Source organism: Streptomyces sp. CA-251387 (assembly GCF_050936625.1).
GTDB lineage: Bacteria > Actinomycetota > Actinomycetes > Streptomycetales > Streptomycetaceae > Streptomyces.
The window spans coordinates 113919-228122 of record NZ_JBNJMJ010000002.1; the positions used below are offsets into that span (position 1 = coordinate 113919).

Annotated in this window: 100 protein-coding genes, 1 tRNA gene and 21 pseudogenes (2 of these 122 running past the window's edge); 74 read left to right on the plus strand and 48 right to left on the minus strand. The window is 67.2% G+C overall.

From position 1 onward, the window contains the following. On the plus strand, window positions 1-571 hold the 3' portion of the coding sequence (locus ACQEV2_RS42110; RefSeq protein ID WP_433055552.1) for a hypothetical protein. 227 nt of this gene lie to the left of the window's left edge; 571 of the gene's 798 nt are visible here — the last part of the coding sequence; its start codon lies off the left edge, out of view; its stop codon occupies window positions 569-571. Here the strand turns inward: ACQEV2_RS42110 and ACQEV2_RS42115 are convergent. Beyond that, on the minus strand, window positions 558-1049 hold the full coding sequence (locus tag ACQEV2_RS42115) for a hypothetical protein (RefSeq protein WP_433055555.1): 492 nt from the start codon (window positions 1047-1049) through the stop codon (window positions 558-560). The two genes, ACQEV2_RS42110 and ACQEV2_RS42115, sit on opposite strands and share 14 nt — an antisense overlap. A gap of 32 nt (window positions 1050-1081) precedes the next feature. On the opposite strand from ACQEV2_RS42115, the gene ACQEV2_RS42120 reads away from it, so the two are divergent. From ACQEV2_RS42120 to ACQEV2_RS42135, 4 genes are all read left to right on the plus strand, one after another. After that, window positions 1082-1495 (plus strand): hypothetical protein, encoded by a 414-nt coding sequence (locus ACQEV2_RS42120; RefSeq protein WP_433055558.1) that lies wholly within the window; start codon window positions 1082-1084, stop codon window positions 1493-1495. 181 nt (window positions 1496-1676) lie between these two features. Next, complete coding sequence (locus ACQEV2_RS42125) at window positions 1677-2258, plus strand: hypothetical protein (protein ID WP_433055561.1); 582 nt, start codon at window positions 1677-1679, stop codon at window positions 2256-2258. A gap of 146 nt (window positions 2259-2404) precedes the next feature. Beyond that, entirely contained in the window at window positions 2405-3043 is a 639-nt protein-coding gene (locus ACQEV2_RS42130) for an RNA polymerase sigma factor (protein WP_433055564.1), read from the plus strand. Then, on the plus strand, window positions 3040-3792 hold the full coding sequence (locus ACQEV2_RS42135) for a hypothetical protein (RefSeq protein WP_433055567.1): 753 nt from the start codon (window positions 3040-3042) through the stop codon (window positions 3790-3792). The genes ACQEV2_RS42130 and ACQEV2_RS42135 overlap by 4 nt, the downstream gene beginning before the upstream one ends. 255 nt (window positions 3793-4047) lie before the next feature. Here the strand turns inward: ACQEV2_RS42135 and ACQEV2_RS42140 are convergent. Beyond that, window positions 4048-4603 (minus strand): annotated as a pseudogene (locus tag ACQEV2_RS42140) (transposase); the annotation flags it as partial. Window positions 4604-4776: 173 nt separating this feature from the next. Here ACQEV2_RS42140 and ACQEV2_RS42145 point away from each other — a divergent pair. Both ACQEV2_RS42145 and ACQEV2_RS42150 read left to right on the plus strand, forming a co-directional pair. Next, entirely contained in the window at window positions 4777-5268 is a 492-nt protein-coding gene (locus tag ACQEV2_RS42145) for an RNA polymerase sigma factor (RefSeq protein WP_433055570.1), read from the plus strand. A gap of 1 nt (window position 5269) precedes the next feature. Then, window positions 5270-5959 (plus strand): response regulator, encoded by a 690-nt coding sequence (locus ACQEV2_RS42150; RefSeq protein ID WP_433055573.1) that lies wholly within the window; start codon window positions 5270-5272, stop codon window positions 5957-5959. Window positions 5960-6970: 1011 nt separating this feature from the next. Here ACQEV2_RS42150 and ACQEV2_RS42155 read toward each other — a convergent pair. After that, window positions 6971-7309 carry a helix-turn-helix domain-containing protein gene (locus ACQEV2_RS42155; protein ID WP_433055576.1) on the minus strand — a complete coding sequence of 113 codons (339 nt, stop codon included), beginning with the start codon at window positions 7307-7309 and terminating at the stop codon, window positions 6971-6973. After that, window positions 7306-8391 (minus strand): tyrosine-type recombinase/integrase, encoded by a 1086-nt coding sequence (locus ACQEV2_RS42160; RefSeq protein ID WP_433055579.1) that lies wholly within the window; start codon window positions 8389-8391, stop codon window positions 7306-7308. Before ACQEV2_RS42160 ends, ACQEV2_RS42155 begins: the two co-directional genes overlap by 4 nt. A 578-nt stretch (window positions 8392-8969) precedes the next feature. Between ACQEV2_RS42160 and ACQEV2_RS42165 the strand changes: the two genes are divergently transcribed. Genes ACQEV2_RS42165 through ACQEV2_RS42175 form a run of 3 tightly spaced genes read left to right on the plus strand, consistent with a single transcriptional unit; the run spans window position 8970 to window position 10414 of the window. Beyond that, window positions 8970-9896: a hypothetical protein gene (locus ACQEV2_RS42165; RefSeq protein ID WP_433055582.1), complete on the plus strand. Its 927-nt coding sequence runs from the start codon at window positions 8970-8972 to the stop codon at window positions 9894-9896. Window positions 9897-9926: 30 nt separating this feature from the next. Beyond that, window positions 9927-10148: a hypothetical protein gene (locus ACQEV2_RS42170; RefSeq protein ID WP_433055585.1), complete on the plus strand. Its 222-nt coding sequence runs from the start codon at window positions 9927-9929 to the stop codon at window positions 10146-10148. A 56-nt stretch (window positions 10149-10204) separates the two neighbouring features. Then, the gene (locus tag ACQEV2_RS42175; protein ID WP_433055588.1) at window positions 10205-10414 is read left to right on the plus strand and encodes a hypothetical protein; all 210 of its coding nucleotides are present in this window, start codon (window positions 10205-10207) and stop codon (window positions 10412-10414) included. On the opposite strand, the gene ACQEV2_RS42180 is transcribed toward ACQEV2_RS42175, so the two are convergent. Then, the gene (locus tag ACQEV2_RS42180) at window positions 10411-10686 is read right to left on the minus strand and encodes a hypothetical protein (RefSeq protein ID WP_433055591.1); all 276 of its coding nucleotides are present in this window, start codon (window positions 10684-10686) and stop codon (window positions 10411-10413) included. The genes ACQEV2_RS42175 and ACQEV2_RS42180 overlap by 4 nt on opposite strands. 172 nt (window positions 10687-10858) lie before the next feature. Between ACQEV2_RS42180 and ACQEV2_RS42185 the strand changes: the two genes are divergently transcribed. Continuing rightward, window positions 10859-11086 carry a hypothetical protein gene (locus ACQEV2_RS42185; protein ID WP_433055594.1) on the plus strand — a complete coding sequence of 76 codons (228 nt, stop codon included), beginning with the start codon at window positions 10859-10861 and terminating at the stop codon, window positions 11084-11086. 176 nt (window positions 11087-11262) lie between these two features. After that, entirely contained in the window at window positions 11263-11856 is a 594-nt protein-coding gene (locus ACQEV2_RS42190) for a hypothetical protein (protein WP_433055597.1), read from the plus strand. 229 nt (window positions 11857-12085) lie between these two features. On the opposite strand, the gene ACQEV2_RS42195 is transcribed toward ACQEV2_RS42190, so the two are convergent. Next, window positions 12086-13513 (minus strand): hypothetical protein, encoded by a 1428-nt coding sequence (locus tag ACQEV2_RS42195; RefSeq protein WP_433055600.1) that lies wholly within the window; start codon window positions 13511-13513, stop codon window positions 12086-12088. A 122-nt stretch (window positions 13514-13635) separates the two neighbouring features. Here ACQEV2_RS42195 and ACQEV2_RS42200 point away from each other — a divergent pair, with 122 nt between their 5' ends. The 23 genes from ACQEV2_RS42200 to ACQEV2_RS42310 all read left to right on the plus strand — a co-directional run bounded on the left by ACQEV2_RS42200 (window position 13636) and on the right by ACQEV2_RS42310 (window position 40720). Beyond that, entirely contained in the window at window positions 13636-14856 is a 1221-nt protein-coding gene (locus ACQEV2_RS42200) for an RNA-guided endonuclease InsQ/TnpB family protein (protein ID WP_433055603.1), read from the plus strand. Between the two features lie 648 nt (window positions 14857-15504). Continuing rightward, window positions 15505-16440 (plus strand): conjugal transfer protein, encoded by a 936-nt coding sequence (locus ACQEV2_RS42205; RefSeq protein WP_433055605.1) that lies wholly within the window; start codon window positions 15505-15507, stop codon window positions 16438-16440. After that, window positions 16437-16778 (plus strand): hypothetical protein, encoded by a 342-nt coding sequence (locus tag ACQEV2_RS42210; RefSeq protein WP_433055608.1) that lies wholly within the window; start codon window positions 16437-16439, stop codon window positions 16776-16778. Before ACQEV2_RS42205 ends, ACQEV2_RS42210 begins: the two co-directional genes overlap by 4 nt. Further along, a complete protein-coding gene (locus ACQEV2_RS42215; protein WP_433055611.1) occupies window positions 16775-17347 on the plus strand; it encodes a hypothetical protein in 573 nt (190 codons plus the stop codon). Before ACQEV2_RS42210 ends, ACQEV2_RS42215 begins: the two co-directional genes overlap by 4 nt. Then, window positions 17344-20034: an ATP-binding protein gene (locus ACQEV2_RS42220; protein WP_433055614.1), complete on the plus strand. Its 2691-nt coding sequence runs from the start codon at window positions 17344-17346 to the stop codon at window positions 20032-20034. Before ACQEV2_RS42215 ends, ACQEV2_RS42220 begins: the two co-directional genes overlap by 4 nt. Beyond that, entirely contained in the window at window positions 20034-23177 is a 3144-nt protein-coding gene (locus ACQEV2_RS42225; RefSeq protein ID WP_433055617.1) for a hypothetical protein, read from the plus strand. Before ACQEV2_RS42220 ends, ACQEV2_RS42225 begins: the two co-directional genes overlap by 1 nt. A 66-nt stretch (window positions 23178-23243) precedes the next feature. Then, the gene (locus ACQEV2_RS42230; protein WP_433055620.1) at window positions 23244-24395 is read left to right on the plus strand and encodes a C40 family peptidase; all 1152 of its coding nucleotides are present in this window, start codon (window positions 23244-23246) and stop codon (window positions 24393-24395) included. Beyond that, window positions 24392-25027, plus strand: a complete 636-nt coding sequence (locus ACQEV2_RS42235) for a hypothetical protein (protein WP_433055623.1) — start codon at window positions 24392-24394, stop codon at window positions 25025-25027. The genes ACQEV2_RS42230 and ACQEV2_RS42235 overlap by 4 nt, the downstream gene beginning before the upstream one ends. Continuing rightward, window positions 25003-27633, plus strand: a complete 2631-nt coding sequence (locus ACQEV2_RS42240) for an ATP/GTP-binding protein (RefSeq protein ID WP_433055626.1) — start codon at window positions 25003-25005, stop codon at window positions 27631-27633. The genes ACQEV2_RS42235 and ACQEV2_RS42240 overlap by 25 nt, the downstream gene beginning before the upstream one ends. Then, the gene (locus tag ACQEV2_RS42245) at window positions 27630-28538 is read left to right on the plus strand and encodes a replication-relaxation family protein (RefSeq protein WP_433055629.1); all 909 of its coding nucleotides are present in this window, start codon (window positions 27630-27632) and stop codon (window positions 28536-28538) included. The genes ACQEV2_RS42240 and ACQEV2_RS42245 overlap by 4 nt, the downstream gene beginning before the upstream one ends. A 155-nt stretch (window positions 28539-28693) precedes the next feature. After that, entirely contained in the window at window positions 28694-28987 is a 294-nt protein-coding gene (locus ACQEV2_RS42250; RefSeq protein WP_433055632.1) for a hypothetical protein, read from the plus strand. A gap of 276 nt (window positions 28988-29263) precedes the next feature. Further along, entirely contained in the window at window positions 29264-29920 is a 657-nt protein-coding gene (locus ACQEV2_RS42255) for a hypothetical protein (protein WP_433055635.1), read from the plus strand. Further along, the gene (locus ACQEV2_RS42260) at window positions 29866-30780 is read left to right on the plus strand and encodes an ATP/GTP-binding protein (RefSeq protein ID WP_433055638.1); all 915 of its coding nucleotides are present in this window, start codon (window positions 29866-29868) and stop codon (window positions 30778-30780) included. The genes ACQEV2_RS42255 and ACQEV2_RS42260 overlap by 55 nt, the downstream gene beginning before the upstream one ends. 70 nt (window positions 30781-30850) lie before the next feature. After that, window positions 30851-31501: an SAF domain-containing protein gene (locus ACQEV2_RS42265; protein WP_433056095.1), complete on the plus strand. Its 651-nt coding sequence runs from the start codon at window positions 30851-30853 to the stop codon at window positions 31499-31501. Then, window positions 31501-32295, plus strand: coding sequence for a hypothetical protein (locus ACQEV2_RS42270; RefSeq protein WP_433055641.1), 795 nt, complete (start codon window positions 31501-31503; stop codon window positions 32293-32295). Before ACQEV2_RS42265 ends, ACQEV2_RS42270 begins: the two co-directional genes overlap by 1 nt. Before the next feature lie 3 nt (window positions 32296-32298). Next, complete coding sequence (locus tag ACQEV2_RS42275) at window positions 32299-33810, plus strand: CpaF family protein (RefSeq protein WP_433055644.1); 1512 nt, start codon at window positions 32299-32301, stop codon at window positions 33808-33810. Further along, window positions 33807-34763 (plus strand): type II secretion system F family protein, encoded by a 957-nt coding sequence (locus tag ACQEV2_RS42280; protein WP_433055647.1) that lies wholly within the window; start codon window positions 33807-33809, stop codon window positions 34761-34763. Before ACQEV2_RS42275 ends, ACQEV2_RS42280 begins: the two co-directional genes overlap by 4 nt. Next, window positions 34760-35644, plus strand: a complete 885-nt coding sequence (locus ACQEV2_RS42285; protein ID WP_433055650.1) for a type II secretion system F family protein — start codon at window positions 34760-34762, stop codon at window positions 35642-35644. Before ACQEV2_RS42280 ends, ACQEV2_RS42285 begins: the two co-directional genes overlap by 4 nt. Before the next feature lie 42 nt (window positions 35645-35686). Continuing rightward, the gene (locus ACQEV2_RS42290; protein ID WP_433055653.1) at window positions 35687-35902 is read left to right on the plus strand and encodes a hypothetical protein; all 216 of its coding nucleotides are present in this window, start codon (window positions 35687-35689) and stop codon (window positions 35900-35902) included. Then, complete coding sequence (locus tag ACQEV2_RS42295) at window positions 35902-36330, plus strand: TadE family protein (RefSeq protein ID WP_433055656.1); 429 nt, start codon at window positions 35902-35904, stop codon at window positions 36328-36330. Before ACQEV2_RS42290 ends, ACQEV2_RS42295 begins: the two co-directional genes overlap by 1 nt. A gap of 57 nt (window positions 36331-36387) precedes the next feature. Continuing rightward, window positions 36388-36789 carry a TadE/TadG family type IV pilus assembly protein gene (locus tag ACQEV2_RS42300; protein ID WP_433055659.1) on the plus strand — a complete coding sequence of 134 codons (402 nt, stop codon included), beginning with the start codon at window positions 36388-36390 and terminating at the stop codon, window positions 36787-36789. Beyond that, the gene (locus ACQEV2_RS42305; RefSeq protein ID WP_433055662.1) at window positions 36789-37238 is read left to right on the plus strand and encodes a TadE/TadG family type IV pilus assembly protein; all 450 of its coding nucleotides are present in this window, start codon (window positions 36789-36791) and stop codon (window positions 37236-37238) included. The genes ACQEV2_RS42300 and ACQEV2_RS42305 overlap by 1 nt, the downstream gene beginning before the upstream one ends. Continuing rightward, on the plus strand, window positions 37238-40720 hold the full coding sequence (locus tag ACQEV2_RS42310) for a LysM peptidoglycan-binding domain-containing protein (RefSeq protein ID WP_433055665.1): 3483 nt from the start codon (window positions 37238-37240) through the stop codon (window positions 40718-40720). Before ACQEV2_RS42305 ends, ACQEV2_RS42310 begins: the two co-directional genes overlap by 1 nt. A gap of 27 nt (window positions 40721-40747) precedes the next feature. On the opposite strand, the gene ACQEV2_RS42315 is transcribed toward ACQEV2_RS42310, so the two are convergent. From ACQEV2_RS42315 to ACQEV2_RS42325, 3 genes are all read right to left on the minus strand, one after another. Next, window positions 40748-40912, minus strand: coding sequence for a hypothetical protein (locus ACQEV2_RS42315; protein WP_433055668.1), 165 nt, complete (start codon window positions 40910-40912; stop codon window positions 40748-40750). Between the two features lie 412 nt (window positions 40913-41324). Then, window positions 41325-41843, minus strand: a complete 519-nt coding sequence (locus ACQEV2_RS42320) for an N-acetyltransferase family protein (protein ID WP_433055671.1) — start codon at window positions 41841-41843, stop codon at window positions 41325-41327. Further along, entirely contained in the window at window positions 41824-42093 is a 270-nt protein-coding gene (locus ACQEV2_RS42325) for a hypothetical protein (protein ID WP_433055674.1), read from the minus strand. Before ACQEV2_RS42325 ends, ACQEV2_RS42320 begins: the two co-directional genes overlap by 20 nt. A 272-nt stretch (window positions 42094-42365) precedes the next feature. On the opposite strand from ACQEV2_RS42325, the gene ACQEV2_RS42330 reads away from it, so the two are divergent. Beyond that, window positions 42366-43061, plus strand: coding sequence for a hypothetical protein (locus tag ACQEV2_RS42330; RefSeq protein ID WP_433055677.1), 696 nt, complete (start codon window positions 42366-42368; stop codon window positions 43059-43061). A 482-nt stretch (window positions 43062-43543) separates the two neighbouring features. Here ACQEV2_RS42330 and ACQEV2_RS42335 read toward each other — a convergent pair whose 3' ends face one another. After that, window positions 43544-44311 carry a GntR family transcriptional regulator gene (locus ACQEV2_RS42335; RefSeq protein WP_433055680.1) on the minus strand — a complete coding sequence of 256 codons (768 nt, stop codon included), beginning with the start codon at window positions 44309-44311 and terminating at the stop codon, window positions 43544-43546. A 131-nt stretch (window positions 44312-44442) separates the two neighbouring features. Between ACQEV2_RS42335 and ACQEV2_RS42340 the strand changes: the two genes are divergently transcribed. The 10 genes from ACQEV2_RS42340 to ACQEV2_RS42385 all read left to right on the plus strand — a co-directional run bounded on the left by ACQEV2_RS42340 (window position 44443) and on the right by ACQEV2_RS42385 (window position 52026). After that, window positions 44443-44691 carry a hypothetical protein gene (locus tag ACQEV2_RS42340; protein WP_433055683.1) on the plus strand — a complete coding sequence of 83 codons (249 nt, stop codon included), beginning with the start codon at window positions 44443-44445 and terminating at the stop codon, window positions 44689-44691. Continuing rightward, entirely contained in the window at window positions 44688-45635 is a 948-nt protein-coding gene (locus ACQEV2_RS42345) for a hypothetical protein (protein ID WP_433055686.1), read from the plus strand. The genes ACQEV2_RS42340 and ACQEV2_RS42345 overlap by 4 nt, the downstream gene beginning before the upstream one ends. After that, window positions 45632-46138 carry a hypothetical protein gene (locus tag ACQEV2_RS42350; RefSeq protein WP_433055689.1) on the plus strand — a complete coding sequence of 169 codons (507 nt, stop codon included), beginning with the start codon at window positions 45632-45634 and terminating at the stop codon, window positions 46136-46138. Before ACQEV2_RS42345 ends, ACQEV2_RS42350 begins: the two co-directional genes overlap by 4 nt. Before the next feature lie 127 nt (window positions 46139-46265). Beyond that, window positions 46266-46478: a hypothetical protein gene (locus tag ACQEV2_RS42355; protein ID WP_433055692.1), complete on the plus strand. Its 213-nt coding sequence runs from the start codon at window positions 46266-46268 to the stop codon at window positions 46476-46478. After that, complete coding sequence (locus ACQEV2_RS42360; RefSeq protein WP_433055695.1) at window positions 46475-47317, plus strand: class I SAM-dependent methyltransferase; 843 nt, start codon at window positions 46475-46477, stop codon at window positions 47315-47317. Before ACQEV2_RS42355 ends, ACQEV2_RS42360 begins: the two co-directional genes overlap by 4 nt. Window positions 47318-47497: 180 nt before the next feature. Beyond that, window positions 47498-47629 (plus strand): hypothetical protein, encoded by a 132-nt coding sequence (locus ACQEV2_RS42365; RefSeq protein ID WP_433055698.1) that lies wholly within the window; start codon window positions 47498-47500, stop codon window positions 47627-47629. Between the two features lie 160 nt (window positions 47630-47789). Next, window positions 47790-49064: a TfuA-like protein gene (locus tag ACQEV2_RS42370; protein ID WP_433055701.1), complete on the plus strand. Its 1275-nt coding sequence runs from the start codon at window positions 47790-47792 to the stop codon at window positions 49062-49064. Then, complete coding sequence (locus ACQEV2_RS42375; protein WP_433055704.1) at window positions 49054-50211, plus strand: YcaO-like family protein; 1158 nt, start codon at window positions 49054-49056, stop codon at window positions 50209-50211. The genes ACQEV2_RS42370 and ACQEV2_RS42375 overlap by 11 nt, the downstream gene beginning before the upstream one ends. Next, window positions 50208-50993, plus strand: coding sequence for a class I SAM-dependent methyltransferase (locus ACQEV2_RS42380; RefSeq protein ID WP_433055707.1), 786 nt, complete (start codon window positions 50208-50210; stop codon window positions 50991-50993). Before ACQEV2_RS42375 ends, ACQEV2_RS42380 begins: the two co-directional genes overlap by 4 nt. Window positions 50994-51027: 34 nt before the next feature. Next, window positions 51028-52026, plus strand: coding sequence for an NAD(P)H-dependent glycerol-3-phosphate dehydrogenase (locus tag ACQEV2_RS42385; protein ID WP_433055709.1), 999 nt, complete (start codon window positions 51028-51030; stop codon window positions 52024-52026). 87 nt (window positions 52027-52113) lie between these two features. Here the strand turns inward: ACQEV2_RS42385 and ACQEV2_RS42390 are convergent. Together ACQEV2_RS42390 and ACQEV2_RS42395 are read right to left on the minus strand one after the other, a co-directional pair. Continuing rightward, window positions 52114-52928, minus strand: a pseudogene (locus ACQEV2_RS42390) (UDP-N-acetylglucosamine--N-acetylmuramyl-(pentapeptide) pyrophosphoryl-undecaprenol N-acetylglucosamine transferase); the annotation flags it as partial. Between the two features lie 265 nt (window positions 52929-53193). Further along, the gene (locus ACQEV2_RS42395; protein WP_433055712.1) at window positions 53194-53925 is read right to left on the minus strand and encodes a prepilin peptidase; all 732 of its coding nucleotides are present in this window, start codon (window positions 53923-53925) and stop codon (window positions 53194-53196) included. A 64-nt stretch (window positions 53926-53989) separates the two neighbouring features. On the opposite strand from ACQEV2_RS42395, the pseudogene ACQEV2_RS42400 reads away from it, so the two are divergent. Continuing rightward, a pseudogene (locus ACQEV2_RS42400) lies at window positions 53990-54529 on the plus strand (transposase); the annotation flags it as partial. Between the two features lie 55 nt (window positions 54530-54584). Here ACQEV2_RS42400 and ACQEV2_RS42405 read toward each other — a convergent pair. The 3 genes from ACQEV2_RS42405 to ACQEV2_RS42415 form a co-directional block, all read right to left on the minus strand. After that, the gene (locus tag ACQEV2_RS42405) at window positions 54585-55811 is read right to left on the minus strand and encodes an ATP-grasp domain-containing protein (RefSeq protein ID WP_433055715.1); all 1227 of its coding nucleotides are present in this window, start codon (window positions 55809-55811) and stop codon (window positions 54585-54587) included. Between the two features lie 142 nt (window positions 55812-55953). Next, entirely contained in the window at window positions 55954-56331 is a 378-nt protein-coding gene (locus ACQEV2_RS42410; protein ID WP_433055718.1) for a nuclear transport factor 2 family protein, read from the minus strand. Window positions 56332-56433: 102 nt separating this feature from the next. Then, window positions 56434-57293, minus strand: a protein-coding gene (locus ACQEV2_RS42415; RefSeq protein ID WP_433056098.1) for an IS5 family transposase whose coding sequence is annotated in 2 segments (ribosomal slippage) — window positions 56434-56927 and window positions 56927-57293 — 861 coding nt in all. Because the reading frame shifts where the segments join, the coding sequence is not laid out codon by codon here. A 1010-nt stretch (window positions 57294-58303) separates the two neighbouring features. Between ACQEV2_RS42415 and ACQEV2_RS42420 the strand changes: the two genes are divergently transcribed. From ACQEV2_RS42420 to ACQEV2_RS42430, 3 genes and pseudogenes are all read left to right on the plus strand, one after another. Next, window positions 58304-58444 carry a hypothetical protein gene (locus ACQEV2_RS42420; RefSeq protein ID WP_433055721.1) on the plus strand — a complete coding sequence of 47 codons (141 nt, stop codon included), beginning with the start codon at window positions 58304-58306 and terminating at the stop codon, window positions 58442-58444. 1328 nt (window positions 58445-59772) lie between these two features. Then, on the plus strand, window positions 59773-60210 hold the full coding sequence (locus tag ACQEV2_RS42425) for a DUF4232 domain-containing protein (protein WP_433055724.1): 438 nt from the start codon (window positions 59773-59775) through the stop codon (window positions 60208-60210). A 336-nt stretch (window positions 60211-60546) separates the two neighbouring features. Beyond that, window positions 60547-61431 (plus strand): annotated as a pseudogene (locus ACQEV2_RS42430) (Ig-like domain-containing protein); the annotation flags it as partial. Window positions 61432-61509: 78 nt separating this feature from the next. On the opposite strand, the gene ACQEV2_RS42435 reads toward ACQEV2_RS42430, so the two are convergent. Together ACQEV2_RS42435 and ACQEV2_RS42440 are read right to left on the minus strand one after the other, a co-directional pair. Continuing rightward, window positions 61510-62784, minus strand: coding sequence for an IS701 family transposase (locus ACQEV2_RS42435; RefSeq protein ID WP_433034744.1), 1275 nt, complete (start codon window positions 62782-62784; stop codon window positions 61510-61512). Between the two features lie 80 nt (window positions 62785-62864). Then, complete coding sequence (locus ACQEV2_RS42440) at window positions 62865-63632, minus strand: transposase (protein ID WP_433055727.1); 768 nt, start codon at window positions 63630-63632, stop codon at window positions 62865-62867. A gap of 425 nt (window positions 63633-64057) precedes the next feature. On the opposite strand from ACQEV2_RS42440, the pseudogene ACQEV2_RS42445 reads away from it, so the two are divergent. Beyond that, a pseudogene (locus ACQEV2_RS42445) lies at window positions 64058-65386 on the plus strand (D-alanyl-D-alanine carboxypeptidase family protein); the annotation flags it as partial. A 158-nt stretch (window positions 65387-65544) separates the two neighbouring features. Then, window positions 65545-65754, plus strand: coding sequence for a hypothetical protein (locus tag ACQEV2_RS42450; RefSeq protein WP_433055730.1), 210 nt, complete (start codon window positions 65545-65547; stop codon window positions 65752-65754). 82 nt (window positions 65755-65836) lie between these two features. On the opposite strand, the gene ACQEV2_RS42455 is transcribed toward ACQEV2_RS42450, so the two are convergent. The 3 genes and pseudogenes from ACQEV2_RS42455 to ACQEV2_RS42465 form a co-directional block, all read right to left on the minus strand. Continuing rightward, on the minus strand, window positions 65837-66184 hold the full coding sequence (locus tag ACQEV2_RS42455) for a hypothetical protein (RefSeq protein ID WP_433055733.1): 348 nt from the start codon (window positions 66182-66184) through the stop codon (window positions 65837-65839). A gap of 71 nt (window positions 66185-66255) precedes the next feature. After that, window positions 66256-66423 (minus strand): annotated as a pseudogene (locus ACQEV2_RS42460) (ATP-binding protein); the annotation flags it as partial. 642 nt (window positions 66424-67065) lie between these two features. Further along, the gene (locus ACQEV2_RS42465; protein WP_433055736.1) at window positions 67066-67347 is read right to left on the minus strand and encodes a hypothetical protein; all 282 of its coding nucleotides are present in this window, start codon (window positions 67345-67347) and stop codon (window positions 67066-67068) included. Window positions 67348-67383: 36 nt separating this feature from the next. Between ACQEV2_RS42465 and ACQEV2_RS42470 the strand changes: the two genes are divergently transcribed. From ACQEV2_RS42470 to ACQEV2_RS42480, 3 genes are all read left to right on the plus strand, one after another. Continuing rightward, entirely contained in the window at window positions 67384-67626 is a 243-nt protein-coding gene (locus tag ACQEV2_RS42470) for a hypothetical protein (RefSeq protein WP_433055739.1), read from the plus strand. A gap of 116 nt (window positions 67627-67742) precedes the next feature. Further along, the gene (locus ACQEV2_RS42475) at window positions 67743-68321 is read left to right on the plus strand and encodes a DUF6415 family natural product biosynthesis protein (RefSeq protein ID WP_433055742.1); all 579 of its coding nucleotides are present in this window, start codon (window positions 67743-67745) and stop codon (window positions 68319-68321) included. A gap of 116 nt (window positions 68322-68437) precedes the next feature. Further along, a complete protein-coding gene (locus tag ACQEV2_RS42480; protein WP_433056136.1) occupies window positions 68438-68890 on the plus strand; it encodes a hypothetical protein in 453 nt (150 codons plus the stop codon). 38 nt (window positions 68891-68928) lie between these two features. Here ACQEV2_RS42480 and ACQEV2_RS42485 read toward each other — a convergent pair. Then, window positions 68929-69183: pseudogene (locus tag ACQEV2_RS42485) on the minus strand (transposase); the annotation flags it as partial. Between the two features lie 164 nt (window positions 69184-69347). Between ACQEV2_RS42485 and ACQEV2_RS42490 the strand changes: the two are divergent. Beyond that, window positions 69348-72218, plus strand: coding sequence for an ATP-binding protein (locus tag ACQEV2_RS42490; RefSeq protein WP_433055745.1), 2871 nt, complete (start codon window positions 69348-69350; stop codon window positions 72216-72218). 13 nt (window positions 72219-72231) lie between these two features. On the opposite strand, the pseudogene ACQEV2_RS42495 reads toward ACQEV2_RS42490, so the two are convergent. The 10 genes and pseudogenes from ACQEV2_RS42495 to ACQEV2_RS42540 form a co-directional block, all read right to left on the minus strand. Further along, a pseudogene (locus ACQEV2_RS42495) lies at window positions 72232-72438 on the minus strand (transposase); the annotation flags it as partial. A 1099-nt stretch (window positions 72439-73537) separates the two neighbouring features. After that, window positions 73538-73984 (minus strand): PIN domain-containing protein, encoded by a 447-nt coding sequence (locus ACQEV2_RS42500; RefSeq protein WP_433056101.1) that lies wholly within the window; start codon window positions 73982-73984, stop codon window positions 73538-73540. Beyond that, window positions 73981-74232: a type II toxin-antitoxin system Phd/YefM family antitoxin gene (locus ACQEV2_RS42505; RefSeq protein WP_433055748.1), complete on the minus strand. Its 252-nt coding sequence runs from the start codon at window positions 74230-74232 to the stop codon at window positions 73981-73983. Before ACQEV2_RS42505 ends, ACQEV2_RS42500 begins: the two co-directional genes overlap by 4 nt. 562 nt (window positions 74233-74794) lie before the next feature. Further along, the gene (locus ACQEV2_RS42510) at window positions 74795-75625 is read right to left on the minus strand and encodes a hypothetical protein (RefSeq protein ID WP_433056139.1); all 831 of its coding nucleotides are present in this window, start codon (window positions 75623-75625) and stop codon (window positions 74795-74797) included. Window positions 75626-76014: 389 nt separating this feature from the next. Beyond that, window positions 76015-76618 (minus strand): annotated as a pseudogene (locus tag ACQEV2_RS42515) (ATP-binding protein); the annotation flags it as partial. Then, window positions 76615-77135, minus strand: a pseudogene (locus ACQEV2_RS42520) (hypothetical protein). The pseudogenes ACQEV2_RS42520 and ACQEV2_RS42515, both read right to left, overlap by 4 nt. Continuing rightward, a pseudogene (locus ACQEV2_RS42525) lies at window positions 77127-77390 on the minus strand (hypothetical protein); the annotation flags it as partial. The pseudogenes ACQEV2_RS42525 and ACQEV2_RS42520, both read right to left, overlap by 9 nt. Before the next feature lie 62 nt (window positions 77391-77452). After that, window positions 77453-78043 carry a hypothetical protein gene (locus ACQEV2_RS42530; protein WP_433055751.1) on the minus strand — a complete coding sequence of 197 codons (591 nt, stop codon included), beginning with the start codon at window positions 78041-78043 and terminating at the stop codon, window positions 77453-77455. A gap of 240 nt (window positions 78044-78283) precedes the next feature. After that, window positions 78284-79102, minus strand: coding sequence for a hypothetical protein (locus tag ACQEV2_RS42535; protein ID WP_433055754.1), 819 nt, complete (start codon window positions 79100-79102; stop codon window positions 78284-78286). Next, entirely contained in the window at window positions 79099-79725 is a 627-nt protein-coding gene (locus ACQEV2_RS42540) for an RNA polymerase sigma factor (RefSeq protein WP_433055757.1), read from the minus strand. The genes ACQEV2_RS42535 and ACQEV2_RS42540 overlap by 4 nt, the downstream gene beginning before the upstream one ends. Before the next feature lie 162 nt (window positions 79726-79887). Here ACQEV2_RS42540 and ACQEV2_RS42545 point away from each other — a divergent pair, with 162 nt between their 5' ends. Next, window positions 79888-80145, plus strand: a complete 258-nt coding sequence (locus ACQEV2_RS42545) for a hypothetical protein (RefSeq protein WP_433055760.1) — start codon at window positions 79888-79890, stop codon at window positions 80143-80145. A gap of 421 nt (window positions 80146-80566) precedes the next feature. Then, window positions 80567-81367 (plus strand): annotated as a pseudogene (locus tag ACQEV2_RS42550) (ISAzo13 family transposase); the annotation flags it as partial. A gap of 1422 nt (window positions 81368-82789) precedes the next feature. Here ACQEV2_RS42550 and ACQEV2_RS42555 read toward each other — a convergent pair. Further along, window positions 82790-83407, minus strand: coding sequence for a transposase domain-containing protein (locus ACQEV2_RS42555; protein WP_433055763.1), 618 nt, complete (start codon window positions 83405-83407; stop codon window positions 82790-82792). A 178-nt stretch (window positions 83408-83585) separates the two neighbouring features. Between ACQEV2_RS42555 and ACQEV2_RS42560 the strand changes: the two genes are divergently transcribed. After that, window positions 83586-84827, plus strand: a complete 1242-nt coding sequence (locus tag ACQEV2_RS42560; RefSeq protein WP_433054061.1) for an IS701 family transposase — start codon at window positions 83586-83588, stop codon at window positions 84825-84827. 315 nt (window positions 84828-85142) lie between these two features. On the opposite strand, the gene ACQEV2_RS42565 is transcribed toward ACQEV2_RS42560, so the two are convergent. After that, window positions 85143-87308: a prolyl oligopeptidase family serine peptidase gene (locus tag ACQEV2_RS42565; RefSeq protein WP_433056104.1), complete on the minus strand. Its 2166-nt coding sequence runs from the start codon at window positions 87306-87308 to the stop codon at window positions 85143-85145. A 165-nt stretch (window positions 87309-87473) separates the two neighbouring features. Between ACQEV2_RS42565 and ACQEV2_RS42570 the strand changes: the two genes are divergently transcribed. The 3 genes and pseudogenes from ACQEV2_RS42570 to ACQEV2_RS42580 form a co-directional block, all read left to right on the plus strand. Beyond that, window positions 87474-88291, plus strand: a protein-coding gene (locus ACQEV2_RS42570) for an IS5 family transposase (RefSeq protein ID WP_433034809.1) whose coding sequence is annotated in 2 segments (ribosomal slippage) — window positions 87474-87834 and window positions 87834-88291 — 819 coding nt in all. Because the reading frame shifts where the segments join, the coding sequence is not laid out codon by codon here. 241 nt (window positions 88292-88532) lie between these two features. Then, a pseudogene (locus ACQEV2_RS42575) lies at window positions 88533-89356 on the plus strand (IS110 family transposase); the annotation flags it as partial. 10 nt (window positions 89357-89366) lie between these two features. After that, window positions 89367-90432, plus strand: a pseudogene (locus ACQEV2_RS42580) (IS110 family transposase); the annotation flags it as partial. Window positions 90433-90651: 219 nt separating this feature from the next. Here the strand turns inward: ACQEV2_RS42580 and ACQEV2_RS42585 are convergent. Genes ACQEV2_RS42585 through ACQEV2_RS42595 form a run of 3 tightly spaced genes read right to left on the minus strand, consistent with a single transcriptional unit; the run spans window position 90652 to window position 91483 of the window. Further along, window positions 90652-91023, minus strand: a complete 372-nt coding sequence (locus ACQEV2_RS42585; RefSeq protein WP_433055766.1) for a hypothetical protein — start codon at window positions 91021-91023, stop codon at window positions 90652-90654. Beyond that, complete coding sequence (locus tag ACQEV2_RS42590; protein WP_433055769.1) at window positions 90984-91133, minus strand: hypothetical protein; 150 nt, start codon at window positions 91131-91133, stop codon at window positions 90984-90986. The genes ACQEV2_RS42585 and ACQEV2_RS42590 overlap by 40 nt, the downstream gene beginning before the upstream one ends. Further along, on the minus strand, window positions 91130-91483 hold the full coding sequence (locus ACQEV2_RS42595) for a MarR family winged helix-turn-helix transcriptional regulator (protein WP_433055772.1): 354 nt from the start codon (window positions 91481-91483) through the stop codon (window positions 91130-91132). Before ACQEV2_RS42595 ends, ACQEV2_RS42590 begins: the two co-directional genes overlap by 4 nt. Before the next feature lie 792 nt (window positions 91484-92275). Between ACQEV2_RS42595 and ACQEV2_RS42600 the strand changes: the two genes are divergently transcribed. The 3 genes from ACQEV2_RS42600 (at window position 92276) to ACQEV2_RS42610 (ending at window position 95028) form a co-directional block, all read left to right on the plus strand. Continuing rightward, window positions 92276-93328: a tetratricopeptide repeat protein gene (locus tag ACQEV2_RS42600; protein WP_433055775.1), complete on the plus strand. Its 1053-nt coding sequence runs from the start codon at window positions 92276-92278 to the stop codon at window positions 93326-93328. 81 nt (window positions 93329-93409) lie between these two features. After that, window positions 93410-93748, plus strand: coding sequence for a hypothetical protein (locus tag ACQEV2_RS42605; protein ID WP_433055778.1), 339 nt, complete (start codon window positions 93410-93412; stop codon window positions 93746-93748). Window positions 93749-93873: 125 nt separating this feature from the next. Next, window positions 93874-95028 (plus strand): cytochrome P450, encoded by a 1155-nt coding sequence (locus tag ACQEV2_RS42610; RefSeq protein WP_433055781.1) that lies wholly within the window; start codon window positions 93874-93876, stop codon window positions 95026-95028. 88 nt (window positions 95029-95116) lie between these two features. Here ACQEV2_RS42610 and ACQEV2_RS42615 read toward each other — a convergent pair. From ACQEV2_RS42615 to ACQEV2_RS42635, 5 genes and pseudogenes are all read right to left on the minus strand, one after another. Beyond that, a pseudogene (locus ACQEV2_RS42615) lies at window positions 95117-95673 on the minus strand (transposase family protein); the annotation flags it as partial. Window positions 95674-96099: 426 nt separating this feature from the next. Continuing rightward, window positions 96100-96527: pseudogene (locus ACQEV2_RS42620) on the minus strand (transposase family protein); the annotation flags it as partial. A gap of 269 nt (window positions 96528-96796) precedes the next feature. Further along, a pseudogene (locus ACQEV2_RS42625) lies at window positions 96797-96894 on the minus strand (IS5/IS1182 family transposase); the annotation flags it as partial. A gap of 229 nt (window positions 96895-97123) precedes the next feature. Beyond that, window positions 97124-97216: transfer RNA gene (locus ACQEV2_RS42630), tRNA-OTHER, on the minus strand. Between the two features lie 303 nt (window positions 97217-97519). Next, on the minus strand, window positions 97520-98260 hold the full coding sequence (locus ACQEV2_RS42635; RefSeq protein ID WP_433055784.1) for a transposase: 741 nt from the start codon (window positions 98258-98260) through the stop codon (window positions 97520-97522). A 127-nt stretch (window positions 98261-98387) separates the two neighbouring features. On the opposite strand from ACQEV2_RS42635, the gene ACQEV2_RS42640 reads away from it, so the two are divergent. The 7 genes and pseudogenes from ACQEV2_RS42640 (at window position 98388) to ACQEV2_RS42670 (ending at window position 102998) form a co-directional block, all read left to right on the plus strand. After that, complete coding sequence (locus ACQEV2_RS42640) at window positions 98388-99044, plus strand: response regulator (protein WP_433055787.1); 657 nt, start codon at window positions 98388-98390, stop codon at window positions 99042-99044. Next, window positions 99041-100765: an ATP-binding protein gene (locus tag ACQEV2_RS42645; protein ID WP_433055790.1), complete on the plus strand. Its 1725-nt coding sequence runs from the start codon at window positions 99041-99043 to the stop codon at window positions 100763-100765. The genes ACQEV2_RS42640 and ACQEV2_RS42645 overlap by 4 nt, the downstream gene beginning before the upstream one ends. A 3-nt stretch (window positions 100766-100768) precedes the next feature. After that, window positions 100769-101251 carry a hypothetical protein gene (locus ACQEV2_RS42650; RefSeq protein ID WP_433055793.1) on the plus strand — a complete coding sequence of 161 codons (483 nt, stop codon included), beginning with the start codon at window positions 100769-100771 and terminating at the stop codon, window positions 101249-101251. Window positions 101252-101497: 246 nt separating this feature from the next. Beyond that, window positions 101498-101686, plus strand: coding sequence for a hypothetical protein (locus ACQEV2_RS42655; protein ID WP_433055796.1), 189 nt, complete (start codon window positions 101498-101500; stop codon window positions 101684-101686). 288 nt (window positions 101687-101974) lie between these two features. Beyond that, window positions 101975-102133, plus strand: a pseudogene (locus ACQEV2_RS42660) (IS630 family transposase); the annotation flags it as partial. 374 nt (window positions 102134-102507) lie between these two features. Then, entirely contained in the window at window positions 102508-102651 is a 144-nt protein-coding gene (locus tag ACQEV2_RS42665; RefSeq protein ID WP_433055798.1) for a hypothetical protein, read from the plus strand. Window positions 102652-102800: 149 nt separating this feature from the next. After that, window positions 102801-102998, plus strand: coding sequence for a hypothetical protein (locus ACQEV2_RS42670; protein WP_433055801.1), 198 nt, complete (start codon window positions 102801-102803; stop codon window positions 102996-102998). Between the two features lie 433 nt (window positions 102999-103431). On the opposite strand, the gene ahcY is transcribed toward ACQEV2_RS42670, so the two are convergent. The 5 genes and pseudogenes from ahcY to metK all read right to left on the minus strand — a co-directional run bounded on the left by ahcY (window position 103432) and on the right by metK (window position 111537). Further along, window positions 103432-104883 (minus strand): adenosylhomocysteinase, encoded by a 1452-nt coding sequence (gene ahcY / locus ACQEV2_RS42675; protein WP_433055804.1) that lies wholly within the window; start codon window positions 104881-104883, stop codon window positions 103432-103434. Next, window positions 104873-105743, minus strand: a pseudogene (locus ACQEV2_RS42680) (methylenetetrahydrofolate reductase). The gene ahcY and the pseudogene ACQEV2_RS42680 overlap by 11 nt, the downstream one beginning before the upstream one ends. Before the next feature lie 13 nt (window positions 105744-105756). Then, window positions 105757-109263: a methionine synthase gene (metH, locus tag ACQEV2_RS42685; RefSeq protein WP_433055807.1), complete on the minus strand. Its 3507-nt coding sequence runs from the start codon at window positions 109261-109263 to the stop codon at window positions 105757-105759. Further along, the gene (locus ACQEV2_RS42690; protein ID WP_433055810.1) at window positions 109260-110243 is read right to left on the minus strand and encodes a carbohydrate kinase family protein; all 984 of its coding nucleotides are present in this window, start codon (window positions 110241-110243) and stop codon (window positions 109260-109262) included. Before ACQEV2_RS42690 ends, metH begins: the two co-directional genes overlap by 4 nt. Window positions 110244-110301: 58 nt before the next feature. After that, a complete protein-coding gene (gene metK / locus ACQEV2_RS42695) occupies window positions 110302-111537 on the minus strand; it encodes a methionine adenosyltransferase (RefSeq protein WP_433055813.1) in 1236 nt (411 codons plus the stop codon). A gap of 469 nt (window positions 111538-112006) precedes the next feature. On the opposite strand from metK, the pseudogene ACQEV2_RS42700 reads away from it, so the two are divergent. Further along, window positions 112007-112200 (plus strand): annotated as a pseudogene (locus ACQEV2_RS42700) (hypothetical protein); the annotation flags it as partial. A gap of 271 nt (window positions 112201-112471) precedes the next feature. On the opposite strand, the gene ACQEV2_RS42705 reads toward ACQEV2_RS42700, so the two are convergent. Then, on the minus strand, window positions 112472-112660 hold the full coding sequence (locus ACQEV2_RS42705) for a hypothetical protein (protein WP_433055815.1): 189 nt from the start codon (window positions 112658-112660) through the stop codon (window positions 112472-112474). Between the two features lie 27 nt (window positions 112661-112687). Here ACQEV2_RS42705 and ACQEV2_RS42710 point away from each other — a divergent pair. After that, window positions 112688-112789, plus strand: a pseudogene (locus tag ACQEV2_RS42710) (IS5/IS1182 family transposase); the annotation flags it as partial. 29 nt (window positions 112790-112818) lie between these two features. Here ACQEV2_RS42710 and ACQEV2_RS42715 read toward each other — a convergent pair. Next, a protein-coding gene (locus ACQEV2_RS42715) for a B12-binding domain-containing radical SAM protein (protein ID WP_433055818.1) crosses the window boundary here: on the minus strand, window positions 112819-114204 show its 3' portion. 354 nt of this gene lie beyond the right edge of the window; 1386 of the gene's 1740 nt are visible here — the last part of the coding sequence; its start codon lies off the right edge, out of view; it ends in the stop codon at window positions 112819-112821.

Below are 114204 nucleotides of genomic sequence, written 5' to 3' on the forward strand. Positions count from 1 at the left end.
CGGGCTGACGGGGACTCCGGTCGCCAAGGCCCACCAGGTCATGAACTATCCGCGCTGGAAGGCATACAAGGTCCAAAATCTCGGCCGGTGTCTGCTGGATACGCCCATCACCTCGAAGCTGGGCGGGGAGCCCTGGCACGGTCCGTTCGACTTCCACGATGTCCCCGGGGTCCTGAAACACCTGGTTACCGCCTGTTTCATCGTCCTGGGCTATCTCACGGGGATGCGGACCGGGGAGATCCTGGCGCTGGAGAACGGGTACTGCCCGGATCCGCAGAGGCCGCCGGAGGCGGCCCGGCGGCACCTCATCTATGCCCGGCAGTTCAAGGTCGCCCGCGACGAGGACGGCAATCATCAATCCGCCGGAGTCGTACGCGAAGCTCCCTGGGTGGCAGTCCCGCAGGTCGTCACGGCAGTGCGGGTGCTGGAACAGCTCGGCGGGCACGGACTGCTGTTCGCAATCGAGGTCCACGATCCGCTCCAGCCCGCGCGCCGCAGCGGCAGGTCGCTGGCGATCGCCACGATGAGCAACCGCATCGAGTCGTTCATCGAGTGGGTCAACACCCAATGACCTTCTCGACTTCGAAACCGCCCGCAACATCGCCGAGCAACTCAGCGAGGTCCACGAGGCCATCCAGGACGGCGAGGGCGTCTCGGGCCCCGCCGCGAGGCGTCTGATCAACGCCGCCGCCCTGGAACACCACCGCTTCGGCGGTCTCATCACCTCCGTTCGTCAGGCCAAAGACCTGCTGGCGGACCCGACCCTGAACGTCTTCGAGAACAAGGAGGCATTTTCGTTCTGCAACTACGACCGGGCCAAAGCGCTCTGCCATCCCGGCCGCAACGCGAAGAGCGAGGCCCCCAACCTGGACCGCTGCAAGGTCAACTGCGCGAACATCGCCCGCACCGACGCCCACGCACATCAACTTCGGGAAGCGGCCGATGACTTGGGTCGTCAGGCCATCTCTGGCCTGGTTCCCGAACCGCTGGCCGACCGGCTGCGGGAACGGGCCCAGGCCCTGAACGAACTCGCCGACCAGCACGACCACGACCGCGTCCTGGCGGCAGCGGGGGCGGACTTGTGAGCTACGACAACGAGAGGAAGAACATCAGGGCCGCGATGGACCGCCTGCTGGCCGGCACCCCGCTGCGGTCCGACGGAGCGCTGACCGTCCTCGCGCTGGCCGCCGAGGCGGACGTGAAACGGCACGTCCTCACGCACCGGCATACCGACCTCAAGGACGAGTTCTACGCGAAGGTCCGAGCTCAGGGACGGGTCCCCGACAGTGAACGCAAGCTGCGGGCCGAACTGAAGAAGACCAAGGAGCGACTGGCCAACCTGATCGAGGAGAACAAGCGTCAGCAGGCCGAGACCGAGACATTCGCCCGCGTGGTGAGCGTCCTCACCGTTGAGAACCACCAGCTCCGCGGTCAGTCGGGACATAAACGAGCCCCGGTGGTGGCCTTGCGCCCGGCCCCCGACCCCGGCTCGTAGTTGCACCGCCTGGTCTCGTCCTGACCGCTTCGCGGTCAGGACGAGACCACAGGACCAACCTTTTCCGCTGTTACACGGAGTCACCTCACCAACCAAGACCAGGAGTCAGATGAGAGATCGCTACAACATAGCCAGAGTTGACAGGGAAACCTTCTGTTGCTTTCCGATCTCGATGGGCGCCATGGCCGCGCACCTGGACCGGATGCGTGCGTACCCGGACATCGCCGGACGGGTGCTGCGCCTGGAGTACACGTCAGTGAGCCTCAATCCGAAGGCGAAGCTGTTCGGCCGGCACTGCCTGCTGGAGAAGTTTGATCCGAGTCGTCCCGCCGACCGGCCCGTCCTCGCGGCCTTCGAGGAGGAGCTCGCCTGTCCGTGGGCGCTGTATCACGTGCGGCGGATCCTGCCCGTCGCGAAGGCGGACCCGACCCGCCGCGGCCGGGCGCTGCGGTCGGTGGAGCGGGTCGACGTGGGCCGGGCATCGGCTTTGGGCTGGAGGCTGCGGAGCATCTCGGAGTGGCACGGTGTCCCGGTCGAGGTCGACGAGCGCTACGGGCGGGTACGGGCGTGGGTCCAACGGCGCGGGCCGGACCTTCCGACTATCGGTAGGGGCCGATATTCAGGAGTCGGAAGTAGCAAGCGAGGCGAGGCAACGGACACCTCGGCGCACGGACGATGCCGCACAGGTGATCTCAGGCTGCCCAGACTCGAGCTTGGCCAGCCGATCCCCGCTTCCATGATCAGCGCGCATTTTGGCGAGTAGTGCGTACTCAGGTGTGGTCCCGATTCACTGCGACATCTTGCTGCCGAGATGAGCAAGGCTGGAGATTTGCGGCCGTGTGGACTGCTCTCGGCTCTTTTGTGATGCGGATCACTGCAATGGGCGCGGCTGATCGGACAGGACTGTGCGTGGACATATCACTACGAGCTCGGGTACGGGCCGGGGACCCGGCCGCATTCGGGCAGATCTTTGATGAGCACGCCCGGGCCGTATACCGGCACGCGGTGCGCTGGACCGGCGACTGGGCCGCTGCCGAGGACGTTGTTTCCTTGACATTTCTGGAGGCCTGGAGGCTGAGAAGAAAACTACTCCCAGACGGAGAGAGCCTCCAGCCGTGGCTGCTGGGGATCGCCACCAATGTATTGCGCAACACAGCCCGCGCTGCACGCCGGCACCAGAAGGCTCTGACCCAGCTGCCGCCGCGAGAAAACGTGCCTGACTTCGCGGAAGAGCTAGTGGGACGGCTGGCGGACACCGAGCAGTTGGCCGCCGCCAAGGCCGCACTTGAGCGGTTGCGGCCAGCGGAGCGGGAGGTTTTCGCCCTGTGCGTGTGGTCCGGCCTGGAGCACGCGGCGGTGGCCGAGGCGCTCGGAGTGCCGGTCGGCACGGTTAGATCCCGGCTTTCGCGGGCTCGCAACCGGCTGCGTCAGCTCACGGAGCAGGAACTGGCCCGGATTTCGAAAAACATGCAACGCGCCTCTGGCAGCGGACAGATACCGGGTGACCGCGCATCCGCGGTCCGGTCGAAGCAGGAGAAGAACCGATGAATATCACCCCGCAGTCGCCGTACGGGGCGGAGCGTGAGGAACTGTCCCAGCTGCTGCCGGCACCGGCTGATCCGGATCTTTCTCGCGACCGCCACCGCCTGCTGAAGGAACACCTTATGAATCACGTGCTGCAAGAAGAGTCCCGTCTCACCGCCAGGCGTTGGCGGCTGACCACACGCGTTGCTGCTCCGCTGGCACTGGCGGCGGCCGTGGCCGGTGTTGCGGTGAGTATGGGACAGACGTCCGGGAATACCGAAACGGTCACTGTCGCGGCCGGCCCGGACCGGATCACTAACGTGGGTTACACCCTCGACCGCGAACCCAACAGCACAGTCAAGATGAGCATCCTGGTCGAGGGAGGGGAGATGAAGTGCGTCAACGGTAAGTGCACTACCTCTGGGGAAGCCTGGCCCGGGCGCACGAAGGTGGTGGCCGACCCTGCCGGCTTGCAACATGATCTGGACCGCATGGGCGTGAACGCCCGTGTCTACCGCGACGATCCCAGCTGCCCTGTGGCCCAGAAAGACCTCAACCGGGACAAGGAGGCCAACCGGACTGTCATTCAGAAGGTTGAGCGCACAAACAACCGGCTGATTGCAACCATTCACCAGGACAAGATTCCTAACGGTTCCACCCTCGTGGTGGTCCTTCCCAACAACGAGGACAAGGACCAGGGCCTGTTCGGCACAGACGTCCTCAGGGGAGACCTCCCCGACTGTTACCACGCCCAGAGGGCGGAACTGCCCTAAAGAAGAGCTAAATCTAGTCGGTGAGCGCAAGGCCGCCCACCGACCGGCAATATCTTCCTTGCGGAGTTACTCAGTTCCTCGCGCTCGGCTGCCATCAGCGGGCCGTCCCAATCCACCGGCTTCGGCCTCTGTCTGGCGAACCTACTGTCGCAGCCTAGGAAACCGACTTCCCGGGCAGTGTGCGCGATCGGACGACCAGTGGCGGGACCTAGACAGTTTCGATCGGGACAGGCGGACCCGCAACTTCTAGGCGGCGATGAACGGGGGGCTGTCGGCAGCCTGCCCGGCGGTCAGAACAAGCGCCAACGACCGGTAGCGCTGGTCGGCGGCGAGGCGGATTTTGTTGGTCAGTCCGCCGCGGGAACGGCCGAGCAGGGCAGCTCTCAATCGGGTCCTGCGTCGTCGCCGGACGCGCCGATGCTTGGCCCGTTCGGGGTTGCCTTCGCCGTCCTGCCCGTTCTGTTCTGAGCGGTCATGACCTCGTCGTCGAGGCACACGCCGACTGGGTCCTGGTGGGCCCGCGCGGTAGTGGAGTCGATGCTGACCAGAAACAGGGCGAGGTCACCCCACCGCGCGGCCTCGTCGATCATGTCCTCCGCGAGGCCTGGAAGACGCCCGCGTCCCGCCACCGGGCGAACCGCTAGTCGATGGTCTGCCAGGCGCCGAACCACTCGGGCATTCACGCCACTGGCTGCTGGTGCCGAACCGCCAGATCACCCCCTCGAAACTGCTCACGCAGCCTCTCGGGATACGGGCCGAACCTGCCGATCGGTAAGTAGGGATCGATGAACTTCCATTCTTGGCCAGTCAGTTGTGCACGCGTCCCACGAACGTCCTACCGGACCGCCTGCCTGCACGGGGCCAGACCGGTCTTTAATCACAGCAGAGAACAGAACCCAGCACTGCTCGTCGTCCCCTTCCGAGATTGGGCTCCTTTAGGGGAACCGCCGCTACGCAAACTACCTATCGACTGGCGCGTCTGAAATGAACTGTCCCAATCAACCGAGTGACGACTCTCTGACAGTTAAGCACTCTTTGATCCACCCCGCGGTTTTCATTAACCTTTATGATCATTACGCTCCCGGTGTTTATCGCTACGCTTTCCTTCGAGTGGGAGGTGACCTAGCAGATGAGGTCGTCGTGCGCAGCTTCCTCAAAGCATTTCGCCAACGACGCCTTTTCTCTTCACGATCCATCAGCTTTCAAGCATGGATTTACGGTATCGCTAGCCGGGTGATTTCCTCCTATCCGCACGCCGAGGCGAAACGGTTCCGCACCATGAGTCAAGAATTGGGCACTACCGCTCTTTACTCACTGGGAAGCAGAGAGCGAGATGCATTCCTACTGATGACCTGGGGACGGCTACCTCTGTCTGAGGCAGCCCAGGCCCTCGGCATGTCGACGGAACGTCTGGAAAGGCGTCTGGATCGGACCCTTCAGCGCATCACTAATCGCATTCCAGGAAGCGTTCGGTAGTATGGCGCGCGTATTGATAGTCGATGGTGATGCAGAGCAACGCGAGTCCTTGTCTCAGGTGATGCATAACGAGGGATACGAAGTTGCCACCGTTGCGAACGGTCGCGATGCTCTAGATGACTTCAATTGCGATGGCGCTGACGTGATTCTCCTGGAATGGGTCCTGCCTGGGATCAGCGGCCTCGATGTCTGCCGTGAACTGCGTCGAACGTCCCATGTACCGATCATCATGGTCAGCAGCAAGGACCACGAAGCCGACAAGGTGCTTGGCCTGGAGATGGGGGCGGATGATTACGTGACGAAGCCCTTTTCCACTCGAGAGCTTGTGGCGCGAATCCGCGCAGTTCTGCGCGGATATCGGGAGAACTTCTCCGCTACCCCTAAGACTCTTGAGGCTGGTCCGATCCGAATGAATATTGACCAGCACTGTGTCACCCTCAACGACCAAGAGATCCATCTAACCCTCAAGGAATTTGATCTGCTACAGATGCTGCTGCGCAATGCAGGCCGGGTACTTACACGGCAGCAGATTCTTGATAGAGTCTGGGGTGTAGATCGCATCGGAGGTGTCAGGACTTTGGAATGTCACATCCGACGACTTCGCCTAAAAATAGAGCCCACCCCCGGAGATCCGTGCCACATTATGACTATCCGAGGCGTGGGTTACCGATTTCAAATTGACAGACGTTAAGTGTCTGACGTGGAAATATGGACTTTACGGAACATTTTCAGGGCAAAGGTGATAGGGTTCCCCTGCCGAAGCCTCAGCAAATGGCCCTAGCGCGCAGCTTCCTGCTATCTGCAATTGACGCGGAATTGAAAGGTGACCGGCTCCTTCGCAGCTTGGGCGTCAGCAGAAAGGCAGCCGAGCTCGGGCATCTTGCTTGGGGCAGATTCAGGAGTCGGAACAAGCGGTGCTGCGTCGGGCGAGTTCGGCTGCGTATGAGGCCCTGGATGAGCCCTTGGCCCAGCTCGTTGCGTCACGCTGGTGCGGCCGCAGATGGGGCAGGGAGGACGGACGATGGCTTGGGCTCCGGCGTCCCGGAGAGCATCGATCAGCGCGATGACTTTGGGAGTTCCGTAGGCAGCGTTCCCTGTCAGCGTTCCGGGCCTGTCTTCCAGTTCCCAGGCCAACCGTCGGACGTAGTGGGGACGACCGCGGGTAATGGTGGCGATGATCTGCCGGACTGTCTCTGCCGGGACCGTGGGGTCGACAGTAGCGACGTGATCGCAGATGCGCTGAGTCCAGTCGATATTGTCCTTCGGTCGGCAGCTGATGCAGAGTCCCTCGCCGTTGCGGCCGGTGAAACGGATAACCCGAGAGCATCCACAGCCGGCGCAGGGCTGCCGCTGGGCTCGTTCGGTGGCGTCGCAGTAGGCGCAGACGCGGAGTTTCCCTCGCCGCTGAGGGAGCGGTTCGGGCTTGCCGCAGCCAGCGCAGAGAGGAAGGGCGACCTGGCGGGCGCCGCGGGCCAATAGCCCGCGGATTAGCCGTTCGACAGACGGAGGGCCTTCGGGGCGCCTGGACGTCAGCAGGCCGGGGTAGGCAGTCAATGCCTTTGCTAGGCTCCGACGGGCGGTCCGGCTGAAGGCTGCCTCCTTCAGCGCGGCCCGGATGTGCTCGGGAGCCAGATCAGGCTCGACGGGGCGACGATGTCAACGATGGTTTCGCAGGGATCGGTCAGGACCCGGTCGGGCTGGGTCACGGCTCAGACCGCGGTACGATCCGGGCTCGCTTGGGGCGGAACGACCCGACGCCAGCATCAGCGTCGCCGACTGCACGCTTCGGCTTGGCAGCGGAGGAGGCTGCGGCGACCGGCTCAATGAGGTCGTCCATCGAGCAGTCCAGGATGTCCAGCAAAGCCATGAGGACCTTCAGGCTCAGCCGCTCGGGTCGCTCAGTTACCAGCCGGTAGACCTGGCTGGAGGACAGGTCGATGCCACGTTCGGCCAGCAGTGGTTGCAGGGAGATCGTGGAGAACATTCCGCGGGTCGCCATGACCTCACGCAGTTTCCACCGGTAGTCGAGCTTTCCCGTCATCGTCTTCTCCTGCCATCGGGACCAAAGTCCTGAAGATCACGCTGGAGCGCTGAGTCGATTGCCTTCCGCATCATGGTGTTCGCGAAGTCGCCGGACACGCCTGTGTAGAGAGCAGTCGTAGACGCATACTCGTGGCCGACCTGCTGCTGGATGAATGCAGGATCGGCCCCGTCCTCGATGCTGTGCGTGACGTACGAATGGCGCAGGCAATGCGGCACCAGTTCCTCGTCGAGCTTGAGAGCCTTGCGGTAGACGGAGAATCGCTCGTCGATCTCCTTCGCAGACAGGCGGGTGCCCCGTTCGCTCAGCCACATAGCCTTGCTCCGGTCGTTCCCCTGGAACCGCGGCCGGATGTTGATGATGTAGTCCTCCACGGCCTCGACGGCCCACGGCATTGTGCTGCAGACACTCCGCCGCTTCGGTGGCTGTCCGCGGGACGACTTGCCGTAGCGGACCTCGAGCATGCCGAAACGTCCGAACTCCCTGGCGTTGGGATTGCGAAACCAGTCGAAGGTGTCCAGCCGGGACGTCTCCGTCCGCCGTAGACCCCAGCCGTAGATCACCTTGAACAGGGTGGCATCGCGGTAGGCGGTCAGCGCTCCCTTACGGCCGCGTCGGATCGCCAAGTCCACACGGTCGTCGATGTGGTCGAACAACAGCTGCAATTCGTCCCGCGTCATCGGCCGGCGGTCGGGATCACCCTCGTAGTCCAGCAGATGATCGAGGGTGTTCCACTCGTGACAGACCTGGATGGGATGGGTGCCAAACCGCCTACCGGACTCCACGGTCCAGTCGCAGCGAGGGTCGAGAAGGTAGTCGCAGAACATCCGGACTGCCCCCTGCGTCGCCCTGATCGTGGATGGCTGCAAGTGCCTCTCTGAGACCAGGTGCGTTGTCCACTCGTCCATATCTGCGGCGCCCCACGTCCATGGGAAGGCGTTGGCGAACTCCAAGAACCTGCGGACGGTGGCAATCCGGTCGTTCACGGTCTTCTCCTGCAGGTTCCGGCCGCCTCGCTGCTGGCTCCCCCACCCCGTGAGCATCGCCTCAAGCACCGCATCCTCAGGGTGCAGGAGGTGCACACCGTCAACCAGCTCAAGCCGTGCCGAGCTATAGGCGCCTCTATATCCCTGGCCACAAACCTCTCCCTTAGAACGCAAGTATCTTGCATCAAACGGGAGGTCACGCTAGCGTCGCAGGTCAGCTGGGGTACCCATCGCGGACTGGCAGCCCAGAAGGGCCTCAGCGGATGCGCAGGTAGACGGCATAGCGGGCATCGGCGTCGCCCATCTGATGCAACTTCCGACGCGTCGTGGAGGAACTGATGGTCACCGCCCCGTTCCAGGTGCAGGACAAGCAGGTGCCGCACTTCGAACGGGAATGGGCGGCGCACCGCAGCGGCCGATCGTGACGCGGTCTGGGTGTCGGCGAGATTGACAGCCACCTAGCAAGAGCGTCATATTGATTACGCGAAACAAGCGGCAAAAGGGTGGGCGGCGAGAGGCACCCCCTCACGAGGGTGTCGACCCAGAGCGGCAACCCCGGCCGAACGTCCCGCCGACCACCATCACCAACTCGACTCGCCGCCGGTGCGTGAGCACCGGAGGAACAAGAGGAGCAGGCCCTCAGTATAGGCCCGCGGCCCGAACCGGAGAGTGCAATGCCCAAGGCCCTGAACCCGCAGCGCCGCATCGTCGGCGGCCGCGCGGTGGTCAACCGCGACTGGATCCGCGAGTTCACCCGCGCCAGCGTCGGCACCGCGGCCCGCTGGTACAAACTGCGCCTCGAGCAGCCGGAAGAGCACCGTCACCCAGAGAAGGAGCGCATCGACGGGAACGACTTCTACGACGAGCTGCAGTTCCTGGACTTCTACAGGTGGTTCCAGGAGGAGAAGGCGAGCAAGGTCCTCAAGGCCGACCCAGCCCTGTACGAGCTCGACCCCGAGACAATCGTTTCCATCAACGAGGCAGCCAAGCTGCTCGGCTTCAAGGGACCCTCCGCGATCCGCAAGTACCTGAAGGACAACCCCAGATACTTCGCTGATCCCGTAGGCCAGGTCGAAGGCCCCAGCGGTCGCATGATCCCCGCTTTCCGTGCCGGCGACCTGCAGGACTTCGACCGCAAGCGCACCGGGGACAAGCTCGGCAAGGCCGGCCGCCGCCCCGGGCCGCAGCCCGAGGCGCCCGTCGGCCGCCCGTCCGCCCTCGCGGAGGTCCTCGCCGCCGAGCTGAGCTCCCGTGCCGGCAGTGAGCCGCTCACCGCCACGCAGCTCGCCGAGCAGTACGCCGCCGAGCGAATCGAAAGCGACGGCTACCACCTGGGGCTGGCCGCGGAGCTCAGCGTGCAGTACGGCGGCCCGCAAAGGTCCTGGGAGTACGTCGTGCGCAACGCCCGCAGGCACCGCCCCGCGGCCGCGCCGCCCCGCCCGGAGGCCGACCGGCGGGCGGACATCGCCCTGGCCGCCCTGCGCGAGCGCGGCGACGTCCGAGGGCTCGCCGCCTCCCTCGCCCGCGAGCGCGGAGGCAGCCGCGACGTCTGGGAACGCGCCGTGAAAGCAGCACGCAGGCTGTCCGACCCCGCCACCTGAGCGACCCCACCCCTGCGAAGGACGAACCCGATGCCCACCAGCTACCAGCTCCGTGACACCGCCACCCGGCAGCTCCTCGCCCGGGACCTGGCCGAACTGGAAGAAGACCTGCAGCGCAACGGCGAGGGCGCCGGGCGCATCCGGCTGCGCCTGGACGTCGAGAAGGTCACCGACGGCGTCCCCGAGTCCGTCGGCCACCACGTCCTGCTCCTTGGCGTCGACGACGTACCCGGCCTGCTGCCCGCCTTCTGATCGTCGCGCGAGACCTATACAGCCGACCACCGACTACCGCACCTGGGGTGTCAGAGATGTCCGATGCGCAGGAGCCGCACGCGGAGGGAACTTCGCCAGTTCGACTCGTGATCGTTGATCCGGACCTGCCTGCCCGGCAGCGCAAGACTCTCACTTCCGGACTTTCTCGGTATCCCGGCCACTACCTGCCCGCCCGGGATTTCGCAGGGGATGCGGAAGTCGACCTCGTTCTGGCCGGCGGCGCCGTTGTCCTCGCGCTGCCCTAGGCGGCCTCAGTTACTGGGCGAGCCAGCACGTTGCGGGCCTCGACAAGCTGGAGTTGCTTCTCCTCCCGCATCTGGCATTCACCTTGGGAGCCCTTGTTGCGGGAGCGGGGGCAGCCTTCCTGGTGCTGTGGGGCCTGTTCCGCGGCAGCCCCCTCGTCCTCCCGGCTTTCGCACGGCTCGCGTACAAACGGCTTGCCGCCCAGCATCACGACCGCGTGGTGGTCCTCGCCGAGCTGGACGACCGGTGCCGAGGCCTGGCGTGGCGCACCCACCACCGTGTCGGTGTCTTGCTGGACAAGTCGGCGGAGCGCTCCCTGGCCGACCGTGCCGAAGTCGAGGCCCGCCTTCCCCGTGCGCTGTGGGAGATCGCTCAGGACCTGGAGAAGATCAGTTCTCTCCTTACTCTGGTAGACCGGAGCGCGCCTGACCCTGACGAGGAGTCTCGTGGAGCAGGCGCTGGCCGCCGTCACTGCCCGCGTCGAGGCCATCGAGGCCGAAGCCGGCCAGTTTCTTGAGCACCTCCGGAAGGACGAGGAGATCCTGGCGGATGGGCGCCGGGTCGTCGAGAAGGACGAAGCCGACGAGCGCTCCACGCTCCGGCGGGAAGCACTGATGGATCTCGTCGCTCGCAGCGAGGCCCGCAGGGACTCAGCGGGACAGCTGCCCGAGTAAGGGCACGTCACCACACTCAAGCGCCACCTCGCGTGATCGCGAGACGTCTGTGGCCCCCCGGCCTACCGGGGGGCCACAGCTGTGAACAGGGGTTGTCACGAGCACGGTGGACGTGTAATTGATTTTGCGTTTCAGGCGGCAATCTGGAGCGGTCACCCCTCGATTCAGGAGCAGAAGTGATCACATCTCCTCTCACTCCCGAACGGCGCACCGTCTACTGGACGGTTGCGGCCTACGACACGCATGGCCGGTCGGTCTACCGCAGCACCGGTCTGCTGTCGGTCGCGCCCGCTCGCTACTGGCGCGAGTTCTGGGCCTCCCGCCGGGAGACGGCCCGGATGGAGCTCACCGAGCACTCACTCGTCGTAGCCCACACGCTCATCGGCTTTGAGGACCTGCCGGGCAAGGGCGAGCCGACGCTGCTGCCGGAGCTCCCGGCCGGCGCACACGAGGTGAAGCGGTTTTTCAGGTTCTCCCGTGCTCTTGAGGACGGCTCACTGACCGGCTTCGGTCCGACCGTTCTGCGTACCGGCGACGACGTCCGCCACTTCTACGAGTGGACCGTCAAGAACAGCGCGACGTCAACGGGTACGCCGGGGTGCATGGCGACCAGTCCGAGGACCAGACTGACGAGCGCGACGGCAGCGGCGGAGCATCGCAGGGATCCTGGAACGGTGTCTAGGGCGATGCGCTGGGCGGGGCGCCTGGTCAGCCAGCGCAGCGCCAGGCGCTGGGGAAAGGTCGCGCCCGGGGTGAGCACCCCGATCTGATGGGGGACCTCGGGCAACGCGCCGTCGCCGGGGACAGTCCAGGCAAGCCAGCCCCACGAGGTGCGTTCGTGTACGAGCACCGGCTGGCACACGGCCGAGCATGTGTCATCGCGGACGTGGCCGGTGCGCAGGGCACGGGATCGTTCCTTCGACCACCGTCCCGGCTCGCGGGTGAAGGGGTGCCGGTGGTGCGCGGCCGCGGTCGGCGGTGGTGTGCGGAGGGTGTCGCTCACGGGCTGATTCCTTCCAGTTGGTCGGTCAAGGTGGAGGCGCACGTGGCGCAGCGGCCATCGCCGTCGGGGTGGGCGCGCCGGGGAGTGGGGCCCGGGCAGGTGCGGCACCGGGACCAGCCGAGGCAGGCCGGGCAGAGGTCCTCGCCGCGGGCGGTTCCGGGCACACCGCAGCCGGCACATTCGACGAGGGCCCGATAGGTCAGGGCCTCGCTCACCGTGCGTGCGGCTGCAGAGCTGGTCGGCTGTAGCGGTGGGGCGTCCCACGCGGGCGTGTCGTGGTGGTCGGCCACGGTGGCGGGCGGTGGATAGGCCTGGACGGCTCGGAGGCGGGCGGCGATGATCGCACCGACCGTGGTGCGGACCGGGTGTGGCAGAGGGCGGCCGCTAATGACGTGCTGGAGCTGCTCGCACGTCCAGCCGGCGTCCAGCATCGCGGAGATGGTCCGGCCCTGCTCGGCGAGGACCTGGTCGGTCAGCAGCAGCTCGGGACGCTGTGCGCCGATCGCCAGCAGCAGGCGGACTCCTGGCTCGAGGTCCGTCACCGCCGGTGTGGTCGGTGCCGTCCGCCGTGCCGACGGCACCTCGCGACGCGGTCGCGTTGAGCGAGCGCCGGGAGGGAGGGGTCTGGTGTTCTGCTGAGTGGTCTTCTTTCTGTTGGTGTTCTTAGTGGGCCGATCAGCCAACGTAGGGTCATCCACTGGTGGTAAACCCGACTCTGGCTGCGACCTGGTGTTTCGCAGGGCGGGCAGGTCAGTGATGAAGTAGGCGACTGCGCCGAGGGTGCCGTCCGGGCCGCGCTCGCGTTCGCGGATCAGGAGGCCGGCCTTCTCCAGTTCCTTCAGGCCGCTCTTGACGGCTGACTCGCCGTCACGGCCGCGGCGGGCGATGTCGGTGACGGTCATCCGCCAGCCCTCCCGGTGCGTGGAGAGCAGCCCGAACAATCCCTTGGCCTTAAAGGACAACTGGGACTCACGGAACAGCGCGTTGGCGATCTGGGTGAACTGATCGGCCGCCATCACACCCCGGCGGATCCCCGCCGGTACCCCACCGGCTGACTCGGTCTCGGGGGAGGCGATGGCCAAGTCGGCTTGAAGCAGCGCGAGGTCCAGGGTGGCCGGGCGGTCGGTGATGCAGTAGACAATCTCGCCGAGGGTGCCGTCAGGGCGGCGCAGCCGCTCACGGATCAGGTAGCCGTGCGTCTCCAGCTCCCGCAGGCCAGTGCGGACCGCTTCCCGTCCGTCCGGTCCCAGACGGACGAGATCGGCGATCGTCACCTGCCAGCCGTTTCGGTGCGTGCTGACGTACCCGAAGATCCCCTTCGCCTTGAAGGACAACTGGGAGTCGCGGAACAGCGCGTTGGCGATCTGGGTGAACTGATCGGCCGCCATCACGCCCCGGCGGATCCCCGCCCGGAAGCGGCTCACCACCGTGCCCCCGACTCGGAAAGGAGCCGCGAAGCGGCGGAGTTCGCTGTGTTGTCAGTGGTGGCCGGTAGCGTGCTTGCACCAGCTTTGACCAGGGGAGACGTCGAAGGGGGTGGACCGTTTTGCTTCGTACGTACAAGTTCTTGTTGCGGCCCACCGTGCGCCAGGAGCAGGCCCTTGCCGAGATACTGCGGGACCATTGCTCCCTCTACAACGGCGCACTTCAGGAGCGGCGGGATGCATACCGTCACGTTTCGAAGACGAGCATCAAGTACGGCGATCAGTCCGCGCAGCTCAAGGAGATCCGGCCGTTGGATCCGGAGCGTCAAGGCCGGTGGTCCTTCTCCTCGCAGCAGGCGACCCTGCACCGCTTGGAGAGGGCGTTCGCCGCGTTCTTCCGCCGGATGAAGGCCAGCGAGAGGCCCGGGTATCCCCGGTTCAAGGGCGTGGGTCACTTCGACACCGTGGTGTTCCCCCGGGACGGGGACGGCTGCCGCTGGGACTCCACCCCAGCCGCCCCCGTCACCCGTGTACGCCTCCAAGGTGTCGGGCACGTCCGCGTGCACCAGCACCGGCCTGTGAAGGGCAGAGTGAAGACGATCAGCATCAAGCGGGAAGACCGCCGCTGGTACGTCATCCTCGCCTGCGACGAGATTCCGGCCGAGCCGTTGCCCCAGACCGGCAGCATCGTCGGCATTGACATGGGAACGGTGCACTTCTTCACTGACTCCAACGGAGCGCACGCCGAGAACCCCCGCTTTCTGGGGGCGATGGTCCAAGAGTTGGCCGCCGCCCAGAGGCATCTGGAGACGTTCCCCAAGCGCACGCGGCGCCGGACGAAAAAGCACCAGGCCGCCACCCGAAAGGTCGCCAGGCTGCACGCCAAGATCCGGCATCAGCGCCTCGATCACCACCACAAGACCGCTCTCGCCATGGTCCGTGAGCACGACGTGATCGGGCACGAGAGGTTGAACATCGCGGGCATGACCAAGGCACCCACGACCAAGCTCGACCCCGAGGACAACGGCGCGTTCCTTCCGAACGGAGCGGCCGCCAAGGCGGGGCTCAACCGCAGCATCCTTGACGCGGGTTGGGGGTTGTTCCTCGGAATACTGGCGCAGAAGGCTGAGAGTGCCGCTCGCCGAGTGATCCCGGTGGACGCCCGCAACACCTCCCGCACGTGCCCGCTCTCCGCTGGAGGGTGCGGACACGTCGCAGCGGAGAACCGCGTCACCCAAGCAAAGTTCGAGTGCGTCATGTGCGGGTTCGTCGAGGACGCCGACCGCGTGGGCGCGCTGAACGTCCTGCACAGGGCCGGGCTGGTCCTCTGCGCGGAGGCGTAGCCCCCGACGTAGGAAGCCCGCGACTTGAGTCGTGGGTGGAGTCACGCCGTCAGCTCACTCGCCTACCCCGACCAGGGTGACGGCCACCAACCCCGACCATCGATCACGATCCGGCAACGCAGCCGTCTAGCTGCCGTGGTCGGGCTCATGGTCGGGGCGACCACGCGGCGTCAGCCCTGGCGGGCCCTTGGTGCGCAGCGGCGATTGCGCATCCCCGGATGGGTGGTGCGCGACCAGGCTGCGCGACTGGTCGAGGATCGTGCGCAGTCGGGTGGTGCGGAATGGCTGCGCAGTCCGCCCGAGGGTCCTGATGTTCTCGTGCGCAGGCTGCGGGTGCCGCACTGCGCAGGCTCTGCCGCGGTCTCGGGTGATGCGGTCTGCGCATCGGTGGTGCAGGTTCCGTTGCCGCGCGGGATGAAGGCTTCGCAGCGGTCGCAGCCACGGGCTTGTGCAGGAGTCGATCAGGATGAGCGGTCGCCAGCTGGCGGCTGACCCGTGGTCGGGGTCATGGTCGGGCCGACCATGACCCCGACCACGGAGTTCGTGTCCCCATCGTGACCGTGGTCGGGGTCCCGTGGTCGGTGGTCGGGTCGGGGGCGGCGGGTTTTCTCAGGTCAGCAATATCCGTTCTGACCTGGGAGTTTGACCATGTCTCCTAGCAAGCATGCCTCGGAGGGCGAGGCCGCTGCGCCGATGGCGGCGGGCGCCCGGCTGGAGGCGATGCGGCGCCGCGTCCGTCTTTCACGTCTGGCGTTCTGGACCGTCATCGCGGCCGGCCCGATCGCCCTGGGTGTGGCCGTCACGTCCACCCCGACCACGGTCGAGGCGGCCACTTCGGCCAAGCCCACCACGGCTGTGCGCACCACAGCGGCGGCCGCCGATCCTGCCGGCTATGCGCAGCTGTTCGTCAGCGTGTGGTTGCGCAGCAGCGCGGATGACGCCTCGACTGCGCAGGCGCGGCTTGCGCAGTCGATGGCGCCGGACGTGGAACTGCCCGACCCTGCCGCGGATGCGCAATCGACACCTCAGTCCGTGACGGCGGTGCGCAGTGCGCAGCGCGCGGACGGTGCGTGGTCGGTGACGGTGGCTGCGCAGTACACCGACGGATCGGTGCGGTACTACGCCGTGCCGGTGGCTGCCGATCGCGCGGGCGCCTCGTTCGCCGTGGCCGGTGCGCCGGGCGTGGTGGCCGGCCCGGCCCGGGCTGAGGTGCCGAAGTCGTCGTACGGCGTGACGGTCCCGGAGGGTGATCTGTCCGCCGCCGTCGGGGAGTTCCTCGCCGCTTACCTGACCGGTGCCGGAGAGGTGAGCCGCTACCTCGCGCCCGGCGTGACGCTGGCTCCGGTCTCCCCTGCCCCGTACGCGGCGGTCTCCGTCGAGCAGGTGTCCGCCGTCGAGGAGGTCGCGGCCGCCGAGCAGGTGCCGGCCGACGGCACGACGGTGCGAGTCCTCGCCCGGGTGAAAGCCCGGGACGCCAGCGGGCGGTGGCCGCTGGCGTACGAGCTCGCGCTCACGGCCCGCTCGGGCCGGTGGGAAGTCTCCGCGCTTGAGTCCGGCACTGCTCAGAACGGGGGTGCCCGGTGAACACCGTGAACAGTCTGATGCTCGCGGGGCAGCTGGACGACCTCGGCGACAACTGGATCACCATGTTCCAGGACTGGGCGACCAAGGGTCTGCAGGCCGGACTGCTCGTGCTCGTCGTCGTCATCATGATCCAGAAGTTCTCGCTCAAAGCCGGGATCGGCGCCCTGCTGCTGATGATCATCGCGCTGGGGTTGTACAACTCCCGCGAGGACCTCTCGGACATGTTCGAGGACGAGGTGAAGAACCCTGCCAAGGGTGCGCCCGCTGTTCCCGGCATCGTGCACGGTTCTGATCCCGTCGTACGGGAGCACTCCGCCGGCGTCGGGGGCTGGCTGTGAGCGCGGCCGCCGCTGGGCGGGTGGGGCGCTTCTACACCGCTGCCCGTCGTCATCCCTGGGTGCTGGGGAAGGTCGCGGACTGGAAGATCCCACTGGGCCCGTATACGCCTGCGCAGATCGCGGTCGCCGTCGGCGGCGGCTTCCTTCTAGTCAAGACGATCTCCTGGTGGTCGTGGATGGGGCCGATCCCGATCGCGGCCTGGCAGCTGGCGATCTGGGCGGTCCGCCGTCCGAAGATCGCCGGCCGTGCCCCGCTGCAGGCGGCGCTGGGCTGGGTGCTGCTGGGCTGGCAGCCGAAGGGAGGGCGGATCGGCGGGCGGGCCGCCCGCGACCGCGCGCCCCACCCGCTGCTCGGCGGCTTCACCATCGAGGGCACATCGAGCGTCGATCCGGCGATCACACCGCCCCGTGCGGCTCACCGGCGCACCGACCCGGCGCCGCACCCGAGGCCGGACGCAGCTGGCTCGTCCGCGCCGCACGGCACGGAACCGGCTACTCCCGTGGCGGCGGGGCCCGTGTCGGGCGTTCAGCAGCTGATCGCGCTCGCCCAGCAGGGGGGTGCGCGGTGAGGGTTCCGATCCGTCATATCGCCGGGCACCTGGTCTGGTCGACTCACGGCAGCGTGTGGGCCGTCTACCGCCTTCACCCGGGCCCAGACGCACAGGGACAGCGCGAGGAGACCGTCCAGGGAACGTACGTGGCCACGGCGGTCCGCGACGAACAGCTCGCCAAGATCACGCATTTAGTGCGGTCGTTGTCCGGGGCGCCGCGGCTGTTCGGGCTGTGTGCGCAGGTCGATCCCGGTGAGATCGCCCTGCGCATGATCGAGGGCATCGAGCCGGCCGACGAGGCCCCGGGCGCGGGTGTGCATCCGTGGGTGGAGAACGTCGAGGCGGCCCTGGATCTGCTGGACGACCAGGAGATGCACCGCCGCACCCTGTGGCTGGCGGTTCCGCTGCAGACCGAGACGGCCGGACTGCGCGTGTCGGCGTCGCTCGGCGCGGCGTGGGCGGAGCTGTCTCCGATGCTGGGCCTGCGTTCGGCGCCCGTGGCCCGGCGCGAGGTGACCGCTTACCGCGAGCAGGCCTCCCGGGTGGAGGCCGCACTCGCCGGCGGTATCGCGTTCCGTCCGGCCCGCCCGGCGGAGGTCGTGTGGATGATCCAGCACGCCCTCCACCGCGGGCTTGCCGAGCCGCTGCTGGCGGAAGCCGAGACCAGCGACCTGTACGGCGGGCACCTCCGGGACGGGGTGCTGCGCTCCCCCAGCTACGCCGACCTCGGCCAAGTGCGCCTGCAGGAAGGCGGCATCGACCCCGAGCTCGACGACGTCGATGAGCTCAAGAGCGGGGGTGGGATCACGCGGTCGGGCCGCACGGCCTGGTGGCGGCTGAGCACCGGCTCGCCGCTGGGGCGGCGCTGGCTGCAGGTCGAGTCCGACACCGGAGTGGGCTACCAGGCGCACTTGGCTCTGGCCGAATGCCCGCCCGCGGTCAGCCAGGACGCCGCCGACCTGTTCGCCCAGCTGGAAACCCTCGACTTCCCCGTCGACTACACCATCGACCTCACCCTCGTGCCCGCGGAGAAGGCCCGCGACCAAGTGCGGCGCAAGAAGAACGAACTCATCGACCAGGCCGATCAGTACGACGCCCGCCCCACCGGCATGCCCGCCTCGCTCACCGAGGCCGCCCGCGACCTGGGCGAGCTTGATGCCCGTCTCTCCCGCACCAGCGTGGAGGTCGAGGTGCAGTCCGTCACCGTCCTGACGGTGTGGGGGCCGACCGCCGCCATCTGCGACGCCCGGGCCCGCGCCCTGGCCGCGCTGCTGGGCGGCGCCGACTACCGCGCGGTGCGCCCGGCCGGCCTGCAGGAGGCCCTGTTCACCCTGGGCCTTCCCGGCACCGTACGCCCGGGTGTGGTGCGGGAGTTCACCCAGCACCAGATCTCCGAGGACTGGGCTTTGGGCGGGGCTTTCACCGCCGCGGAGGTCGGCGACCCCAACGGCATGTTCCTCGGCATCGACCTCGACTGCGGCACCACCCGCCCCGTGATGATCAATGTGGCGGATGCGCCCAAGGTGGATGCCTCCGCCTCCATGGGCATCGTCGGGGACCTGGGAGCGGGCAAGAGCGTCCTGCAGAAGCTGATCGCGGAGGCGGTGTGGGCGCGCGGCGGCTGCGCGATCTGTATCGACCGGACCCCCGTCCGCGAGTGGGCAACTTTCGCCCGCACCGCTGCTAGGGGCCGGGTCCAGATCATCGACGCCGCCCGGGCCGAGGTGTCCATCGACCCGCTGCGCATGTTCGACGGCCCCGAAGGCCGTCACTACGCCCTGTCCTACCTCACCCTGCAGCTCGGCATCGGCCCGATGAGCACCAACGGCGAGGTGCTGCACCACGCCGTCGAGCAGGCCGCCGCCAGCGACCAGCCGTCCATGCACCGTGTGCTTCAGGTCCTGGAGGAGATGGCCAGGAGCGAGGTCGGCAAGCGGCAGGACGCAGCCGCCAGCCTCGCCGGCCTGGTCCGCGTGGTCGCCACCAACTCGCTGGCGGCGATGGTGTTCGACCCCACGCTGCCGCCGGTGCATCTGGACGCCTCCAGCACCTCCGACATGATCGTGATCACGACGGCGGGTCTGAAGCTGCCGCCGAAGGCCGCGTTCGACAATCCGGAGGTCCTGCACCAGCAGCCGCTGGAGGCGCTGATCGGGCGCGCCGTGCTGTATCTGATCGCGGCGCTCGCCCGGCAGACCGCGTTCGAGGACCCGGCGCGGTTCACCGCGGTGGTCGCGGACGAGCTGTACTGGCTCACCTCCTCGGCCGAAGGCACCGCGCTGGTCCACGAGATCCTCCACGACGGCCGCAAGCACGGCGCGGGGCTGCTGGCCGCCTCGCACGACGCCGAGGAACTCGGCCCCGACCGCGGTCTGATGGCCTATCGGGCGCTCGCCCGCACCGCCGATCGCGAACGTGCCCGCCGCGGGCTGGAGTTCGTCGGCCTCGACCCGAACGACGGCGCGCTGCTGCGGCTGGTGACCACGGGCCTGTCCCCCGTCGGCCAAAGGGGCCGCGAGGGCGAGTTCCTGCTGACCTGCCCGCGGCAGAACACCGGCCGGATCAAGGTCTCCATCCCCCGCATCCCGCGCATCACCACGTCCATCACCACCACACCAGGACGCCGCACGAGCGCTGCCTCGCCCTCTGTGCCTGAGCCGCTCGCTGGTGAGTCCGCGGGGAACCGTCCGAAGGAACTTGTCTGATGACCGCCTCCTCTTTCCCCACATCCCGCTCCCGGCGCATCGCCACCGTGGCGAGCGTCCTGATGGCGATCACCCTGTCGGCCAGCGTGCTCGTCCTGGTTCTCGGGGCGAGCGTGCCGGAGTCGTGGTGGCCGCGCACAGGGCAAGCTTTCGCCGCCGACGCCTACTCCGGCTCCACGCGCCAGGACGCGTGCGGCCTGATCGCGGGGCCCGCCAAGGAGTACTGCGAGCGCGGTGCCACCTCCTGGACGGCGTCTGCGGCCAGGGCACCCCGTGACAGTGCCAGCCGGGCATGGATGCTGTTCCCGGCCGGCGCAGGAGTGGCTGCCCTCGTCGTGTGGCGGCGCCGGGGCACCCCTGGGCGGGGGCGGCGTCGAATGTGGCGCCCAGACCGCGGCACGCTCCGCTCGGCCGGTGTCATCGTCCTGTTCTCCGGCGTGTTCATCCTGGTCAACAGCCAGGTCGTGTACGCAGCAAGCAGCAACAGCGAGACCGGAGATCTCCTCGCACCGCTGAACATCTATTCGTCCGAGGGCGTGCCGATCAACGGCTACGAGCTGAACGCCGAAGGCGGCTCCATCGTCAGCTTCAAGACCCAGTCCCTCGCCTTCGCCCTGTCCGGCCTGTTCACCCTCATCCGGCTGCTGGTCGGGCTGGCAGGCTGGGCCATCGAGGTCGCCTTCCGGTTCCCCGTGCTGAAGATCCTCACCGGCCCAGCGCAGAAGGTCGCCGACGCCTACAACACCGTCGTCGTCGACACTCTCGGCCTCAAGGGACTCGTGCTCGCCTGGGCATTTGTTTTCGCCGGATTCATGATTGTGCGCGGCCGGGTCGGCCGCGGTCTTGGTGAGATCTTCCTGACCCTGCTGATCGCGGCGTTCGCCGCATCCACGTTCGTCCGCCCCGACTACCTGCTCGCCCAGAACGGGCCGCTGGGACAGACCCAGCAAGTGGCCGCCGAGGTCGCCCAGGAGAGCGTCAACTCCTATGCCTGGGGCGGCAAGCTCGCCAGCAAGGGCCCGTGCGACGGCATGGCCGGCAACGCCGAGATCAAGTGCCTGGAGCGGGAAGCCGAAGCCCCCGTCTCCTCAACCGACGTGGCCCGCCCGCTCCAGGACTCAGTCACCAACGCGCTGATCGTGAAGCCGTACATGCTGCTGCAGTACGGGCGCATCCTCGACCCCGCGAAGAAATCCGACAGCAAGGCGTACGCCGTCCACCTGAAGTGGCTCACAGGCGGCTACAAGGCGGGCTCCAAGGACCGCACGGACGCCTGCAGCCTGGTCTACGGTCCGGCCAAGCAGTACTGCCTGCGTGACAACGACAACGCCCCGGATGGGAACGACGGCCTGCCCTCCCTCACCCCAGGCGGGGAACTGCTGGACACCGCCTCCCCGGTTGTCAGCGAGGAGGACAAGGAGTTCGCCGCCTTCCTCGCCGACCTGAAGAAGGCTGGTCCGGTCGGCAAGGCGTGCGCTGCGTACGCCGCAAAGCCCACCTGGTGGCGGGTCGGCGGCGCCCTCCTGCTGCTGATCGCCGCCCTGTTCATCTGCGGCATGCTGCTCTCCAGCGCGATCGTCCTGCTCGGCACCCAGGGCGTCTGCGCCGCAGCAGCGGGAGCCGCCGGCGTCACCTTCATCGCGGGCATGCTGCCCGGGCCCGCCCGCCAGTCAGTGTGGAAGTGGCTGTCCCTGTGGGGCATCGCGATCTTGGTCGTGGTCGGGATCTGCGCTTTCGTGCCGTTCTTCGGGATCGCCGTCGACGCGACCATCACCGACGGCCCCGACCTGATGGTGGAGCGGATCCTGCTGATCGACGTCCTCGCCATTGCCGGTGCGGCCGGGCACCGCCGCCTGCTGACCGGGATCACGTCCTTCGGGCGGCGCATGGCAATGCGGATGCGCTACGCCAAGGTCGGCGGCACTCACATGCCCGGCGACACCTCCGAGCTTGGCGCCGCGCTTGCCATGAACTCCCCCGCCGCACTGGGCGGATACGGCGGCCTGCGCGCGTTCACCGGCGGTGGTGGCGGCCGGTACGGGATGCTCGGCACCCGCCAGAGGCTGATGGGCGCGCTCGCCTCCCTATTCGACGGCGCGGGCATGCCGGTGGACACCGGCCGTGTCCTGGCCGATGCAGGCGCCGAAGCCGGGCGCGGTCTCGCCCCGCTGACCGCGGCCGCGGCCGTGGGCGGGCTGGGCGCACGCCTTGGCGCCAAGGGCGCGCACTGGCTGCTGATCGGCCGCCGTCCGGACAGGGAGCAGCTGGCCAAGTGGCGCAAGCCCACCGCCGGCGGCGACCCGAACGCGGGCGGTCCGTCGGACGGCGGCGACGGTGGTTCAGGGGGCGCGGGGCCGCGTCGGCCCGGCGGCCCGCCCGACCGCTACCGCAACGAGCAGGGCCAGATCGTCGACCGCCGCACCGGCCAGATCCTGCACGACCAGAACACCGACCGCACGTTGCTGTCCACCCGCGCTCACAACCGGCTGGTCCGTCTGCGCGGCTACCGCATCCTGAACAGGGGCGGCCGGGCCGCCTACGGAGCCACGGTCGGCCTGCCGGCCAACATCCGCCGGGCCCGCGCGGGCAGCTCGCGCTACTCCCAGGATGCCCGCCAGCAGGTGCGCGTGTGGGGCAACACCGTCCGCGAGGACGGCCGCGCCTGGCCAGCCACGGCGCGGAGCATCTCCCGCGTCATGCGGGAGAGGGGCGACGACCGCACTGACACGGCGCCCTTGGTCTCACGTCGCCTGCCCGTCAGCAACGGGCCCGGTTCGACTCAGCCAGCTACTGCCCGCGCCTCCGAGGCGCCTGCAGCCGGCGGTGCACGCCCCCGGTCCTCGTTTGCTCCGGACCCCGGCGCGCTGCAGCGGCTGCTGGACGATCCGGCGGAACTGCGCCGCCAGACGATCGCGAACGTCGCGGCCGTGGACCCCTCCCTGGCACGAGCCATGCAGGGCCGCGCACAGCCGCCGTCGCGCCAGCCGTCCGTGCAGCCCGACACCACCAGCGATGGCACCCGCGCCCAGGCGCGGGCCCGGTTCCAGGAGTTGATGCGCAGAACCGCACCCGAGGCCGACCGGCTGCGGCAGCAGCACTCCAGGCCGGACGACGACCTCGACCACCCGGACTTCACGGAGTAGCGGCATCGGGCTCGTGAAGACCCGGGCGTCCAGGGGCCACCAGGCAGACGAAGGGAGTGGGAACGCGTGAGGACCACCAGGCGCCGCATGGCGCGGTGGGGGTGCGTGGTGGTGCTGTTGCTGTTCGCCGCCGTGTGCTGCGCCGCCCCGGTAGGCAACGCGATCAGCGCATACGTCGCCCTGGAGACGGGTGCTCAGGACGACGGCGGGATCGCCGAGGGCGGCACGGCCGCGGACATCCCGCCGCGCATGCTGACCGCGTACAAGAAGGCCGTCCACCAGGTCGGCAAACATGTGCCGAAGTGCCAGGGCATGCGCTGGCCGATCCTCGCCGGGATCGCCAAGGTCGAGTCCAACCACGCGGTAGGCAGGAGCATCGCCGAGAACGGAGACATCCGCCCGAAGGTCTACGGGGTGCTCCTCAACGAATCCGGGGCCGGCGGCAACACCACCGTCTTCCCGGACACCGACGGCGGCAAATGGGACGGCACCTCTCAAGGTGAGCGTGCCGTCGGCCCCTTCCAGTTCCTGCCCTCCACCTGGGAAGGCGTCGGCAAGGACGCCAACAGCGACAAGGCCGCCGACCCCCACAACGCCGACGACGCCGCGCTCGGCGCCGCAATCTACCTATGCGGAGGCGGCCGTGACCTGACCAAGCGCGCCCAGCTCAAGGCCGCCATCCTGCAGTACAACCACTCCAATGAGTACGTCGCCAACGTGCTCGGCTGGATCGACCAGTACACGGCGGCCGCAAAGAACCCGGACCTGAAGAACGTGACGGGGAAGGTCCGCAGGGTCATCGAGGCAGCGCTCTCCCAGCAGGGCGTCCCGTACTCGTGGGGCGGCGGTAACGCCAAGGGCCCGTCGACAGGGATCTGCTGCTCTCCCGGCGGGAAGAGCGGCGCGAACATCAACGGCTTCGACTGCTCGGGTCTGACGCTCTACGCGTACGCCAAGGGTGGCATTCGCCTGCCGCGCATCGCGGCCGCCCAGGCCGGAGTCGGCCAGCGGATCCCTGCCAGCCTCGGCACCAGCGCGCTCAAGCCCGGCGACCTCGTCTTCTACGCCACCGCTCCCGGACGCGATTCCACGATCTATCACGTCGGCATCTACGTGGGCAGTGGACAGATGATCAACGCCCCCCGCCCGGGCACCGTGGTGCGCCTGGACTCCGTCAACACGATGTCGGGCTTTGCGGGGGGAGCACGGCTGCTGTGACCACCACCGACCGCTCACCGCGTCTGCTGTTGCTCAGCACCATCCTGTTCGCCGTCGTCGGCGTCGTCTTGCTGAGCGTGCCGCACGGCCCGAAGTCACCAGCTCCCGAGTCGTCGACCGCGAGCGCGGATCTGCCGTCTGCGGCGTCAGTGCCTGCCGACGGCAAGGCGACCGTCGGCGCGGCCTCCTCCACGGCGCCCGCCGCGTCGACGCCGTCGGTCCTCGAGTCCGTTCTGCCGCCGCACGGCGAGGGCGCGGCCGGCGACCGGGCTGTCCAGCGGTCGTTGGAAGCGGCCTGGCCCGCTGACTTTCCCGCAAGCGAGGAGCGGGCGTTGCTCGCCGCCGGGCGCGCGCTACTACGCGCGGACGCCACCGGAGTCGGCCGCGCTAAGTGGCCAGAGGTCTTCCCCGATTCGGGCCAGGCGGTAGCACCGGCGTTCGCCACCGCTCGCTTCCGTATCCAGGCCGCGATCGCCCGCCGTGACGGCGGCCCGGACAAGGCGGTGGTCCATCTGGTGTGGGCTGGCATGGACCGCGGCGGCACCTTCACCGATCTGCGCATCACCGACTGGTTCTTCACCCGCACAATCAAGAAGGGAGCAGCGACGTGGACTCCGCAGCCCCGTACCTGACGGACCGGGCCGATGACACGGCCTCTGGTCAGGTACTCGGCCTGATCACCGGCCTGGTCGACGCCGGCGACTGGCTCTACGACCACTGGTACCTGCTCGCCCTGGCCATCGCCGCGTGCTGGGGAGTGGGCGAGTTGGTAGTACGTCGGCTCGCGGCTAGGGCTTCGGCCGAGCGGATGGCCCTGGAGCTCGTCTCCAACAGGCATTTCGACCCGAGCCTGGAGGAGATCTTCCGGCGCGGCGTTCAGCTGGCCCGCGCATCGACGGCCATGCCCTGGTGGGCGCCGCGCAGAGCCAAGGCCGTGCAGATCCGGCTGCGCGCGGACGGCAGTGCGCCGTTGCGCTACCGCATCGAGGGCCCGGCGGGCGGTGAACGCTTGTTGTCCATCACCCCGTTCGGGCCGGACGTCACTGTCAACCGCGCCCGACCGATCGTCGACGAGCCGCGGACGCACACGGTGCGGGCCGAGTTCATCCTGCGTGGCAAGCTCACCTCTCCGCTGCGCGAGGTTCCGCTCACTCCCGACCCGCTTCAGCCGCTCGTCGACGCCGTGGCCGACCTGCGCGCCGAGCTCGGCGACCTCGCCGAGATCCGGCTCGACATCCAGCGCGCCCCCAAGTGGGCGCTCAGGGCCCGGCGCGTGCAGCTGATGGGCGCCGCGCGCCGGTCCGAACGCCGGGAGGCCCAGCGGTCCGCGCGTTGGCTGCGGCGGGACGCCAGCGGCATCGAGGACTCCCTGGGCTGGCAGTTGCAGCAGCTCCTCAGTGACAAACCCGGGGCGGGATCCGGTCGGCGGCTGGTGATGCCGCCGGTGCCTCGTCGAGTGGAGCCGACCGAGGCGCTGGGCAAGCTCGCCGAGGACGACCACTTGGTTCGGGTCCAACTGCTGGTGATGTGCGCCTCGAACACCGAAGGCCGCGCTCAGGCCCGACTCGCCCAGCTCCAGGCCGCATTCGACGTCTTCGGCGGCCGCTCCCGGTGGGCCATGCGCGGTTGGCGACTGGGACCGTGGCGGGTGGGCGCCGACCACTGGCCCACCCGGCACGGCTTCGAGCGCCGCTGGAATCTGGGGCACTGCCAGCCGCCTCGCGCGAACTGGGTCCGGCTGGAGGAGTTGTGCGGCCTGCTTAAGCCCCCCACCGTGCACTGCCGTCTGCCCGTGCTCGCTGGTGATCTGCCGACCTTCGAATTCGGCGATCCCGAGTTGCTCCTGCAGGGCATCTACCGGGGCCCGGACGGCAGGGAGCGGATGGTCGCCACCTACGCCGAGGAGACCCTGTTCGAGGTCGGGGTCGGCAAGGCTGGCGGCGGCAAGACGGAGCGGGCCCTGGCGCAGGCGATCGGCTGGGCGCACGCGGGCGGAGGGCTGATCTTCGTCGACCCGCACCGCGACTCCTGGCCGCGGGCCACCACGTTCCTGGCGCACGAGCCCCTGATGCCGCGGATCGCGCTGATCGACCTCAACGGCCTGAGCCCCAACCCGCGGGTGAGTTCGTGGAATCCGCTCGGTATGCACCAGGGCCAGGCAGCGCACGAGGTCGTCGAAGCGATCGCCGACGCCTACGCCTCCGCACTGGCCTGGGACGACGCCACAGCCCCGCGCGCGCTCACCATCCTCACCGCCGCGCTGGCCGTCCTGGTCGCGGTCAACGAGGCGGCCTGCCAGGCCGGCCGGCCCGAGGACCAGGCCACGATCTTCCACGTACGGGCCCTGCTCGCCGACGTCAAGTTCCGCAAGGCAGCGCTCGCCGCGGTGGCCGACCGCCTGGATGAGGAGACCCGCTCATGGTGGCAGGCGGTGTTCCCGACCCTGCCGCCCGACGCGTTCGCCGTCGTCCTCAATCCGATCGCCCGGCTGGCCGCCAACCCGGTCACGCGCGCCTTCCTCGGTCAGCCGGTCGGCGTTTACAACATCCGTGCCGCGATGGACTCCAAGATGATCGTGTGGGTGTGCCCGGGCGGCAACGGGCCCACCGACCGCCTCTTGACCGCGCTCCTCGCCCGCGACCTGCTACGCGCCGCACGCTCCCGGCGCGATACGCCTGAGGACAAGCGGGTGCCGTTCCGCCCGTACTTCGACGAGCTGATCACGCTGACCGGCGCGGCCCCAGAGACCATCGCGAGCATGTTTGAGGATCTCCGGAAGTACCGGTGCCACATCCACGGCATGACCCAGCTGCTGGCCCGCCTGCCGTCCGCGGTGCGGCTGTCCCTGGTGCAGAACGCGTCCACGCTGGCCACGACCGCCGGTTCGAAGTCTGCGATCGCGCCCATCACCGCAGAGTGGGGCGATACCCCCAGCCCCGACCGGGTCGCCACCATGGAGCGGTTCGAGCACTTCGTCTCCATGAACGTGCACGGACGCCGTATCGGGCCCATCCAGCTGCGTGGGCCCCATCTCAATGACGTCTTCGCGGCCCAGGCCCGCCCGAAGGACGTCCCCGCGCTGGAGCGAGCTGCCCAGGCGAACGCTGGGGCGCTCCCACTGGATCAGCTCACCGACCGCGCCGCCGAACAGCTCGGCCGTGTCGCGGCCTTCCTCGCCGAGCACTCCCCTGCCGGCGCCGCCGCTGTCGACCTGTCGAAGGAGAAGGAGTTCGGATGACCACCGCCCAGCCGAAGGACCGTACGACGGCGGGTTTCACGCCCAGTCCTGTGGAGCCGCTCGCGCATCAGCTCTTGGCCACCCTCGCCCAGCACCGCATGGCCTCCACCAATCAGTTGCATGTCCTGCTGCGGCCCGACCGCTCCCGCCAGTCCGTCTCGGAGCGCCTGAACGAGCTGCTCGGCAAGCGCCTGGTCGACTTCGTGGTGCTGCCGCAGTCGCACCGCACCCGGGTCTGGTACCTCACGCCGAAGGGCGCCCGCCTGACGAGAGACTGGCCCGCACTGCGCGGCCGCCCGCCCTATCCGATCACCTCAAGCACGGCCGCCTCGCTGAAAACTCCCCACACCCTCACCGTCCTGCGCACACATCTGGAGTTCGTCGCCGATGCTCGTCGTCGCGGCGACGAGCACGGCCACCTCGACTGGACGCCTGAGGTGTTCCACTCGATCGGCGACGGTGAAAAGGTCGTGGCCGACGCGGTCATGCACTACACCCTCATCGACGGCCAACAGCGGCGGAAACTGAGGGCGTTCGTCGAGGTCGACCGGGCCACTATGAGCAGCGAGCGCCTGGCGGCCAAGCTGATCGAGTACGCGAGATTGTGGACCTACGATCCGCAGCCGGCCGGTCGGCGCCGGAATCCGACCGGGCAGGGATGGCTGCGTTGGTACCCGGTGTTTCCCCGGGTCCTCTTCGTGCTGACCGGTGCTGGGCGCCAGGCGATGGACAACCGAATCAGCGACCTCAAGGCCATGGTCGCCCACCATCCGCTCGTGGCTGACCTCGCCCGCGAAGTGCCGCTGGGAGCGGTCGTGCTGGACGACCTGGAAGAGCACGGCCCCACCTCTGACGTGTGGGTCCCTCTGGCTGGCGGCAAGCCCCGCTCGTGGACCGAGCTGTGAGGCCACGACGACGCGTCCACTGGCCGAACGTCGCAGCCTTGCAACCACTGCCGAAACCCCTTGATATTTGCGCTTGCGAATGACTAGCTTACTTCTGCACGCCGAGGCCTCCGCTCGCAACAGCCAAGGCGCGCAACGACATTAGGGAGCACCAGATGCAGCAAGCCACTGGTGATGTTCGCACCTACGAAACGGCGCCTGATGGCGGGTGGCCAGCCCGAACGCAGACCATCTCGTACGTCGGGAACGCCTGCGTGATCCAGGGGAGCGGCGATTTCGACTTCGCCGATCTGCATACGGTGCGCTGCCGTTTCCCCCGCCGGCACGTCACCCTCGACGGCGACGTGATCACGGTATGGCCACCGCCCGCCGGGTGGAGTGAGGCGAAATCTATCCTGCCCGGCTCAACAGGCCCCACATGGAAAGGAAGCAGTGCCATGACCGGTTGATGCAACACGGCGCGCGGAAGGCGCCTGAGCGCTCACACACACAACAGATTCACAAGGTCCGTTCGATCCGGCGGACACTTCCCGCCGTGTGCGTGCGCGACGAGCGAAGCAACAGGACTACAAATCGACATCTGGTTCCGAAAGTGACCGGATACGTCCCGAGATGTACGAGTGAACTCAAATATCAAGCTGGGAAGTTGACTGGCATATGCGTAATCTGGCGGTCACGCAAACGCATTACCGCAGCTGGACCAGGCCGCGGTTCCGGCCCTCCGCATGTCGGAGGCTTGGGCAGCGGTCGAACCGCACCGCGTCGTACGGGGAGACAACGTGAGAGCTACACAACGACGCTCATCAGGGCACAATATCGCCGCTGTTCGCACCCGGAAGCACGCAACTGCACTACTCCTCGCCAGCAGTCTGCTGGCGCTGGCCGGTTGTAGCGACAGCGGCGCGGATGCGTCACCGTCCACCACCAGCCCTACCTCTACGGCTAGCTCGGCGTCTCCCAGTTCCACTGCCGACGCCGAGAACGCCGCCGTCATCGCGGCGTACACCAGCTCGTGGGACGCGCAGACCGAGGCCTACAAGAAGGCCTCCTCTGCGGGCACCGACCTGAAGAAGACCACCACCTTCCGGGCCTTGGCCGACATCGAGAGGGACTTGTCGGCCATGCGGACGGCCGGACAGGTGACGACCGGGAAACCGGTGATCCATCCGAAGGTCATCAAGGTCACCGACGCCAAGATCCCCACGGCCACGGTCACGGACTGCGTCGACACGACGAACTGGACGCTGATCGACAAGGCATCGAAGAAGAAGGTCCCGCTGCCGACGGAACGACTCACCAAATACGTCAGCACCGCAACGCTTGAAAAGTGGGGGACGAAGTGGATGGTCACGAAGTTGACCGCTCAAGATCAGTCCTGCTAGCCCGTCGTCTCGCGGTGCTCACCGGCACCCTTGTCTTGGCCACGGCCGGTATCTCGCACGCCGACGGTGATCCCGACGTCGATGCGGGCGAGTGCCAGGTCGTGAAGTTCTGCGTCGGTGTCGGTGTCGGTGACGAGACCGACGGCAGCGGCGGCCAGGCGGGCGGCGCACAGGGCGGCAGCGGCGACACCACAGGCCTGCAGTGCAAATACACCAAGATCGAGCCCAAGCCGCCAGCCGAGCACCCGGCTTGGAAGGGCCAAGATCCCAAGAAGTCCGACATGTACTTCTACTCGTGTTGGGACCCCACCAAGCCCGCTGGGGAGCAACAGCAAGAGCTTGACGGCTTCGTCGCCGTGCCCGCGGGACAGAATCCCGCTCCGCAGGTGGACCCCCAGGAGCTGGCCCAGCAGGCGGTCGACTCCATGACGCTGCTCGGCCCGGACATCGCAAGCCCTAAGGCAGCCGGGAAGTACACCGTGGGTGTACCGATGTGGATGTGGGTCAACCAGAGCGCCACGACCTTCGGGCCGAATACCGCGTCGGCCTCGGCGGGCGGGGTGACCGTCACCGCCACCGCGAAGGTCTCGAAGATCGTGTGGCAGATGGGGGACGGCACAAGCGTGACCTGCAACGGCCCCGGTACGAAGTACCAGGCATCCCAGGGCATGGCCAAGTCGCCGACCTGCGGGCACGTGTACTCCAAGACCTCAGCCGGTGCCCAGGGCGGTAAGTACCAGGTCACGGCGACCTCGACGTGGACCATCGACTGGCAGGGCGGCGGGCAGGCCGGCCAGCTCACCGAGATCCGGCAAACCAACGTGCAGGTGGCGATCGGCGAGCTGCAGGTCGTCAGGTAGCCGCCGGAAGGACAGAACGTTGAGCAAGACACACGAACGCAAGGCCCCTGTGAACGGCGTGCCGCCGCAGATGCAGGTGGCTGGCCCGGTGACACCTCCTCGGGTGTCGGCGCGCAGGCGCCGCCCGGGCGTGATCGCCTTGTCGCTGGCGTTGATCGCTGCTGGTGGCGCGGGGGTCGCGGTCCTGCTGCTGCAGGGCGGCCACCGCACCGAGGTGGTGACCGTGGTCCGCGACGTGCAGGTCGGGCAGGTTCTCACCGAGCAGGATCTGGGCGAGGCCTCGGTCGCGCTGGACCCGGCCGTGAAGGCTGTCGAGGCCGACGACCTGAAGTCGGTGGTGGGCAAGCGGGCCGCGGTCGAGCTCAAGCCCGGCTCGCTTCTTGCTCCGTCGCAGGTGACGAAGGATTCCCTGGTCAAGCCGGGAGAGCAGCTGGTGCCGATCGGCCTGAAGCCGGAGCAGGTGCCGGCCACGGATCTGGTGCCGGGGCAGAAGGTGCAGCTGGTTCATGTCCCGGCTCAGGGCACGGCGGCCTCGGACGCGGAAAGCGATACGCCGCCCGAGACGATCGCAGGTCGGGTGGTGAAGGCGTCCAAGGCCGCGCCCGGGACCGGCGTGGTGGTCGTCGATGTGGCCACAGCCACGGCCGAAGGCCCGACTGCCGCAGCCTGGGTGTCGGCCGGCACGCTGCGGCTGGTCCTGGACGCTCCGGACGGCAGCTGATGAGTGTGATCGCGCTGGCCGGCTGCAGTGGAGCGCCGGGGGTGACCACGACGGCGCTGGCGCTGCTGCTGAACTGGCCGCTGCAGCCGGGCCGCAAGATGATCCTTGCCGAGTGCGACCCGGACGGTGGTTCCGTGCTCCACGGCCTGCTGCAGGGCACTCTCGGCGATCGGTACGGGCTGCGGAACCTGTCGGTCGCCGTCCGCAAAGGCGAGTTCAGTGACGCGTTCTGGCGGCAGCTGATCGATCTGAGCAGTGATGACGGCAGGCAGGAGTCGCCGCGCGACCGGCTGTTGCTGCCCGGTCTCACCGATCCCGCTCAGGCGGCGAGCATGGGCCCGGTCTGGAAGGTCTTGGCCCAGATGTTCCGCGGTATCGACGCCGAGACCGACCATGACGTGCTGATCGATCTCGGCCGCTCGGGGGCGTTCGGGCCCGCTGGTGTGCTGGCCGAGCAGGCCGACCAGGTGCTGGTGGTGGTGCGCAATACGCTGCGCTGCCTGCAGGCCGCTCAGGCCCGGGTGAGCGCTCTGGAGGAACGCGTCGGCGGGGTCGGCCTGGTCATGATTGACGAAGGTCCCTATCCCGCCGGCGAAGTGCAGCGCGTGCTGCAGGTCCCTGTGGTGGCGAAGTTTCCGTACGCCCCGGCCGACGCCAAGGTGTTGTCCGACGGGGCCGAGCAGCCCCGCCGCTATGCCAAGTCGGCGCTGATGCAGGCGGCCCGTGTGGGCGCTACCCCGCTCGTGCAGCGCGCGGCCATGCGCCGCGCGCGCCTCGCGCCGGGAGGGAGGTGACCCATGGTGCGCGGTAGGCCTTTGCACTCCGATCCGACCGTGGCTCCGGCGCCCGGCGCGCCGCAGGCCTGGCCCCAGCAGGTCAATGGCGCGGGTGTCGGTGCTGCGGCGAGCGCTCAGGTGCTCGGCACCGGGGCACCCCGGGTAACGGTCGACTACCGGGTTGCCCGGCACATTGCGTCCCAGGTGGCGAGGCAGCGGGAGGAGCTGCTGAAGACCACACCGGAGGTGGACCGGGCTGCCGAGGAGCAGCACTGCTTGAACTGGATCAACGAGGCGGTCGCTCTGTGGTCGGACGCCCAGGGCGTCGAGCGTGGTGTGAGCTCGACGCAGGACGAGGATGACGCGCTGCGGCGTGCGGTGTATGACCTGCTGTACCGGGCCGGCCGGTTGCAGCCGTACCTGGATGATGAGCGGGTCGAGGACATCATCATCCAGGGTCCGGACGAGGTGTGGCTCGACTACGGCGACGGCCAGCGGCGCAGGGTCGGCCCGATTGCGGACTCCGAAGATGAACTGCTGGAGCTGCTGCGGGAATTGGCCCGCGACTCCGGGCACAGCGAGCGCACGATCTCCACCGCCAGCCCGACGCTGGCGCTGTCGCTGAAGGACGGCTCCCGTCTGCAGGCCATGACCGGCCTGGGCCCGAAGACCTATGCGGTCATCCGCCGGCACCGGGTCTCCCATGCCGACCTGGACGACCTGGTGCGTTTGGGCACCATCGACCCGATCCTGCGGGAGTTCCTCGGCGCGTGCGTGCGCGCCGAGAAGAACATCATGATCGCGGGCAAGCAGAAGGCGGGCAAAACCACCCTGATGCGGGCGATGCTCCGGGAGTTCGACCCGGAGTGCCGGTTCGCCACTATCCAGACCGAGGACGAGCTGTTCGCCCACACCAACGGCTACCACCGCCAGGTCGTCTCCCTGATCGGGCGCGAGTCCAACGGCGAGAAGGACGTGACCGGCCGCGGCGCAGGCGAGGTGACGCTCCTGGACCTGATGCACCCGGCGCTGCGGATGTCGCTGGAGCGGATCGTGGTCGGCGAGGTCCGTGGGCCCGAAGTCGTCGCCATGATGCAGGCGTTGACGAACGGTGCCGGCGGCAACCTGTGCACCATCCACGCGCGTCGCCCCGACATCATCTTCGACCGGATCGCCGAGCTGTACGCGCTCGCCCAAGGCAACCTGTCCGAGCAGCTGGCCTACCGGCAGACCGCCAACGGCCTGGATTTCATCGTGTACGTCGACATGACCGACGAGACGCAGATCGGCGGCCGCCGCCACCGCTATGTCTCCCACGTCCTGGAACTCACCGGGATCGGCGAGTCCGGCCGCCCGGCCACCAACGAGATCTTCTCCCCCGGCCGCGAGTTCGGCGAACTGCGGGCGGTCCCGCGGATGGACCCCGGGTGTGTTGATGATCTGCGGCGGGTCGGCTTTGACTCTGGGCTGCTCCAGCAGCCGTACGGGGCTTGGTCAGCGCCGCTGCCGCTGAAGGTGGGGGTGGGGCGGTGACCTTGTTGTTCGCGCTGCTGTCCGGCATGGCCGTGGTCGGCGGGCTGATCGGTGTCATCGCCGGTATGGTCGGGACGACCGCGCCCCGCAGGGCACCGCTGCGGCAGCGTTGGCAGGCCTTGCGTGCCGGCCTGGAGCAGGCTGAGGGCATCCGGATGCGTCGGCGGACGCTGACCATCTCGGCACTCGTGGTGTTCCTCGCCGTGTGGCTGGCCTCGGGGAACTTCGTGGGCGGCGCGCTGCTCGGCGCCGCGGTCATCGGCGTGCCGTGGCTGGTTACCCCGGCGCGGATCGCCCAGGAGCGCATCGGTCAGCTGGAGGCCCTGAGCGAGTGGACCCAGCGCCTGGCTGGGCTGCTGCGGTTGGGCATGGGGCTGGAACAGGCGATGATGACCAGCCGAAAGGGGGCGCCGGACGCCCTCGCACCGCAGATCGCGGGCCTGTCCGACCGGCTGCGGTTGGGCTGGCGGCCGGAGGAGGCCCTGCGGGCCTTCGCTGCCGAGCTGGATGATGTCACCGCGGACAAGGTGACGGCTGCGTTGATCCTGTCGGTCAATGACCGTGGCCCGGGCCTGGCTCAGGCGCTGGAGGACCTTGCGGGCACGGTCCGTGACGAGGTCGCCCGCAAGCGGTCCATCGAGGCGGACCGCGCCAAGCCGCGCACGACGGTGCGGTGGATGACCTTCATCACTCTGGGTGTGATCGTCGGCGGGTTCTTCGTTCCGTCCTACACCCGCCCCTACGGCACCCTGCTGGGCCAGCTGGTGCTCGCCTTCTTGACCGCCGGGTTCGTCGGCGTGCTGGTGATGATGCGGCAGCTGGGCAACTTCCGCCGCATCCCCCGTTTCCTGATCGCCGATGCCCGGAGCACGGTGCGGCTGCCCGCCCCGGCTCCTGCTGCGGATTCGGCTGCTGGGGCGGTCGAGCGTGAGCCGGAAGGAGCCCGCTCGTGAACCTGCTTCCCGTCGTCCTCACCGGCGGCACGGTCGGTGCCGGCGTCGCGCTCTTGGTGCGGGAACTGCTGCGTCCGCAGCCTGCGTTGGCGGCCGCGCTTGCGCGCAGCGCGCCCGGCAGCCTGAGCATGCCGGAGCCTGAGCTCGACCGTGAGGAACGGTGGGGCCGGTGGCTGCTGACCCACCTCGAGCGTCTGCCCGGCGTGCGGATCCCGGCCAAGAACCTAGCCCTGCTCGGGCAGGGTCCGGGCCAGTTCATGCTCAAGAAGACCGCGCTCGCCGCGCTCGGGCTGCTCTGCCCGGTGCTGGTGACCATCCCGTGGATCATCGCGGGCATCTCGCTGCCGTTCTACGTACCTGCCGCGGTGGGCCTCGCCCTCGCCGGTCTGCTGTTCATCACGCCCGACCTCGCCGTACGCGACCAAGCCAAGCGAGCGCGCGAGGAGTTCGCGCACGCCCTGTCCGCCTACCTGGACCTGGTGGCGTTGAAACGGGCCGCGGACGCCGGTCCGACCGAGGCCCTGGAGAAGGCGGCCGCAGTCGGCCACGGCTGGCCCTTTTTGTATCTGCAGGGGGCACTGCGCCGGGCCCGGCTGGAGAAGATCCCGCCCTATCAGGCACTGACCGAACTCGCCGACACCTATGACCTGCCGGGCCTGGACGACGTCGCCGACATCATGCGCGGCTCGGCCACCGACGGCGCCGCCGTGTACAAGGCGCTGCGCGCCCGCACCGCCGCCCTCAACGCCGAACTGCTGGCCGACCAGGCCGCAGAGGCGAACGCTGCCAGCGAGAAAATGACCGCTCCCGGTGCTCTCCTCGCTGTGCTGGTGATGCTGCTGATGGCGTTCCCCGCGGTGATCCGCATGCTCACCGTCTAAGACCACCCACACCTACTTCAACGCTGCTGAGAGGTAATGAACATGAGGCACACCGCCGCCCGCACCCGCCGAGCTGTGCTCCGGCTGACCACGCGATGGCGGGAGAGCCTTAAGGAGGCCACCCGCCGCCCGGACCGCGGCGACATCAGCATCACCACAGTGATCATCTGGGTCGCCGCCGTCACTGGCGCCCTGGTGATCGCCGGAACCATCGCCGCTGTGATCGCCAGGTACAACGGGAACCTGAACGGCATCTGATGATGGACGGCGACCGGCTTCGGGCCTGGTGGCGCGGACGAAGATGGCGCGATGACCGCGGGGACGCCTCCATCCAGATGGCGATCGTCTACCCGTTCATCCTGCTGGCCACGATCGCCGTCATTCAGGTGTCCATGTGGTACTACGCGCGGTCGATCGCGCTGACCGCCGCCCGGGAGGGACTGACCGCGGCCCGCGCCTACCAGGCCTCCCCCGCCGACGGCACCGCCAAGGCACAGGAAGTGCTGCAGCGTTCGGCAGGCGACAGCCTCCTCGGCTACAGCGTCTCCACCGCTGGCAGCACCGCCGAGCGGGTGCGGGTGCAGGTGACGGGAACGGCCCAGTCGATGATCCCGGGCGTGGCCGGTCTGCGGGTCAGCCAGTCGGCGTCCGGTCCCGTGGAGCGCTGGACGGTCCCAGGGGGGTGAATTGCGTTGAGCAGCAGGTCTTGTCGGGCACGCCGTGCGCGCAGCGACGAAGGCAGTGTGGCGATCGAGGCCGCCATCATCGTCCCGCCGCTGATCATGTTCCTGTGCCTGGCGATCGCGGGCGGACGGCTCGTCATGTCGGGCGCGAAGATCGACGCAGCGGCCGAGGACGCCGCGCGGGAGGCCTCCATCCACCGCACCGTGGCCGCCGCCCAGGACGCCGCCCACGCCGCGGCCACCGAGTCGCTGGACGATCAGGGCATCCGTTGCGCGTCCGCAGACGTCACGGTCAACACGGCCGGGCTGAACGTAGCGGTAGGCCAGGTGGGCACCGTCACCGTCACCGTGAACTGCACGGTCAGCCTGTCGGACCTGCTGCTGCCGGGCGTCCCGGGAGCCCGCACGCTCACGTCGACCGCGACCTCCGTTGTTGATCAGTACCGGCAGCGGGAGGGCTGATGAGCTTTCATCGGGTGGGCACCCGCGCACGGTTCGACGACCGCGGTGGTGTCACTGTCTTCGTCGCGGTGTGCGTGATCGCGCTGATCGGCATCATCGGCGTCGCCGTCGACGGCGGCAGCAAGATGCGCGCGGTGGAACGCGCCGACTTCATCGCTGGTGAGGCCGCCCGGGCAGGCGGGCAGGCCATCGACCCGGCCAAGGCGATCAGCGGCGAAGCCGTCGTCGTTGATCCGCAGGACGCGGTAGCCGCCGCCCGCTCCTACCTCAGCTCCGTCGGCGCCACCGGGGCGGTCAGCGTCTCCGCCGACGGCAAGACCCTCACCGTCACCGTCGACAGCTCGTACGACACCAAGTTCTTGTCGGTCGTCGGGATCGGCTCGCTCGCGGTGACCGGTCATGGCAAGGCGACCCTCCTGTATGGCGTCACCGCTCCGATAGGAAACTGATGCGCACCACCCACTCCCCCGCCGCAGCGGTCGGCCGCACCCTGGGCCGGGCCCTCAAGGCCGTGCTGAGTCTGATCGTCCTTCTCGGGGCGGTCGCCGGGCTTCCGCTGCTGCTGTCCTGGGTCACGCCGGTCATCTGGGCGTCCAGCCACGACGACCTGACACACCTGCTGGACCGCCAGGACACCGGCTCCGTGTTCCTGCTACTGCTGGTTGCGGTGGGCTGGATCGGGTGGGCACAGTTCACGTTCTGCGCCGTACGCGAGCTGATCGCCCAGCTGCGCGGCCGGACCTGGCACGCCCCGCGCGGGCTGGGCAGCTCCCAACGCGCCGCCGCGCTGCTGATCGGCAGCATCCTGGTGCTGCTGCCCACGAGTTCGGCGCTGGCCTCTGACGCCCAGGCCGCACCGGCCGCCACTGCGGCCCGCCTTCCCGCCCAGGCCCAGGCCCCGCAGACGGAGCAGGGCGAACCGGCCGCGACACCGGCGGCGAGTACCTCTACGTCCGGTGCATATACGGTGCGCGAGATGCGGCCCGCAGAGAGCCTGTGGAGCATCGCCGAGCGGGAGTTGGGCGACGGCGAGCGGTGGCGGGAGATCGCCGCCCTCAACGAGGGCAGCACCATGACCGACGGCCAAGTCTTCAGGACCAACAGCTTCCTGCAGCCCGGCTGGCAGCTGCAGATGCCCGACGGGACCGCGTCGACCGGAGGTGCGCGAACCCAGCTGGGCGACGAGGCTCCGGCTACCGCCGGGGAGAGCGCGGACGTGGTCACGGTGGAGTCCGGCGACTACCTGTCGAAGATCGCCGAGGAGGAGCTCGGCGACGGCAACAAGTGGCCTGAGCTGTTCGAGGCCAGCCGGGGCAAGCCGCAGCCGCACGGCCTGCCTGCGATCACCGACCCGGATGTGGTCTACGCGGGGCAGCAGGTCACCGTGCCCGGTGGACAGCCCGACCAGCACGATTCGGCGCTGGACGGCGCCCAGCAGGACGACTCCGGCAGTCAGCAGCGCACTCCCCCGGCCGCCGAGGATCGGCACGACGAACATGAGGGGGGACAGGGGCAGGGCAACCCGGCGCCGGGTCAGTCCGCCGCCCCGGCGCCAGAGTCGTCTGCCCCCGCTACCGTGTCCAGTCGCCCCGCCGGGCAGCACGGGCACGATCAGGCCTCTCCTTCCGCAACGGTCTCCGCGACGCCCGAGCCCACAGCCAGCGTCTCGCCCCCGGCCGCCTCGCCTTCGGCGTCGGCTGAGTCGTCCGGCTCCGCCGCCTCCCCCGCCGCCACGGTGTCTGAGGCCCCGGCAACGGCTCCGGCCAGCAGCCCGCTGAACCTGCGCACCGTTCTCGGCGCCGGCGCGCTGCTGGCCGCCGCCGTCACCGGTGCCCTCGCCCTGCGCAGGACGCTGCAGCGCCGCCGCCGCAAGCCGGGCGAGAAGATCGCCATCGCGTCGGAGACGTCTACGGCAGAGGCCCAGTTGGCGGCGTCCGCCGAGCCAGGCGGAGCGGCCCGCTTGGACGTGGCTCTGCGGACGCTCGCCCACCGGGTGGCTCAGGAGGAATCGGCCGCGTCCCTGCCGTCGCTGCGGGCCGCGCGGATCGGTGCCCGCGTGCTGCAGGTGTTGCCCGAGGATCTCTCCCATGACCCGCTGGCACCCTTCGTGGCCGGGCAGGCTGGCTGGTGGGTCCTGTCCTCTGATGCCGTCCTCTTGGACGAAGAGTCCGCCCGCGAGGTGCCGGCCCCCTATCCGGGGCTGGTCACGATCGGCAGCACCGAGGATGGTGACCTTGTGCTGCTCAACCTTGCACAGCTGCCCGCGCTGCTGCTGGACGGCAATCCCGTCCACATCACCGAGGTGTGCACCTCGCTCGCCTTGGAGCTCGGGATGAGCCCGTGGGCGAGCGAAGTCGAGGTGGTCACTGTGGGGTTCGGCGAGGACCTGCCGCAGTTGCTGCCCACCGCACGGATCGCCCACATGCGGCAGGCCGCGCACGCGCTGCGTGATCTGAGCGAACGGCTGCTGGAAGCGCACCAGATGCCCGAAACCCAGCATCAGCCGTATCTGCTGCTGTGCGCGTCGTCTCTGGACACTGACACGGCCTGGCAGTTCGCCGATGTCATCGACAAGTCCGGCACGGTCCCCGTCACTCTGATCGCCCCGGCGAGTTCGGCGGCCGCGCACTTCCCCGAGGCGGAGATCCTCAACGCCTCACTCAGCGAGCCGCAGAACCTCGACTACACCGGCATCGACATCACGGTGCAGCGCCTGGAGCACGCTGCCTACGTGCAAATCACCACCGCCTTGAAAGTGTCCGGGCAGCCGCCCCATCCGGCCGGGGGGCCCTGGCAGGACGTCCCGGACGAGCCCGGCAGTCCACTGCAGCCCGAGCCGCCCGCGGCGGAGGAGCCCGCCGCGCCCACCGCTGCCGCCGCTGCCACGAGCGCCTCGCTCACCGCGGTAGCCGACGGGAGCGGCGAGGTCTTCCCGGCCCTGCTCGCCGCCACCACCGATCCGTCTGCACTTCGCCTGCTGCCCGCCGCCACGGCGTCGGCCGAGCCCGACGAGGAGTCCGGCTCAGACACCGAGGCACCAAAGCCCTCAGCCCCGGCGGGCACAAACACCGCCGCCGGTGAAGAGGCCGAAGCAGCCGCGGAGACTGACGACCACGGGGACAGCGTCGAGGAAGGCACGGTGCCGGAGAGGGAGACCGAGGAGGGTGAGGCGCACGACCTGCACGCGCCGGAGATCCGGGTGCTGGGCCCGGTTGAGGTGACCGGCGTGGACAGCACCGGTCATGGCCCGCGGATGGCGCAGCTCGCCGCCCTGCTGTTTTTCCGGCCCGGGCGGAGCGCGGATGTGCTGTGTGCCGACATGGATCCTGTCAGCCCCTGGTCGCCGAGCACCCTCAACGCGCGGTTGCAGGGCCTGCGCCGCTCCCTGGGCAGTGATCCTGCCGACAGCCCCTACGTGCCGCGCCGCAGCTCTGGCGAGGACCCATATCGGCTCTCCCCCGGCGTGCGCTGCGACTGGACCCGTTTCCTGCAGCTCGTCGAACGTGCTCTGCCGCTGGGTCCCTCCGGCCTGCCCGATCTGGAGAAGGCACTCAGTCTCGTACGAGGAAGGCCATTCGGCGGCCGGCCCCTGCCCTGGGCCGAGCCCTACCAGCAGGAAATGATCACGCGCATCATCGACGTGGCGCACACCGTGGCCACCTACCGCACCCCCGCGGGCCGCCACCACGACCTCAGCGCGGCCCGCCAGGCCGTCGCGACCGGTCTCGACGTCGACGACACGGCGGAGCTGCTGTATCGGGACTGGCTCCGGATCGAGCACGCGGCCGGGAACCGTCAGGGGCTGCACACCGCCATCACCCGCGTGCAACAGGTGAACCGGGCGTTGGATTGCTCGCTGGAGACGGAGACCGAGCAGCTCATCAACGAACTCCTCAACGGCCCGGCGACAGCGGCGCGCAAGGTCTTGTAGCCCAGGGGCGCGTCGCTACGCAGCGCGTCACCTTTGGCTGGTAGCGACGTCGCGGGCTGCGTACGCGAGGAGTTCCCGGACGGCGGCCTCGTCGGAGACGGAAGGACGTGCCCGCCACTCAGACAGCGTGTCGCGGACGGTCTGCGCAACCGCCTTCGCGTGCTGCACCAGGTCGTCGTCGAGCGCCGTCATGTCCCCGCTTGCCGTTCGGCCTGTGACGACAATGGGACCGGCCAGCGGGTACCGGGGCATACCGCGCCAAGCACTTGCCAGGGCCCAAGCGGCCAGGTTCTGGGGAAGCCCCCTGCAGGCCGGTGCCGTGACTGTGCACTAGGGCCTGCCGGTGGTGGGCCCCTTGGTCGGCCGCGTCGGACCCGACCTCCTCCTTGATCACGGATTGCGCATCGATCACGGGCAGGTTGAGGTCCGTGACCGTGGAGTCCGGGTCAATGCGCAGTGCGTGCATGAGTCATCCTCGTCGCACGCGCGTCAGTTCGTACCTGGCGGTAGCGGATCGCAGCCAAGCGCTCGCACGCCGCCTCCCGAGGTGCGCCGCTACACGATCGGCCCCGACCTGGTCGCCGTCCGTGGCGGCGCGTGCCGGTCAGCGCAGGTCGCGGAGCATGACCGCGTAGTTCGGGGAGTCGGGGAAGGTCTGCCGATGGCCGACCTTTCGGTAGCCCCAAGCCTCATAGAGTGCCTGCACCTTGGGGTGGTCGGGGTCGACGAGGAGCACGGCGTGGGCCTCGAACCAACCTTTCAGCAAGGCGGCGTGCAGCCGCTCGGCTGTGCCGGTCTTTCGCCACTTCGGGCGAACCATCAGCTCGGAGACAGCGAAGGTGGAGGTGTCTGCCGGCGGTTCGCTCAAGTGCTCGCGCCACCACTCCCGGCCTTCCGTGGCTGGTGCCCCGTACGCGAAGCCGACCGGTTCACCGTTGTCGTAGCCGATGACGCATGCGGAGCCGGGGTTGCCGCCCCAGTGGTCGACGAACCAGGGGAACCGCTCGTCGAACTCGGCCATGTCGTCCGCGTAGGCGTCGGCGTGCACGTCGAGAAGGGTTTGCCGGATCTGTGACAGGTCGTCGTGTCCGAAGTGGCGCAGGTCAACGGTTGCCGTGGTCACGGGTGCTCCATTCGGTCCGGTAGCGGTCGGTCCACTCGTGCACGATGTGCGAGGACGGGGCGAGGGTGATGAGTTCGCGTTGGAAGTCGCCGAGGTTCTGGCACATCCGGCCGGGGAGCGGGTCACCGGCCATGATCGTGAAGACTTCGCCGCTGGTGGCGCACGCCTGCTCCACGTCGCCTTGGTGGAGCTGGGCGAGTGCGAGCCGGGTTGTGGTGTGAGCGCGGTTGCGGCGGTAGGACTGGGACAACGCGGCGAGCGCCCGGTATGAAGCGGCTTCGGCCTCAGCAGGGTCGCCGACAACATCACGGATGATCGCCGTGATCGAGTAGAACTCGGCCGGGCCATAGAAGGCGATCCAGGTGGCCCGCGGCGCATTGGCGTCGACCTTACCAAGGGCGTCCTCAGCGCGGCCGAGGGAGCGCAGGGCGGCGCGGTGGTCACCCTGATGGGCGAGTCCGATAGCCGCTCGTGCGTGGGCGCGGGAAGCGTGCAGCGGGCGACGGTGGTTGCTTGGGCTGCATGGGAGGCGGCGACGGCTTCGGCATACTCTCCCTGCTGCCGGGCGAGCATGGCCCGCAGGTTCCATACCTGCATGATCATTTCGGCATCCCGAGCCATGCCTGCGAAGGTCAGGGCGCGGTCGAGGTGCTTGCCGGCGTTGTCGAGCTGGCCGGCATCGATCAGCGACCATGCGGCCGTCGCAGTGAAGTCGGAGGCGACGGCGAACAGACGCTGCCGTACACGCTGGGTCGTGGACTTCTTCTGGAGGCCGAGGGCTTCGGAGGCTCCGGCGAGGGCGGCTCGTTCGAGGGCGGTGTGTCCGCCGCGTTTGGCGTCCAGTGCAACGAGGTTTTCGACGTGGTCACGCAGGCGTACTACGTCGGATGTGCCGACGCGCGCGGGGTGGGAGGAGGCAGAGATCAGGGGCACGGCGACGGCGACGGCGCTGCCGGTGGCCGCGCCGCAGAAGCGGCGGCGGTGCACGGGGTCCTCCAACGGTGGTGCTGGGGTGGGCTTGCGGTTCCCCCGAGGCACGAACCCGAGAGCCGTGGCCGTGTGGCCGGTGACGGTCTGAAGGGCTCGGCGCTGACGCTCGTGTGGCCACCGGTTCTCTCCGGACAGCCACCGGAATATGGTCCGCTCAGTGGTGCTGCCCGGCTTGCCGGTGAGTTCCCTGATGGCCTCGTTTACGGCGTCAGACAACTCCCGTACTGACATTCCGTGTTCGTCCATCCAGGCGGCTAAGCGGTCGTTTCTCGTTTCCGCCATGAGATCACCGTAGGGCGCGTGCGCCGTCACCGAAAGTAAAGGGCGGATCAATTCGTCAGTCTGCCGGTGAGGTACCTGGCCAACTTCGTCTCATGGGCGACGCCTGGTGAAAGCGCGTTAGCTGAGGTGTACGGACCCGGTCCGCCCTCGACGTTCCCCCGCGGTGGGGCCGGGCGCCGACCCGCAACCACGGTGAGACGGCATGACGACGACCGCGCATCCAGGGCAGTGCCAGCCCCACACCTCCCGTATGAGGCTCGGCAGGCGCGAGCTTCACCTGGATCGCGATTTGCCCGGCCATGCCAGTCAGGCCCGTGACGGCGGTGCCAGTGCTCGACGCGTGACCCGAGGTACGCAGCTGCAGCGCGCGTCGGACCTGAGCCCGAGCGGTGAAGGGCGGTCAGAGGACGGTGGCTGACAATCGCTGGTTATCGGGGCGGTTCAATACCGAATTCGTAAGCCACTTCCCAACGAGTGTCGGGCACGGTGATGTCGGCCGTCTCGACTGCGCGTCCGTCGGTGTCGTAGTACGTCCGCTCGATGACGAGGACCAGGTCGCCGATGCTGATGCCGAGCAGGTTGGCCTGCTCCTGGGTGGCGCGGGCAGGTCGTGGCACTTCCAGCGCCGTGGTGATGTCGATGCCGATGGAGCGCATCCGTTCGACAACACCTCTCCCGGCGAGCGGCCCCATTTCCGGCAGCACGATCGGGGTTTTGCCGGTGATCGCCATGGGCTCCCAGCTGACGGAGAGCTGGGCGGGCTGGCTGTCCGCGAGGAATTCGTAGTTGGTTTTCACGCACAGGTCGCCGGGGTCGATTCCGAGGCGCCAGGCGATGTCCGCAGGTGCGGGCGTACGGGCCTGCGAGTGTGCTTCCCACGTGCCGGTGTGGCCGAGCTCCGCCATGTCGGTGCGGAACGGGCTTGTGCCGCGCCGCTCCCGGTGCCGGGAGCGGATCATCCGCCGGCGCTCGCGGGGCTTGGCCACGTAGGTGCCCGACCCGGCGCGGCCCTCGAGAAGGCCTTCGATGATCAGCCGCTCCTGTGCCTTCTGCATCACGTTGGTGCCGACCGCGTACTCGTGCGCCAGCTGGGCGCGCGAAGGCAGTTTCGTGCCGACTTCCCATTCGCCGCTGGTGAGTCGGCGGCGCAGGTCGTTGGCGACCACCTGGTGCTGCGGCGGCTCGTCGTGGCCCATGCGAGGACTCCGTACTTGGTCGGCTCACAGGAGGCCGGATTTCGGCATCCCGATTGACAAGTTAATGCATCAGAGTCAAGCTAATGCATCAGAAATACGGTACGTGACTGACTGCATGCAGGGGGAGATCCGTGAGCTTGCTGAACCCCAAGGCCACCGCGATCGTCTCCATGCTCGCCGCCACCCTCGGCGCGGAACCGACCGAGGACCTCTCGGACGAGCGGATCCGCGTGGAAGCAGAGGTTCCGACCTCGCTCAGCGAGACTGCCCGGCTCGACCTCCTCACCTTTCTCTATGAGACAGCCGACCGCTTCGGCCACAGCGTCCAGCAGGGAACTTCCCGCATCTGGGCCGAAATCGACATCCAGGAGCAGCCGTGACCGCCCAAGCCCCCAAGCGGCGCCCCGGTGCTCCGTCCGACGTCCACCCCGAACTGGCCGCACAGCACGGCCGTGCCAACAGCACTGGAGCCGAGGGCATGACCCCCTGTGCCATCGCTGCGATCACCGGCCCGCCCCCGCACGGCGTCGGGATGCCCGCGACAGACGCTCACGTCCTCCTCTACACCGCGACTTTCGACTCCGGGATAGCGGCGAAGACGCTGGCGGTGCTGCGGGAGTTCGCCCACGCGCAGGGCTGGACCGTCGTGCACGAGCTCTACGACCTGATCCCGCCCGGCACACCCCGCCGCCACCGCATCGCCTGGTGCGCCGTCGAACGCGCCTTGACCCAGGGCGAGGCGACGGGAGTCGTGGCCCCGGCCGAGCAGGAGATCGCCTGTCACCCGGAAGATCGCACCGCACTGCGTGAGTGGCTGCTAGGCGTACCGGCGTTCGCCGCGTACCCGCAGGTCGGCCAACTGCTGAGACGACACACGCACGATGGGGCGGGCGCCGCCGAAGTCGGCGCGCCTGTCGACCGCCAGTGGTTCCGCTCGTACCCGCTACGCCCGCGCAGCCTGCGTCAGGTCAAGACGGACGCCTTCGCCTACCTGACCGTTCTGGGGTGGCCCGGGAACATCGTGGCGGCGATCGGAGTCCTGGCCCGGCTCGCGAAGAACGCCATCGTCCACGCCGCGCCGACCGGCCCGGCCTCAGCGGAGCTGAACGTGCTCCTGGCCGTGACCGAGGACGACGAGCTGCGGATCGACGTCCGTGACCCGTCGCCCGAGTTCCCTGACAGCGTGGCCGCACTCAAGGGGGAGAAGGGGCGCGGCCTGCGGGATGTGCGCCTGCTCGGAGCGGATGTGACCTGGAGCCTGGCCGAGGATGGCCGCAGCAAGACCGTCCGGGCCTGCATGGCGCCGGGGGAGGTGCCCCTATGACCCGCAGATCCACGCCAGAGACGCAGAGCGCCATGGACTGTATGGACTGGGACAACCGGACGCAAGCATGGCTGTACCCCAACCGGCCCCAGGTCCAGCCTGATCCGCGGCTGCGGCTGGAGCGGTTACGCAGGAATTTCATGCGGGCCGCCGTGGAAGGGCCCGGCCGCACCCGCACGCTCCGCGTGATCGCCTACACGCTGACCACGCCTAATGGCCACCCCGAGCCGGACCACGCCCGGCTGCGCGCGTACGCCGAGGGCACCTGGGACATCAAGCGCGCCATCCACGACGAAGCCGCCGACCCGAATCACCCAGCTCCTCCGCAGCACCGCAACGGGTGGCTGGCCGCACGGCTGCTGCTGCGCCAGGGCGCCGCGGACGGCGTGATCGCCATCTCCCGCAACATGATCAGCCCCGATGACGCCCAGTACGAGCACGAGCTCGCCTGGATCGGCGACCACTTCTCCTTCGTCGACCTCCTCGTCCCGGAGTCCCTCTGAAGAGCCCGCTTCGCTGGATGGACGAACGCCGCTGGGGCTGGCGCCAGTGGACCCTGCAGCTCCTCATCGTCCTCACGGTCGCCGGATTCATCGTCCCTGTCGTCGTCTTGTACGGAAGTTGAGACCCATGGCACAGGCATCCCCACATCTCCCGCCGCTGCTCCGCCTGCCGGTCCGCACGCCGCAGGCAGCGCTCCACGCGCTCCCCACCTGGCCGACTGAGCCGTCCCCGGTCAGCCTGTTCGGCGTCCCTGCCGGCGAGGACGCCGAACGGCGGTTCGACCTGACCCGCCTGCGCCGCATCCATACCGTCGACGACACAGCGGAGCCCACACCATGAGCCCATCCGCGCACCAACGGCCACGCCTGTCGGGAGCCGACTGGGACCACTGGGTCGCCACGGGCCACCCCCAAGTCGTGACCGACAAGGAAGCTGGCCACTTCCACCGCTGCGTCCGGCCACGGCCCGGTATGACGGCCGCCGACCTCGGCTGCGGGACGGGGCAGTGGACCCGCCAACTCGCCGCCTGGGGCCTGAACGTGACGGGCTACGACTTCTCCGCCGAGGCCCTACGACAAGCCGCCGCGGCCGGCCTGAGCGATGGACTGTCCTACGTCCAGTGGGACGTCAACGCCGAGCCGATCCCGCAGAGCCTCCAGCCGGGCAGCCTCGACCTGGTCACCTGCCGATACGTGTTCCCGTACCTGGAACACGGACGTCTGCTGACGGACGTGGGCCGCTGGCTCAAGCCCACCGGGGCCCTGTACGCACTCGTACGAGTGCGACCCGACCCCCAGGGCCCCGACGAGGAGCCGACTGATGCGGCCGGGCGGGACACGTCGCTGGACGTGTTCCACCGAGGACTCACCGAAGCGCAGCTCCGCGCTTTCGGCGCTGGCTGGGCCCACCATGAAATGCACCGTCTCAGCCCTCAGCGCTGCGCCATCGTGTTGCGCGGCTACGGCACCACGGCTCCCGAGCCCCAGGACCGCGGCAGGAGAGGGCGTCAGACTCCCGGCGCCGGCGGCGACGCTCCTTCCCCCGAGAGGAACGCCCCGGCGCCGGGTCCCCACGGTCTTGGTGCCACCGTCCAGGCCGAGGCAAGCCGAGATCACATGCCGCCGTCTCGGCGCACCGACCCCGCCGTCCTGCAGCCCCTCGCGCAAGCCGACGGATGACCGCGCCGCCGCCAGAACCCGCTCCTCCAAAGTCCGGCGGCGGCGCGGCGGCACACCACCAGACTCCCGTCCGGCAGGACGGGCAGGCGGATCCGGCCCGTGCCGGATCCGTGGCACCACCGGGCACGAGCAACCGCTCGCACCCGCCGTCGAACCAGGCAAGAGGAAGGAGGGATCACCATGGAGCAGCTGAAGTCGAAGTCGGAAATCGCCGCGCAGGCCACTCCGGCGCATGGCGAGGCGCAGAGTGCCGCCACGATCATCGAGCGGACCAGCAAAGTACGGGTCGAGGACGTCGAGGACGAGTTCTGACCGCTGATCCGACTCGGCAGGGCCCGGTGGCACACCAGCAACGGCCTGCTACCGGGCTCGCATCCGGCCCCGCAGTAGTGCCCCCTCAGCCCACCCGTTGAGGGGGCACTACCCCTCCTACTCCTGCAGAACCTCAGCCCCGGCCAACGGGAGCCACCCCATGATTCACGTCTTCGTCGGGCCGACACTGCCCTGCGACGAGCCGCTGCTCGACCATCCGACCGTGCGCCGTCGGCCTCCCGCACGCCACGGCGACCTGTTCGACACGGCGATCGCGGACACCGACACCGTCGTCCTCATCGACGGCCTCTACCACCAGGCACCCGCGCTGCGGCAGAAGGAGATCCTTGCCCTCCTCGGCCGGGGCGTGCGCGTCATCGGCGCCGCCAGCATCGGGGCCCTGCGCGCCGCCGAACTGTGGCCGTACGGCATGGGCGGTGTCGGCTCCGTCTACCGCTCCTACCGCAACCTGGAGATCGTCGGAGACGACGAGGTCGCCGTCGGCCAGGACCCCGCCACCGGTCAGGCGCTGACCTGGCCGATGGTGAACTGCCGCTACGTCATCAACCTCGCCGTCACCAACCGCGTGCTCACCGGCATGCAGGCGCCCGAACTGCTCGAAGCGCTGCACGCCATCTACTACCCACAGCGCACCTTCGCCGCCATCCGCGCCATGTGCCACCGCCACCAGGCCGTCGCCTTCGCCGACTGGATCAGTGAACGGCGCACCCACGACCCGCACTTCGGCGACGTCAAGCGCGCCGACGCGCTCAGCGCTATCCGTGCGGCCCTGCACGGCCCGGATCCGTGCGGCCCCGTCCCGGGCACCCTGCACACCGACAGCGTCTACTTCCCGCGCTGGTACAACACGTTCGCCGTGGAGTACGTCGACGGGCTCCGATTACCCACCGCCCTGCGCATCGCCTACCAGCAACTCTTCGCCCCGGACTTCCCTTCCCTGTGGGAGTGGCACCTCGACCACCTCTCCCGCAAGCCCGCCGACGGCAGCCAGGGCATGCCGCTCGCCGAGCGCATGCTCCGCCTCACCGGCCAGGAGACCGGCAGGCTGCCCGCCCATCTGGTGTTCCGAGTACCGATCGACCTGAGGGACACCGGCACTCTCGCCCGGCTCCTGGCCCACGAGACCGGGCCGGATCGTAAGTCGATCGCCCGCTACCTCGCCGCGAACGACGACGCCCGCCGCGAGATCCCCGGCTTCACCCCCGAGGCCGTCAAGACAGAACAGGCCGTCCAAACCCTGGTGAGCCTGTGGAGGTGCGAAGCCCACCGCCTTGAGTACGCGGCTGCCGCCCGCGGCTTCCGCAGCGCCGCTCACGCCATCGAAACCATGAAGATCTTCCTCATCGGCTTCGTCAACGACCAGATCTTCCCGCAACGCCCCGACGTGAAAGAGTCGGCCACCGATGCCCACTGACCTCCTGCCGTTCGACGGCACCGTACGGGCCTGCGTCCCCGACGGCACCTGGCAGGCCCTGGTCCCGCGCCTGCCCCACTACGGCATCACCCGCGTCGCCGACCTGACCGGCCTGGACTACCTATGCCTTCCGGTCTGCATGGCCCACCGTCCGAACGCGCACACGCTGACCGCCTCCCAGGGCAAGGGCGCCACCCACCGGCTTGCCGCGATCTCCGCCGTCATGGAAGCCATCGAACTGTGGCACGCCGAACAGCCCGCGCCCGTCGACACTCACGCCCCCGCCTACGCCGTCCCCCTCGACTACCCCCTCGACGCCCTGCCCCTGCGCATCCCGCCCACAGGCCTGCCGGAACTGGCCGCACTCACCCGCATCCCGCAGGACTGGACGATGGGCACCGGCCTGACCACCGGCCGCTCGCTGCTCGCCCCCACCCGCGTCATCTCACGCGACGCCCAACCGATGTGGGCGCCAGCACTGTGGCGATCTACCAGCACCGGCCTGGCCTGCGGCAACACCCACGACGAAGCCGTGGCCCACGCCCTGTTCGAAGTCATCGAGCGCCACGCGCTGTACGTCGACGAGAAGGGTGGTGGCACCTTGCGCACGCTCATCGACCCGGCCACCGTCGACGACACCTACGCCCGCAGCCTCATCGACCGTATTCACCACTCCGGCGCCACGCTCGAACTGTTCATCGTCGACAACACCTTCGGCATGCCCGTCTGCCTGGCCTACCTCTGGTCCGAGGACTACCCCGTCTACTTCGCCGGCAGCGGATGCCACCTCGATGCATCCATCGCGCTGAGCCGGGCCATCACCGAGGCAGCGCAGTCCCGCCTGACCAACATCGCGGGCACCCGCGACGATCTGCCCAGCCACGCCGACTTCTTCGCCAGCCCTCAGCCAACCCCCGAACCCCTCCGACAGCCGATGGCGCCCTGGCGCACCCAGCTCAAGAACTATCCCGCCCTGACCGCGGCCACCTTCGCGGACCTCGTCCGCACCGTCGCCACACGCCTTGAGAAGACGGCCGGCTTCGAGCCGATCGCGGTCACCCTGTCCGACCCCGACGCACCGCTCGTCGCCGTGAAGGTCGTCGCACCCGGGGCCCGGTCCCGCACCCGAAGGGACATCCCCCGATGACAACTCTGAACGCGCGTGAACGTGAACAAGCCGCCGGCTTCGACGACTTCTACCGTGCCCGCGCCCGAAGCCCCTTCGTCTCCCAGCTCTACGCCGAGGCCATGGGCGACGCCTACCCGCATGAGGTCGCCCCCTACAGTTCCTGCGACTGGCCCGCCCTGGGCACCATGGTCGGCCGCCTCCAGCTGGCACAGGGACAACTCCTCGCCGACGTCGGCTGCGGCACCGGCGGCACCGGCCTCTGGCTCGCCCGCGCCCTCAACACTCAGCTCATCGGCATCGACGTCTCCACCGTCGCCGTCAACATCGCCACCGAGCGCCGCAGTACCTTCGTGCCAGGCGACCATGCGCGTTTCCAGATCGGCGGCCTGGAGACGACCGGCCTCGACGACGCCTGTGTCCATGGCCTCATCTGCATCGACGCCTTCAGCAACGCCGGCGACCACCTCGCCGCGCTGCGCGAGTTCCGCCGCATCCTCGCGCCTGGCGGCCGGGCAATCATCACCCGCGCCCTTTCCCCGACCAGCCGTCACCGCCTCACCCAACAAGCACACCTCGCCGGCCTCACGGTTGAGCACGTCGACAACCGGCCCCACGAACCCGGCATGTGGCGACGGCTGTACCAGCTGTGGATTCACCACGAGCCCCAGCTCCGCAACGAACTCGGCAACGACGAGGCAGACCGCATGATGGCCGAAGCCCAGCGCCAACTACCGCGGCTGGCCAGCCGCACGGCAGTCATCGTGACGCTCAGCCGACCTCACAGCACCGCCGCCGCATAAGGTTCCAACCACCCACACAGAGGAGAATCAGCAGATGACCCGCGTTGCCGTACTCTCGGCAGGATCATGGGGCACCACCATGGCCGCAGTGTTCGCCGACGCAGGCAGCACCGTCACCCTCCATGCCCGCCGCCCCGGGATCGCTGAGGCGATCAACGCGCGCCACGAGAACCCCGCCTACCTGCCGGGCATCGAGCTCCCACCCTCCCTTCGCGCGACCACCGACGCCGGGCAGGCCCTCCACGGCGCCGAGCACGTCCTCCTGTCGGTCCCGGCCCAGACTCTGCGCGACAACCTCGCCGCCTGGGCGCCCCTCATCCCCTCGAACGCCGTGGTGGTCAGCCTCATGAAAGGCATCGAGATCCACAGCGGCAAACGCATGAGCGAAGTCATCACAGAGGTCACCGGCATCCCCGCAGAACGCGTCGCGGTCATCTCCGGCCCCAACCTCGCCCGCGAAATCGCCACCCGGCACCCAGCCGCATCCGTCATCGCCTGCCCCGACGAGACCGCCGCCAAAGCCCTGCAGAACGCCTGCCACACCAACTACTTCCGGCCCTACACCGGCACCGACGTCGTGGGCTGCGAACTCGGCGGTGCCGTGAAGAACGTCATCGCGCTCGCCGTCGGCCTAGGCACGGGCATGGGGCTCGGCGACAACGCCAAGGCCATGCTCATCACCCGCGGCCTCGCCGAGACCGCCCGCCTCGGCGTGTGCCTGGGCGCCGATCCGCTCACGTTCTCCGGGCTCTCCGGCGTCGGTGACCTGCACGCAACCTGCGTCTCTCCGCTGTCCCGCAACCGCACCTTCGGCGAACACCTCGGGCAAGGGATGACCGTCGAGGAGGCCGCGGCCGCCACCCGGCAGACCGCTGAGGGCGTCAAGTCCTGCCAGGCCATCCTCGATCTGGCCCGCCGCACCGGCGTCGAGATGCCCATCACCGAAGTTGTCGCCGCGGTCATCGACGGCCAGCTCACCGTCCAGGACGCGGCGGGCCAGCTCATGGCTCGCACGCCCAAACCTGAGCGCTGAGGTGCGACGACGCGTTCAACGAATGCGCCGTGCTGATCGAGCAGGCACCGCGCTGCACATCGGCCGCCTCCCGTAACCACACACTGGTCAGCCGGACGCGACGGAAAGGATCACGTCCGTGAGCCTGTCGGCCGCATCCGGCCTCCCATGAGCGGCCCGCTGCGCCATCTTTTTCCCGCCGTGCGGATCGGCAAGGAGCGGTCCCACCGCGTCTCGGAGCTGGCCTGCGGTGACGTCACCGAGCAGGGCGACGGCTGCCCCGGCCTCCTCCAAGTGGGGGGCGTTGTGCGCCTGCTCGTTCCTCGCCGACGAGGCAAGCGGGACGAACACGGCCGACTTGCCGAGCGCGGTGAGCTCGGCTAGGATCCCGGCCTCACTTCTCGACACAACGACATCCGCGAGCGCAAAGACGTCGGGCAGCTCCGGGCCCACGAACTCCCGTGAGGTAGTACCGGCCAGCCGACGCGGCCCGCAGGGCCGCTGCGTACTGCTGCGGTCCCTCGACGTTGTCCGGACCGCACTGGTGGATCACATTCGCCCTCTTAAACAACCAGGCCAGGGCATCCTGTACGACACCGTTGATCTGCTGGGAGCCCTGCGCGCCGACGGTGACGTACACCGTCGGCAGCCGCCAGTCGAAGTCGTGAAGCCCCAGAGCCTGCACTGCCTTGTCCGGGTGCCCGGCCAGCGCCTCCCGCCGGATCGGGTTGCCGGTGACGACCGCAGCCCGCGTACCGCCTGCGGCAGAAGAGGCAACGTCAACTCGGAGGACACCGCGGTCCGCGTCGCCGAACCAGCCAGCCCCGGTTGGCCAGGCACCGTCTGCTCGTGCAGCACCAGCGGAAGCTGGCACACTCGGCCAGCCCCGCGGGGACCGCGACGTAGCCGCCGGTGGCGAGTACACCAAATCCTCCAGGCCGAGCAGGTGAACGACGTCGCCACCCATCCGCTGTCCGGGCATCGTCCGAAGGTCGCGACTGTATCCGCCGCACGGGGGAGGCGGCCGCCTCGGGGCGCCCCCGCTCGCGAACATCGATCCTTGGCAGATCGGACCGCCTCCCAATGAAGCCCGAGGCCAACCAGGGCGCCATCGTCCATGCCTCGCTGCAAGCCCTGTAGCCAGGCGGGCGGCCGAGCAGAGCAGCGTCGGCGTACGGGCATGATCGGCTAGACATGGCAGCCCAGTAGCACGCTGATGAAGGCCCCGACGAGCAGGGACGGACCGAAGGGGATCCTGGCCTTGCGACCAGCCCGGCCCGCGTGGATCAGGGCGATGCCGTACAGCGCGCCGACCAGGTACCCCGCGAAGGTCCCTACCAGGACGGTGCCCCAGCCATACCAGCCCAGGACAGCGCCCAGGGAGAGGGCGAGTTTCACATCCCCGAATCCGAAGCTCTGGGGGGTGAGCAAGAATAGCACGAAGTAGCTGGCCCCGAGGGCCAGGGAGCCCAACAGTGCGGTCGTCCAGCTCCCGTCGGCTCCCGGCAGCTGCGTGGCCGCGCCGAGCAGGACGAGCGTGATTGCCGCGAACGGCAGGGTGACGACGTCGGGCAACCGGTGTACCGCGAAGTCGACGACAGCGAGCAGCACCCCGATCGGGACGAGCAGCAGCCAGACCGCGAGCTCGGGGCGGGCGCCCATGGCGGCTGCCAAAACGGCGCAGGCCGCGGCTGAGACGGCGGCGAGGACGGGCGTGCTGGGCCCGTACGAGTCGCCGTCGGCGCAGAGGGCCCGCCCCAGCCATCCGTTCCCGGCACCGGCGAGGGGGTGTCCGGCAGGACATGCTGCCCGCCACGGCTCATCGGGCGGCACGGAAAGCCGGTACGCGGCGCGCGGTATGAGCAGGCCCGCGCCGACGCCCCACAGTACGGCCACCGTGATGATCCAGAACGCCTCCACGGAGCGGAGCCTAATCCGTGATTAAGACCGTGTCCTACGTGGTAAGGCGGCCTTCGGTTCGATCATGGGGCGGGGTATGTGGAGTTGGATTGTTCCGGACGGGCTGTGGGAGATCGCGAAGCCGTTGATCCCGCCGTCAAAGGTGCGGCCTCAGGGCGGCGGGACGCAGGACACGCCTGATGAGACGCTGTTCGCGGCCATCGTCTACGTGCTGGTCAGCGGCTGCGCCTGGCGGTCCTTGCCACCCTGCTTCAGGAGGTCGAAGTCCACTGCCCATCGCCGGTTCCTGATCTGGTCCTGAGCCGACGTCTGGGCCGTCTTGCACCGGCTCGACGACGCCGGCCTCATCGACGTCACCCGCGTCGTCCTTGACACCGCCCACGTGCGGACTGAAAAGGGGCGAACACACAGGTCTGTGCCCCATGGACCGCGGCAAGCCGGGTTCCAAGATGCACATACGCCAACGGACTGCCCCTGGTCGTCGGTTTCTGCGCCGCGGACGTCCACGACAGCGGCTGAAGCCCATGGCCGAGGGGGCACCAAACGACACGACCCGCACAACGGCCGCCACCTTCAGCCCAAACGCCTGCATGCGGACAAGGCCAAGGAGAGCGTGTCTCCAGCGCATGGACCCCCGTCGTCCGCCAACCCGGTCCTAGCTACGCGTGTTCGACCTCGAGGGTGAACTGGTCGGACAGTGCACGTAGCCTGTCGGGAAGCTGGTCCTCGTGCGGGATCTCAAGGTACAGGTTACCGGTGCGCGCCCCGGCCCCCAGTGGGCTGCGAACGATGTCGCCGACCTTGGCGGTGACATCTACGTGCACTACGTCGGGTAGCTCGGCGAGCGCTCCGGCACGTGATAGACGGGTGATACGCCCCGGGCGCACGGGGAGCCACACGTTGGCCAAGATGCCCTTGCCGGGGCGTTGCTCCGGCAAGGGCAGTGCCGGACGAGTGCCGAGCGCAATGTCGATATGAGAACGCCACAGGTCCACGCCGTGCCGCATCCGGATGGCTTCGGGAACACCCGCTCCGGCGGGCCGACATGCGATTTCGCCGATCACTAGCCCACTTGGTGTGACGAACAGCTCCAAGTGGGTTACCCCTTCGCGCAGGCCCAGGGCCCTTACCACCGCGGTGTTCATGCGTCGTGCGGGCTCGTTGTATGGATCGTCTTCCCGGAGCAGATACGTCCCACTATTGTCGCCGCGGCGGCCGAGCAGTGGCTCGAAGTAGCGTGAGACAGTCACGAAATCGACGTTGCCAGACCAGACGACGGCGTCACAGTGCAGCTCTGCTTCCATGGGAATGAAACGCTCCACCAGAAGGGGACCACAAGCACTGCGCAAGCCTTGCGACTTAGATGAGTCCAACAGATCGTTCAGCTCGGCGTTGGAGCCGAGGAAAAACGTGTCTCTGGATCCCTGACCCACAGCGGGCTTGACCACGATCGGCCACGTGAGTTCGGCTGCTGCCGAACTCACGTGTTCGACCGATGGTACGACGCGAAACTCGGCCAACGGCAGTCCTGCCCTGCTCAGGGCCGACTTCATCGCCGCCTTGTTGGAAAACAGATTCAACTGTTCGTAACCCATGCCGGGCAGGGCGAAAAGTGACCGTAGGTAGCCACCGGCCTGCTGGCACCGCTCATGACCGCACACCACCCGATCGATGGGTTGCCGTCGCCCCAACTCCAGCGCCGCCTCACGAACTGCGGTCAGATCGCGCACGCTCTGGACCACTTGCACCGGCAGCGCAGAGGGATATTCATCAAGAAACTGCGGCTCCGTGATAATTGACACGTCAAGAGAACTGTCAACGTCACGCAACGCTCCCAGCACTCCGCCCTCATTTCGGTTCAACAGAAGTACGTGCGATGAGTTCATGGCTGCACCTCGGGGACTACCTCTCCGGGAACGGACTTGTTGCCTGCTAAATTTCGAATCCAGCAAGGTGGTTTGCGATACTGGGCAACAGTTTTTCCTGCCTGTTCCATCATCTTGCGGAGCCGCGGAACATAAATGCCAATCAGATCGCAGGCCGATAGAAAAAGGTCTGTCGCTCAACAATCTTGCCGTCGCGGACCGAGTAGGTATCCGCAAACTCTTCATCAAGGCGACTTCCGTCCTTGCCGACGCCTATGAACCTTCCCCAGCAGGCGGCCGCTTCCAGATCGCTGACGACGTACTTGATGTGATGACGCCCAGAAGCAATCCCGCGTTCGTTTCGGTAGAAGTGCTCAAGTCGCTCCAGTCCGACAAGTTGCTCATACCCGGGGCGGCTGTACACACAGTCGTCAGCGAAGAAGTCGGAGAGCCGCTCCCAGCGGCCTCCGTCGATGATCTCGAAGAGGCCCTGGACAAGTGCGTCGGCAGAGCGGGTTGTGGGGGTCTGAAGAACAGACATGAGTTAATCCTCTCGCTGTATGTTTTATGCAAATGCGCGCTATCCAGCCGTGAACATCAGGTAGCAGCCGAATAATCACCCACTGCGCACTAGGGTCCGTCTTCAAACGGATCTTGCCCAGAGTAGGAGTGACGCGAGACTGACCGCTGCTTCGTAGGAGGTGGCGGTCTTGTCGTACCTGGTGGCGATTCCGCGGAAGCCCTTGAGCTGGTTGAAGCAGCGCTCAATGACGTTGCGCCGACGATAGATCTGCCGGTCGAATGCCGGTGGTCGGCCGCCGCGGCTACCTCGGTTCTGTCGGTGCCGCTGCTGGTCGGTCTTCTCCGGGATGGTGTGCGCGATGCCGCGTCGGCGCAGGTAGGCGCGGAAACCGCGAGAGCTGTAGGCCTTGTCCGCGATGACCTGGTCAGGTCGGCAGCGTGGTCGTCCAACGCCGGTGCGTGGGACGTGGATGCGTTGCAGCAGGGGGCGTGCGCAGATGCTGTCGTGGCGTTGGCCGGGTGTCAGCAGGATCGCGAGGGGCCGGCCGCGGCCGTCGCAAGCGAGGTGGATTTTGGTGGTCAGTCCGCCTCGGGATCGGCCGAGGGCGTGATCGTCCGGTTCGTCCGGCCTGTGGATCCCCCTTTTCGGCCGGTGGCAGCGGCGTGTTGGTGGGCACGGACGATGGTGGAGTCGATCTGCACCAGCCAGTCGATGTCGCCGGCCGCGTCTGCCTGGGCCTGGATGTGCTGGAGAGCTCGGGTGAACACGCCGTCCAGGGCGTAGCGGCGGAAGCGTGTGTAGACGGTCTGCCATGGGCCGTAGCGTTCCGGCAAGTCACGCCAGGAGATCCCGGTCCGGATCTTATAGACCATCCCGTTGATGACCTGCCGGTCCGACACACGAGGACGTCCCGTGGTGGCCCGTGGTATCAGCAGAGCGAGTAACTCCCACTCCTGGTCGGTGAGTTCATGGCGACCTATCACGCCACCATGATCCACCCTCCGATGATCTTTGAAGACGGACCCTAGTACTGCTTGCGTGTGATCGGGTTGATGGTGCCGGCGGTGGCAGCCGACCTCCTTCTAGGAGTCCGCCGCGGTTTCGTGGTGCGTTGGAGCCACAGCACGAACTCGCGCACCTCTGCGAAGTCACCTTGTTCCACTCGACGTTGATGACCCGCAGCCACCGCCACCACCGAAGCAAGTCGTAGGCGTAGCTTCGGACGCTTCCTGTACGGCGACCTTGAGCGACGAAGTCACGCAGGTACCGGCGGATCGGCTCGATGGGGCGTCTGTCGTCGTCCTGTACCTCGTACGGCACGACGCTGTCGGTCTCCACCACCCGGCCCCACCGCGGCAGCCGGATCTGTCGGCATCACGTTCCACATCGTTCGGTATCGCCACGCAGATCCCTCCCTTCGGGTTGCGTGACTTCCTACCGACGCAGCGCAAGCGACACGCCGCGACACACGTGAGTTGCCACCCGTAGTCCGGTCAACATGGCGGGAGGTTCCGGCCCAGTCACCGGCGCCAGGCATCGAGTCGTACGTCCAGGCGTACAGCACGGCCCGTCGGCGTGCCATTCCTTGACGGCGGCGGTCGGCCAGTCCTTCATGGGAAGCCACTCGTCAACGACCCGCGCCCCGTTGACCTGCACCGTACGGAAGCCGGGCGCTTCTTGCGGTCGGGACCCTCGTCGCTGCGCAGGCCCATGGCCTTCAGGATCCGCACCGGCCGGCCGAGCTCGCGCCCGAGCTGGCGGACGACGGGGTCCAGGCGCTGGAGACCACGCTCTCCTTGGCGCTCTTGCGGCAGAACGGGCTGCCCTAGCGTGGGAACCGACCGTATGCCGCGATCTCCGTCAGCAGGCTGTGCGGCATCCTCGTCCCGTCCGGGCCGGGCATCGTGCATGTGACCTCCAGGTGCCGGTCGGCGGCACCCCGAACGCGGCGCTCTGCAGGGCTGCGAGCTCGGACACCCCCGGGTATCGGATGCCGCCGAAGACGACGGACGGCCACTCCAAGATTCCCAGGCTGGAGTGGAAGATCACGCGGTCGGCCACGTCGGCGGTGCGGGCGGCCTCCATAAACACGGCCATCATGACCGCGCTGTCCTTTCCGCCGGACAGCTGAGGTGCGAGCAGATCGTATGAGGTCAGATCTGGTGTGCTGGACGGGCTGGTTGGACGCGAAGGCATGTCAACTCCAAGGGGACAGGCAGTTGGCTGGGGAACTGGGGGCGGAGGTGCCGCCGGGGGCTCAGGTGAGGGGGAGCTGGGCGGCGGAGCCGGAGACCAGGGCGTCCCACGCCTGCTCGAAGTTCTTGTCCTGCTTGTTGATCACTCGGGCGGGGCGGTGGTGAAGAGCTCCTGCGCCATCGGCCAGATCTCGCGGCGGTGGCGGACCCAGGACCGGCGCGCCCGTACACCGGGTCGTGCTCGACCGCGACGCCGTGCCGTTCGGATACGGAGATAAGCCGGCGGGCCAGCTGGCCCGCCCGGGCGAGGTCGACGCCTTCGGTGGAGCGCATCACCGGGCGCCGCTCGCCGGAGGCGGACAGCAGGAACAGCCGACGCATGTGGCAGAGCGCCCACGGCATGTCGAGCTTGCGCTCGAAGGCCTCCAGGCACGCGCGGTCCCGCGGTCGGGGAGAGATCGAAGAACTCCAGGAGGGGGCGCTTGCCGTACAGCTTCGCCTTGGGATTGAGGCTCATCGCCCTGTACTCCAGGCGCAGCACCTCACCCGCGATGTCCGGGTGGGAGCGCATGCGCTCCAGGCGGGCGGGCAGCGGACCCATGGAGAGCGGGAAGTAGCGGAAGGTTTCCCTGTCGAGTCTGTTCGTGTTGCGTGAAACCGATGAGCCGAGCCAATTACCCTCTCCCGTCGTGACGCTGTGTGATGCGAAGACGACCGCCGCAACCTCGATCGAGGGCGAGTGCCAATAAGGTTTCGGCGCCACCCGCAAACAATGCGAGCCTTTACTTTCACGGATTGAGTATTTGTTACTCAATTTTGACCCTAAGTCTTGCTGATGAAGTGTGCGGTTAGGTAATGGAAAAACGCGACGCGATTGTGCCTCGCGTTGTGTTCGCGAATGAACTGAGACTGGCCTGTTACAAAATGACTAACGGCACGTAGTACCTTCAGTCTGTCCTGTAAACGAGCTGTCAGAGGCAGCCCTACTTCCGGAAGTTAAATGTCTCTACGGAAACCCGCCTACATGGCCAGCCTTGTCCTCGCGGGGAGTCTCCTCCTCGTTGGTTGTGGCGGTGACCCGACTGTCAACGCCCAGAGCGGCGATTCGCAGTCTTCATCGCCTTCCTCAGGCGGCGCCTCTTCTACCCCCTCTGCTGGGTCTGGCCAGTCGTCCTCCACGGGAGGGAGCTCAGGGAAGGCCTCGGCCAGCGGCGGCTCCAGCGGCTCGGGCGGTAAGGGCTCTGGTGACAACAAGGGTGAGGTAGTGCCGCCCGATGGCTACAGCGACGGCGATGGTTACGGCAACTTTGCCTGCCGCACTGGCGACCTGGCTTTCGAAACCGTCAGCAGCACCGTCGGTGACCAGGAGGAAGTCTCCGTGGCCCTGACGAACAAGAGCGCTTCTACCTGCACTCTCAAGGGGTTTCCTGGTATCGATCTGCTCTCCGCGTCCGGTTCCTGGTCGCTGACTCGTAGTGCTGAGACTCCCAAGACGGTGACTCTGGCGTCCGGCAAGGTCGCCTACTTCACCATCACCTATTTGCCCTTTGAGGGTGACGGCGAGGAGTTCAAAGCGGAATCGATCGTCGTGACCCCGCCGGATGAAACCACGTCCGCAACCCTGGACTGGCCAGGGGACAGCCTGATGCGGCAGGACGCCGCCACTCACCCAGGCACCTTTGTCAGCCCTATCGGGAGCTGAAGCCTGCCTTCTGTATCTGCCGGTGACGTGCCACTGCCTGTCCAGTGAGGCAGGGTGGTCGATTTGACCGAGCCTGCACTGGCGTAGCGCCTGTCACGCCCAGATCCTGAGCCGTCGTCGTGACCTTCTGGCCCACGGGCGAGGGGGTCGAGGTGCCATGAGATCGGCGTGCCACATTTCGCTCCGGACTCATTACCGAAACCTTCCTTCCACACGCATGCCGCATGCGTGGGGCCGGTCTTCGCCATTTGCGCGACGGCAGGCCCCGCCAGCGCTGGCGAAACCGGACGACACCTATGCAGGCCTCCGATTCCAGCCAAATAAGGGGAGACCACCGTGAAGCGCACCAAGACCGTCATATCCGTCGAACCGCGCCTGGACCGCACACGACGTGCCGGCCTCATCGCTGCGGCGATGCTGGCCGTCTGCGCGGTGACGCTGACCGCTTGTGCAGGCACCGACGGCTTGGCCGGTTCCGACAACAAACCGCGGGCCTCGGCCAGCAAGAGCGGCGCTGCGGAAACTCCGGATATCAGGACCGGCCCCGCTCACAGCTTCATCGGCCACTACACGCCCGAGAACGGCCAGACCGTCGGCGTGGGCATGCCGGTGTCGATCAACTTCACCAAGCCGATCACCGATAAGGAAGCGGTGCAGTCGGCGATCACCGTCAACGCCAGCAGCGGCCAGGAGGTCGTCGGTCACTGGTTGAGTCCCACCCGTCTGGACTTCCGTCCTGAGGGCTACTGGCAGGCCGGCTCCACCGTCACCGTCAAGCTGGGCCTGAAGGGCGTTGAGGGCTCCGAGGGCGTCTACGGCGTACAGGAGAAGACTGTCAGTTTCCGCATCGGCCGGAGCCAGGTTTCCACGGTCGACGCCAGCACGAAGCAGATGGAAGTCGTCCGCGACGGCCAGGTCATCAAGACCATCCCGATCTCTGCCGGTGCACCAGAGAGCACCACCTACAACGGTCAGATGGTGATCTCCGAAAAGCTTAAGGAGACCCGGATGAACGGCGCCACGGTTGGTTTCACCGACAAGAACGGCAAGGCCGCGTACGACATCAAGGACGTGCCGCACGCCATGCGCCTGACCACTTCCGGCACCTTCCTCCACGGCAACTACTGGGGAGACGACTCAGTCTTCGGCAATGCCAACACCAGCCACGGCTGCGTGGGCCTGAACGACACCAAGGGCGCCAAGGACACCACCACCGACGCCTAGTAGTGCTTCGTTAGGTTCTGGTTCTGCTGGTTTTGAGGGGGCGACCGCAGGTGGTGCAGGTGCCGGTCCAGCACCTCAGCAGGTCTTGGAGTGCGTCGAGGGTCTGGTAGAGGCTCGCGTCGGTGTCTCGACTTTTGGGTCGAGCCTGCGGAGGGTGAGGAATGCCTGCGCGGCGGTGACGAGGGTGACGTGGTGGTGCCAGCCGCGCCAGGTTCGGCCTTCGAAGTGGTCCAGTCCCAGGCCGTGTTTGAGCTCGCGGTAGTCATGTTCGATCCGCCAGCGCATCTTCGCCCACCGCACCAGGTCAGCGACGGGTGTGGTGGCGGGCAGGTTCGATATCCAGTAGTCCGTCGGGGCGTCCTGGCCGTCCGGCCATTCGACCAGGAGGGTCTGGGTGGGCAGGACGCCGTCCCACCGGCTGCGGCCCCCGCCAGATTCCTGAGCGGCGGCCAGGGACTGTTTGCCCGCGGGCCGCACCGTCAGCACCGTGAACCGTGAGGTCATCGCGCCCTTGCTGCCCTGCCGCCAGGTCACTTCGGAGAATCGCTTGGCACCCGCCTGCGCCGCGAGGGTGGAAATGGCTCGCGGCGGGGTGCGGTAGCGGGGAAGGGTGGGCGGCCCGAGCCCGCCATAAGCGGGCTGGTGCGGCTCGACATCCTCCGGATGAGCGACTTCCTTCCCGTTGAGGGCCAGGACATAGGACAGCCCTCGCTCCTGGAGACCGAGCCGGAACGGTGTGCTGACGCCGTAGCCGGCGTCGGCGACCACGACCGGCGCCTCCAGCTGCCACTCGGCGAGTGTGTCCAGCAGGCCGAGCGCGAGCCGCCACTTCTCCCGGTGCACCACGTCCTCGGGGACGCCTGCCCTGCGGCAGCGGTCGGGCTCGTCCGTCCACTCCCGCGGCAGATACAACTGCCACTCCAACGGGCACGAGGCGGTGTCGGTGGCGGCATGGACACTGACCGCGACCTGGCAGTTCGCCCGTTTGCCGACCGCTCCGCAGTACTGGCGGGCCACCCCGACCGAGGCCTTGCCGCACTTGGGGAACGACACGTCGTCGATCACCCACACCTCGGGCCTGACGACTCTGGACAGCCGCTCGGCGATCCGCCGCCTGACCGGCAGCGGATCCCACGGCGACTGGTTCACGAACTGCTGCAGGGCCTGCATGTTCCCGTCCGGCAGACGCTCGGCCATCGGCTGGATCGACTTGCGCCGACCGTCGAGCATCAGGCCTCGCAGATAGCACTCACCCTTGGCCCGCTGATCCGTACGCGGCACCGAGGCGAAGACATCCGCCACGAACATCGCCAACGCCGCCCGTAATCGGTTCACTTCATGCGCATCCACACGACCAACATGCTCTTGATCAGCACCAACGAATAGACCTAACGAAGCACTACTAGAGGTTGTCCCGTATGGGGTGTGAGTTATCCGGTGAGGGCCAGGTTGTGGAGTCGGGCGATGCCGAGCATGGCTTGGTGAACGCCGTTGCCCTTGAGCCGGCAGTCCCGCAGGATCTTCCAGTTCTTCAACCGCGACAGGGCGTGTTCCACCCGGGCTCGCGCCCGGCGGTGGACGGCGTTCTCCGCTTCCTGCTGTGGGCTGAGGTGCGTCTGACCTCGTCGTTTGCGGTGCGGGATGAGCAGGCCAGTTCCTTGGTAGCCGCCGTCGGCGATGGTCGGTGCGCCGCGGCAGGCCCGGTCGACGCCGGACTCCGTGAAGGCCCGGCAGTCGTTGCGGCTGCCGGGCAGCGGCAGGCCGATCGCCACCACCAGGCGGCTGTTGGCGTCGATCACGACTTGCACGTTCGTCGAGTACCGGTAGTTCTTGCTGGAGGCGGCCATGCTGCGGTCACGGGTGGGCACGAGGGTGCCGTCGACGATGTAGACGGTGTCTTTGCGCGGCCGGCGGGCCGGCGAGATGGCCAGCAGGGGCGCCAGGTGATCGAGGATGCGGTCGGCCGCAGACTTCGAGACCCCGAACAACGGCGCCACCTGCCGCAACGTCAGGTTCGTGCGCCAGTACGTCGCCACCAGCAACACCCGGTTCTCCAGCGGCAGCCGCCAGGGACGGCCGCGCTGAACGTCACCACCGCGACGCCGTACCAAGGCCACCAGCCTGGTGAACTGCGACTCGGTCAGCCCGGAGAACGGCTCGATCCACTTCGGATCATCCGCTGAGATCACCCCACCCATGCCCAGCCAACGCACCAACCGTCCCACCGGTTACGGGACAACCTCTACTGGTTCTACGCCAACTCGATCATCGGCGACGTCGTCATCGTGAAGAACTCCGACGACAAGACCGTCGCCCCCGACAACGGCCTCAACGGCTGGAACCTCCCCTGGAACGACTGGAAAGCGGGCAGCGCCCTCTGACCTGCTGTCACACCGGCAAGCCACGCCGCCAGAGTGTGGCCGACCGGCACCCCGAGAAAGCATCAGCCCACTCGGCCGCGACGGCACCCAGCGCCGGCGTGGGTCGGCAGTATTCGCTTCGTGTGCCGCTCGGGCTGACCCCATCCACGAATCCGCCGTTGCTTGCCTACGCTCAAGACTAAACAGACGAAAAGAACATGTCCCATCAGAAAGACATCGAGAGAACCCTGCATTTGCGCGTGCCGGGGTCCCTCAGAAAGCCAGAGCCCACCGGCCAGCAGCCGGCATCGGCCACGTCGCCGCTGGACCTGCTCGCCGAGCTGACGAATACCAGGCCGCCGGAAACCGGGTTGCGGACCGTGCGGCGGCGGTTCAAGATCTGGACCCCGCTGGTAATGCTGCTGCTAATCGTCGTCACGGTCGTACAGATGGTGCGCCCCCTGCCGGAACCTTCCCTCACGCTGGCGCGCGAGCCGCAGTACACCTTCGAGGGCCGCACGCCGCACCTGCCGTGGCCCGGTGAAGGCCAGGCCGCGGTGGAGGTCGAGGGCGTCGGCATCATGGGGATACGCGGCGAGCAGAAACCCGCGCCTATCGCCAGCGTGGCCAAGACGATGACGGCCTACGTGATCCTGCAGGGTCACCCCCTCGGGGGGAGGGATGAGGGTCCGCTAATCGAGGTGGACCAGCAGGCCGAAGACGAGTCCCAGGCCGAGGACGAGTCGACCGCCTCGATAAGAAAGGGCCAAAAGTTCACCGAGAAGCAGATGCTGCAGCTGCTGATGATCCCGTCCGGGAACAACGCGGCGCGTCTGCTGGCCCGGTGGGACTCCCAGTCCGAGGAAGCGTTCGTGAAGAAGATGAACGACGCGGCCAGGACGCTCGGCATGGACGACACGACGTACACGGACCCCAGCGGTCTGAAGGCCACGACCGTGTCGACCGCCGCCGACCAGCTGAAGCTGGCAAAGGCCGTGCTGCGGAACGAGGTGTTCTGGGAGATCGTCGACACCGCACAGATCAAGATCCCGGGCGTCCCCGGAACGATCTACAACAATAACGGCCGCGCCCTCCTCGAGCCGGGGGTGAACGGCGTCAAGACCGGCTCGTCGACCCCCGCCGGCGGCAACCTGCTGTGGTCTGCCGACACACTCGTCGACGGCCAAAAGCGACGGATCATCGGCGCCGTGTTCGGAATCCACACGGGCACCACCATCAACGCCAAACTGCAGAAGGCGATCACGCACAGCATCACGCTGATCCACGCCGCGCAAAAATCCCTCGACTCGGCGACCGTCATCAACAAGGGCGACGTTATTGGATACGTCGACGACGGTCTCGGAGGTCATACCCCGGTCGTGGCGACCAAGAACCTGAAGGCAGTCGGCTGGCCCGGCCTGAAGAGGGAGATTCGCATCACGGGTGACGACATCCCACACTCCGCCCCGGCAGGCACAGTGGTCGGCAGGGTGAGCGTAAGGACGGGCACCGGCATGGTGTCCGTACCCGTCGCACTCCACAACGAACTCGTTGAGCCCGGCATGCGGGCGAAACTCGCCCGCATGCGCTGACTGGCGACGGCGGCTGGTACTGCGGGGCGGGTACGGCCGCCCCGCACCGTCGCTATGCAGGGCCAGGCGTCGCCGCCTAGGGAGCGGCGGTCGCACGCGGTGCCGTTGCGGGGGCGTCCGGCGAGGACGTCGGGCAGGGTGTCGTCGACGTAGGCGACGTGGTGGGCGAGGTCCACGCCGACCTGGGCGGCGTCCGGGTGAAGCAGGTTGTCCCGCAGGGCCAGGTTTCCGGTGGCGATCACATGGACGGCGTCGGTGAGGCACTCGGCGACGTGCCGGGCGAGAGGACCGGTGACGGTGCAGATAACCGTGGCTTCGTTCATCTTCAGGGACAGCGTCTGTCGGTCATTTTGGACAGCAGGCGGTAATCAGGGCGAACCCTGAATGTTCGCGAGTTTTGACAGCACCTGGTGCCGGAGGGGCTTGGTTGTGTCGAGGCGGGATCGATGGTCAGATGCCGTGTCGGTAGCCGGAGTGGGGAGGTTGGCGAGGAGTCCACCACTCCAGAAGTCCCCACACTCCAAGTGCGAGCGTGACCAGGGCGGCGAGTAGCGCAATCCAGGGCCGGCCCACCCAGCGGGTGGTCAGCGCCCAGGCCAGAAGCGGAACCAGAGCACCGCCGAGCAGGACAAGCGGGAGATCGACGACGAGCACGCTCAGATCACGGGCATGGCCCTCGAACCCACCGTCGATGCTGACCGCAGCCCGCGGTGCCCACGCAAGGGCGGCAGTCGCCGCGCCGAAGCCGGCAAGGAGGCATCCGGCGACGCCGGTACTGGTGTCTGAAGGTGTGCTCATGTCCTGTCCAGTGGGTGTGCGCATGTCGGCGACAGACGCTGGGGGCAGGATGCGTGGTTCCGCTGGCACGGTCAAGCGCCTGCTTCGGCTCGTGCGCGTGTGTTGGCGAGGCGGTATGAGTCGGTGCCAGTTTCGATGATGGTGCCGTTGAAGGTGAGGCGGTCGACGATCGCCGCGCAGAGGCGGGGGTCGGTGAAGGTCTTGGTCCAGCCGCCGAAAGACTCGTTGGAGGCGATGGGACACCCGGACGGCGCCGACGCGCTGGTCGAGGTAGGCGAACACCAGGATACCGTTGACCTCCAGGCACGGAAGACCGCCCTGATACCTGCGTTGAAGACGGCATCGCGGTTGGCGCGCTCGCACGCGATGGCGTCGGCGAACTGGTAGGCGGGCGGCACGATCCGTGGGCGGACTCGCCTGCAGGGCCAAGGGGTCGTCCATTCCCAGGAAGACCTACGTGCGCCCGGCGCAGGCTGGGAAGAAGGACCCGTTCGACAAGGTCCCCATACCCGGCGGGCGCGACAGAGCACTGATGCGGCATCCGAGGGCATCCCCCTGCGCTCGGATGCCGCTCGGGTCACTTGGTGGAGTGGATCCCGCAGCATCGTGGCGAAGACCGGCGAGTCGTCGAACGGCTGCTGACTGCCGATCTGCTTGTAACCCCAGGACTCGTACACCGCCTTGAGGCGCCCATCGGACAGAGCCGGGTTCACCAGAAGCGTGACGCGTTGCTCCTGGCGCGGGGCGAGCAGCTCCTCATGGAGAGCGCGGGCTGCGCCCTGGCCGTGTGCGCCACGCCACGGGCGGCGCACCAGGATCTCGTTCAGCGCAAGAGTCCGCTTGCCGTCTTCCTTCACGAAGTCGGCGGGGAGCGGCTCGCGTTAGAGCACGTGACGGTTGTTGGCCAGCCCCGCGAGGGTGACAGCCTGGTTGAGGTAGGGCTCAGCCTCGGTGAGGCGCCGACCATCGATGGCGGCCCACATGGCACTCGCCGTGAACGCCGCCGCAACGCCGTATAGCTCAGAGCGGATACGGCTGGACGCAGTGTGCGAGTTCTGAAGGCTCACCGTCTCCTTGGCGAGCGCGGCGGCATGCTCCTGGAGTTCCTGCATCCCTCCGTACTTGTTGTCCATGCCGACGACGGCCGCCAACTTCGCGTTCATCCGGTCCACGTCGGCCGATCCACCAGGGAGTCCTCCATGAGCAGCGCACCACCGCTGGCGTACATCTACGACCGCTGCGCGACGGCGAACCCGGCCATGATGGAGCTGCGTCTCCGCGCGTGCAGCGAGTACGTCGAAGAGCAGGGGTGGGGCTGGGGCGGCTGGTTCGTCGACAAGGGCGACGACCCTCTGACCAGCGACAGACGGCCCGCGCTCGACAACCTCGTCCACTCCATCCAGGCGGTGAGCCCCGACACGGAACGCGTGTGCCTGCTCTAAAACTGGGGACGGGCTGGCGGGCGGTTGCAGACCATCGACGGCGATACGGTGGACGGCACCCCTCACAGTCGGCTGACCAGCGCACCTGAGGCGACCCTGTGAGCTGGGGCGCAGCCGTGGGAGACAACAGCCGGGCGCCGATCGACACGGCGACGATCCGACAGGCGTACACGGCCGGCCTCGACGTGTGGGGCTACTGCCCGCCCGAGCCAGAAGTATGGGCGCTCCTCCGCGACCAGCTCACCGGGCACGTGCAGCTCCTTCTCCCGGAGATCAAGGGCGTTGCGGCGCGTATGCGTGGGGAGACGCGTCTGACTGCGGTCCACGTCATTCGGCGCGCGCACCACGGCATGGAGGGGATGACCGGCACCTCCCCACTCGCGCAGTCATGGCACATCCAAGACCTTGTGGTCATCGCTCGTGCGCTCCTGATCTTGTACGAGAACCCGGGCCCGCTCGGCGCGCCGAGCGATGGGGGCGAGATCGAGGAGGCCGTACAGCGGAAGGTGTGCGGCGCGTGCTGGCAGAAGATCACGAACGGCGAGGGATACGAGCGGGCGGTGTTCGCGTCGGGCTCGGGCCCAGGCATCCGCGGCTACCGCCACACCGACAGCTGCGCGCCTCCCTCGCCGAGGCGCGGCGGGAGCAACTGCGTGCCGTGCCTTGACCGGCGCCCCAGGCCCCTGGAGGGGTGAATGTGCCCACGCCTCCAGGATGTGGCCCCGGCTCGTCTGCCGCCCCCGTGGTGGATGGGCCGGGGTCGCGTACCGACCCGACGAGCCCCCCACCTTCCCCCACTAGGACATTCCAGATGCAGACCGCACCCACTCGAACCCGCGATCCCTGGCATCAGTGCGGGTCGCCGGTATCCGCCACCCCGTGGTGGGGGTCCGGCTACCTGCTGCGCTGGACCTGGCGCGTGACCCGGTTCCTCGACGACCGCGTGTACGAGCACGTTGCGGACACCTTCCACGCCTGGGGGGTCTCCGCATCCTTAGCGGACCTGCTCGGCGAACTCGCCGTCGACTACACCACCGACGTCCGCAAGCTGGTCCCGTGCCGGTACGTGGCCGTCACCGCGATGATCGAGGGCCTCCGCGCCTCGATCAGCGTGGTCCCCGCTCACGGCCCAGCCGATCCGTACGGCGCGCCGATGCCGAACCGCGGCCGGCCGTTCCTTGAAACGTCGTGGGGCCGCGCCGACCTGGAAACGGGCCCATACCTGTACGCCGGCATCATCCTCGTGAACGTCACCCCCATGTAGACCCCGGCGGCGGCCGGTTGGCACGTCACACCCCGGCCGGGCTCGAAGGTGCCGGCGGTGTCCCGGTGCACCTTCACCTCGACCGGGCCTACGTCAGTCAGCACAGTCTTCGAACGGGCACCGTTGCGGCTGTTGCCGCTGTTCCTGCCCGCCGCGTCATGCTTGTCATAGCCGACGTGATCGGTGATCTCGCCCTCCAGAGCGGACTCCAGCACCCGCTTGGTCAACTGCTGCAGCAACCCGCCCTCACCGGTCAGCTGCAGCCCGTCCGAACGAGCACGGTCCACGAGCATCCCGATCAACTGCTCGTCCGACACCGCCCCTCCGGCCGACTCCTGCACAGCCTCCGTCTCGACAACGGACTCACTCATCTGGCGTCTCTCCTTGATCAGCAGATCCGCCGTTGAGGAGACACTCCCGGGTAGACCGCTAGGCGGAGCAGGCGGAGAATGAAACGGTGGTGGTTGATGACGCTGGGTTGCTTGAGCGTCGCGAAGAACTGGAGACGCTTGGCGAAGTGGTGGATGCCCTCGGGAAGGGCGCGGGGCGATTTGTGGTCGTGGAAGGGCCGGCCGGGATCGGTAAGACACGACTGCTCGCCGCGGCGCGCACGTACGGAAAACTGGCAGGGGTTCACGTAATCGCCGCGCGTGGTACAGAACTTGAGCAGGATTTCGCCTTCGGGGTCGTGCGGCAACTGATCGAGCCAACACTGGTCAGGGCAGACGAAGCAGAGCGAGCTGAGTTCTTGTCCGGGGCAGCAGTTCAGGCTGCCGGGCTCTTCGGGGCCGCGATGAGCGATCAACAAGAGGTTCGGCCGAGCGGAGACTTTGCCCTACTGCATGGGCTGTACTGGCTGGTCAGTAACATGTCGCAGCGCCAACCCGTCCTTCTGGTTGTCGATGATCTCCATTGGGCGGATGCACCATCGCTGCGGTTCCTGCTGCATCTACTGCCGAGGATGGAAGACCTGCCGGTGGCCGTGGTGGCAGGGCTGCGCTCAGGGGAGCCGTGGGCTCCGGCGCACCTTCTGGAGCTGCTGACCAATGATGCAATGTGCCAGACGATCCGGCCCGCCAGCCTCAGCCGGCCTGCGACCGAGCGCTTGCTTAGAGATGTGTTCGGGCAGACACCGGACTCTGAATTCACTGACACCTGTCACCTGGCAACGGCAGGTAATCCGCTGCTGCTGACCGAGCTGGCCGATGCACTGGCTGCCCGGAAACTGACGCCATCTCAGGGAAATGCGGCAGCAGTGGAAGAGATCGGATCTCAGGCAGTCACTCGCATCGTTAATTTGCGGCTCGCGCAGCTGAGCGACCACGCGGCTGCGCTCGCTCGTGCTACGGCAGTGCTGGGAGAAGGAACACCAGTGGAATGGGCCTGCGCCCTGGCATCTCTGCAGACCAACACGGGCGACCTTGCCGTCACTGAACTTGCTCAGGTCAGCGTACTTCATCCGCTGTCCGGTGATGCTGTCGATCCCCGGCCGCGCTTGGGCTTTGTCCACCCCCTTGTACGGGCCGCGGTCGAAGAAGGCATGGGCTACGGGGCTCTGATTGAGGCAAACTCCCGCGCGTCTGAACTGCTTATCGGTGCCGGTGCTCCGGCGGAGCGGGTCGCGGCCCACCTCTTGAAACTGCCCCCCCGCGGCGGACCACCGCAGACAGTCCAGGTCCTGCGCGAGGCCGCCCGGACCGCCGCCGACCGTGGCTCGCCAGCAGCGGCCCGTTCCCATCTGCAGCGCTGCCTGCAAGAGCCGCTCGATGATGAGGAGCGCGTAGAACTGCTTGTTGAGCTGGGCACGATCACGCAGATGGTCGATCTCGCTGAGGCAGCCGAGTATCTCCGTCAAGCGCTAGCCGTCACAGGCGATCCCCTTCAGCGTGCGCTCATCGCCTGGCATCTGAGTGTCGCCTTTGTCATGCTCAGACGTAGCGACGAGGTCGTGGCCGTCGTCGACGATGCGATTGCACGGCTGCCGGAGTCAGAAGACGACCTCTGCCGGGCTCTTGAAGCCACAGTGGTTGCGGTGCGGGTCATGGAGCCCGGCCGCCACGGGCTGACTGACCGGGTCGCACGGCTAAGCAGACTCCCACCATCAAGCACGGTCGGAGGCCGGATGCTGGATTCGGTCATCGCGTACTACGAAGCTTCCTGCTGCGATACCACAGCAGTTGACCGTGCGTTGCGCAGCCTGTCCGACAATGTGCTGGGTGACCATCCCGCTGCAGCAAGCTTCGCCGCGGGAGGGTGGAATGCTCTCACAGCAGCCGATCACGACATCGACATTCAACTGCTTGATGCAGCCATCAAAAGCGCTCACCGGCATGGGTCCCTGCCCTCGGCAGCAACAGCCTATGCATACCGCGGGCTGAGCTGGCTTCGCCGTGGCGCACTGGCGGAAGCCGAGACAGACCTGCGCGAAGCAGTTCGCACGGGAGATGCCAGCGATGCCAAGAGCGGCTCGCCTATAGTTGGCCCACACCTGGCTGAAACCCTCATCGAGCAAGGACGCCTCAGCGAAGCGCATGATGCCCTGGTGTGGGCCGGACTGCCTGGAGATGTTGCACCACCCACCGGATTGGCATATCACCTGCTTCTCAACCGGGCGCGTCTGCTCCGGTTGAAAGGTGACCAGGAGCAGGCGTTGAAGGTCGCCCTAGCGGCGGGGCGACGGTTTGCCGATCACGGCGGCAACAATCCAGCATACGTACCGTGGTTGTCCGAAGCGGCGCTGTGCCTGAACGCCCTAGAAGATCAGGAGCAGGCCGAGCACTATGCCGAAGACGAAGTGGCACTCGCCCAACGCTGGGGAGCTCCCCGCGCGCTCGGGCGTGCGCTACGGGTAGCTGGGCTGGTGCGCGGAGGCGACGAAGGCCTAAGCCGCCTCCAGGAATCGGTGACGGTACTCGCCCCCTCGACAGCACAACTTGAATACGCCAAATCACTGAGTGAACTGGGCGCCGCACTGCGACGGACTAACCAGCGCAGAGCAGCACGAGAACCGCTCCTTCAGGCCTGCGAACTGGCCAGCCGCTGCGGCGCTAAGCCCCTATTGGAACGCTCCCTGCTGGAACTGCATGCCTCGGGTGCCAGGCCACGCCGCATGGCAACAACCGGCGTGGACGCACTGACCCCCGCCGAGCAACGGATCGCTGAACTGGCTGCAACTGGCCAGAGCAATCGCGACATAGCGCAAAGCTTGTTCGTAACCGCGAAGACAGTCGAAGTGCACCTCAGCAGCGCCTACCGCAAGCTTGGCATCTCTGGCCGTCGCGATCTTGTCCAGGCCCTTGAGGGTGGTGTGTCGCGAACGACCAGTTGACTTGGACGGTGTCCTATGTGGTGAGGCGGACGAGGCGCTTGTAGCAACAGATGGCTGCGGCGAGGCCGAGAAAGGCCAGGTAGTTGCGGGGATTGCGTTCATAGCGGGAGTTGAGTCTGCGGTAGCCGGACAGCCACGAAATCGTGCGCTCGATCACCCAACGGCGGCGGCCCAACCGTTCGCTGGACTCGACGCCTTTGCGGGCGATACGCACGCCAATGCGCTTGGGTGACCGCGGACGCTCTCTACAGTCAGGCCTGGCACTTTCGGCGCATGCTCGAGGAGGCCAGCATCGGCTATCTATGTATGTATGTCGGGTGGGCTGACGGCATGGAACACCCGTACAACGCTGGCCCTGACCAAGAGGGCGGCCACCAACCCCGACCACCGGCCACGATCCGGCGACGACTGCCCAGCGTCCGTGATGGGGCTCATGGCCGGGCCGACCACGCCGTTTCATCGGACGCGCAGCATCGCCCACACAGAACGCGCACCGCCCCTCGGGGAGTGCGCAAACGGCCTGCGCACCGGTGAAGGGGATCCTGCGCGGTCGGGTTGCGCGGTTCGCTGCGCGGCCCGGCCGCGAGATTCCTGATCTTCTCCTGCGCAGGTGTGAGTGGCGCACTGCGCAGGCTCTGCCGCGGTCCCGGGAGGATGCGGTCTGCGCATCGTCGGTTGCCGCCCGGGATGAAGGCTTCGCAGCGGTCGCGGCTGCGGGCTTGTGCCAGACAGGATGAGCGGGACCGGCTGGCGGCTGACCTGTGGTCGGACCGACCATGGACTTCGTGTCCCATCGTGACCGTGGTCGGCCTCTCGTGGTCGAGGGCCAGGGCCGGGAACGCGGGGACCCCAAGTTCAGCAGCAGACCCGTCGGCGATCAGGTGCGCAGCAACGCCGCACAGGACGGCCGCGGCGAACCTCGAACGCGTCCAGCGGACGGGCATCCTTCAGCGCACCGAGATCGGGTTTGCCCTTTTTGCGACGGGTTGCCGCCTGCAGCCACGGCCGGGTGTGCGTGGCCGTCGGCGCGGACCGGCTACCTCAGTCGCTCACCACCCACCCGGTAGGTCGCATCGATCACGATCGCCGAGGGCCCTGGTCTACCGCCAACCACAGGTAACTGCAAGGCCTGGACGACCTGCTCACCGTCGTCTCCTTCACCCGCCCCCTAGGTTCTCCACGACTGGTAGTGCCCCATCACACCATCCGCTCACGCCTTCTGCGCAGCCGTGCAGGCATGTGAGGCGTGCCAGATCTCAGCGCGGAGGCAGCCTCGGGAGCACGTGCCTCGTTCACTTGAGGAAAGGCCCGTGTTCGGGTTACAGATCGTCGGGGAGAAGGCGGAATGCCTTGTGTCCGGTCAGGGGTCGGATCATGCGGAAGTGCCGGTCAGTGGTGAACAGGACTTCAGTGCGGTAGGCGGCGGCAAGGGCGACATTCATGGCGTCGGCCAGTCCGATGCCCTTGCCTTGGTCGGCGTCCGCGTACCCTTCGGCGATTGCGATCGCCGCGCTCAGGTGTGCGGCGACGGACGGGGTCTCGAAGCGGCGGGTGAGCGTGTTGCGTTCGATGAACCGGGCCGCGGTGAGGGCCTTCCGGGCCCCGCCCCGTGTCGCAATGAGGTAGTCCAGTTCGGCCAGCACCATGGGGGAGATGACGAGGTGGCTGACTGCTGCGAGGGCTTCCCTGTGCGAGTCATGGCCAGTGAGCTTCGAATCGAGGAGGCGGTAGAGGGCGTTGGTGTCGGCGATGGCGATCACAGTCAGGCGCCCATTCCCCTCAGTGATTCCTCGATCTCCTCGTCCGTGAGGTCGGGAAGACCAAGGTCGGGCAAGTCGATCGCGCCCATGGGGTCGGTTGGGTATGGGGGGATGTCCTCCTCGCTTATCGGCACCACCCGGGCGACCGCGACACCGCTCTTGGTAACCGTGACGGTCTCGCCACGCGCGGCTGCGGCAAGGATCTGCGAGGACTTCTGGTTGAACTCCCGGGCCGTAGTCTCCATGTAGTACATGTTACTACATTGCGAGGGAAGTCTGCCACAGCAGCAGGGACGGCGGTCGGTCCATCGGACGCGATGGCCTGCACGACGCGCACGGGCGCGGCGCGACAGCAATTCCTTCACGACGCCGAGAAGGCACTGCACCGCAAGCGGGCCCCTGGCTCCACTCGTGCGCAGCTCGACTACCAGCCCCGGACAAGCGGTTACGCAATCGGGCTGTACAACCGGTCGAGGGTCGTGTGTAGCTGTGCAGTCTGCCCGAGGGCTCCTGATGTTCTCGTGCGCAGGCTTTGGGTGCCGCACTGCGCAGGCGCCTACCGCGCACCCAACGGCTTTCCGTCTGCGCATCGGTAAGCGGGGCTCGCGGCGCGCAGCATCAAGTCCTCACAGCAGCCGTCAGCCCCCGGGGCTTGTGCCGGACAGGCTCAGCAGTCGCGGCTCGCGGCACGCCCGTAGTCGCAGGTCATGGTCGGCCCGACCATGACCTGCAACCACGGACCTCGTGTCCCCATCGTGACCGTGGTCGGCCTCTCGTGGTCGGTGGTCGGGTCGGGGACGGCAGGTTTCCTCAAGGTCAGAAACATCCGTTCTGACCAGGGAGTTTGACCATGTCTCCTGGCAAGCAGGCCCCGGAGAGCGTGGCCGCTGCTCCGATGGTGGCGGGCGCCCGGCTGGAGGCGATGCGGCGCAGGGTGCGTCTGTCGCGCCTGGCGGTCTGGACCGTCATCGCGGCGGGCCCAATTGCCCTGGGCGTCGCCATCACCTCCACCACGACCACGGTCGAAGCGGCCCCTGCGACCGCACCGTCGGTGCGCACTGCGGCGCCAGCTGCCGACCCGGGCGGCTGGGCGCAGGTCTTCGTCGGCTCATGGCTGCGCAGCAGCGCGGAGGATGCGGCGAGTGCGCAGGCGCGGCTTGCGCAGTCGATGGCGCTGGACGTGGAGCTGCCCGATCCGGCGGCTGGCGCGGATGCGCAGTCGAAGCCGTCGAAGAAGGAGGTCAGTGCGCCCATCAGCCGCTGGCGGGTGCCGAGCATCCCGAACCTGCCCCCGCCGCCGGTGAAGGCGCGCAGGCCACCGCCGTAACCGCGTATCACGGCCGGGGAGTTCATGGCGAGCGCGGCACCGAGCTCGGATGTGTCGCCGGGCATGTGGGTGCCGCCGACCTTGGCGTAGCGCATGCGTATGGCCATGCGCCGGTCGAAGGAGGAAATACCTACGAGCAGTCGGCGGTGTCCGGCAGCGCCGGCGATGGCCAGCACGTCGATCAGCAGGATCCGCTCCACCATCAGGTCGGGCCCATTGGTGATCGTGGCGTCGACAGCGATGCCGAAGAACGGCACAAAGGCGCAGATCCCGACAACGGCCAGGACCGCGATGCCCCACAGGGACAGCCACTTCCACACGATCTGGCGGGGTGGCCCGGCAGCATGGCAGCGATGAAGGCGAGTCCGCTCGCAGCCGCCGCTGCCGCGCAGACGCCCTGAGTGCCCAGCAGCATGATCGCGCTGGACAGCAGCATGCCGCAGATGAACAACGCGGCAATCAGCAGCAGGAAGGCGCCGCCAACTCGCCACCAGGTGGGCTTTTCGGCATACGCAGCGCACGCCTTGCCCACTGCACCGGCCTTCTTCATGTCAGCGAGGAACGCAGCGAACTCCTGGTCCTCGTCGCTGCCCACAGGACGGGCGGCATCCAGCAGCTCCCTGCCCGGAGTCAAAGACGGCAGCCCGCCGCCAGGGTCATCGACGCCGCTTGCACGGCTGTCGGGGTCGTGGTGGGCCGGCAGTACTGAGGCGTGCTGGATCATCCACACGATCTCCGCCGGGAGGGCCGAGCGGAACGCGATGCCGCCGGCGAGCGCGGCCTCCACCTGGGAAGCCTGCTCGCGGTGGCGGTCACCTCGCGCCGTGCGACCGGCGCCGGGCGCATGCCCAGCATCGGCGCGATCTGGGCCCACGCCGCGCCGAGTTGCGCGGAGACCTGCAGGCCGCTGGTCTCGGTTTCTAGGGGCACGGCCAGCCACAGGATGCGGCGGTGCATCTCCTGGTCGTTCAGCAGCTCCAGGGTGGCCTCGACGTTCTCCACCCACGGTGCCAGCCTGCACCTGGTGCCTGCTCGGCCGGCTCGATGCCCTCGATCATCTTCAGGGCGATCTCACCCGGATCGACCTGCGCGCACAGGCCGAACAGTCGTGGGGCTCCGGACAGGGAGCGCACCAGATGTGTGATCTTGGCGAGCTGTTCGTCGCGGACCGCGGCGGGCACGTACGTGCCCTGGACGCTCTCCTCACGCTGGCCTTACGCGTCCGGGCCGGGGTGAAGGCGGTAGACGGCCCACACGCTGCCCTGCATCGACCACACCAGGTGCCCGGCGATGTGACGGAGGGGAACCCTCACCGCCCACTCTCCTGCTGGGCGAGCGGGAGTAGCCGCTGCACACTCGACACCGGCCCGGCTGGTAGTGCGGGAGCAGCCGGTTTTGTGTGGCGGCGCGCGGACGAGCCACCGGCGGTCGGCCGCGAGAGCGGCGCCCGAGGGTCACTCTGTCGAGCCGCAGGGGACGGTGAGGCCTTCACAGCGGGGGCCGGCGAGGGGGCGCCCTCGATGGTGAATCCGCCGAGCAGCGGTCGGGGCGCGCGGTCGCGGGCGGCCCGCCCGCCGATCCGCCCTCCCCTCCGCTGCCAGCCGAGCAGTACCCAGCCCAACGTGGCCTGCATCGGCGCACGGCCTCGGATCGTCGGCCGGCGTATCGCCCAGATCGCCAGCACCCACGTGGCGATGGGGACCGGCCCCATCCACGACCACCAGGTGATGGTCTTGATCAGGAGGAAGCCGCCGCCGACGGTGACCGCGATCTGCGCCGGGGGGGGAGGGACCCGAGCGGGATCTTCCAGTCGGCGACCTTGCCCAGCATCCGTGAGTGGTCACGAGAGGACGGGAGTTCGGACTGGAGGATGCCGGGGACGGCGGGTGCGCCCTTGGACGGGTTCTTCACCTCGTCCTCGAACATGTTTGCGAGGCTGTCGCAGGAGTTGTACAGCCCGAGCGCGATGATCATCAGTAGCAAGCCCCCAATCCCGGCCTTGAGGCTGAACTTCTGGATCATGATGACTACGACGAGGCAGACGAGACCGGTCTGCAGACTCTTGGTCGCCCACTTCTTGAACATGTTGATTCAGGAGTAGCCGAGGTCGTTGAGCTGCCCGGCGAGCACCAGGCTGTGCACCGTGTTCACCGGACACCCCCGTCCCGGGCGGTACCAAACTCCAGCGCGGCGACTTCCCACCGGCCACCCTCGGGGACACTCACGCCGTACGGCGACTTCGGCACCTCGGCCCGGGCCGGGCCGGCCACCACGCCGGGCGCACCGGTCACCGTGAACGAGGCGCCCGCCCGGTCGGCGGCCACCGGGACGGCGTAGTAGCGCACCGATCCGTCGGCGTACTGCGCAGCCACCGTCACCGACCACGCGCCGACCACGCGCCGACCACGCGCCGTCCGCGACCGCGCACCCGCTGCCCAATTGGGCAGCTCGACGTCCGGTGCCATCGACTGCGCAAGCAGCGCCTGCGCAGTCGTCGCACCATCGGCGCTGCTGCGCAGCCACGCGCTGACGAACAACTGCGCATAGCCAGCCGGGTCGGCGGTCGCCGCGGTGCGCACGGCGGTGGGCTTGGCCGGAGGCGCAGCCTCGACCGTGTTCGGGGTGGAGGCGACGGCGACGGCCAGGGCGACGGGGCCGGCCGCGATGACCGTCCAGACCGCCAGGCGCGAGAGCCGGACGCGGCGCCGCATCGCCTCCAGCCTGGCGTCAGCCGTCATCGGAGCAGCAGCCTCGCTCTTTGAGGCCTGCTTGCCAGCAGACATGGTCAAACTCCCGGCTCAGAAGCTGTGTCTGAACCTCTTTCTGCTGGTCGCAGCGCTGTCTGACGGGATCGGTCACTGTTCGAAGGTGGGGCCCGCGCCGATGTGGCGCCCGGCCCCACCTTCGAACGACTCTTCAGATCTGCGTGGTGAGCGCTTGAGGCGATGCCGTCGCCTGAGGCCCGATGGTGAGGGTGCTCACGAACTGGTGGGCCTGGCCTCCTGTACGGCGCCCTCGGGCGGGGCGGGGATGCAGGCGGGCGGAGTGCCGTCGATCATGCCGCCCATGATGACGGAGAGAGCGTGGGCGGGGTCGGTGTGGGCCAGGGGGAAGCCGACCATGATCTGCTGGCCGGTGGGAATCTTGTCGGGTCGGATGTAGAGGACGGGCTTGCCGTGCTTCATCTCGACCGTCCAGCTGTCGCCGATGACAGCAGGTCGCCCGGTGGTCGGGCGGCCGGGGGCTGAAGATGCCGCGGGCTGCGAGGCGGAGGGGGTCGGGTCAGGGGCGGAGGTCTGCGAGGGGCTGGGGTCGGCCTGGGGATTGGGGCAGCTGGGGTCTCCGGCGTAGACGCGGGCCGGGACGCCGAGGCGGTCCAGGTCATGCTGGAGGCCAGGCAGGTCGAGCTTGCCCGCCGGGTCAGTGACGGCCAGTTTGACCAAGCCGTGATCTTCTTGCTGCAGGGTGTAGGCGGCGGCTGTGATCTTCAGCGGGTGTCCGCTGGTGTCGTGTTGATTGGCCTTAGCCGGGGTAGTGGGGTGCCCGGTGGCCAGGGCGGTGAAGACCGTGCCGGCCGCGGCCGCGGTGACCAGCGGAATGGCCAGGAAGGCCAGGCGACGACGGGGACGGGCAGTGGCGGCCGCATCGGGGGCGGCGTCGTGGTGAATCTCGTTCATCAGGTAGTCCTTGAAGAGTTGGTGCCGGCCCGCCGGCAGGTCCCGTTCGGCCGGGACCGGCAGCAGCCGGGCCATCTCCTCACGTTCGGCCGGCTCGGGCCGAAACGGCTGGCGGCTCATCGGGTTTCCTCCTGGGTGGGCCGGGCCGCGGGAGTGCGGCCACCTTCTACCTGTCCGCAGCCAAGCCGCGGTTCCCGATTTTTCATCAAAAGTGGAGTCTGAGTTAGTTTCTGCAATTTCCTGCGGGCGCGGGCGAGCCGGGAGCGGACGGTTCCTACCGGGATACCAAGTGCCTGGGCGGCGCCGGCGTAGTCCAGCCCGGCCCACACGCAGAGCGCGAACACCTCGCGCTCACTGCGCCGCAAGGCGGCCAGCGCCTCCCGGGCTGCGGCCAGTCGCTCGGTGTCGTCGATCCGGCCGACCAGCTCGTCGGCGAAGTCCGGCATGACCTCATCACGCGGGAGCCGGGCGATCGCCCCCTCGTGCCGCCGGGCGGCACGGGCGGTGTTGCGGGCGGCATTGGTTGCGATCCCCAGCAGCCAGGGCCGTAGCGATCCGCCGTCGAGGTCGACCTTCGCGCGTAGCCGCCAGGCTTCCAGGAAGGTCAGGGCCACTACATCCTCGGCTGTCGACCAGTTGCCGGTCAGCCGGAACGCGTGGTTGTAGACCGAACGGGCGCACTGATCAAATAGTTGCCCGAACGCGACGGGATCCCCGGCTCGTATCCGGGCGCGTTCATTCATCTCCACACCATCAAGCTGTCCGACCGCCCGTGACCAGTTCCCATGACTCGCATCACACCCCGGCGGCCGGTCGTACCGTGACCTCATGGGCAGGCCCGGGGTGCCCCGGCTGCGGCGGATCGTGGCCGCGGACAACGACACCGGTCCGCGGTTGTGCCGTGGGTGCGGCGGTCCGCTGATGCCGTCGGCGACGGCGACGGCGGTGTTCTGCTCGTCAGCACGCCGGTCGCGGCACTGGCGCCGGATGCGGCGGGCGCGGGCGAGGACGGAGGCGGTCCAGGCCGGCTTGACCACCAGTTGCCCGGAGTGCGGGACGTCCTGGACGGTCGGAGTCCAACGTCCCGTCTCGGCAACGTACTGCTCTCCCCGCTGCCGCAAACGGTCCTGGCAAGGCGGCGCGTGCAGCAGCGCGGGGTGTGAGACGGCGCATCCAGCGGCCACAGGGCGCTCCACCCACGAGGACGCACGCCCTTTACGACGTCCCCAGGGCCGTCGGATGGTGCGAAGTAACGGGCTGTCAAGGCGAGCGGCGGCATGGACAGGGTGCCGCACCCGGGCCCGCAGCGGTGTCCAGATGCCCGAGATGATCGGGAGTGTTGGCGGCGGCCGCGGAGCCAGGTAGTGCTGCCCGCCTTGACCTGGCGCTGCGGACCCTGGCTTACCAAGCGGCCCACAAGGAAGATGCTGCGGTCCTGCCATCGCTGCGGGCGGCCCGGATCGCATCCCGCTCGCTGGAGGTGCTGCCCGAGGACCTCGCGCAGGAGCCGGTGGCGCCCTTCGCTTCCGGGCACGGCGGATGGTGGGTCCTGCCCTCTGATGCCGGTCTCCTAGATGAGAAGAGCATGGTGGGACCAGGCTCGTCGCTGCCGCTGCCGCTGCCGCTGCCGCGGCCGGGGTTCGGGAGGGCACGGTCTTGCGCGGAGCGGCTGAACTGGAGTCTGGTCAGGCTCTGTTGGGGCGGGCCCGCCGTCCTGGTGGGGTCCGGAAGAAGGCTGTGGACCTTGATCCGGGGCTGCGGCCGGCCCTACTTGCGCTGGTCGAGCCCGACGAGCGGGGCGACCCGATGTCGCCGCTGCGGTGGACGACGAAGTCGACCCGGAAGCTGGCAGCGGAGCTGACCCGGCAGGGTCACCGGGTCTCCGCCGACACGGTCGCCGGCCTGCTGCGGGAGGAAGGCTTCAGTCTGCAGGCCAAACGCCAAGACCATCGAGGTGCTCAGCACCCCGACAGGGACGCCCAGTTCCGCTACCTCAATGAGCAGGCACGAGACCACAGGGACGCCGGTGACTCGGTGGTCAGCGTGGACAGCAAGAAGAAGGAGCTGATCGGCGACTACAAGAACGCCGGGCACGAATGGCGGCCCGCAGGGCAGCCCGTGAGGGTCAAGACGCACGACTTCCCCGGCCAGGCCGAGAAAGCGATTCCGTACGGAATCTATGACATGGCGGCGAACACCGACTGGGTCAGCATCGGCACCGATCACGACACCGCGGCGTTCGCCGTCGCCTCGATCCGGCGCTGGTGGCAGGCCCGCGGCCGGCACGACTGCCCCCGCGCCCGCCGACTGCCGATCACCGCCGACGGCGGGGGCTCCAACGACTACCGCCCCCGCGGCTGGAAGACCCAGCTCGCCGTCCTCGCTGCCGCTGGAAGCCCATGGTGTTCATCTCCCAGCCTCAACAGCCCGTTTCCGCACACAGGAAGACGTCGCCAGGTTCCTCGACCCCGACAAAACCACGATAAAACCGACGTGTTGATCCCGGCAAGCCCTTACCGGGCATAGCTGCGTTCACTTGGCAGGAAGGAGTAGCGACTCCTCATGCGGGCCTGCATGATGGATCGTTAAGTTAGCGACGACCAGACTAGCGCCGTCTATTGATGGGAGTTGTAGAATGATCAGGCGGCTTCGAAAAGCTGGAGTTGCTCTGAGCGGGGTCGCTCTCGCCCTTGGTGTTTCCGTCGCTGGAGCCTCGCCGGCATCGGCAGACATTAATGGGGCATACCTTGAATCTGCGCACTACTCCTGCGCGACGAGCATGATTGCATACGACAGTATTGGGACCACGGGCTGGCGCGCCTATGGGGGCGAGTGTCGCTCCAAGAGTAATCTCTTCTCCGGTCGCGTTCGGCTTGTGACAAGCTGCTCATGGGGATTTACGTATAAGTCGGCTTGGGTGTATGTCAACTCCAATAGCAGGGCGACCCTTGTAAGCCCGTCGGACTCTGAGTCTGGGTGCCTCTGGGGAGTTTCCACCGCTTGGCTTGAGGAGGGGTGAGGAAGGCTAGTCAAGGGTGATGACGGGCCGTCAGAGTGTCTGGCGGCCCGTTTAGTATATTCCGCCTGTGACGACCGGCTTGGCGGAGATCCTTCGGGTACCGATGACTCACGCCAGTGGGCCAAGGTTCGGCGCATGGTGGTGTATGGGGCACGCGAACCCCCGCTGGACCGGGGCTACACCAGTGTTATCACCATGTGCGCCACCATTCACAGCGTCTCCGACCAGGCTACGGTCGCGGATGTCTAGGGTGGCAAGGAAGTGCCGGTGCAGGTGCCGACCCCGCGTGCTCCGGCGGACTGGGGCGCGTGGCCACGCGGACCTGACGGAGGCGTGCGGTGTTGCGCAGCACATCGCCCGTAAGGCGATCGAGGACTGGAAGCTCGGCGAAGAGGCCGCTTGCAACTGTTCTGCTGGTCGTACCTGAGCTGGTCGCCAACGCAGTGCACCACTCCCTGTAGCCGATAGTTCTGCACCTACGCCGCAAGCATGTAGGCGGGCGGGTGTGGGTCGGGATCACCGACAGTGGCCCTACCGCCCATGAGGGCGAATATGGCTGCGGCACGGGGATCGTCGCCGCCGTGGCCGACGCCCATGGCAGTCGGGCCCACCCAGAGAGTGCCACCCCCTGGGCCCGACTGCCCGCCACCTAACGTCCAACACTTTCCGGCGCCGGGCGTGACCGGCCCGCTGCACCCAGGATCCCAAGACGCGGGCCAGTGGGGGGATTCGTGCCGCGTAGCCTGGGCGGCGTCCGCGATCACCGGGGAGTCCTTTCGTGTTTCGGTTTAGCCCCAATGCCGTTGCTTTACGTCATTTCGGTTGGGGTGGTTTGATGCGGACTGCTCGGATGCCGGTGTGGGTGGGTTGAGACCAGGTGTGCTGTTCGGCCCGTTTGAGCCGGTAGTTGGACATCTTGCGCTTGACGACGCGGGGCTGGCTGCGCAGGCGTCTGTGTGGCAGGAGGCGTTCGAGCAGGTCGTGCTGGAGCAAGACGAGGGTTCTGACCAGCAGGTCAGGGAAAAACTGCCCGGCGTGAGGGTCACACTGCGCCGGGCGGAGCGCAGGGTTTCGGTGAAGGAGATCCGGTCGAGGTCCAGGCCGCGGGTGGCGGCGGTTCTGACCATCAGTTCGCGCAAAGCGTGGTGGACGAGCAGCAGGTCTGGGCCCCGCAGTCCCTCGACCAGGTGCCGCATCACCTCCAGATACGGCGCCGGCGAGAACTGAGCCAGTGCGAGCGCGAAGTACACCACCAGTCGGCCCGGCAGCAGGCGTCTGCGATGCTCCGCACGACCACACGCAGCCACCACACGATCCACTAACCCCGGCGGATACACCCAGGTCAGCAGCCCTAACCCCGCTAACTCACCGACATCTGCAGACACCCGAACCACCCCCGGGAGCACTGCACAGCAGCGTACGCCCGCCAGCTAACGCAACGGCATTGGGTTTAGTACTGCAGTGGGACTTCACCGTTCCCGCTGGTCAGAGGCGTAGTTTCGAGCCTAGCGGGGTGACGGCTCATCAGGAGGCGGTTCGCGCAAGCCGGTCGGTTCGGCGGGCGAGGGCGCGCACGATTGGGTCATGATGGCGGACTTCGTCACGGGGCCGTGGACGGCCGAGCTGGAGGAGTTGTTCCTGCGGGTGGGGAGCCGATTCGGCCGGGTCGAGGTGCGGCGCCGCATGCGGGATTACGTGCGGGGCCTGCTGGGCCCGGTCGGCCGCAAGAACAGCTGGCAGCTGGCCGAGTACGCCGGCCACACCGGCCCGTACGGGCTGCAGCACCTGCTGTCCTGGAGCCGCTGGGATGTCGATGGGCTCCGCGACGACCTGCAGGACTATGTGGCCGAGCGGCTCGGCATGCCGGACGGCGTGCTGATCGTGGACGACACCGGCTTCGTCAAGAAGGGCCGCGTCTCCGCCGGGGTGCAGCGGCAGTATTCCGGCACGGCCGGGCGGACCGAGAACTGCCAGATCGGCGTTTTCGCCGCCTACGCCTCGTCCCGCGGACGGGCGCTGGTGGACCGGGAGCTGTATCTGCCGAAGTCCTGGACCGATGATGCCGCACGATGCCGGGCGGCCCGCGTTCCCGCCGAGCGTGGTTTTGCGACCAAGCCGGAGCTGGCCCGCACCTTGGTGCTACGGGCACTGGCCTCCTCGCTGCCGATCGCCTGGGTGACCGCAGACAGCGCCTACGGGCAGGACTGGACCTTCCGCCGGATGCTGGAGGAAGCCGGAGTCGGCTACGTCCTGGCGGTGCCGAAATCCCAGCAGATCAAGTCACTGGCCGGGATCTGGCGGATCGACCAGCTCATCGCCGACGCCCCCAACGATGCTTGGCAGGTGCTGTCCTGCGGCGACGGCGCCAAAGGGCCGCGCACCTATAACTGGGCCGTCGCCCGGCTGCCCGTCAACATCGTCTTCGACCCGGATCCACCCACGCACCATCGCTGGGTGATGGCCCGCCGCAGCCTGGCCCGGCCCGACGAACTCGCCTACTACCTGGCCTATGCACCCAGCGGGACCACGATCGAGCAGCTGGTGCGCATCGCCGGTACCCGCTGGGCCATCGAGGCGTGCTTCCAGGCCGCCAAGGGCGAGTGCGGCCTGGACCAGTACGAGGTCCGCCGGTATCCCGGCTGGTATCGGCACATCACCCTGGCCATGCTCGCGCACGCCTTCCTCGCCGCCGTGGCTGCGGCCGCGGTCGAAAGGGGGGCAGCAGAAACGACACAGCCGGCCTGGCCCCGCTCACCGTGGCAGAAATCCGGCGTCTGCTGGCAGCTGTCTGCCCCTGGCCCGCGTACCGTCGCGCCGGTGCACTGAGCTGGTCCCACTGGCGCAGACGCCACCAGGCCGTTGCCCGTGCCTGCCACTACCGCCGGCGCCCCGCGCCTGAAGGCTGCTTGCGCGAACCGCCTCCTGATGAGCCGTCACCCCGCTAGGCTCGAAACTACGCCTCTGACCAGCGGGAACGGTGAAGTCCCACTGCAGTACTAGGCGGCATTGGGAGTTACACCGACAGTCCCGAGGGCCTCGGTGAAGTGGCTCTTGCCGATGCCCGAGGGGCCGCAGTAGGGCAAATCGCGGTCGGTGACCCGTCCTACCGGACCATCAATCCTGATCGCCGAGACTGAGACATCACGCTGAGTGCGCGCCGAGTGAGCGTTTGAGAAAGTCGGCCTGTAGGAGCAGGAGGTTCTTGGTGATGTGTGGTTGAGGGGTCATGTGGGTAACGCCGGGGAGCAGGACGAGGGTGTGGGGGCGGGCTGAGGTCAGGAGCGCGGCGCTCAGTCGGAGAGTATGCGCGGCCACGACGTTGTCGTCGGCCAGGCCGTGGATGAGCATGAGGGGCCGTCTGAGGTTGGCCGCGTCGGCTATCAGCGAATTGGCTGTGTATATGTGCGGGTGCTCGTCAGGGTGGCCGAGGTAGCGTTCGGTACAGTGGGTGTCGTACATCTTCCAGTCCGTGACCGGGGCGCCTGCGATAGCGGCGTGGAAGACTTCAGGGCGGCGCAGGACGGCGAGGGCTGCCAGGTAGCCGCCGTGGGACCATCCGCGAATTCCAACTCGGGACAGATCTAGCGGGTACCGGGCAGCCAGGGCGTGCAGGGCGTGGATCTGGTCTTCCAGGGGTATACCGGCGAAGTCGAAGGCGATTGACTTCTCCCACATCGGGCTTCGGCCAGGAGTTCCGCGGCCGTCTGCCACTACGACGGCAAAGCCCTGGTCGGCGAACCATTGTGAGATCAGGTGCGCGTTGTGGGAGGCCACGACTCGCTGGAGCTGTCCTCCGCCGTAGGGGTCCATGAGTACCGGAAGCGGACCACGCTCCGGCGTGTAGCCGGTCGGGAGCATCACTGCGCAGGGAACCTGTCGCTGTCCGGCGAGTGTGAGTTCGGCTCTGGCGGTCAGCATCGGCCGCTCGGCGCAAGATGCGATGACCGGTGCCAGTGCGGTGGCCTCAGAGGGGACGGCCTCCTGCAGTATCCGTGCTCTCACTTCGGAGTGGTGGGGTAGGGCGGAGACCAGGACGGTCACCGTTCCCGCCCGCGTGGCGGTGTGCACACCTGGGTCATGCGAGATCCGGGTCGTGCCGTGCGGGGTCACCCGGTATACGTGCACCTCCCCGATTTCGTGCTCGGGATCGACGAAAGCGCCCGCGCTGGCCGTTATCAGGACGTCGTCCTTAGCCACGTCTAGTACTGACCGCACCTGCAGTTCCGGGCCAGTCAGCGCTTGGTCTCCGACGACCAGCCGACGGACACCGCCCTGGTCACTGATCCGCGTCAGCAGGCCGTCCGGAGTCCAGACTGGCACCCCAGCGAAGAGCTCAAGCCATGCAGGATCGGTCTCGGTGTGCACTACCGTCGTATTCCCGGAGTCCGGGTCCACCGCAAGCGTTAGCTGGCTGCGCTGGTCTCGGGCCTGAACCAGCAGCAATGGCGGCCCTGCGGCAGACCAGTGCACCCGAGCTAGGTAGGGGTGGGCAACCTGATCCCACAGGACCTTCACACGGCTCCCGTCCAGTCGCAGCACGTGCAGCGTGACGTCAGCGTTGGCTGATCCAGCGACCGGGAAGGCAATCTCACGCGGCCGTTTCCACGGGTCTGCTGGGTTGCTGATCCACCAACGCTGTACCCGGGCCTCGTCCACCCTGGCCGCCAACAGTCGAGAGCCGTCCGGTGCCCACCACAGGCCACGTGTGCGGCCCATCTCCTCGGCCGCGACAAACTCCGCCAGTCCCCAGGTGACGTCCGGGGCGTCCGGCTCGGTCAGCATGCGATCACCCGACCCGTCCACTCCCACCACGCGTACCGCGCCCTCCACTATGTAGGCCACGCGGTCTCCCTGAGGTGACAACAGCGGCCCCACCGCTGGCTGCGGCACTGGCAGGACCCGCCCTCCGCCCGCCACTAGATCGGCAACGAATACCTGGCCAGACAACGCGAACACCGCCGAGCGCACCGCCTCGTCAACCGCATACTCCACCACGCCGGCGAGCCTTTCCCGGCTCCGCTCACGCCTGGCCCGCTCCGCCGCTGGCATATTCTCGACCGCCCCCTCCAGCAAGGCGACAGGATCCGCGGCCACCCGCTCCCGAAGACATGTCCAGGCGTCGTCGGTCGGCTCGCCCACCCACAACAGGTTCGCCCGATCCTGCCCCGACCGCACACGCAGGAACACCACACGCCCACTATCGGGCGCCACCGTGAACGACGACGGCACCCCCAACACGAAACCCTGCGTGCGGGCATATTGGCCCGGAAACCCACCCTGTTGCCCCGGATCCCACTTTTGCGACATCCCCCTAGTCTGCGTCTCCTCGTGGACCCTCGCATCATCGTTGAGCACGATCCGGTACAGCCCGATCACACGCCGTTTCTCTGCACGACTGAGCTTGTGACTAACTGGCTCTAACAAAAGCGGGTTGATCATGTGACTGTCTGCTTTGTCGCTCGTTGAGGGGGCGTGGGGAAGCGTCAGTCGCGGCCGTGGATCGTGTCGGACGAACTGTGGTCGCTCATCGAGCCGTTGCTGCCCGAGCCTCCGCCGAAGCTGGTGGAGGGACGGCCGCGAGTGCCCGACCGTCAGGCCTTGTGCGGCATCCTGTTCGTGCTGCACACCGGCATCCAATGGGAGTACCTGCCCCAGGAGCTCGGCTTCGGTTCGGGCATGACCTGCTGGCGTCGCCTGGCGGCCTGGAACGAGGCAGGCGTCTGGGACCAGCTGCACCAGCTGCTGCTGAACAAGCTGCGGTCGAAGAACCAGCTGGACTGGTCGCGGGCGGTGATCGACTCCTCCCACGTCCGGGCCGCACGGCGAGGCCCAAAAGCGGGCCCAGCCCGGTCGACCGTGCACGCCCGGGCAGCAAGCACCACATCATCACCGACGGGCAGGGCATCCCGCTCGCGGTGTCTTTGACCGGTGGCAACCGCAACGACGTCACTCAACTGCTGCCACTGCTGGACAAGATCCCGGCAGTGGCGGGAGTGGTCGGCCGACCGCGCCGACGGCCCGACATGCTCTTCGCGGACCGCGGCTACGACCATGACAAGTACCGCCGGCTCCTGCGCCAGCGCGGGATCAGGCCCGCGATCGCCGAGCGGGGACAACCGCACGGCACCGGCCTGGGCACCTTCCGCTGGGTTGTCGAGCGGACAATCTCCTGGCTGCACGGTTTCCGCCGCCTGCGGATCCGGTGGGAACGACGCGACGACATCCACGAGGCGTTCCTCGGACTTGCCGTCTGCCTGATCACCCATCGGCACGTCCAGAGGCTTTGTTAGGGCCAGTAAGAGCTGTCCTACCTTCAACATGGGTCTGATCTGGTCGTTCGTAGGATCGGAGGGCCCAGGGGTTCCGGGTATGGCTGCTAAGGGTTAGCCGCTCGATGGCTTACGGGACTTGGCCGCCCGGAGCCCCGCGACGACTCGACCGCCAATTGGGAGACGCGACTCGATCGCTTCTGTAGGACAACGCCGGCGAGGTCGTCTGCGGGACCGTGTTCGACAAGTTGGCGAGGTGACCGTGCCCGAGATCTGGGCCGGGGTGGACATCGGCAAGACGCATCACCACTGCGTGGTGATCAATGCGGAGGGCGAGCGGCTGCTGTCCCGCCGGATCCAGAACGATGAGACTGAGCTGCTGGCTCTGATCGGCGATGTGCTGGCGATATCCGATGATGTCCTGTGGGCCGTTGACCTCAACCATGGTGGTGCCGCCCTGCTGATCGGCCTGCTCACCGCTCATGGTCAGCCCGTCGCCTACCTCACCGGCCTGGCGGTCCACCGGGCCTCGGCCACCTACCGGGGCGAGGGGAAGACCGACGCGAAGGACGCCTTCGTCATCGCCGACCAGGCCCGCGTCCGCCGGGACCTGGGACTGCTGCGGCCCGGTGACGAGATCGCCGCCGACTTGCGCACCCTGACCACCCGGCGGCTGGACCTCGTCTTCGACCGCACCCGGCAGATCAACCGCCTCCGGGCCCAACTGCTCGAGTTTTTCCTGCGTTGGAGCGGTCGCTGGACCTGACCAACAAGGGTCCGGTGATGCTTCTTACGGGCTATCAGACGCCGGCTGCGATCCGCCGCACCGGAATGAAACGGATCGAGACCTGGCTGAGGAAACGCAAGGTCAAAGGCGCCGCCGCACTCGCTCGCACCGCCGTGGAAGCCGCTCACGCCCAGCACACTGCGCTGCCGGGCGAGCAGTTGGCCGCCGCCATGGTGGCCCGCCTTGCGAAGGGGGTGATGGCTATCGACGAGGAGATCGCCGAGCTGGATGGCCTCATCGAGGCGAGGTTCCGCGAGCATCCGCACGCCGAGGTGATCCGCAGCCTGCCCGGCATGGGGGCGAGGCAGCACCGTCCTCGTGGTCGTTGACCAGCCAGCCTCCATCGGCGCCCTGCCCATCGCGGTGGCCCGCGACATGGGCTGCCAGGTCGCCTATCTGCCAGGTCTCACGATGCGGCGGATCGCCGATCTCTATCCCGGCGAGGCAAAGACCGACGCCCGTGACGCCTGCGTCATCGCCGACGCCGCCCGATCGAGGCCGCACACGCTCCGCTCCATCGAGCTGGACGACGAGACCGTCGCCGAGCTGGAGATGATCGTCGGCTTCGACGACGACCTGGCCGGCGAGGCCACCCGCATCAGCAACCGGCTGCGCGGCCTGCTCACCCAGATCCACCCGCACCTCGAACGTGTCCTGGGCCCGCGCATCCAGCACCCGGCCGTGCTCCAACTGCTGAACCAGTTCGGCTCGCCGGCCCTGATCCGCAAGGCCAGACGGCGCCGGCTGATCAGCCTGATACGCCCGAAGGCTCCGCGGATGGCCGAGCGGCTGGTCGAGGACATCTTCACCGCGCTCGACGAACAGACCGTCGTCGTCCCCGGCACGGACGCCGCCGCCCTGATCGTCCCCAGCCTCGCCAGCTCGCTCCAAGCCGTCCTCGACCAGCGTAAACTCCTCGCCACGAGCATCGAGGAACTGCTGGAGGCCCACCCTCTTTCCAAGGTCCTGACGTCCATGCCAGGCATCGGCGTCAGGACCGGAGCCAGGATCCTCATCGACGTCGGCGACGGCGACGGCGACGGCGACGGCGACGGCGACGGCAGCAGTTTCCCGTCCGCCGCCCACCTCGCCGCTTACGCCGGACTCGCTCCGGCGACCCGCAGCTCAGGCTCGTCGATCCGCGGCGAACAGCCCTCCCGCCGCGGAAACAAACAGCTCAAACGGGCCTTCTTCCTGTCCGCGTTCGGCAGCCCTGGCCGACCCGATCTCGCGGGCCTACTACGACAAGAAGATCGCTCAGGGAAAGCACCACACCCAAGCCCTCCTCTGCCTCGCGAGACGACGAGCCGACGTGCTCTTGGCGATGCTCCGCGACGGCACCTTCTACGAACCCCAACCCGCCCCCACCGGTTGACGAAACCCATAGGGGCCCCCGCCAGAGGGCGAGGGTGTGCGGGCGGCGAAGGTGTGGCCATGGTCCTCGCCCAGCACTGCCGCCATGTGGGACAGCAGGCCTGCGAGGGCACTGGCGGCCCCAGCTGCATTCCCTGCTTTCCCCCGCCAGCGGGCAAGGTCGTGGCGAGCTTGAGGGTGTCGGGGTGGTCGTGGCCGAGGCAAGCGGTGGTGATGTCGGTTAGGTGCTGGAAGTAGTCGCGGGCGGCGGTGACTTGTCCGGCGTCGCCAAGACTGTGCCCCGCGCGGTATAGCACCTCATGGGTGTCGGGCCGACACAGCGCCTCCCTGCATGGTTGGCGAGGGCGGTGGTGTTCGCGCGCAGGCTCTGGGCGAGGGCGGTGTCGGGCCAGGCGTCGAGGAGAGCGTCGGCGGCGGTGCGGGCGGTCTGGTCGTGCTGGTCGGGGGTGACGGTGTCACGGACGGCGTGCTGGATGAGCTGGTGGACGCGGACCGTCGGACGGGCGGCGCCGGGGCTGGTGTGGTCAATGAGGCTGAGCCTGCGCAGCGCGCTCAGCGTCTGCTGGGCCTCTTGGGCGGTGACGTGTACCAATGGTGGACGTGCTCGCGGTGCCCGAAGGTGCCCGCGGATGCCGTCACCTCGGCCATCAGCTCATCGAAGACACGGGTGCTCTCGGGCGCTTCGGTTGCTGTCTCGCTCATGGGGATACCTCGGCCAGAGCGCGCAGGACGGTGTGGAAGCCGGCGACGGCCTCGGCGGGCAGGCCGTCGAGCGCGCGGGCTTCCACGGCGGCCAGGGTCTGCCAGACAGTGTCGGCAGCCAGGCGGCCGGCGGAGGTCAGCTCGATGACCACGACCCGACGGTCTCCCGGACGGGTGCCGCGCGCGATGTGGCCACGGCGCTCCAGCCGGTCCAACACGCTGGTCAGCGTGGTCGGGCGGGTCCCGGCCGCGGCGCCGAGCTCGGAGATGGTCCGGCCCTGGCCATCCGCCAGGATGGCCAGGATGTTGATCTCGGAAGCGGTCAGATCGAGGTCAACCAGCTCGGCCATGAGGATCTGCAGAGTGGCATGAGTAGCGCGCTGCAGTGCCAGCAGCGCTGAACCGTACGAAGGCATGGCGCCGCAAGGCGCACTGTTGTATTCCCGGCGCAGCGGGGAGGACTCGGAGGAACGTCCGTGAATCGAATGGCTTACTCAGGCCGAAAGGGTGAGAGGGACAAGAGCATGCACAGCCCACCCAGCCCGTTCGACCCACGCTTGGACGTCACCACGCCGACGCCACCCGTCTGGACTGCCCCCATCGGGCCCGAGAGATCACCGACATCATCTTCGCGTCGGACCACCTGACACAGAACTCGTTGCCACCGAATCTTGCAGAACAGCCATGTCAGACCTGGTGTGCCCTGCTCACCGCAGCTGTCGCGCCCCGCTCCACGAACACCCGACTGGCTGGACGGTTCTGGGAAGCGACGTCGATGTGGACCCGGCGTGGCCCGCTGAACGTGAGCACACCGCGCGCTACCGCTACCCCTCGGTCAATATCAGCCCCGGGATCTGTGAATCATGCCAGGCGCCAACGTCAAAGACCGTCTCGCAGCATATGCCAGATAAGCACCAACTACCCAGTCGTCGACGTGACTCTTCTGCCAAGGCTGGAGGCAGACGCGGAGCAAGAAGTGGCGATTTTCATGCACACGACGGTGGCGCAGGAAGGTCCGGTAAGCGGCAACCACGCCGAGCCGGTCGACTAGGCAGATCCGCGAGCGCTTGTAAGCAGGGGGTGGGCCGGTAGGGCCCGCCCCTTGTGCGTTCTGGTCTGGGCTGGATGTGAGGAGCGGCGTGATGGATGCGGTGGCTATCGCTGGGGCGTGCCGAGAGCTGGAGGAGGGACGGCGCCTGCTCGGGCAGGGGCAGTTGGAGAGAGCGCTTGGGGCGGCGGATCGGGCTTTGGAGGTGTTGGAGCGAGAGCTGGGCGGGGCGAGTGCGGATGTAGCGAATGTGCTGCTGCTGCGCGGCGAGGTCCGGGGGCGGCTGGGGCTGAGCCGGCACGGGCTGCGGGATCTGCTGCGGGCGGTGGCGATCAGCCGCCCGCTGCGGGCCATACCGCCGTGCGACAAGGTGCATGCTCAGGCCCTGCACGGGGTGGGGCACGCGTTGTGGCAGTCGGGCCGGTACCGGGCGGCGGAGGACTGGGTTCGGCACGGACTGCGCTTCACTGCCTCGCTGGACGACCCGTTGGAGACGGCGCGGTTGTTGAACCTGTTGGGGGTGGTGCTGCGCTACACCGGGCGGATGAAGACAGCCGAGCGGCGGCTGCGCAGCGCGCTGTGGGCGATGCAAGGCGCGGAGACGGGGGTGGCCGGGCAGCGGTTGGCGGCCACGATCCGGCACAACCTGGCCGGCCTGTACCTGGCCTGCGGGGAGGCGGAGATGGCAGAGCATCAGGCCCGAGCCGCTTTGCGGCTGCGAGAAGAAGTCGAGGCCGACAACGTACTGGCGGTGGCGGCGGACCGGCTGTGCCTGGCCGGGGTGCTCTCCGCCCAGGGCCAGGCACCCCAAGCCCGGGCCCTCGCCGAACAAGCGCTGAGCGTCTATCGCAGGCTGTTGGGTCACGACCACGCGGAGATCGGGTTCTGTCTGCACGTGCTGGCCCACACCCACGCCACCGAGGGGCACCGGGACCAGGCAGCAGCCCTGTACCGGCAGGCCATCGCGGTCAAGGCCCGCGCCCTGGGCAGGCATCACCCCGACGTGGCCACCTCCTGGCTCGGCCTGGCCCAGCAGCTCGACGGGCCCGAGCACGCCCACGCCCTGCGCCATGCCCGGCAGCTGACCGCCGCCTTCCAAGACCAGCACCCGGTGCGCGCCCGGCTCCACGTGCTGAATGACCAGTAGCCGGTCTCCACCTGACCAACCAGATCGATTCCAGTCGGGCTTACCCGGATTCTTCTTTGTCGATCTTGCTGAGGGATGCTGATGTCTGCGTTGTTCTCCGGCCACCCCCGGACCGGTTTGTCGTTGCGGCAGGAAACCGGGCCGCTGTTCACCTCGGTGGCGGCCTGTGCCATCGGCAGCGGCATGCCCAATCCGCTGCTGGTGGTCTATCTGCACACGGTGCGGGGACTGCCCATCGCGCTGGCTACCTCGGTGGTCACCGTCGCGGCCGTGGTCAGCCACCACCACTCCACCACCTGGCTCCTCACTCTAGCCATCGCAAGCCTGGTCTGCCTCGCCCTCATCAAGGCAGACCCATCACCGCCACATACCCCCACAAGCCAAACCACCGCCGGCCGCCGCCAAAACCGCCGTACCTAAAGCGGGCAGTCAGCCCGAAGTCAACCCGCGCGTTGGCACCCGCCAACGAAGGGCATCACCGGCATGACATTGCATAGCCAGATAAACCGATTCCATACTACTTCCAATTCAGTGATAGGCTCAGCATGAAATATAACCCCGCCTGTCAGGATCAATCAGCCATTTCACCAGAGGTTCGATTTGGTTCCCTCGGTAAGATTTTTGCACAGAAATCTGCCACCGGGGCTACCGAATGGATTGTCACGGGATTTGAATACGCCCGACTCGTCTTGGGCGACGCGAACCGCTTTAGTTCGAGATTCATCAACGATAACGCACCGCCAGAACTGAACGCCTTCGAGCTGTGGGATCCTCCGGAGCACACCGAGATCCGACGTATGCTCATGCCCGAATTCAATGCGCGCCGAGTGAGGGAACTGCGACCCTCGCTGGAGTCGATCGTTCACCCGCTGCTGTGCAGCATAGCCGAGAAATCCCCGCCGGTTGACCTTATCTCAAACCTGGTGCGTCCGGCAGCGTTCAGCATGATGAGCCGAATTGTCGGCATCCCGGAGTCCAGGCGCAACGACATCTACCGATGGTCGCAGATCTTTCAGAGCCGCAGCACTCCTGCTCAAGAAAAGCGTCAGGCCGGGGCCGAGTTTCTTGACATGATTCGCAAAATAGCCAGTCTTGCGAGGCATGACCCCGGCGACAACTTGCCAAGCCGCATCATACGGCGTAGTGGCGTAAGCGACCGTGAATTGATTTCCGCAGTGGCAACTGTCGCAATCGCAGGCTTCGACTCCACAGCCAGCGCCGTCGGGGTAGGGCTTCTGGGCCTGCTGAGAAATCCGGACCAGTTTGAAAAATGTCGCGCCTATCCACATCTAATCCCTACCGCAGTGCAGGAACTAGTGCGCTACGCTTCAATCCTTCCCTTCCAGGCCCGTATTGCGACGACGGACGCAGAAATCGGAGGATGCCGCATCTCGGCAGGAGAGAAAGTGTACGTAAGTCTAGCATCGGCAAGCCACGACGGATCAGAATTCAAACATCCAGACCAGCTGGATGTTTCTCGATCACCGAACCGCCATTTGGGTTTCGGCTACGGAATCCATCACTGCCTCGGTCGAGGTTTCGCAGAAGCGTTGTTTGAAATCATCGTAACCGGAATTTCTGAGAAATTCTCCAGAATCTCCATTATTGATGGCGAAGTAGATTCACAGCTCGTTCCAGCAGACGCTCTTTTTCATGCCGTTTCTCGCCTCCCTGTGACATTCATTAAGGATCTTCAGTAGTGACGCTTGGGGTGCGACGGTTTTCATGGTTGACCTGAGCCGGTCGGGCTGATCCGGGCTTTGCGGAAGATGCGTCAATTGAGCTTCTTCAGTGTTGCCGCTCCAGGGTGAGGAAGGCTTGGCGATTGACGTCATGTGGTTTGGGCTGCATCGGGCTTTGCGGAAGATCCGTCAGGATTTCAGGCGGGCGATGCCGTGTTCGGCCGGTGCCCGTGCCGCGGCCAGGGCTGAGTTGACGGTCTTCTCGGTGAGGGTGAGTTCCGGCAGGGGGCCTGCGTTTGATGCCCGTGGTCACCCAGGGGCCGCCGCCCTGGTAGGCGAGGTCGGGCAGGATGGGGACGTCCTGGCGCTCGCAGATGCGGATGATTCGGTGGGTGCGGGCCTCAGTCAGGTCGTGAGTTCGGCCTGGCAACGCGGTTGAGAGCCAGAGCAATTGGCCGCCGGGATCGGTGACCACCTGCATGTTCACCCCGTGTCGGCGGTGCTTGTGGGAGGAGTCGGCCGGGCTGTCGCCGACGTGGTCGCACTGGACTCGCTGATCCCGAACCCGGCAGCGATCTTCGCGAGGGTGGTGTGTTCGCGCAGGTACACCAGTTCCGCCATCACGCGTTGAGACGGGCGGAGCTTGCAGCGCCGGTCGCCCTCCCCTCGAGCAGCGTGGTTGAGACGTCAGACATCTCGATCAACAGCTCGGGGGCCCCGCTCGTTGCACTTCGCGGACCGTCACCCGATCGCTGACCAGCTCGAAGAAGCTCATTGAGCAGAGAATGCTCACAGTGGCGTCTTCTTTCGTAGTGGATGTGCCGGGACAAAAGCTTGGTGGACGCCAGGTACTACTCCGCAGAACACCGGGCCGTGGCTCGTCGCACAGGCCATCCAGCCGACGCTCAAGGAAGCGCCGCATCAGGTGCGGACCGTATCCGCGTGATGACCAGCCGTCGGGCGGCCTCTGCGATCGCATGCCCCTCGGCACACTCCCACACGAGCCGCCAAGCAACACCAATGGCTGGGCACTTGAGCGACGACGCACCCATGACTGCAGCATCTCACGCCAGTGTCAGTGAGCCTCTTTCATCCTGAGTTCGTGCAGATGAGAAGGGTGTGAACTGCACGGACGATGCGGCTGAGGCGATTGGTTGAACAGCGTGCCCTTCGGAGCAGGCGCCAGGACTTGAGCTGGGCGAAAGCGCGTTCGCCGGATGCGCGCAGGCAGGCATGGTCACGGTTGTACTGCTGGTAGTGCTCGGGCAGTTCGCGGTGGCCGTATTAGGGGGTGCGGACGGTGGCGCCGGCGCCCTGGTAGGCGCGGTCGGCCAGGATGAGGATCTGCCGGGTCAGGCAGGCTTGGACGAGGCCGTGGGCCGGGCTGCGGTCAGGTCGTGGGTCCGTCCCGGCGTGGCTCGCGAGAACCACAGCGGCGTACCGTCCGGCGTCGTGATGACCTGGACGTTCATGCCGTGCTTCTTGTGTTTCTGCGAGTAGTACGGCTCGTCGGCCCGGAGGCAGTGAGCTGTTTCAGCCTGGGCACCGATCGGGTGACATGGGTGGCCGCTGGACCAGGGCGTCAGCGTGGGAACGCGCTGGCCCGCCACCCGTCAACAGCAGCCGCGCCATCACCCTGGCGAGTGGCCGCTGAAAAGGCTCAGTGAACCTTTTCAGAGTGGGCACCGATCGGGTGATGACCGGGACCGGAAGGAGCCAGAACCTCGCAGTGAGAAACTGGTCAACCACCTACCAAACCTCACCCTGCCGAGTGACTGCTGAAAGGGCTCACGTGCTCGACCAGCTCATGCGGGACCTCGAGCATGGAAGGATACGGAACCAACGGAGCCCCTTGGTCGCCGGTGTGATGAGTGAGATCACCACGCCAACGACGAGGGGCTCCGCTATGTCACCGCCCTGACTGACCAGTCCATTTCACCACTGCAGCACAGGATGAAAGAGGCTCGCTCAAGGCATTCCCGCGGAATCGCCACCAGATACGAGAAGACCGCAACTTCCAACGAAGCAGCAGTCACACTTGCGTCGTTCCTACTCTGGGCCAGGTCGCTCTTAAGACGGACCCTAGCAAAGCTTGTAAGGGTCTTTTGAGTACTGGTGCCGGGGGAAGGTTTCGAACCTTCACGCCCCCTACTGGGGGCATCCGACCAAAACAGTCGGACGCGTCTGCCAATTCCGCCACCCCGGCTTGCGCTTTCAAAGCTAACAGCCGCCCGGACTCACGTGAAGCCTGAAATCCTATTCGCAGGAAAACTGAGTACGACATACCCAGGCAGGCCCAAAGCGATCTGACACGGCAGCTGTAGTTCTTGATCGTCCGCCTGTCCGCGATGTTGGTGCGGCCGTCTTGGCGGTGGACGCCGATGGCGAGGTGGCGCAGGCTGGCCATGGTGCGGGGCAGGTGAGCAGGGCGGATCTCGGAGTCGTCCTCGCGGAAGGTCCGGTCGCGTACGTGGTGGAGCAGGTTCTCGATGTGCCAGTGGCTCCTGATTCAGGTGGCGAGTTGCTCGCCGGTGGCCTCCCCGGGCGGCAGACTGGTGATCAGGTAAACGCGTTCGATGGTGAGCTTGCCGGTGCCCAGCTCGCGGCGCCAGCGCACGATTTGGAGGGCCTGGCGGGCGTCGGGGTAGTCGAGGTGGCGGAAGGCGGCCATCTTGAGGCGACGGATCTCCATGCAATGGTGGGCGCGAGTGCGGTCGTAGTGGTCGAACGCGATGTCCCGCCAGGGCAGCGTGCGGACGCTCTTGAACAGGCCGGGGTGGTTCTTCTTGACGACGGCGAGGTAGTGCGCGCCACGTTCGCTCAGGTAGGCGCCCTGGTTGTGCCGGGTGGGCCGGGCGTCGGCGGTGATCTCGTTGCTCTTCTTGCCGGCGTCGATGCCCTGGCTGGTCTCGGCGACGTTTGCCGAGGTCTTCACGCTCTGCGCGTCCACCACGGCCGCGGTGGGCTCCGTGCTGCGGCCGTGGGCCCGGCGGGTCTTGTCGCGTAACAGGTCGTGGACCTGCTGGGTGATGCCGTCGGCTTCCCACTTCGCGTAGTAGTCGTAGACGGTCTTGTACGGCGGGAAGTCCTGCGGCAGGTACTCCCACGGAATGCCGGTGCGGTTGACATAGAGGATCGCGTTGACGATCTCTCGCAGGTCGTGCACCCGAGCTGCCGTGCCGGGTCCGGTCCGTCTCGCCCGCCAGGCGTTGAAGACCGGTTCGATCAAGGCCCATCGGGCATCGGACACATCACTGCGGTACGGGCGACGAGCACTCACGCGCCTCATGCAACAACCACCAACCGTGCCCGTCACAAAAAAATCCCCGAACACCAACTACCTAGATCAGATGCCGTCTTAGGTACCGATTGCTCAAGTGGACATTAGTCAAACTACTCATTATCGACATGAGCGTCCTTCGCCGACCATCCACTTCTTCTTGCGGCTCGCAGCGAACGGCTACCAAACTCGTAAGGAAGCAGCCTTGCTTGGCACACAATCAGACATTCAGGACTTCCGAATCCTTGTTGTTGATGACGATGAGGATGTTCATGCCATCACTAAGATTGCGCTTCGCCCCCTGCGCTATAAGGAGAGAGGCGTACAGATTTTGGAGGCCCGATCGTCGGCTGAAGCGCTGGAAGTTATGCGGTGCACACCAGCCGTGGCGGTTATCTTGCTTGATGTAGTGATGGAATCATCCGAAGCCGGACTGCATGCTTGCCGAGCGATACGCGAGCATTTGGAGAACCGTTTTGTACGTATCATCCTCCGCACTGGCCAACCAGGCATGGCGCCAGAGGAGCGCGTAGTCCAGGATTACGATATCGACGGATATCTACCAAAGGGTGAGGTGACCTCCACTCGTCTGGTGACAATGGTCCGCACCGCCCTCAAGTCTTACGACGAAATCACCGACTTGGAATCCAAGCGGCGCAGCCTCGAGTCAGTGCATGAAAGCGTGCATGACCTGTCAGAGACTTCTACTTGGAGTGCTCTTCAGCGAGAGCCCTCCCTGTGGGAGGGGAAATGAGCACACAGTCCGCCGGTAATCCGGCATGGCGGGTCCTTGTCATTGATGATGATGAGGATGTGCACTCGGTCACGAAGCTGGTACTGAAGAAGAAGATCTGGCGCAATCAGCCGTTCCAACTCCGCAGCGTCTACAGTCAGGCCGAAGCAACCGAGCTACTCAAGGAGGACCAGGACTTCCACGTAGCGCTTGTCGATGTCGTCATGGAAAACGAAAACTCTGGACTTGAAGTCTGCCAGCTGATCCGTGAAACCTGTCCTCGGTCAACTCGTATTGTTCTGAGGACCGGCCAAGCAGGAACAGTACCCGAGGAAAAAGTCCTCAACGAGTACGACATCGACTATTATCTTCAAAAGCTGGACATCACGCCGAACAAGCTGTTCTCGGTCGTGCGGGCTTGCCTTCGTAGTTCCCAGGACATCTCTACACTCCTGGCATATGGAAAACAGCTTCAGAGCTTCACCCGCGCCCTACAGTATGTGAGTACAGTCGATAACCTCGTTGTATTCATGGGAGAAGCATTGCGGTTCCTTGAGCTAAAGCACAACTGCGTGAGCACATTCTGCTACGATCTCATGCTCGGCGAATCAGCGCTCATTACTACTGGTCCTGCACACTACGAGGAGCATCACAGCACTGCCTACCACCGTGCCATGTGTCTCGCCCATGAGGTGGGTAAAGATAAATCACTCATGCAAGCGGTCCCCGGTAAAGAGGTAGGACTCGACAGCTCGACCTTCGTCATCGCATTTGAGGCACGCGAAGAGAAGCTTCAAGAGAAGACAGAGGATTGCTCTCCCGTAATGGGCGGGATTGCATTCACGATGAACGCCAGCCACGTCACCGAGTCAGCACGCCGTGACCTCGTCGCAGACGCGCGTCTTTTCATCGAAAATTGGTGCATCGCTTTCTCGACGCTGCGTCTCCGCGACCGTCTCAGCCAGGAACAGCACCTGCGCAATCAGATGTATCACGACAGGCTTGAAAGCATTGCCACGATGGTGACTGGCGTAGCCCACGAGCTCAATACACCACTCGGAGTCGCTCGCACGGCCGGCTCGGTCATCAATGATCTATCGGGTCAGCTGGTGAGCGCTGTCGATCAATCGACGGGCTGGGAAGAGACTTCCACGGATATAAAGGAAGCTGTCCGCTTGATGAACAAGAACCTGGATCGAGCCCATCGAATGATCCAGAGTTTCCGTCAGCTCTCCGCCTCGCAGCTTTCCGACGAGCGCATTGCTATCGATCTCCGCGACATCGTCACCGACTGCATGGAAACCATGGGGCCCGACCTTAGGAAACATGGAGTAACGACCCATCTGTACACTTCGGGAGAAGAGAACTTCACATGGCACGGTTATCCAGGCCATCTCAGTCAAGTTATCATAAATCTCACTCACAATGCCCTTCGGTATGCATACACACCGGGAACAGGGGGGGATATCGATGTATTCATCGACAAGCACAAAGAAGTCGAAGGATTCCGCCTTCGTTTCATCGACTACGGAAAGGGTGTCAGCAATGAAATAAAGCCACGTATGTTCGATGCCTTCGTCACGTCCGGCAGGGAGTCAGGAGGAACCGGTCTCGGGCTCGCCATCGTTAGAAATATCGTGGTCAACCTCCTGCAAGGAGAAATCTCCTGCGAAAGCTCACTGGGCGAGGGAACTACGTTCATCATCGACCTGCCGACGACATGTGAAATCCAGGAGGCCTGATTCATGCCACTCGAAGTAAAACCTCATCGGGCCTGCGGAGAAGATGAAATCGTGACACCCCCGGGTACGAACCGAAGTCAGTTCCAGCAGAAGGCGGCAATGGTTCACGCAATGATGATCATCTGCTTCAACGGAAGCAAGATAACGTCGCAGCAACTCGCCACGGTCGAATCTTACGCAAAGTCTCTCCCCGAATTCTACGGGATGGATTTTCAGCCCTACTATGAAGAGGCTAAGAAGCTAGCTAGCAGCGCTGCAGGGGACACAGAAAGGGCCATTGACCTGCTTTCCATCATCGAATCCGAGGAGCTGCGCACTAAAGCCTTCTACTGCTGCCTGGAACTTTCCTTGTCAAATGCCGATGCTAAGGCAACAGCGCAGGATGAGGTAGTTCTATCAGCTATTCAATCCTCGCTCGGTGTCTCGGCGCAGACGGCAAGCCAACTGAGGGAAAGCATAGCGGTTAAGTATGCACACACAACGTGATGCCGAGGATGAAGAAGCAGGATGGTCATAATGATCTGAACAGAGCCTTTTCCATCCTCAGTCTGACACGCAGGGTCTGTGCGGGATCGCGATTGGTCCGGTTCGCGTGTGACGTGACGTCATGTCCCCTGACGGGCCTGGGAAGCAGCACAGGCACGGCCCCGATGATCATGTGGGGGTCGAGTCCGTTGGCCACCGAGCGAGCCCGTGCCTGCCCCTGCGGGTGACCCCTGGCTCCGTTGGATCATGAACCAAGCCGCGCAGACCGCCAAGCGCACTCCGCCCTACGCGGGGTGCTTCGAGCAGATCGCCCATCGCCGGGGCTGGAAAATCGCCACCGTGGCGGTCGCCCGCAAGCTCCTCACCCACGCCTACCACGTGCTGCGCGAGGTCGATGCGGCCCAACAGCCGAAGGAGCCGTGCACCACAGCATGACGACCCCAGGGACAGGACGCCAAGCCCGGGTGAGCTCGCCTTGTAGTATGAGCCGGCCCCACCGCGCTCGATGGCCTGAATGAGCAGCCCGGCCCCGAAGGAAGGTCATGATCCGGGCCCGCCCGGCCGGGATCGAATGGGTGCGTGCGAGTCCTCTCCGCACGACCCCCACTCGGGGGACCACGGCCCCAACTTCCTGTCTACAACGGCACTCAACCCGGTGCGAGCACACCACGGCACACGCCGGGCCAGGGCATCGTGCACCTTGACAGCCCCAGCCCTCATGGGTGCCACAAGACAGGCCGCTCACCCCCGCTGATCTGCCGGCCCAGACGACACAGCGGACGACGTGAACAGCGTCGGAGCTTTGCCTGGACGGACTACCGTGACCTGCTCATCGCCGCCCACCAGCAGCTAGGCGCACCGATCGTGCTCGTGTGGGACAACTGTGAGACTCAGCCGCGACGAGCCCACGCCGATCCATCCACAAGCTCAGGCCCCGCATCATGCGCACCGCGTCCCTCACCGACACCGCCGCGTACCCCCGGGACACCAACTCCGTAGGCATCAGCGACTCGTACGTGGCCAATGGCCCCGTCACCACCAACGGCACCGGCCCACGGCGCCGCTCTTCGATCGCATCCATGCTCTTCTCCTGTCTGCAGGCAACTCGCCTACACAGACAGGGATACGAGCCACCTCGGGCAGAGGCCGCCGGTTATGCTGAAGCTTTCGAAACCAGATCCCAGGTCCGTCATGCTCTCGCAGCCACAGTCGGCATAGCCCGGCACACGGCATAAGGGGACGATTTCCTCGTGCTCGTGTCCGGGACTCGCGAGCACTGCGAAGCGCTGCGCGAAGAGGTGGCAGCGGTCCTCGCACCGATGGGCCTGCGCCTGTCGATGGAGAAGACGAGGATCACCCACATCGACGAGGGCCTCGACTTTCTCGGCTGGCGCATCTAGCGCCACCGCAAGCGGGGCACTGAATCGGCACTACGTCTATACCTACCAGGTGAAGAAGTCCGTCAAGGCCATCGCCCGGAAGATCAAGATCGCGTGCCGGATGGACGTCAACCAGCTGCTGCCGAACCTGCTGCACTCAGCTCAACCCGATGCTGCGGGGATGGTGCGCCTACTTCCAGCCCGCGTGTCGAGCGCCACCTTCCAATACCTGCACCCACATCGTGTGGCACCAGGCCTGCTCCGCCGTCGTTACTACGACGGTCGGGGATGACCGCCCAGCGAGGAGGTCACACTGTTCGACCCGGAGAAGGTACGCACAACGCGATACCGATACCGGGGAACGGTGATCCCCTTGCCCTGGCCGACTACGGGACGAGGAACCCAGGTCAGCAGAACGGGACTTGTGGAGAGCCCGGTGCACGGAGACGGGCACACCGGGTTCCGGAGGCGGTCCGGGGAAACCTACCAGCAGCAATGCTGGCAGGGCGCCCCGACCGACCTCACCGCAGCGAAGGAAAGGGACACAAGGAAGCCCTCCGCTGCCTCAAACGCCCTCTGCCCGATGTCGTCTACTGCACCATGCTCCGACCGGGAAGCCTCTCTCTCTCATCCCGGCTGCTTGACACAGAGAGGTGCCGAAAAATTGAGAGTTCCTCCTGAGCTGTGTGCGAAGCAAGCGCGGTTCGGGAATGGTAGAAGAGTGGGGCTCCGTGCAGGGCTGATATCGATATCGCCCACGACGTCGCCCTGGCTGGCAGCGTCTGCGCCCGTACCGGTGCGTCAGTACCGGTAGCGGTCCGGCTTGTACGGGCCCTCGACCGCGACGCCGATGTAAGCGGCCTGCTCGGGACGCAGCCTGGTCAGCTTCACGCCGAGCGCGTCCAGGTGCAGGCGGGCGACCTTCTCGTCCAGGTGTTTGGGCAGCGTGTACACACCGGTCGGGTAGGCGTCCGGCTTGGTGAACAGCTCGATCTGGGCCAGCGTCTGGTCCGCGAAGGAGTTGGACATCACGAACGACGGGTGACCGGTGGCGTTGCCCAGGTTCAGCAGACGCCCCTCGGACAGGACGATGATCACCTTGCCGTCGGGGAACGTCCAGGTGTGCACCTGCGGCTTGACCTCGTCCTTGACGATGCCCGGGACCCTGGCCAGGCCGGCCATGTCGATCTCGTTGTCGAAGTGGCCGATGTTCCCGACGATGGCCTGGTGCTTCATCTGGGCCATGTCCGAGGCCATGATGATGTCCTTGTTGCCGGTCGTGGTGATGAAGATGTCGGCCTTGTCGACGACCTCGTCCAGGGTGGTGACCTGGTAGCCGTCCATCGCCGCCTGCAGCGCGCAGATCGGGTCGATCTCGGTGACGATCACACGGGCGCCCTGCCCGCGCAGCGACTTCGCGCAGCCCTTGCCCACGTCGCCGTAACCGCACACCACCGCGGTCTTGCCGCCGATCAGGGTGTCGGTGGCGCGGTTGATGCCGTCGATCAGGGAGTGGCGGCAGCCGTACTTGTTGTCGAACTTCGACTTGGTCACGGCGTCATTGACGTTGATCGCCGGGAACAGCAGGGTGCCGTCGCGCTGCATCTCGTACAGGCGGCGGACACCGATCGTGGTCTCCTCGGTCACGCCGCGTATCTCGGAGGATAGCTGGGTCCACTTCTGGGGGTTCTCGGAGAGGGTGCGGTTCAGCAGGGTGAGGATGTAGCCGGACTCCTCACCGTCCGCGGTGGACGGGTCCGGGGCCTCGCCGGCCTTCTCGTACTCGACGCCCTTGTGGACGAGGAGGGTGGCGTCACCGCCGTCGTCCAGGATCATGTTCGGGCCGCCGGTGGGGGTGTTCGGCCAGGTCAGTGCCTGCTCCGTGCACCACCAGTACTCCTCCAGGGTCTCGCCCTTCCAGGCGAAGACCGGGATGCCCTGGGGGTTGTCGGGCGTGCCGTTGGGGCCGACGGCGATGGCGGCGGCGGCGTGGTCCTGGGTGGAGAAGATGTTGCAGGACGCCCAGCGGACCTGCGCACCCAGAGCGGCCAGGGTCTCGATGAGGACGGCGGTCTGCACGGTCATGTGCAGGGAGCCGGTGATGCGGGCTCTGGCGAGCGGCTGCGAAGCCGTGTACTCCTTGCGGATCGACATCAGGCCGGGCATCTCGTGCTCGGCGAGGGTGATCTCCTTGCGGCCGAACTCGGCGAGACAGAGGTCGGCGACCTTGAAGTCGGTGAAGTCAGCGGGCATGGAGGCTCCTTGTAGTCATGACCTCGCGGTGAATGTCGAGGGCTGCGGTGGAACGGTTGAGGGTGATGTAGTGCAGTCCGGGGGCGCCTTCGGCGAGAAGGCGCTCGGCCATGGCGGCGGCGTACTCGACGCCGATGCGATGGGCAGCGGCCCGGTCATCGCGCGTCGCCTCCAGGCGGTGGGGCGAGGTCCTCGGGGAAGGCTGCATCGCTGAGCTGCGCGAAACGAAGGATCTGGCGGACGTCGGTGGCCAACATGATCTCGGGGATGATCGGGGTGTCACAGCCCGCTGCGGCAACCCGGTCGTGCAGCCGCGATAGTCCTCGCCGTGGAAGAGCATCTGGATGACGGTGTAATCGGCGCCGACCCTGCACTTGGTGACGAAGTGCCGGATGTCCTCGTCGGGCATTCCGACCGTGGATGCCCTTCGGGGAACGCGGCCACACCGATGGTGAAGTCGCCCAGCTCGCGAACGAGCTCGACGAGCTGGTGGGCGTGGGTGAATCCCCGCGGATGGGGCATCCACTCGCCTTTCGGCTTGCCGGGTGGATCGCCGCGCAGCACCAGTACGTCCCGGATCCCCGCATCCGCGTACTGGCCGATGATGTGCCGCAGCTCGGCCACTGAATGGCCGACAACCGGGCGACCGGCCGCAGCGTCGTCTCGGCCGCGATCCGCTTGGTAACCGCAACCGTGCGGTCGCAGGACGAGCCGCCCGCCCCGTAGGCGTAGGTGACGGAGACGAAGGTGGGAGCCAGCGGTTCAATACCGCGGATCGCGCGCCACGGGGTGCGGCTGCCCGCCGCGGTCTTCGGGGAAAAGAACTCGAAGGAGGAGGTGGGCGTGCCACTCGCGTGGATCTCGCGAGGGTGGTCATGAGCGTCCTCCCGCGTTGAAGTAGCTGGCCTCGGGGTGGTGGATGACGATCGCGTCGGTCGACTGCTCGGGGTGAAGCTGGAACTCCTCGGAGAGCTTGACGCCGATCCGCTCGGGTTCGAGCAGCTCCGCGATCTTCGCTCGGTCCTCGAGATTCGGACACGCTCCGTAACCGAGGGAGAAGCGGGCGCCTCGGTACTTCAGCGCGAACATGTCCTCGACGTCCGCCGGGTCCTCGGCGGCGAAGCCGAGCTCGGCGCGGACCCGGGCGTGCCAGTGCTCGGCGAGCGCCTCGGCCAGCTGGACGGAGAGTCCGTGCAGTTCGAGGTAGTCGCGGTACGAGTCGGACGCGAAGAGCTTGGCCGTGGCGTCGCCGATCTTCGAGCCGACGGTGACGACCTGCAGCCCGACGACGTCGCGCTCACCGGACTCCTGCGGGCGGAAGAAGTCGGCGAGGCACAGCCGGCGGCCGCGTCGCTGGCGCGGGAAGGTGAAGCGGGTGCGCTCGGAGCCGTTGTTGTTGAGCAGGATCAGGTCGTCGCCCTTGGACACGCAGGGGAAGTAACCGTAGACGACGGCCGCCTCCAGCATGTTCTGGGTGTGCAGCTGGTCCAGCCAGCCTCGCAGCCGCGGACGGCCCTCGGTCTCCACCAGCTCCTCGTAGCTGGGGCCGTCGCCGGTACGGGCCTGCTTGAGGCCCCACTGACCCTTGAACAGCGCGCCTTCGTCGAGCCAGGAGGCGTACTCCTTGAGCTGGATGCCCTTGACGACCCGGGTGCCCCAGAAGGGCGGCTCGGGGACGCGGTTGTCGGTGGCGACGTCGGAGCGTACGGCTCCTTCGGCGACGCCCTCGTCGACGACCGCGGCCGTCGTAACCCGGACCCGGCGCTGCTTGAGCTCGGGAAGGGCGGCGCCCGGGACGCCGCGCTTGACCGCGATCAGGGCGTCCATCAGGCGCAGGCCCTCGAATGCGTCGCGGGCGTAGCGGACCTCGCCCTCGTAGATCTCGTGCAGGTCCTGCTCGACGTAGGCGCGGGTGAGGGCCGCGCCGCCGAGGATCACCGGGTACTCGGCGGCCAGTTTGCGCTGGTTCAGCTCCTCCAGGTTCTCCTTCATGATCACGGTGGACTTCACCAGGAGGCCGGACATGCCAATGACATCGGCCCTGTGCTCCTCGGCGGCTTCCAGGATCGCGGAGACGGGCTGCTTGATGCCCAGGTTGACGACGTTGTAGCCGTTGTTGGAGAGGATGATGTCCACGAGGTTTTTGCCGATGTCGTGGACGTCGCCGCGGACGGTGGCGAGCACGATGGTGCCCTTGCCCACCCCTCCCTGGCCGTCGGCCACCTTCTCCATGTGCGGTTCCAGGTAGGCCACCGCGGACTTCATGACCTCGGCAGACTGCAGGACAAACGGCAGCTGCATCTGGCCGGAGCCGAACAGCTCACCGACGGCCTTCATGCCCTCCAGGAGAATGTCGTTGACGATGTCGAGGGCGGGCCGGTCCTGGAGGGCCTCGTCGAGGTCGGCTTCCAGGCCATTCTTCTCACCGTCGATGATGCGGCGCTGAAGGCGCTCCTCCAGCGGCAGCGCGAGGAGTTCCTCGGCCTTGCCGGCCTTGAGCGACTTGGTGTTGACCCCCTCGAACAGCTCCATGAGCTTCTGGAGAGGGTCGTAGCCCTCGGAGCGACGGTCGTAGATGAGGTCCAGGGCGGTGGTGACCTGCGCGTCGTCGAAGCGGGCGATCGGGAGGATCTTGCCCGCGTGCACGATCGCCGAGTCGAGGCCCGCCTTCACGCATTCGTCGAGGAAGACGGAGTTGAGCAGGATGCGGGCGGCCGGGTTGAGGCCGAAGGAGATGTTGGACAGGCCCAGGGTGGTCTGCACCTCGGCATGGCGGCGCTTGAGTTCGCGGATGGCCTCGATCGTGGCGATGCCGTCCTTGCGGGACTCTTCCTGACCGGTGCAGATAGTGAAGGTCAGCGTGTCGACGAGGATGTCGGACTCGTGGATGCCCCAGTTGGTGGTTAGGTCCGTGATGAGCCGCTCGGCGATGGCGACCTTCTTCTCGACGGTGCGAGCCTGGCCCTCCTCGTCGATGGTGAGCGCGATGAGAGCGGCGCCGTGCTCCTGCGCCAGCCGGGTGACCTTCGCGAACCGGGACTCCGGCCCGTCGCCGTCCTCATAGTTGACCGAGTTGATCACGGCACGGCCGCCGAGCTTCTCCAGGCCGGCGCGGATGACATCGACCTCGGTTGAGTCCAGCACGATGGGGAGCGTGGACGCGGTCGCGAAACGGCCAGCCAGCTCCTCCATGTCGGCGACGCCATCGCGGCCGACGTAGTCGACGCAGAGGTCGAGCATGTGGGCGCCTTCGCGGATCTGGTCGCGGGCCATCTCCACACAGTCGTCCCATCTTCCCTCCAGCATGGCCTCGCGGAACTTCTTCGAGCCGTTGGCGTTCGTCCGCTCGCCGATCGCCATGTACGACGTGTCCTGGCGGAACGACACGGTCTGGTAGAGCGAGGCGGCGCCCGGCTCGGGATGCGGCTCGCGCCGGGTCGGGGCGAGGTCACGGACGCGCTCGACGACCTGGCGCAGATGCTCCGGGGTGGTGCCGCAGCAGCCGCCGACCAGGGAGAGTCCGTATTCGCGGACGAAGGTCTCCTGGGCGTCGGCCAGCTCGGTGGCGGAGAGCGGGTAGTGCGTCCCGTCCTTCCCGAGCACCGGCAGACCGGCGTTCGGCATGCAGGAGAGCGGGATGCGAGAGTGGCGGGCGAGGTAGCGCAGGTGCTCGCTCATCTCGGCCGGGCCGGTGGCGCAGTTCAGCCCGATCATGTCGATGCCGAGCGGCTCCAGGGCGGTGAGGACCGCGCCGATCTCGGAGCCGAGGAGCATGGTGCCGGTGGTCTCGACGGTAACCGAGCAGATCAGCGGCAGGTTCGTGCCGGTGGCGTCCAGGGCTCGGCGGGCACCGATGATCGAGGCCTTGGTCTGCAGCAGGTCCTGGGTGGTCTCGACGAGCAGCGCGTCGGCACCGCCCGCGATCATGCCTTCGGCGTTCTGCTGGTAGGCGTCGCGCAGCGTGGTGTACGGGGCGTGGCCGAGGGTGGGCAGCTTGGTGCCGGGGCCCATGGAGCCGAGCACCCAGCGCTGCTGTCCCGAGGAGGCGGTGTACTCGTCGGCGACCTCACGGGCGATACAGGCGCCAGCCTCGGACAGCTCGTACACCCGCTCGGGGATGTCGTACTCCCCCAGCGCGGCGAAGTTCGCTCCGAAGGTGTTGGTCTCGACGCAGTCGACGCCGACCTCGAAGTAGGCGGAGTGGACCGAGCGGACGATGTCAGGGCGGGTCACATTGAGGATCTCATTGCAGCCCTCGAGGTTCTGGAAGTCGTCGAGGGTGGGGTCCTGCGCCTGGAGCATCGTGCCCATCGCCCCGTCGGCGACAACGACACGGGTGGCCAGCGCCGCACGGAGGGCGCTGGCGCGAGCGCCCGTCATCGCGGCTCCCGTAGGGCAGGGGCGAGCAGTTTGGCCGCCCTGCTGCCGTAGACGCGCTCCACGGTACTGAGCAGCAGGGCAGGGCGGACCTCGTAGTCCTGTGGGCCGACAGCCTGGAGGGCCAGGACGGCCATCGCGCAGCCGAGCTGGGCGGCGCTCCCCAGCGGCAAGCCCCAGCTGATCGCGGCCAGAAACCCGGAGCGGAAAGCGTCTCCACCTCCGGTGGGGTCCTCAGGGCGGACGTCGGGGACGGCCGGAACAGACAGCGTCGGCTGGCCCTTGCGGTCGATCCGGACGCCGTCGGCCCCGAGGGTAGTGACCCAGGTACCGACGCGGTCGAGGATTTCGTCGTCCGTCCACTGGCTACGTTGGCGCAACAGGGCAGCCTCGTACTCGTTCGTGAAGAGCCAGCAAGCACCATCGACCAGGGAGCGGGTCTGGTCGCCGTCGAGCCGGGCGAGCTGCTGGGAGGGATCGGCGGCGAAGGGCAGGCCGAGTTCGCGGCACTGCTCGGTGTGGCGGACCATTGCCACGGGGTCGTTGGGCGAGATGAGAACGAGATCCACGCCCCCGTCACGGCTGACCAGCGGGCCCAGATCGATCCGCGCCGCCTCTGCCATGGCACCGGCGTAGAACGACGCAATCTGGTTGGCGTCCCGGTCAGTGATGCACATGAAACGGGCGGTCTGATGATCCGCACAGACCTGCACATCGCCAGTGTCCACACCGTGTTTCTTGAGCCACACCCGGTACTCGGCGAAGTCCATGCCGACCGATCCGACGAGGCGCGGTGCAAGTCCGAGGCCGCCGAGGCCGTAGGCGATATTGGCCGCCACACCGCCGCGCCGGACCTCGAGGATGTCGACGAGAAAAGAGAGCGATATGTGCTCCAGCTGGTCGGGGAGCAGTTGGTCGCTGAATCGGCCGGGGAAGACCATGAGGTGATCCATGGCGATGGATCCTGTCACCGCGATGCGCACGAGAGCTCTCCTGTGAGGTCGTGAGGGGTGCGGGCGGCACAGGCGCCCAGGCGGGTCGTCAGGCCGGGGTCGCGGACTTCGCCGCCGCGCGCAGCGCGTCGACGCGGTCCGTGTGCTCCCAGGTGAAGTCGGGGAGCTCGCGGCCGAAGTGGCCGTACGCCGCGGTCTGGGCGTAGATCGGGCGGAGCAGGTCGAGGTCGCGGATGATCGCGGCAGGGCGGAGGTCGAAGACTTCGGCGATGGCGTTCTCGATCTTCTCGGTGTCGACTGTCGCGGTGCCGAAGGTCTCCACGAAGAGGCCCACCGGCTCGGCCTTGCCGATCGCGTACGCGACCTGGACCTCGCAGCGGGAGGCGAGGCCGGCGGCCACGACGTTCTTGGCGACCCAGCGCATCGCGTAGGCGGCGGAGCGGTCGACCTTGGATGGGTCCTTGCCGGAGAAGGCGCCGCCACCATGGCGGGCCACGCCGCCGTAGGTGTCGACAATGATCTTGCGGCCGGTCAGGCCCGCGTCGCCCATCGGACCGCCGATCTCGAAGCGGCCGGTTGGGTTGACTAGCAGCCGGTAGCCATAGGTGTCCAGCTTAATGCCGCCCTCGACGAGCTGCTTCAGGACATGCTCCACGACGAACTCGCGGATGTCGGGCGCAAGCAGCGAGTCGAGGTCGATGTCGGAGGCGTGCTGGGAGGAGATCACGACGGTGTCGAGGCGGACGGCCTTGTCGCCGTCGTACTCGATGGTGACCTGGGTCTTTCCGTCCGGGCGCAGGTACGGGATGGTCCCGTTCTTGCGGACCTCGGACAGGCGGCGGGAGAGTCGGTGCGCGAGGTAGATCGGCAGCGGCATCAGCTCGGGGGTCTCGTCGCACGCGTACCCGAACATCAGGCCCTGGTCACCCGCGCCCTGCCGGCCCAGCTCGTCCGGTTCCCTGCCCACGGCGGCACCTTCGCCCCGCGAATCGTACGCCGTGTCGACACCCTGAGCGATGTCGGGAGACTGCGAACCGATCGACACCGAGACACCGCAGGAGCCGCCGTCGAACCCCTTCTTCGAGGAGTCGTAACCGATCTCGAGGAGCTTGTCGCGCACCAGCGTGGGCATGTCGGCCCACGCCTTCGTCGTCACCTCGCCGGCCACGTGCACAAGACCAGTGGTGATCAAGGTCTCCACGGCGACACGAGAGGAGGGGTCCTCCCGCAGCAGTGCGTCGAGAATGGTGTCACTGATCTGGTCAGCGATCTTGTCGGGGTGACCCTCGGTCACGGACTCCGAGGTGAACAGACGACGAGACACAACACTCCCTGGGGTTGCAGCGGCTGCTGGCTGATCATTGGCGGACGTGCTCGGAGGCCGCGCCCCCGCCACCACGGAATCTGCGCGAAACGGCAGTGCCGACCGGCACCCACGCGTCGCCGGAACGCCGCCTCTTCGCCGCTTCCGGCAGGGTCTCCCGGGGCGGCCGACTGGTTGAAGTGACGGACACAACGATCACCTCCGAATTGCCCTGCTCCGCGATGTCTGGAGCAGCTCCCGGACCGGATCGGTGCCTCCTACAAATCACCTTGCGCTACCCACTTCGCACGGACCTGAGTAACCACTACCCGGATCGGCAAAAGCGGCGAAACTGCTGATGGTGGCCCTGTCAGCATGCCGCTCGGACTGACGTCTGAGCGACAAGTTTGAGCTTCTTCGAGCTGGCCACCGATCAGGTGACGGTTCAGGAAGCGCAACGAGCGAGGCCCCGAGCTGTTGATCGAGATGTCTGACGTCTCAACCACGTTGCTCGGGGGCCTCGTTGGTCATCTATCCTGCCGCACTCGTCGTCACCCGTGAGGGTGACCGGCGCTGCAGCTCCGCCCGTCTCAACGCGCGATGGCGGAACCGGTGTACCTGCGCGAGGACACCACCCTGGCGAAGATTGCTGCCGGGTTCGAGATCAGCGAGTGCACTGCTCACGTGCCGTAGTCCGCGTCCGCGGTCACCCAGGAAAACGGCAGGGCGCCGGTCGAAGAAGGTGTGCCCGCGCGCGGCGGCGTAGGTGAGCATCACCATCACCTGGCAGTTGCGGACTGCGTGTCGTCCAGCACCAGCGTCACGTCCGGATCCCCCAACTTCCAGACCACATACGCCTGCACCTCGGCCAACAGCGCTTCCGCATCCAGGACGCCTCACCCAGGAACTTCTGGATCCGGTGCGGAGTGGCATGCCCGGCCCGCCCGGCCATCGTCTAGCCGTTCTTGCGACCCAGGACCGACAGCAGCCCCTCAATGAGATCCGCGAACACCTCCCGCGGCTCCGGCCAAGCGAACAGATGCCCCAATCCAACCATCAGAGCGGCCAGTTCCTCCGCCCAGTCCCCGACGTGCTCCGCACTCACATCCATCAGTATGACCGGACAACGGTCAGCACCGATCACCAATCACATGATCTGAGGCTGTAGTACGAGGCCTGGCGGATCCTCCGCAAAGCACGCTGCTCCACCCGCCGCATCAGCCGCACCGTCCAAGCCATCCACACCCTCCTGGCCTGCGACCATTCAGGATGAAAGAGGTTCAGTGGCCACGCTGAAGAAGCTCAGTCTTCAGCGCGCAAGCGGGCAGCGGCATCTCGGGCATCCTGGTAGGAGGTCAGTACGGTTTTGATTCCTATTTCGTCTCGCAGAGCACTGGTAATCTTGGAGAGTCCCCTCTTGAGGTGGCCAGCTGGGATGGAAGGTTCAGGCGGGCGTTGGGCGCGAAGCAACTCGGCGTCAGCGCGCAGTTGAGGCAAGGTGAAGCGTCCACGGTTGATCCACCAGGGCAGCGTAGACGTAATTTGGTATGCCCAATGCCGGCGGCAGCTTTCTTCGAGAAGGTCTCGTATTGCTTCGACGCGTTTACGGCTCAGATTGTCGGTGGTGTATCGGAACTGGTCGCGGTTGAGGTTCAGTAGCTGGTGGTCTTTCCCAACCACCTCGACGCCCAGCAGCTGGTGGGCAGCGGCAGCGCGTTCGTCCGGGGCGCGCCGGGTGAGCCGATAGCGGCTGGACTTGATAGTTAGGATGTGCTCACCGTGTTCTTCGAGGAAAGGTAGCCAGCTGAGCGATCGGTTGATCGGTTCGCCGGGCACGCCGACAATGATGAAAACGTGCACCTGGATTCCGGCCTTGTGCAAGTTTGCGAGAATGCGACCGTAGTTAGTCGGGTGGTTCCAAGGCTTGGCTTCCTGACGCAGGGTTTGAGGGTCGAGGGATTCCAGGCCGAGTTGGACGGCCCGGCAGCCTGCATCGGCCATTGCCTGACAAGTGTCCGGGTTAAGCAATTGATCATTTGCGGTGAGGTAGCACTGCCAGGTGGCATGATGCCCGATACGCGCCAACTCGCGGCCTATCTTGATCTGCCGAGTGATGGGCATGTACTCGTCGACGAAGTCGACACGTTCGACGCCTAGCGCCTGTATGTGTTCGGCGACACGGCGTTCGGACATCGCTCGAGGTTTATGTAGGAAGGTGTCGCTGCCCGCGGCGATTGAGCAGAACCCGCACCGCATCGGACAGTTGGACATCGTATAAAGCGGAGGCACAAAGTCGGGGCACCACTGGCGGATTCCTTGATCAAAAACGGGGGTGGGTAGCGCATCGAAGTCGACAGGTGCAGTGGTGCGCGGGTTGACCCGCACGGTGTCCCGGTCGCGCCACACCACCCCGGGCACACTCGCCGCCTCCACTCCTTCGACCAGGTCGACTATTGGTTGGAAGCCCTCGGCGTAAACGATGGCGTCCCAGTGGTTGAATAGATTCGCGAATTCCGGATCGTGGTAGGCATTCATGGTTCGGGACCAGTAGTTGCCGCCCATGAAAATCCGTATTTTTGGATTGTGTTCTCGAATGAGAGAGGCGAGCACACAGGCACCTACTAGTTGGCGCTCGTCAGCTACACTGATGCCAACCACGTCCGGGGCGGCGGCACGGATGCGCGAGAT

Bases quoted from the DNA above. Each gene is read 5' to 3' on its own strand.
- ACQEV2_RS42125 (WP_433055561.1), top strand. From the start codon at position 1,677: ATGGCCGCGCACCTGGACCGGATGCGTGCGTACCCGGACATCGCCGGA.
- ACQEV2_RS42135 (WP_433055567.1), top strand. From the start codon at position 3,040: ATGAATATCACCCCGCAGTCGCCGTACGGGGCGGAGCGTGAGGAACTG.
- ACQEV2_RS42145 (WP_433055570.1), top strand. From the start codon at position 4,777: ATGAACTGTCCCAATCAACCGAGTGACGACTCTCTGACAGTTAAGCAC.
- ACQEV2_RS42150 (WP_433055573.1), top strand. From the start codon at position 5,270: ATGGCGCGCGTATTGATAGTCGATGGTGATGCAGAGCAACGCGAGTCC.
- ACQEV2_RS42155 (WP_433055576.1), bottom strand. From the start codon at position 7,309: ATGACGGGAAAGCTCGACTACCGGTGGAAACTGCGTGAGGTCATGGCG.
- ACQEV2_RS42165 (WP_433055582.1), top strand. From the start codon at position 8,970: ATGCCCAAGGCCCTGAACCCGCAGCGCCGCATCGTCGGCGGCCGCGCG.
- ACQEV2_RS42170 (WP_433055585.1), top strand. From the start codon at position 9,927: ATGCCCACCAGCTACCAGCTCCGTGACACCGCCACCCGGCAGCTCCTC.
- ACQEV2_RS42175 (WP_433055588.1), top strand. From the start codon at position 10,205: ATGTCCGATGCGCAGGAGCCGCACGCGGAGGGAACTTCGCCAGTTCGA.
- ACQEV2_RS42205 (WP_433055605.1), top strand. From the start codon at position 15,505: ATGTCTCCTAGCAAGCATGCCTCGGAGGGCGAGGCCGCTGCGCCGATG.
- ACQEV2_RS42225 (WP_433055617.1), top strand. From the start codon at position 20,034: ATGACCGCCTCCTCTTTCCCCACATCCCGCTCCCGGCGCATCGCCACC.
- ACQEV2_RS42245 (WP_433055629.1), top strand. From the start codon at position 27,630: ATGACCACCGCCCAGCCGAAGGACCGTACGACGGCGGGTTTCACGCCC.
- ACQEV2_RS42250 (WP_433055632.1), top strand. From the start codon at position 28,694: ATGCAGCAAGCCACTGGTGATGTTCGCACCTACGAAACGGCGCCTGAT.
- ACQEV2_RS42255 (WP_433055635.1), top strand. From the start codon at position 29,264: ATGTCGGAGGCTTGGGCAGCGGTCGAACCGCACCGCGTCGTACGGGGA.
- ACQEV2_RS42265 (WP_433056095.1), top strand. From the start codon at position 30,851: ATGCAGGTGGCTGGCCCGGTGACACCTCCTCGGGTGTCGGCGCGCAGG.
- ACQEV2_RS42270 (WP_433055641.1), top strand. From the start codon at position 31,501: ATGAGTGTGATCGCGCTGGCCGGCTGCAGTGGAGCGCCGGGGGTGACC.
- ACQEV2_RS42275 (WP_433055644.1), top strand. From the start codon at position 32,299: ATGGTGCGCGGTAGGCCTTTGCACTCCGATCCGACCGTGGCTCCGGCG.
- ACQEV2_RS42290 (WP_433055653.1), top strand. From the start codon at position 35,687: ATGAGGCACACCGCCGCCCGCACCCGCCGAGCTGTGCTCCGGCTGACC.
- ACQEV2_RS42295 (WP_433055656.1), top strand. From the start codon at position 35,902: ATGATGGACGGCGACCGGCTTCGGGCCTGGTGGCGCGGACGAAGATGG.
- ACQEV2_RS42305 (WP_433055662.1), top strand. From the start codon at position 36,789: ATGAGCTTTCATCGGGTGGGCACCCGCGCACGGTTCGACGACCGCGGT.
- ACQEV2_RS42310 (WP_433055665.1), top strand. From the start codon at position 37,238: ATGCGCACCACCCACTCCCCCGCCGCAGCGGTCGGCCGCACCCTGGGC.
- ACQEV2_RS42315 (WP_433055668.1), bottom strand. From the start codon at position 40,912: ATGACGGCGCTCGACGACGACCTGGTGCAGCACGCGAAGGCGGTTGCG.
- ACQEV2_RS42330 (WP_433055677.1), top strand. From the start codon at position 42,366: ATGGGAGGCGGCGACGGCTTCGGCATACTCTCCCTGCTGCCGGGCGAG.
- ACQEV2_RS42335 (WP_433055680.1), bottom strand. From the start codon at position 44,311: ATGGGCCACGACGAGCCGCCGCAGCACCAGGTGGTCGCCAACGACCTG.
- ACQEV2_RS42350 (WP_433055689.1), top strand. From the start codon at position 45,632: ATGACCCGCAGATCCACGCCAGAGACGCAGAGCGCCATGGACTGTATG.
- ACQEV2_RS42355 (WP_433055692.1), top strand. From the start codon at position 46,266: ATGGCACAGGCATCCCCACATCTCCCGCCGCTGCTCCGCCTGCCGGTC.
- ACQEV2_RS42360 (WP_433055695.1), top strand. From the start codon at position 46,475: ATGAGCCCATCCGCGCACCAACGGCCACGCCTGTCGGGAGCCGACTGG.
- ACQEV2_RS42365 (WP_433055698.1), top strand. From the start codon at position 47,498: ATGGAGCAGCTGAAGTCGAAGTCGGAAATCGCCGCGCAGGCCACTCCG.
- ACQEV2_RS42370 (WP_433055701.1), top strand. From the start codon at position 47,790: ATGATTCACGTCTTCGTCGGGCCGACACTGCCCTGCGACGAGCCGCTG.
- ACQEV2_RS42375 (WP_433055704.1), top strand. From the start codon at position 49,054: ATGCCCACTGACCTCCTGCCGTTCGACGGCACCGTACGGGCCTGCGTC.
- ACQEV2_RS42380 (WP_433055707.1), top strand. From the start codon at position 50,208: ATGACAACTCTGAACGCGCGTGAACGTGAACAAGCCGCCGGCTTCGAC.
- ACQEV2_RS42385 (WP_433055709.1), top strand. From the start codon at position 51,028: ATGACCCGCGTTGCCGTACTCTCGGCAGGATCATGGGGCACCACCATG.
- ACQEV2_RS42405 (WP_433055715.1), bottom strand. From the start codon at position 55,811: ATGAACTCATCGCACGTACTTCTGTTGAACCGAAATGAGGGCGGAGTG.
- ACQEV2_RS42410 (WP_433055718.1), bottom strand. From the start codon at position 56,331: ATGTCTGTTCTTCAGACCCCCACAACCCGCTCTGCCGACGCACTTGTC.
- ACQEV2_RS42420 (WP_433055721.1), top strand. From the start codon at position 58,304: ATGCCGCCGAAGACGACGGACGGCCACTCCAAGATTCCCAGGCTGGAG.
- ACQEV2_RS42440 (WP_433055727.1), bottom strand. From the start codon at position 63,632: ATGGGTGGGGTGATCTCAGCGGATGATCCGAAGTGGATCGAGCCGTTC.
- ACQEV2_RS42455 (WP_433055733.1), bottom strand. From the start codon at position 66,184: ATGAGCACACCTTCAGACACCAGTACCGGCGTCGCCGGATGCCTCCTT.
- ACQEV2_RS42465 (WP_433055736.1), bottom strand. From the start codon at position 67,347: ATGAACGCGAAGTTGGCGGCCGTCGTCGGCATGGACAACAAGTACGGA.
- ACQEV2_RS42470 (WP_433055739.1), top strand. From the start codon at position 67,384: ATGAGCAGCGCACCACCGCTGGCGTACATCTACGACCGCTGCGCGACG.
- ACQEV2_RS42480 (WP_433056136.1), top strand. From the start codon at position 68,438: ATGCAGACCGCACCCACTCGAACCCGCGATCCCTGGCATCAGTGCGGG.
- ACQEV2_RS42505 (WP_433055748.1), bottom strand. From the start codon at position 74,232: ATGTACTACATGGAGACTACGGCCCGGGAGTTCAACCAGAAGTCCTCG.
- ACQEV2_RS42530 (WP_433055751.1), bottom strand. From the start codon at position 78,043: ATGACGGCTGACGCCAGGCTGGAGGCGATGCGGCGCCGCGTCCGGCTC.
- ACQEV2_RS42535 (WP_433055754.1), bottom strand. From the start codon at position 79,102: ATGAGCCGCCAGCCGTTTCGGCCCGAGCCGGCCGAACGTGAGGAGATG.
- ACQEV2_RS42540 (WP_433055757.1), bottom strand. From the start codon at position 79,725: ATGAATGAACGCGCCCGGATACGAGCCGGGGATCCCGTCGCGTTCGGG.
- ACQEV2_RS42560 (WP_433054061.1), top strand. From the start codon at position 83,586: ATGATGGCGGACTTCGTCACGGGGCCGTGGACGGCCGAGCTGGAGGAG.
- ACQEV2_RS42565 (WP_433056104.1), bottom strand. From the start codon at position 87,308: ATGTCGCAAAAGTGGGATCCGGGGCAACAGGGTGGGTTTCCGGGCCAA.
- ACQEV2_RS42590 (WP_433055769.1), bottom strand. From the start codon at position 91,133: ATGAGCGAGACAGCAACCGAAGCGCCCGAGAGCACCCGTGTCTTCGAT.
- ACQEV2_RS42595 (WP_433055772.1), bottom strand. From the start codon at position 91,483: ATGGCCGAGCTGGTTGACCTCGATCTGACCGCTTCCGAGATCAACATC.
- ACQEV2_RS42600 (WP_433055775.1), top strand. From the start codon at position 92,276: ATGGATGCGGTGGCTATCGCTGGGGCGTGCCGAGAGCTGGAGGAGGGA.
- ACQEV2_RS42605 (WP_433055778.1), top strand. From the start codon at position 93,410: ATGTCTGCGTTGTTCTCCGGCCACCCCCGGACCGGTTTGTCGTTGCGG.
- ACQEV2_RS42610 (WP_433055781.1), top strand. From the start codon at position 93,874: ATGAAATATAACCCCGCCTGTCAGGATCAATCAGCCATTTCACCAGAG.
- ACQEV2_RS42645 (WP_433055790.1), top strand. From the start codon at position 99,041: ATGAGCACACAGTCCGCCGGTAATCCGGCATGGCGGGTCCTTGTCATT.
- ACQEV2_RS42650 (WP_433055793.1), top strand. From the start codon at position 100,769: ATGCCACTCGAAGTAAAACCTCATCGGGCCTGCGGAGAAGATGAAATC.
- ACQEV2_RS42655 (WP_433055796.1), top strand. From the start codon at position 101,498: ATGAACCAAGCCGCGCAGACCGCCAAGCGCACTCCGCCCTACGCGGGG.
- ACQEV2_RS42670 (WP_433055801.1), top strand. From the start codon at position 102,801: ATGCTGCGGGGATGGTGCGCCTACTTCCAGCCCGCGTGTCGAGCGCCA.
- ahcY (WP_433055804.1), bottom strand. From the start codon at position 104,883: ATGCCCGCTGACTTCACCGACTTCAAGGTCGCCGACCTCTGTCTCGCC.
- metH (WP_433055807.1), bottom strand. From the start codon at position 109,263: ATGACGGGCGCTCGCGCCAGCGCCCTCCGTGCGGCGCTGGCCACCCGT.